The organism is Dryocola clanedunensis subsp. sulfonylureivorans (assembly GCF_016756775.1).
Taxonomy (GTDB): Bacteria; Pseudomonadota; Gammaproteobacteria; order Enterobacterales; family Enterobacteriaceae; genus Dryocola; species Dryocola clanedunensis.
This window is the reverse complement of record NZ_JAERMU010000009.1, coordinates 113,792-214,711: the sequence shown is the minus strand read 5'-3', so window position 1 is coordinate 214,711 and position 100,920 is coordinate 113,792. Positions and strand designations below refer to the sequence as shown.

99 protein-coding genes, 2 tRNA genes, 2 other RNA genes, 2 pseudogenes and 1 riboswitch are annotated in these 100,920 nt (G+C 53.1%); of the genes and pseudogenes, 41 read left to right on the top strand and 64 right to left on the bottom strand.

The features are described 5' to 3' along the window. Window positions 1-224 precede the first annotated feature (224 nt). Together pbpG and HYQ67_RS11850 are read right to left on the bottom strand one after the other, a co-directional pair. On the bottom strand, window positions 225-1,169 hold the full coding sequence (gene pbpG, locus HYQ67_RS11855) for a D-alanyl-D-alanine endopeptidase (protein ID WP_202303888.1): 945 nt from the start codon (window positions 1,167-1,169) through the stop codon (window positions 225-227). A 149-nt stretch (window positions 1,170-1,318) separates the two neighbouring features. Then, window positions 1,319-1,906: a Yip1 family protein gene (locus tag HYQ67_RS11850; protein WP_202303887.1), complete on the bottom strand. Its 588-nt coding sequence runs from the start codon at window positions 1,904-1,906 to the stop codon at window positions 1,319-1,321. 167 nt (window positions 1,907-2,073) lie between these two features. Between HYQ67_RS11850 and HYQ67_RS11845 the strand changes: the two genes are divergently transcribed. Next, window positions 2,074-2,643 (top strand): DedA family protein, encoded by a 570-nt coding sequence (locus HYQ67_RS11845; protein WP_202303886.1) that lies wholly within the window; start codon window positions 2,074-2,076, stop codon window positions 2,641-2,643. Here the strand turns inward: HYQ67_RS11845 and HYQ67_RS11840 are convergent. Then, the gene (locus HYQ67_RS11840; RefSeq protein ID WP_202303885.1) at window positions 2,640-3,413 is read right to left on the bottom strand and encodes an SDR family oxidoreductase; all 774 of its coding nucleotides are present in this window, start codon (window positions 3,411-3,413) and stop codon (window positions 2,640-2,642) included. The two genes, HYQ67_RS11845 and HYQ67_RS11840, sit on opposite strands and share 4 nt — an antisense overlap. 69 nt (window positions 3,414-3,482) lie before the next feature. After that, entirely contained in the window at window positions 3,483-4,916 is a 1,434-nt protein-coding gene (gene mdtQ / locus HYQ67_RS11835; protein WP_202303884.1) for a multidrug resistance outer membrane protein MdtQ, read from the bottom strand. Between the two features lie 306 nt (window positions 4,917-5,222). On the opposite strand from mdtQ, the gene HYQ67_RS11830 reads away from it, so the two are divergent. From HYQ67_RS11830 to HYQ67_RS11825, 3 genes are all read left to right on the top strand, one after another. Next, window positions 5,223-5,960, top strand: a complete 738-nt coding sequence (locus HYQ67_RS11830) for a class I SAM-dependent methyltransferase (RefSeq protein ID WP_202303883.1) — start codon at window positions 5,223-5,225, stop codon at window positions 5,958-5,960. A gap of 113 nt (window positions 5,961-6,073) precedes the next feature. Beyond that, window positions 6,074-6,157, top strand: a complete 84-nt coding sequence (yohP, locus tag HYQ67_RS24500; RefSeq protein WP_124023456.1) for a small membrane protein YohP — start codon at window positions 6,074-6,076, stop codon at window positions 6,155-6,157. A gap of 107 nt (window positions 6,158-6,264) precedes the next feature. Further along, entirely contained in the window at window positions 6,265-7,161 is an 897-nt protein-coding gene (locus HYQ67_RS11825; protein ID WP_202303882.1) for a LysR family transcriptional regulator, read from the top strand. A 99-nt stretch (window positions 7,162-7,260) separates the two neighbouring features. Here HYQ67_RS11825 and dusC (HYQ67_RS11820) read toward each other — a convergent pair. Continuing rightward, window positions 7,261-7,914 (bottom strand): annotated as a pseudogene (gene dusC / locus HYQ67_RS11820) (tRNA dihydrouridine(16) synthase DusC); the annotation flags it as partial. A gap of 118 nt (window positions 7,915-8,032) precedes the next feature. Between dusC (HYQ67_RS11820) and HYQ67_RS11815 the strand changes: the two are divergent. From HYQ67_RS11815 to HYQ67_RS11800, 4 genes are all read left to right on the top strand, one after another. Continuing rightward, complete coding sequence (locus HYQ67_RS11815) at window positions 8,033-10,261, top strand: retron Eco8 family effector endonuclease (RefSeq protein ID WP_202303881.1); 2,229 nt, start codon at window positions 8,033-8,035, stop codon at window positions 10,259-10,261. Between the two features lie 159 nt (window positions 10,262-10,420). Further along, the gene (locus HYQ67_RS11810; RefSeq protein ID WP_202303880.1) at window positions 10,421-11,569 is read left to right on the top strand and encodes a reverse transcriptase family protein; all 1,149 of its coding nucleotides are present in this window, start codon (window positions 10,421-10,423) and stop codon (window positions 11,567-11,569) included. A 49-nt stretch (window positions 11,570-11,618) separates the two neighbouring features. Continuing rightward, window positions 11,619-13,280, top strand: a complete 1,662-nt coding sequence (locus tag HYQ67_RS11805; protein WP_154913438.1) for a recombinase family protein — start codon at window positions 11,619-11,621, stop codon at window positions 13,278-13,280. Window positions 13,281-13,337: 57 nt separating this feature from the next. Next, the gene (locus HYQ67_RS11800) at window positions 13,338-13,979 is read left to right on the top strand and encodes a recombinase family protein (protein WP_202303879.1); all 642 of its coding nucleotides are present in this window, start codon (window positions 13,338-13,340) and stop codon (window positions 13,977-13,979) included. 445 nt (window positions 13,980-14,424) lie between these two features. Here the strand turns inward: HYQ67_RS11800 and HYQ67_RS11795 are convergent, their stop codons facing one another. Further along, a complete protein-coding gene (locus tag HYQ67_RS11795; protein WP_202303878.1) occupies window positions 14,425-14,799 on the bottom strand; it encodes a hypothetical protein in 375 nt (124 codons plus the stop codon). Next, window positions 14,796-15,161: a hypothetical protein gene (locus HYQ67_RS11790; RefSeq protein WP_202303877.1), complete on the bottom strand. Its 366-nt coding sequence runs from the start codon at window positions 15,159-15,161 to the stop codon at window positions 14,796-14,798. The genes HYQ67_RS11795 and HYQ67_RS11790 overlap by 4 nt, the downstream gene beginning before the upstream one ends. A gap of 549 nt (window positions 15,162-15,710) precedes the next feature. Here HYQ67_RS11790 and HYQ67_RS11785 point away from each other — a divergent pair. After that, complete coding sequence (locus HYQ67_RS11785) at window positions 15,711-16,010, top strand: helix-turn-helix domain-containing protein (RefSeq protein ID WP_202303876.1); 300 nt, start codon at window positions 15,711-15,713, stop codon at window positions 16,008-16,010. A gap of 67 nt (window positions 16,011-16,077) precedes the next feature. Here HYQ67_RS11785 and HYQ67_RS11780 read toward each other — a convergent pair whose 3' ends face one another. The 5 genes and pseudogenes from HYQ67_RS11780 to rhlE all read right to left on the bottom strand — a co-directional run bounded on the left by HYQ67_RS11780 (window position 16,078) and on the right by rhlE (window position 20,294). Beyond that, complete coding sequence (locus HYQ67_RS11780; RefSeq protein WP_202303875.1) at window positions 16,078-16,362, bottom strand: hypothetical protein; 285 nt, start codon at window positions 16,360-16,362, stop codon at window positions 16,078-16,080. A 49-nt stretch (window positions 16,363-16,411) separates the two neighbouring features. Next, window positions 16,412-17,350, bottom strand: coding sequence for a tRNA dihydrouridine(16) synthase DusC (dusC, locus tag HYQ67_RS11775; protein WP_001264848.1), 939 nt, complete (start codon window positions 17,348-17,350; stop codon window positions 16,412-16,414). A gap of 49 nt (window positions 17,351-17,399) precedes the next feature. Next, window positions 17,400-18,260 carry a hypothetical protein gene (locus HYQ67_RS11770; RefSeq protein ID WP_256660923.1) on the bottom strand — a complete coding sequence of 287 codons (861 nt, stop codon included), beginning with the start codon at window positions 18,258-18,260 and terminating at the stop codon, window positions 17,400-17,402. A gap of 131 nt (window positions 18,261-18,391) precedes the next feature. Further along, window positions 18,392-18,682: pseudogene (locus HYQ67_RS11765) on the bottom strand (tRNA-dihydrouridine synthase); the annotation flags it as partial. A gap of 241 nt (window positions 18,683-18,923) precedes the next feature. After that, on the bottom strand, window positions 18,924-20,294 hold the full coding sequence (rhlE, locus tag HYQ67_RS11760; protein ID WP_202303874.1) for an ATP-dependent RNA helicase RhlE: 1,371 nt from the start codon (window positions 20,292-20,294) through the stop codon (window positions 18,924-18,926). Window positions 20,295-20,599: 305 nt separating this feature from the next. On the opposite strand from rhlE, the gene hlyD reads away from it, so the two are divergent. From hlyD to HYQ67_RS11740, 4 genes are read left to right on the top strand one after another with little or no spacing between them, the layout of a single operon-like run. Next, on the top strand, window positions 20,600-21,607 hold the full coding sequence (hlyD, locus tag HYQ67_RS11755) for a secretion protein HlyD (protein WP_202303873.1): 1,008 nt from the start codon (window positions 20,600-20,602) through the stop codon (window positions 21,605-21,607). Continuing rightward, a complete protein-coding gene (locus tag HYQ67_RS11750) occupies window positions 21,594-23,342 on the top strand; it encodes an ATP-binding cassette domain-containing protein (RefSeq protein ID WP_202303872.1) in 1,749 nt (582 codons plus the stop codon). The genes hlyD and HYQ67_RS11750 overlap by 14 nt, the downstream gene beginning before the upstream one ends. Continuing rightward, window positions 23,329-24,468 carry an ABC transporter permease gene (locus HYQ67_RS11745; RefSeq protein ID WP_202303871.1) on the top strand — a complete coding sequence of 380 codons (1,140 nt, stop codon included), beginning with the start codon at window positions 23,329-23,331 and terminating at the stop codon, window positions 24,466-24,468. The genes HYQ67_RS11750 and HYQ67_RS11745 overlap by 14 nt, the downstream gene beginning before the upstream one ends. Window positions 24,469-24,477: 9 nt before the next feature. Continuing rightward, complete coding sequence (locus HYQ67_RS11740; RefSeq protein ID WP_202303870.1) at window positions 24,478-25,584, top strand: ABC transporter permease; 1,107 nt, start codon at window positions 24,478-24,480, stop codon at window positions 25,582-25,584. Here HYQ67_RS11740 and HYQ67_RS11735 read toward each other — a convergent pair. After that, on the bottom strand, window positions 25,546-25,953 hold the full coding sequence (locus HYQ67_RS11735) for a YbhQ family protein (protein ID WP_202303869.1): 408 nt from the start codon (window positions 25,951-25,953) through the stop codon (window positions 25,546-25,548). The two genes, HYQ67_RS11740 and HYQ67_RS11735, sit on opposite strands and share 39 nt — an antisense overlap. 133 nt (window positions 25,954-26,086) lie before the next feature. Here HYQ67_RS11735 and HYQ67_RS11730 point away from each other — a divergent pair, with 133 nt between their 5' ends. The 4 genes from HYQ67_RS11730 to HYQ67_RS11715 all read left to right on the top strand — a co-directional run bounded on the left by HYQ67_RS11730 (window position 26,087) and on the right by HYQ67_RS11715 (window position 29,609). Then, window positions 26,087-26,848 carry an endonuclease/exonuclease/phosphatase family protein gene (locus tag HYQ67_RS11730; protein ID WP_202303868.1) on the top strand — a complete coding sequence of 254 codons (762 nt, stop codon included), beginning with the start codon at window positions 26,087-26,089 and terminating at the stop codon, window positions 26,846-26,848. After that, the gene (gene clsB / locus HYQ67_RS11725; protein ID WP_202303867.1) at window positions 26,845-28,089 is read left to right on the top strand and encodes a cardiolipin synthase ClsB; all 1,245 of its coding nucleotides are present in this window, start codon (window positions 26,845-26,847) and stop codon (window positions 28,087-28,089) included. The genes HYQ67_RS11730 and clsB overlap by 4 nt, the downstream gene beginning before the upstream one ends. After that, on the top strand, window positions 28,089-29,054 hold the full coding sequence (locus HYQ67_RS11720) for a lysylphosphatidylglycerol synthase domain-containing protein (protein WP_202303866.1): 966 nt from the start codon (window positions 28,089-28,091) through the stop codon (window positions 29,052-29,054). The genes clsB and HYQ67_RS11720 overlap by 1 nt, the downstream gene beginning before the upstream one ends. Before the next feature lie 177 nt (window positions 29,055-29,231). Beyond that, window positions 29,232-29,609, top strand: coding sequence for a putative T6SS immunity periplasmic lipoprotein (locus HYQ67_RS11715; protein ID WP_202303865.1), 378 nt, complete (start codon window positions 29,232-29,234; stop codon window positions 29,607-29,609). Window positions 29,610-29,688: 79 nt separating this feature from the next. Here HYQ67_RS11715 and HYQ67_RS11710 read toward each other — a convergent pair whose 3' ends face one another. The 6 genes from HYQ67_RS11710 to moaA form a co-directional block, all read right to left on the bottom strand. Next, window positions 29,689-30,399 (bottom strand): Bax inhibitor-1/YccA family protein, encoded by a 711-nt coding sequence (locus HYQ67_RS11710; protein ID WP_202303864.1) that lies wholly within the window; start codon window positions 30,397-30,399, stop codon window positions 29,689-29,691. 89 nt (window positions 30,400-30,488) lie between these two features. Further along, window positions 30,489-30,944: a molybdopterin synthase catalytic subunit MoaE gene (gene moaE, locus HYQ67_RS11705; RefSeq protein WP_202303863.1), complete on the bottom strand. Its 456-nt coding sequence runs from the start codon at window positions 30,942-30,944 to the stop codon at window positions 30,489-30,491. A 1-nt stretch (window position 30,945) separates the two neighbouring features. Then, complete coding sequence (moaD, locus tag HYQ67_RS11700) at window positions 30,946-31,191, bottom strand: molybdopterin synthase sulfur carrier subunit (protein WP_202303862.1); 246 nt, start codon at window positions 31,189-31,191, stop codon at window positions 30,946-30,948. After that, window positions 31,184-31,669, bottom strand: coding sequence for a cyclic pyranopterin monophosphate synthase MoaC (gene moaC, locus HYQ67_RS11695; RefSeq protein ID WP_202303861.1), 486 nt, complete (start codon window positions 31,667-31,669; stop codon window positions 31,184-31,186). Before moaC ends, moaD begins: the two co-directional genes overlap by 8 nt. 3 nt (window positions 31,670-31,672) lie before the next feature. Beyond that, on the bottom strand, window positions 31,673-32,185 hold the full coding sequence (gene moaB / locus HYQ67_RS11690) for a molybdenum cofactor biosynthesis protein B (RefSeq protein ID WP_202303860.1): 513 nt from the start codon (window positions 32,183-32,185) through the stop codon (window positions 31,673-31,675). A gap of 24 nt (window positions 32,186-32,209) precedes the next feature. Continuing rightward, window positions 32,210-33,199, bottom strand: coding sequence for a GTP 3',8-cyclase MoaA (gene moaA / locus HYQ67_RS11685; protein WP_202303859.1), 990 nt, complete (start codon window positions 33,197-33,199; stop codon window positions 32,210-32,212). After that, window positions 33,187-33,321: riboswitch (molybdenum cofactor riboswitch) on the bottom strand. It overlaps the preceding gene by 13 nt. 201 nt (window positions 33,322-33,522) lie before the next feature. Here moaA and yvcK point away from each other — a divergent pair. Next, complete coding sequence (gene yvcK, locus HYQ67_RS11680; RefSeq protein ID WP_202303858.1) at window positions 33,523-34,431, top strand: uridine diphosphate-N-acetylglucosamine-binding protein YvcK; 909 nt, start codon at window positions 33,523-33,525, stop codon at window positions 34,429-34,431. Between the two features lie 70 nt (window positions 34,432-34,501). Here the strand turns inward: yvcK and uvrB are convergent, their stop codons facing one another. Further along, entirely contained in the window at window positions 34,502-36,517 is a 2,016-nt protein-coding gene (gene uvrB, locus HYQ67_RS11675; RefSeq protein ID WP_202303857.1) for an excinuclease ABC subunit UvrB, read from the bottom strand. 872 nt (window positions 36,518-37,389) lie between these two features. Between uvrB and HYQ67_RS11670 the strand changes: the two genes are divergently transcribed. Continuing rightward, a complete protein-coding gene (locus HYQ67_RS11670; protein ID WP_202303856.1) occupies window positions 37,390-38,100 on the top strand; it encodes an ABC transporter ATP-binding protein in 711 nt (236 codons plus the stop codon). A 49-nt stretch (window positions 38,101-38,149) separates the two neighbouring features. On the opposite strand, the gene HYQ67_RS11665 is transcribed toward HYQ67_RS11670, so the two are convergent. The 6 genes from HYQ67_RS11665 to bioB form a co-directional block, all read right to left on the bottom strand. After that, a complete protein-coding gene (locus HYQ67_RS11665; protein WP_202303855.1) occupies window positions 38,150-38,671 on the bottom strand; it encodes a helix-turn-helix transcriptional regulator in 522 nt (173 codons plus the stop codon). Between the two features lie 16 nt (window positions 38,672-38,687). Beyond that, the gene (locus tag HYQ67_RS11660; RefSeq protein WP_202303854.1) at window positions 38,688-38,948 is read right to left on the bottom strand and encodes a hypothetical protein; all 261 of its coding nucleotides are present in this window, start codon (window positions 38,946-38,948) and stop codon (window positions 38,688-38,690) included. Window positions 38,949-39,121: 173 nt separating this feature from the next. Next, a complete protein-coding gene (bioD, locus tag HYQ67_RS11655) occupies window positions 39,122-39,805 on the bottom strand; it encodes a dethiobiotin synthase (protein ID WP_202303853.1) in 684 nt (227 codons plus the stop codon). Next, on the bottom strand, window positions 39,798-40,556 hold the full coding sequence (bioC, locus tag HYQ67_RS11650) for a malonyl-ACP O-methyltransferase BioC (RefSeq protein ID WP_202303852.1): 759 nt from the start codon (window positions 40,554-40,556) through the stop codon (window positions 39,798-39,800). Before bioC ends, bioD begins: the two co-directional genes overlap by 8 nt. After that, window positions 40,537-41,691, bottom strand: coding sequence for an 8-amino-7-oxononanoate synthase (gene bioF / locus HYQ67_RS11645; RefSeq protein ID WP_202303851.1), 1,155 nt, complete (start codon window positions 41,689-41,691; stop codon window positions 40,537-40,539). The genes bioC and bioF overlap by 20 nt, the downstream gene beginning before the upstream one ends. Continuing rightward, window positions 41,688-42,728 (bottom strand): biotin synthase BioB, encoded by a 1,041-nt coding sequence (gene bioB, locus HYQ67_RS11640; protein WP_202303850.1) that lies wholly within the window; start codon window positions 42,726-42,728, stop codon window positions 41,688-41,690. Before bioB ends, bioF begins: the two co-directional genes overlap by 4 nt. An 89-nt stretch (window positions 42,729-42,817) precedes the next feature. Here bioB and bioA point away from each other — a divergent pair, with 89 nt between their 5' ends. The 3 genes from bioA to HYQ67_RS11625 all read left to right on the top strand — a co-directional run bounded on the left by bioA (window position 42,818) and on the right by HYQ67_RS11625 (window position 46,042). Continuing rightward, complete coding sequence (gene bioA, locus HYQ67_RS11635) at window positions 42,818-44,107, top strand: adenosylmethionine--8-amino-7-oxononanoate transaminase (protein WP_202303849.1); 1,290 nt, start codon at window positions 42,818-42,820, stop codon at window positions 44,105-44,107. Window positions 44,108-44,172: 65 nt separating this feature from the next. After that, entirely contained in the window at window positions 44,173-44,649 is a 477-nt protein-coding gene (locus HYQ67_RS11630; RefSeq protein ID WP_202303848.1) for a kinase inhibitor, read from the top strand. 115 nt (window positions 44,650-44,764) lie between these two features. Next, the gene (locus tag HYQ67_RS11625) at window positions 44,765-46,042 is read left to right on the top strand and encodes a putative acyl-CoA thioester hydrolase (protein ID WP_202303847.1); all 1,278 of its coding nucleotides are present in this window, start codon (window positions 44,765-44,767) and stop codon (window positions 46,040-46,042) included. 62 nt (window positions 46,043-46,104) lie between these two features. Here the strand turns inward: HYQ67_RS11625 and pgl are convergent, their stop codons facing one another. Next, a complete protein-coding gene (gene pgl / locus HYQ67_RS11620) occupies window positions 46,105-47,103 on the bottom strand; it encodes a 6-phosphogluconolactonase (protein ID WP_202303846.1) in 999 nt (332 codons plus the stop codon). Between the two features lie 141 nt (window positions 47,104-47,244). Here pgl and HYQ67_RS11615 point away from each other — a divergent pair, with 141 nt between their 5' ends. Then, window positions 47,245-48,063 (top strand): pyridoxal phosphatase, encoded by an 819-nt coding sequence (locus HYQ67_RS11615; RefSeq protein ID WP_202303845.1) that lies wholly within the window; start codon window positions 47,245-47,247, stop codon window positions 48,061-48,063. 90 nt (window positions 48,064-48,153) lie between these two features. On the opposite strand, the gene modC is transcribed toward HYQ67_RS11615, so the two are convergent. The 4 genes from modC to HYQ67_RS11595 all read right to left on the bottom strand — a co-directional run bounded on the left by modC (window position 48,154) and on the right by HYQ67_RS11595 (window position 51,124). Then, window positions 48,154-49,212 (bottom strand): molybdenum ABC transporter ATP-binding protein ModC, encoded by a 1,059-nt coding sequence (gene modC, locus HYQ67_RS11610; RefSeq protein ID WP_202303844.1) that lies wholly within the window; start codon window positions 49,210-49,212, stop codon window positions 48,154-48,156. Beyond that, a complete protein-coding gene (gene modB / locus HYQ67_RS11605) occupies window positions 49,212-49,904 on the bottom strand; it encodes a molybdate ABC transporter permease subunit (protein WP_202303843.1) in 693 nt (230 codons plus the stop codon). Before modB ends, modC begins: the two co-directional genes overlap by 1 nt. Further along, entirely contained in the window at window positions 49,904-50,677 is a 774-nt protein-coding gene (gene modA / locus HYQ67_RS11600; protein ID WP_202303842.1) for a molybdate ABC transporter substrate-binding protein, read from the bottom strand. The genes modB and modA overlap by 1 nt, the downstream gene beginning before the upstream one ends. A gap of 294 nt (window positions 50,678-50,971) precedes the next feature. Next, window positions 50,972-51,124 (bottom strand): AcrZ family multidrug efflux pump-associated protein, encoded by a 153-nt coding sequence (locus HYQ67_RS11595; RefSeq protein WP_202303841.1) that lies wholly within the window; start codon window positions 51,122-51,124, stop codon window positions 50,972-50,974. A gap of 129 nt (window positions 51,125-51,253) precedes the next feature. On the opposite strand from HYQ67_RS11595, the gene modE reads away from it, so the two are divergent. The 7 genes from modE to gpmA all read left to right on the top strand — a co-directional run bounded on the left by modE (window position 51,254) and on the right by gpmA (window position 59,031). Further along, entirely contained in the window at window positions 51,254-52,045 is a 792-nt protein-coding gene (gene modE / locus HYQ67_RS11590; RefSeq protein WP_202303840.1) for a molybdenum-dependent transcriptional regulator, read from the top strand. A 75-nt stretch (window positions 52,046-52,120) separates the two neighbouring features. Continuing rightward, window positions 52,121-53,590, top strand: a complete 1,470-nt coding sequence (gene modF / locus HYQ67_RS11585; protein WP_202303839.1) for a molybdate ABC transporter ATP-binding protein ModF — start codon at window positions 52,121-52,123, stop codon at window positions 53,588-53,590. Window positions 53,591-53,811: 221 nt separating this feature from the next. Continuing rightward, on the top strand, window positions 53,812-54,828 hold the full coding sequence (gene galE / locus HYQ67_RS11580; protein WP_202303838.1) for a UDP-glucose 4-epimerase GalE: 1,017 nt from the start codon (window positions 53,812-53,814) through the stop codon (window positions 54,826-54,828). A gap of 9 nt (window positions 54,829-54,837) precedes the next feature. Then, window positions 54,838-55,884, top strand: coding sequence for a galactose-1-phosphate uridylyltransferase (galT, locus tag HYQ67_RS11575; RefSeq protein ID WP_202303837.1), 1,047 nt, complete (start codon window positions 54,838-54,840; stop codon window positions 55,882-55,884). A gap of 2 nt (window positions 55,885-55,886) precedes the next feature. Continuing rightward, the gene (galK, locus tag HYQ67_RS11570; protein ID WP_202303836.1) at window positions 55,887-57,035 is read left to right on the top strand and encodes a galactokinase; all 1,149 of its coding nucleotides are present in this window, start codon (window positions 55,887-55,889) and stop codon (window positions 57,033-57,035) included. Then, entirely contained in the window at window positions 57,029-58,069 is a 1,041-nt protein-coding gene (gene galM / locus HYQ67_RS11565) for a galactose-1-epimerase (protein WP_202303835.1), read from the top strand. The genes galK and galM overlap by 7 nt, the downstream gene beginning before the upstream one ends. Before the next feature lie 209 nt (window positions 58,070-58,278). Further along, window positions 58,279-59,031: a 2,3-diphosphoglycerate-dependent phosphoglycerate mutase gene (gene gpmA / locus HYQ67_RS11560; RefSeq protein ID WP_202303834.1), complete on the top strand. Its 753-nt coding sequence runs from the start codon at window positions 58,279-58,281 to the stop codon at window positions 59,029-59,031. A gap of 223 nt (window positions 59,032-59,254) precedes the next feature. On the opposite strand, the gene aroG is transcribed toward gpmA, so the two are convergent. Next, complete coding sequence (aroG, locus tag HYQ67_RS11555) at window positions 59,255-60,307, bottom strand: 3-deoxy-7-phosphoheptulonate synthase AroG (protein WP_202303833.1); 1,053 nt, start codon at window positions 60,305-60,307, stop codon at window positions 59,255-59,257. A gap of 321 nt (window positions 60,308-60,628) precedes the next feature. Here aroG and HYQ67_RS11550 point away from each other — a divergent pair, with 321 nt between their 5' ends. Both HYQ67_RS11550 and zitB read left to right on the top strand, forming a co-directional pair. Continuing rightward, window positions 60,629-60,997 (top strand): YbgS-like family protein, encoded by a 369-nt coding sequence (locus HYQ67_RS11550; protein ID WP_202303832.1) that lies wholly within the window; start codon window positions 60,629-60,631, stop codon window positions 60,995-60,997. A 121-nt stretch (window positions 60,998-61,118) separates the two neighbouring features. Beyond that, window positions 61,119-62,051 carry a CDF family zinc transporter ZitB gene (zitB, locus tag HYQ67_RS11545; RefSeq protein WP_202303831.1) on the top strand — a complete coding sequence of 311 codons (933 nt, stop codon included), beginning with the start codon at window positions 61,119-61,121 and terminating at the stop codon, window positions 62,049-62,051. On the opposite strand, the gene pnuC is transcribed toward zitB, so the two are convergent. From pnuC to sdhC, 25 genes are all read right to left on the bottom strand, one after another. Continuing rightward, window positions 62,052-62,768 (bottom strand): nicotinamide riboside transporter PnuC, encoded by a 717-nt coding sequence (gene pnuC, locus HYQ67_RS11540; protein ID WP_202303830.1) that lies wholly within the window; start codon window positions 62,766-62,768, stop codon window positions 62,052-62,054. A gap of 23 nt (window positions 62,769-62,791) precedes the next feature. Further along, complete coding sequence (gene nadA, locus HYQ67_RS11535; RefSeq protein ID WP_202303829.1) at window positions 62,792-63,853, bottom strand: quinolinate synthase NadA; 1,062 nt, start codon at window positions 63,851-63,853, stop codon at window positions 62,792-62,794. Window positions 63,854-64,029: 176 nt separating this feature from the next. Beyond that, window positions 64,030-64,154, bottom strand: a non-coding RNA gene (locus HYQ67_RS11530) — RtT sRNA. Window positions 64,155-64,168: 14 nt separating this feature from the next. Continuing rightward, window positions 64,169-64,244 (bottom strand) — tRNA-Lys (locus HYQ67_RS11525). A gap of 45 nt (window positions 64,245-64,289) precedes the next feature. After that, window positions 64,290-64,414: non-coding RNA, RtT sRNA (locus HYQ67_RS11520), on the bottom strand. A gap of 15 nt (window positions 64,415-64,429) precedes the next feature. Continuing rightward, window positions 64,430-64,505: transfer RNA gene (locus HYQ67_RS11515), tRNA-Lys, on the bottom strand. 163 nt (window positions 64,506-64,668) lie between these two features. Further along, complete coding sequence (gene cpoB, locus HYQ67_RS11510) at window positions 64,669-65,457, bottom strand: cell division protein CpoB (RefSeq protein WP_202303828.1); 789 nt, start codon at window positions 65,455-65,457, stop codon at window positions 64,669-64,671. A gap of 9 nt (window positions 65,458-65,466) precedes the next feature. Further along, complete coding sequence (gene pal / locus HYQ67_RS11505) at window positions 65,467-65,988, bottom strand: peptidoglycan-associated lipoprotein Pal (RefSeq protein ID WP_202303827.1); 522 nt, start codon at window positions 65,986-65,988, stop codon at window positions 65,467-65,469. 25 nt (window positions 65,989-66,013) lie between these two features. Continuing rightward, window positions 66,014-67,306, bottom strand: coding sequence for a Tol-Pal system beta propeller repeat protein TolB (tolB, locus tag HYQ67_RS11500; protein WP_202303826.1), 1,293 nt, complete (start codon window positions 67,304-67,306; stop codon window positions 66,014-66,016). A gap of 124 nt (window positions 67,307-67,430) precedes the next feature. Further along, the gene (gene tolA, locus HYQ67_RS11495; RefSeq protein WP_202303825.1) at window positions 67,431-68,630 is read right to left on the bottom strand and encodes a cell envelope integrity protein TolA; all 1,200 of its coding nucleotides are present in this window, start codon (window positions 68,628-68,630) and stop codon (window positions 67,431-67,433) included. 28 nt (window positions 68,631-68,658) lie between these two features. Continuing rightward, entirely contained in the window at window positions 68,659-69,084 is a 426-nt protein-coding gene (gene tolR / locus HYQ67_RS11490) for a colicin uptake protein TolR (protein ID WP_202303824.1), read from the bottom strand. Window positions 69,085-69,094: 10 nt separating this feature from the next. Beyond that, window positions 69,095-69,781: a Tol-Pal system protein TolQ gene (tolQ, locus tag HYQ67_RS11485; RefSeq protein WP_202303823.1), complete on the bottom strand. Its 687-nt coding sequence runs from the start codon at window positions 69,779-69,781 to the stop codon at window positions 69,095-69,097. Beyond that, the gene (ybgC, locus tag HYQ67_RS11480) at window positions 69,778-70,182 is read right to left on the bottom strand and encodes a tol-pal system-associated acyl-CoA thioesterase (RefSeq protein ID WP_202303822.1); all 405 of its coding nucleotides are present in this window, start codon (window positions 70,180-70,182) and stop codon (window positions 69,778-69,780) included. Before ybgC ends, tolQ begins: the two co-directional genes overlap by 4 nt. A 147-nt stretch (window positions 70,183-70,329) precedes the next feature. Beyond that, entirely contained in the window at window positions 70,330-70,623 is a 294-nt protein-coding gene (gene ybgE / locus HYQ67_RS11475; protein ID WP_202303821.1) for a cyd operon protein YbgE, read from the bottom strand. Next, window positions 70,623-70,736, bottom strand: a complete 114-nt coding sequence (gene cydX, locus HYQ67_RS11470; RefSeq protein WP_202303820.1) for a cytochrome bd-I oxidase subunit CydX — start codon at window positions 70,734-70,736, stop codon at window positions 70,623-70,625. The genes ybgE and cydX overlap by 1 nt, the downstream gene beginning before the upstream one ends. A 14-nt stretch (window positions 70,737-70,750) precedes the next feature. Then, the gene (gene cydB, locus HYQ67_RS11465; protein WP_202303819.1) at window positions 70,751-71,890 is read right to left on the bottom strand and encodes a cytochrome d ubiquinol oxidase subunit II; all 1,140 of its coding nucleotides are present in this window, start codon (window positions 71,888-71,890) and stop codon (window positions 70,751-70,753) included. A 15-nt stretch (window positions 71,891-71,905) separates the two neighbouring features. Further along, window positions 71,906-73,474 carry a cytochrome ubiquinol oxidase subunit I gene (gene cydA, locus HYQ67_RS11460; protein WP_202303818.1) on the bottom strand — a complete coding sequence of 523 codons (1,569 nt, stop codon included), beginning with the start codon at window positions 73,472-73,474 and terminating at the stop codon, window positions 71,906-71,908. An 808-nt stretch (window positions 73,475-74,282) separates the two neighbouring features. Continuing rightward, window positions 74,283-75,155 carry a succinate--CoA ligase subunit alpha gene (gene sucD / locus HYQ67_RS11455; protein WP_202303817.1) on the bottom strand — a complete coding sequence of 291 codons (873 nt, stop codon included), beginning with the start codon at window positions 75,153-75,155 and terminating at the stop codon, window positions 74,283-74,285. After that, the gene (gene sucC / locus HYQ67_RS11450; protein WP_202303816.1) at window positions 75,155-76,321 is read right to left on the bottom strand and encodes an ADP-forming succinate--CoA ligase subunit beta; all 1,167 of its coding nucleotides are present in this window, start codon (window positions 76,319-76,321) and stop codon (window positions 75,155-75,157) included. The genes sucD and sucC overlap by 1 nt, the downstream gene beginning before the upstream one ends. 113 nt (window positions 76,322-76,434) lie before the next feature. Then, entirely contained in the window at window positions 76,435-77,661 is a 1,227-nt protein-coding gene (gene odhB / locus HYQ67_RS11445; protein ID WP_202303815.1) for a 2-oxoglutarate dehydrogenase complex dihydrolipoyllysine-residue succinyltransferase, read from the bottom strand. 14 nt (window positions 77,662-77,675) lie between these two features. Next, complete coding sequence (gene sucA / locus HYQ67_RS11440) at window positions 77,676-80,483, bottom strand: 2-oxoglutarate dehydrogenase E1 component (RefSeq protein WP_202303814.1); 2,808 nt, start codon at window positions 80,481-80,483, stop codon at window positions 77,676-77,678. Window positions 80,484-80,753: 270 nt separating this feature from the next. Beyond that, window positions 80,754-81,470, bottom strand: a complete 717-nt coding sequence (locus tag HYQ67_RS11435; RefSeq protein WP_202303813.1) for a succinate dehydrogenase iron-sulfur subunit — start codon at window positions 81,468-81,470, stop codon at window positions 80,754-80,756. A 15-nt stretch (window positions 81,471-81,485) separates the two neighbouring features. After that, window positions 81,486-83,252 carry a succinate dehydrogenase flavoprotein subunit gene (gene sdhA, locus HYQ67_RS11430; protein ID WP_202303812.1) on the bottom strand — a complete coding sequence of 589 codons (1,767 nt, stop codon included), beginning with the start codon at window positions 83,250-83,252 and terminating at the stop codon, window positions 81,486-81,488. Further along, window positions 83,252-83,599: a succinate dehydrogenase membrane anchor subunit gene (sdhD, locus tag HYQ67_RS11425; protein WP_202303811.1), complete on the bottom strand. Its 348-nt coding sequence runs from the start codon at window positions 83,597-83,599 to the stop codon at window positions 83,252-83,254. The genes sdhA and sdhD overlap by 1 nt, the downstream gene beginning before the upstream one ends. After that, on the bottom strand, window positions 83,593-83,997 hold the full coding sequence (gene sdhC, locus HYQ67_RS11420; RefSeq protein ID WP_202303810.1) for a succinate dehydrogenase cytochrome b556 subunit: 405 nt from the start codon (window positions 83,995-83,997) through the stop codon (window positions 83,593-83,595). The genes sdhD and sdhC overlap by 7 nt, the downstream gene beginning before the upstream one ends. Window positions 83,998-84,275: 278 nt before the next feature. Here sdhC and HYQ67_RS24390 point away from each other — a divergent pair, with 278 nt between their 5' ends. Then, entirely contained in the window at window positions 84,276-84,434 is a 159-nt protein-coding gene (locus HYQ67_RS24390; protein ID WP_431355437.1) for a hypothetical protein, read from the top strand. A gap of 204 nt (window positions 84,435-84,638) precedes the next feature. Continuing rightward, a complete protein-coding gene (gltA, locus tag HYQ67_RS11415) occupies window positions 84,639-85,925 on the top strand; it encodes a citrate synthase (protein ID WP_202303809.1) in 1,287 nt (428 codons plus the stop codon). Between the two features lie 48 nt (window positions 85,926-85,973). On the opposite strand, the gene nei is transcribed toward gltA, so the two are convergent. The 7 genes from nei to HYQ67_RS11380 all read right to left on the bottom strand — a co-directional run bounded on the left by nei (window position 85,974) and on the right by HYQ67_RS11380 (window position 92,444). Then, window positions 85,974-86,765 (bottom strand): endonuclease VIII, encoded by a 792-nt coding sequence (nei, locus tag HYQ67_RS11410; protein ID WP_202303808.1) that lies wholly within the window; start codon window positions 86,763-86,765, stop codon window positions 85,974-85,976. Window positions 86,766-86,782: 17 nt separating this feature from the next. Then, window positions 86,783-87,715, bottom strand: coding sequence for a 5-oxoprolinase subunit PxpC (gene pxpC / locus HYQ67_RS11405; protein WP_202303807.1), 933 nt, complete (start codon window positions 87,713-87,715; stop codon window positions 86,783-86,785). Continuing rightward, a complete protein-coding gene (gene pxpB / locus HYQ67_RS11400; protein ID WP_202303806.1) occupies window positions 87,709-88,365 on the bottom strand; it encodes a 5-oxoprolinase subunit PxpB in 657 nt (218 codons plus the stop codon). Before pxpB ends, pxpC begins: the two co-directional genes overlap by 7 nt. 20 nt (window positions 88,366-88,385) lie before the next feature. Further along, entirely contained in the window at window positions 88,386-89,129 is a 744-nt protein-coding gene (locus tag HYQ67_RS11395) for a type 2 GTP cyclohydrolase I (protein WP_202303805.1), read from the bottom strand. A 1-nt stretch (window position 89,130) separates the two neighbouring features. Beyond that, on the bottom strand, window positions 89,131-90,555 hold the full coding sequence (gene phrB, locus HYQ67_RS11390) for a deoxyribodipyrimidine photo-lyase (RefSeq protein ID WP_202303804.1): 1,425 nt from the start codon (window positions 90,553-90,555) through the stop codon (window positions 89,131-89,133). Between the two features lie 13 nt (window positions 90,556-90,568). Continuing rightward, window positions 90,569-91,525 carry a YbgA family protein gene (locus tag HYQ67_RS11385; protein WP_202303803.1) on the bottom strand — a complete coding sequence of 319 codons (957 nt, stop codon included), beginning with the start codon at window positions 91,523-91,525 and terminating at the stop codon, window positions 90,569-90,571. 712 nt (window positions 91,526-92,237) lie between these two features. Then, entirely contained in the window at window positions 92,238-92,444 is a 207-nt protein-coding gene (locus tag HYQ67_RS11380) for a YbfA family protein (RefSeq protein WP_202303802.1), read from the bottom strand. A gap of 310 nt (window positions 92,445-92,754) precedes the next feature. On the opposite strand from HYQ67_RS11380, the gene kdpF reads away from it, so the two are divergent. The 7 genes from kdpF to speFL all read left to right on the top strand — a co-directional run bounded on the left by kdpF (window position 92,755) and on the right by speFL (window position 100,885). After that, the gene (gene kdpF, locus HYQ67_RS24210; RefSeq protein ID WP_139878070.1) at window positions 92,755-92,844 is read left to right on the top strand and encodes a K(+)-transporting ATPase subunit F; all 90 of its coding nucleotides are present in this window, start codon (window positions 92,755-92,757) and stop codon (window positions 92,842-92,844) included. Beyond that, on the top strand, window positions 92,844-94,532 hold the full coding sequence (kdpA, locus tag HYQ67_RS11370) for a potassium-transporting ATPase subunit KdpA (protein WP_202303801.1): 1,689 nt from the start codon (window positions 92,844-92,846) through the stop codon (window positions 94,530-94,532). Before kdpF ends, kdpA begins: the two co-directional genes overlap by 1 nt. 13 nt (window positions 94,533-94,545) lie before the next feature. Next, window positions 94,546-96,594, top strand: a complete 2,049-nt coding sequence (gene kdpB, locus HYQ67_RS11365) for a potassium-transporting ATPase subunit KdpB (protein ID WP_202303800.1) — start codon at window positions 94,546-94,548, stop codon at window positions 96,592-96,594. Between the two features lie 12 nt (window positions 96,595-96,606). Continuing rightward, complete coding sequence (gene kdpC, locus HYQ67_RS11360) at window positions 96,607-97,182, top strand: potassium-transporting ATPase subunit KdpC (RefSeq protein ID WP_202303799.1); 576 nt, start codon at window positions 96,607-96,609, stop codon at window positions 97,180-97,182. 10 nt (window positions 97,183-97,192) lie between these two features. Then, window positions 97,193-99,880, top strand: a complete 2,688-nt coding sequence (gene kdpD / locus HYQ67_RS11355; protein WP_202303798.1) for a two-component system sensor histidine kinase KdpD — start codon at window positions 97,193-97,195, stop codon at window positions 99,878-99,880. Then, on the top strand, window positions 99,877-100,554 hold the full coding sequence (gene kdpE, locus HYQ67_RS11350) for a two-component system response regulator KdpE (RefSeq protein WP_202303797.1): 678 nt from the start codon (window positions 99,877-99,879) through the stop codon (window positions 100,552-100,554). The genes kdpD and kdpE overlap by 4 nt, the downstream gene beginning before the upstream one ends. 226 nt (window positions 100,555-100,780) lie before the next feature. After that, the gene (gene speFL, locus HYQ67_RS11345; protein ID WP_202303796.1) at window positions 100,781-100,885 is read left to right on the top strand and encodes a leader peptide SpeFL; all 105 of its coding nucleotides are present in this window, start codon (window positions 100,781-100,783) and stop codon (window positions 100,883-100,885) included. Window positions 100,886-100,920 lie beyond the last annotated feature (35 nt).

The following is a 100,920-nucleotide window of genomic DNA, read 5'->3' as shown; positions in this document are numbered from 1 at the left end:
GGCGGCGCTGGGTGCAGTAATGCGCAAGCTGGTGCACATGTGCTTCGGGGTGCTTAAAACACGCCTGCCATGGGATGAAAATTATGCAGCTACCGCTTGACGTTCAAGACGGTAGCTACCAGAACGGCGATGCTATGCGGAATTGTCGGATGACGCTTCGCTTACCCGACCTACGTTAACTGCCATGTTGTAGGGTGGAAAAGCAAAGCATCAGCCATCAAGATTTAGTCTGCCTGCGAATCATCCACCACTGAATTACTCGCCATCTGCGCTGCTTTCTGCTTTTTGTAGGCCAGCGCGGAAGAAGGTACCGGGGTTATCTTGCCCGTTTCCATCCAGTTGCGCAGGCGATTGGCATCTGCAAAATGGGTATATTTCCCGAACGCATCCAGCACCACCAGCGACACCGGACGGTTGTTAATCATCGTGCGCATCACCAGGCAATGACCGGCGTTGTTGGTAAAGCCCGTTTTCGTCAGCTGAATGTTCCAGTTTTTGCGATACACCAGATGGTTGGTATTACGGAACGGCAGCGTGTACGGCGGGTTGCTGAAGGTCGCCATATCTTCTTTCGTGGTGCTGAGCTGACCCAGCAGCGGATACTGTTTGGTTGCCATCAGCATTTTGCTGAGATCCCGCGCCGTGGACACGTTATCGATAGACAGGCCCGTTGGCTCCACATAGCGAGTATGCGTCATGCCCAGAGATTTCGCTTTCGCATTCATCGCACGGATAAACGCGTCATAGCCGCCAGGATAATGATGCGCGAGGCTTGCCGCCGCACGGTTTTCTGACGACATCAGCGCCAGCAGCATCATATTTTCACGGCTGATTTTGCTGTTCAGGCGCACGCGGGAATAGACGCCCTTCATTTCCGGCGTATGGCTGATATCGACACTCAGCATCTCATCCATCGGTAGATGAGCATCCAGCACGACCATAGCCGTCATTAATTTGGTGATCGAAGCAATCGGACGGACAAGGTCAGGATGGCTGGAATATAAAACTTTGTTGCTCTGCAGATCGACAATCATGGCGCTACCGGAGGCAATCTCTTGCCCGGCGCTGGACGCCTGACTCACGGTTTTGCTCGCATAAGCCTGCGGTGCCAGAGGCACGGTTATCATCAGCGCAAGGCTGAACAACGAGAGACGGATTTTAGTCGGCATGGTAACGCTTCTGTGATTATTCAGTTATGTGATGTTGCCACTGCTCTTGTTCACGTGGTGAATGAAATGAACGGGGCGCCAGCATCATACTCTGGCGCCCCGGAAAACCGCTACAGGAGAATCGTAATCATTTATAAGACGGTTAAGACTCAGAAGAGTCTATACCCATAACCCCAGAGAATCACCGCCAGGGCCAGCAGCACTTCCAGCACCAGTACGCCAATGGCCAGCGTCGAGCCAGAGAAGCTCATCCCCTCATCTTTGTCGATACCCAGGAAGTCAGGCACGCCGACGTAAAGCAGGTAGCCCGTGTAGATAAGGGCCACCGCCCCCACCAGCACGCATAACCAGACCAGCGGGTAGAGTGCCACAATGCCGCTTAAGAACAGCGGTGTTGCCACATACCCCGCAAAGACCATACAGCGCGCAAGCGAGGGACGCCGCGGATAGTTCCTCGCCATCCACCAGATGACGCGGCCCATCACGGCCACGCCTGCCAGCATCAGCGCGTAGAACAGTACGCCGAGATAAAAACCGGTGAACATTGAGAGTTGAACAAAGGTGCCATCACCGAAATTCCAGCCGATTTGCGTGGTGCCGATAAAAGCGCAAATCACCGGGATGGCCGCCATAATCAAAACGTGGTGGGTGTAATGATGCGAGACGGTTTCGTTCTCGCGCTTAATTTCCTGCATTTCACGATTGGGATGGGAAAGCAGTCCCCAGACATGGTTCATAAGGCCTCCTGTCATGTAAATCCGCGGTGTGAGCAGTGCCTTAATTATAATCGACAGCGGCGGATTGTTTTTTAATCAATTAAAAATATCTGCCCCGTTGAGACGCGAGTCAGGCTCAGGGTTGTATGCTTAAAGGGTTTTAGAAAAAAGGAAACTGACTGAGCCTGATGGATATCAACAGCTTAATTGAGCATTATGGTTACGCCGCGCTGGTTGTGGGCAGCATGGCGGAAGGGGAAACAATAACATTACTCGGCGGTGTGGTGGCCCATCAGGGTCTGCTGAAATTCCCGCTGGTCGTGATTTCTGTCGCCCTCGGCGGCATGATTGGCGATCAGCTGCTCTATCTGGTGGGACGGCGCTTTGGCGGAACTCTACTGGCCCGCTTTAAAAAGCATCAGAAGAAAATCACCAAAGCGCAAAAGCTCATCAACCGCCACCCTTACCTGTTTGTGATTGGCTCCCGCTTTATGTACGGCTTTCGAATAATCGGGCCGATCTTAATTGGGGCCAGCCGCCTGCCGCCGAAAATCTTCCTGCCGCTGAATATCGTTGGCGCGCTGATCTGGGCGATCTTGTTCACCTCTCTGGGCTATGTCGGCGGCGAAGTGATTGCGCCGTGGCTGCATACGCTTAACCAGCACGTGAAACACTGGATTTGGCTGGTTATCGTGGTTGCACTTGTGTGGCTTGCACGCTACTGGTTCAAGCGCCGCGAAAGCAAAGAGGCCGATTAGCCTTTCGGTTTGAAATGGGGGTTGGCGAACATAAATCCCCCGTCGACGATAAACGACTGTCCGGTGGTGTAGCTGGCATGTTCAGAGCACAGCCAGGCGACCAGGCTTGCCACTTCCTGAGTCTCGCCAAAACGACCAAGGGGCACGGACGGCAGTTCCCCCTGCTTCCCGTCACCTTCTTTCATATCGTTCATCGGCGTGGCAATAGCACCGGGCGCCACGGCATTGACCAGAATGTTGTGGTGCACCAGCTCCATGGCCATTGATTTTGTCAGCCCGCCCAGAGCGTGTTTTGCTGCGGTATAGGCGCTGGCTTCCGGCAGAGGGGTGTGTTCATGAACGGAGGTGATATTGATAATTCGCCCGCCGCTGCCCTGTTGGACCATCGCCCGGGCGGCTTTTTGCGAACATAAGAACGCGCCGTCTACATCAACGGTAAACAGCTTGCGCCACTCTTCAAGCGTGACGTCCAGGAACGGACTTTTGCTCATCGCCCCTGCGTTGTTGACCAGCGCATCGATACGCCCGAAGCGGGTAATAAGCTCGTCGATGCCTTTTGCTCCATCGGGAAGATTGCTGAGATCCAGCTGGACGGTTTCGGCCCGCCGCCCCAGACCCCGTACCTCGCGGGCGGTTTCCTGCGCGCCCTGCTCGTCAGAATGCCAGGTAATCCCTACGTCGTAACCCTGTTCAGCCAGCATCAGCGCGCATTTTTTGCCGATCCCAGAATCCGACGCCGTTACGATGACAACTTTGTTTGCCGTGCCCATCACCAACTCCTGCATGCCTTACACGAAAAGTAAGTATAGGAGGTGGCGGATGTTTCGCCGATCCTGCTATTACGCCTTGTAGCCGCCGCCCAGCGCGCTGATGAGCTGCACGTCCGCATTCAGCCACTGACCGTGAAGCTGAATAGCTTTGGCCTGCTCGGACAGGTCTGGCAGGGTCGCCGCGCTAAGGCGGGCACCAGAAATCAGCCCGGCCTTGTAGCGTGCGCTGGCCAGCGTTTTAAGTTTTTGGGTTCCTTTCAGAACAGCCTGCTGATGCTGATTTTCCGCCGCCAGCGCCGTCATCTGGCTGGCTGCTTTCTCAACGTCATCTACCGCGCTGACCACCGCTTTGTTATAGCTGGCAATGGAGAGGTTGCTCTGGGCGCGCACGATATCGAGGTTAGCATTCAGGCGACCGCTATCGAAGATTGGCAGCGTCAACCCGCCTACGACGCCCATTTGTTGCGCAGAGCCCCGGAAGAGGTCGCTTAAGTGCAGGGCGTCGTTTTGCAGGAAGGCCGTCAGGTTAACGTCCGGGTAGAACGCAGCTTTAGCCGCATCCACGCTGCTTAAAGAAGATTCGATATACCAGTGTGCTTCCTGCAAATCAGGACGGCGGGCCAGCAGCTCATAACCCAGCGTGGTCGGCAGCTGCTCTTTCACATCCGGCAGCGGCTTACGCGCAAGCACCGGCACCGGCTGGTCGCCAACAATGGCTTTCAGCTGCGCATTAACAATGCTCATGCGCCCGCTTAAATCATCCAGCTGCTGCTGGGTTTTCGCGAAATCGATGTGCGTTTCCACCCCTTCCACCGAAGAGTTAATTCCCTGCTGGTATAGCTGAGTGTCAACGTTGACGATGTTCTGCTCGGCCTTCAGGGTTTGCTGTAGAACGTCCTGCAAGGCCAGCAGCGTTTGCATATCCCAGTACAGACGGACGACGCTCGCCGAAATAACCTGCTGGGCCTGTGCCAGTTCAGCCTGTTTGGCTTTCATTGCACCTACTCTGGATTCGACTTCCGCGCGGTTTTTCCCCCACAAATCCAAATCCCAGCCCGCGGTCAGGCCAAAAGTCCCGTTGGTATAATAAGGCCCGGTGGTGCCCGAAGCCGGATCGGTGTAGGCAAACGGCCCCATCAACCCTTCAGCAGACATTTTCTGACGCTCAACATCCGCCGAGAAATCCATCTGCGGCCCGCCATTGGATTCCGCCATTTTTGCCTGAGCCTGAGCAAGCCTGATGCGCTGCTGGACGATAGCCAGATCCGGCGAGCCTTTCAGCGCCTGGCTGACCAGCTGGTCGAGCTGCGGGTCGTGATAGTTTCGCCACCAGCCCGATCCCGGCCAGCCGTGAGCCAGCGCAGGAGGTAAAGCCGTCTCGATCTGTTGTGCCGGAACTTTTTGTGCCAGTTCAGCATCGTCTTTGTGCATGAGCGCGCAGCCAGAAAGAGCAAACGACAGCGCTACGCCGAGCGCCGCCAGTGGGAAACGTGAGGAAGTCATAGTCAGCCAGAAATAAGAAAGGAAGGTCATAGAGTACGCAAATCGACACAGTATTTTTTAGGAAACCGTGGCAATCCACACCCAGAAAAGAAGAAAAATAGATAGAAATAATTTATTTTTAAATTAATTGGTTACGAACCATAAAACTGATAAATAACACACTCAATGCGATAACAAATTCAATCCAATATTTAACTAATTTTTCCCATTGCATAACATCACGCCAAAACACCAACCGGCTTTCCTCTCTCCCTGCACTCCACTACACTTGCGTTGCCAATTAAGGCCATGCAGACAGGAGTGGCAATGACACAGAATATCTACGACAACCCGGCCTTTTTTGCAGGTTACGCTACGCTCGACCGCTCGATTAAAGGGCTGGACGGCGCGCCGGAATGGGCAACCATGCAAAAACTGCTGCCTGAGCTGAAAGGTAAGAACGTGGTGGATTTGGGCTGCGGCTACGGCTGGTTTTGTCGCTATGCGCGCGACCAGGGCGCCGCAGAAGTGCTGGGGCTTGATGTCTCGGTAAAAATGCTCGAGAAAGCGCAGGAGATGACTTCAGGCAACGGGATTGTCTACCGCCGCGAAGATCTTGAACAGCTGCAGCTGCCCGCGGCCAGCGTCGATCTGTTTTACAGTTCGCTGGCGCTGCACTATCTGGAAAACATCCCGACGCTTTTCAGCACCATCTTTGATGCGCTGGTGCCGGGCGGCAGGCTGGTCTTTTCCGCCGAGCACCCGATTTACACCGCCGCGCTGCATCAGGGCTGGCTGGCGGACCAGACCGGGCAAAAATCCTGGCCGGTGAACCATTACCAGCAGGAGGGCGAGCGCATCAGCAACTGGTTTGCCGACGGCGTGAAGAAGCAGCACCGCAAACTTGCCACCTGGATTAACGCGCTTATCGCCAGCGGCTTCGTCATCGAAAAGCTGGACGAATGGGGTCCGGACGCTGAGCAAATCGCCGCTAATCCCGCGCTGGATGAAGAAAAAGAGCGCCCGATGATCTTTCTGCTTTCCGCCCGCAAGCCCGCCGTCTGACTGCCAGCCCAACTTTTTTTCAACTTTTTCCGTTCACGGGGAGGCAACTCCCCCCGCTCGGTGCATCCTTGCCTATACTCAATAAACACAAGCCGTTAGATAAGGGAGCACCAATGAAAATTCTGCTATGGGCAATTCTAATCATCTTTATTATTGGCTTACTGGTCGTCACCGGCGTATTCAAAATGATTTTCTAAAGCGTGAACGGGGTGCCGAAGGCTGGCACCCAACATCCTGTCGCACTATCCGGCCTTGTCCCCTCTCCCTTCAGGCAGTATTATCACTCCAATTGATTGGAGAAATAATGACTATCAAAGAGAATGATTTTCGTAAAATAGACCTCAATCTGCTGATTGCGTTTGCGGTGCTGTTTCGCGAACAAAGCGTTTCGCTTGCGGCAGACAAGCTGCACCTGGGGCAACCTGCGGTGAGCGGATCTCTGGCGCGGTTGCGTGAAATGTTCGACGACCCGCTGTTTATTCGTAGCGGTCACCGGATGCAGCCCACCGCCCGCGCAACAGAATTACACACCGAACTGATGCCGCTGCTTGAGCAGCTGCAAAGCGCGCTGTTCCAGCAGGCCGAATTTAATCCTGTCAGCGCGAAGGTGACCGTCACCATCGGCATGACCGACTGGGTGGAAATGTGGCTGATGCCGCGCCTGGTGCCGGCCCTGCGCGAAGCAGCACCCGGCGTTCACCTGAACGTGGTAGCCAGCGATCCCTTTACCGATGCGCAGCGCCTTGAGGGCGGCGATCTAGATATGGCGATAAGCGTTGCCAACCTGTCTGCCCGCTGGATGGAGCGCGAAATCCTGACGCAGATGGAGTTTGCTACGCTGTGGCATCCTTTACAGCTATCCCTGGCAGGTCCCCTGACGGCTGAAACCTGGACGGAACAGGAGCATATCGCCACCAGCAGCCATATCGATACGCTGCTGGCGAAGCAGGGCCAGAAAAGAGAGGTTTGCTATACCACGCCGCACTTCGCCGCCCTGCCGGGCCTGCTGATGCAGATGCCCGCACTGGCAACAGTGCCGCAGGGGTTAAGCGAGAGCTGGCAGCAGACATGGGGCCTGAAATCCAGCCCGGTACCGCTGCCGGTCGCGCCGTTGGAAGTGGCATTGTTATGGCATCAGCGCCACAACAGCGACGCGGCGCTGATGTGGGTTCGGGGGTTTATAAAGCGTTTGGTGGGGTAATCTTGCCGGATGGAATGTCGGTTGGAATGTCGGATTAAATGTCGGATGACGCTGCGCTTATCCGACCTACGGGGCGGGTACAGCGCCATCCACCAAAAATTAAAGTTTTCCAATCACCCGTGCGATATCCGCCGAATGCTTCAGCGTGCGGATTTCAGCAAATAAGCCCGTCGCTTCCGCGTACTCTTTGCGTAAATACCCCAGCCACTGCTTGATGCGCGCAACGTGATACAGCCCTGTGTCACCCTGCTTCTCCAGCCTGCTGTATTTTTGCAGCAGCCTGATGACCTCCGGCCACGGCATTCTCGGCTCATGGTACTTGATCACCCGGCTGAGGTTCGGCACGTTCAGCGCGCCACGGCCAATCATCACCGAGTCGCAGCCCGTTGCTGCCAGACAATCCTGCGCGCTTTGCCAGTCCCAGATTTCGCCGTTGGCGATGACCGGAATTGTCAGGCGCTGGCGAATTTCGCCGATTGCCGCCCAGTTGATCAGCTCCGCTTTGTAGCCGTCCTCTTTCGTCCGCCCGTGAACCACCAGTTCCGTAGCCCCCGCCTGCTCTACCGCATCGGCAATTTCAAACTGGCGCGCGCCGCTGTCCCAGCCAAGTCGAATTTTCACCGTGACCGGCAGTTCAGCAGGCACGGCTTCACGCATGGCTTTTGCGCCACGGTAAATCAGCTCAGGGTCTTTTAAAAGCGTCGCGCCACCGCCGCTGCCGTTGACCAGCTTCGACGGGCAGGCAAAGTTTATAAAGAGTAAACATTATTGATGTGTATAAACTCATGCAATCTACTAACATACTAAAACACTTATCGAAAACTTTTAAAAAGGATATAATCCCTTACAACAAATAAAAAAGGATGAACACATGGGTATTAAATCAATAAAAATAAAAAATTTACTTTCATATGAAGAAATTCACATCTCTGATATTAAAGATATAAACTGCATAATTGGAAGAAATAACACAGGAAAATCTAACCTGTTAAAATTGATAAGATTCTTTTATACAAAATTAGAACGACGAGATGCACTTCCACCTAAATTGAATAACAATTACAGCTCCTATGGTGAAATATCAATTGAATATGACATAACCAGAATATCTAAAATAGTGAGAGGACACAAAAACAACAATAATAAATTCTTTAAACAAATTGCAAGCACTCTTTTAAAACAAGCATACTATGAAAGATTGTCATTTTTTCTAACCGAATCAAAAAATGATAAAACCTTCACTTTAAGTCTAAAAATAAATAATGATGAATCAGTGCAATGGTCGACAAAGGACACTAAAACCTTAAATATAATAAATCATCTATTCCCTTATTTCGACATTGAAACTCGTCATGTTGACTTATATGACTGGGATAAATTGTGGGTATTAATTAGCAAACTAAAATCATTTAACACAGAGAAAATATCTAATGAAGAGATAGTTGCTTTTTTTGATAGCAAAATAGGTGAGAATAGCAAGTCGTACTCTGATTACATTAATAAAATAAAAGAAATCACTAAAACATCTAAGTACGGATATAAAGAGAAAGTTCTAAACTATGTTAAAGTAGGATTAGATGGTCAAACATTTCAGATCGATGGTAAAAAACTAGAAATTCAATCAGATGGAACAAATTCTTTCAAATACATTGAAATATTTCTATCCCTGTTAATATCCCTTACAAGAAGAGACTATATAACACCAATAGTATTCATTGATGAACCTGAAATAGGGTTGCATCCAAAAAAAAGTGAGCAACTAATAGAAAACCTCTATGAAATATATATGTCATTTAAAAAAAGCAAAGAAGGAATAGAGCAAAACAAATATGCAACACCATATCCAAACATTTTCATGTCTACACATTCGCCTAATATATTAAAATCTGTTGTTAAAGAATTCGGCATAAACCAGCAGGTATTACATTTTTCTATGTTAAATGAAAATACTAATATAAGGAAAATGAATTCAACATATGATGACCATCGCTTTTTAAATATATTCAATGATAATGAAGCAAGACTGTTTTTTAGTGAATTTATATTCTTCGTTGAAGGTGTAACCGAGCAAGAACTTTTCTCAAATAAATTGCTTACTAATAAATTTCAGCATTTAAAAAACATTGATATATATGCCACGAGCGATGTTGCATTAAAATATATAAATCCTTCCTATTCAAACACTGCAATTCCATATATCGTCTTATATGACGCCGATCATTTATTTTCATTTGATAATCAAAATAAAAAATTCACATTAAAGACTGGCAAATTAAGCATTGCTCAAGTTAGAAACAAATACAAGTATTCATATATAGGCTCTAGCAACTTTCAAGCAAAAAGAAACATAGATATGTTCCTTAAAGGATTAAATAACACAACTATTCAGACGGACAGCAATAATATCAATATAACCAACATTGATTGGCATGGATTAATTAATCGCATTAATAAGTTCATACTTTCAAAAGAAAACTACTGGATCACATCCACAACAATTGAAGGCTGTTTAATTAATGAAAAGAGCTTAATTTTATTTAAAAAATGGATGCTAAGTGAAGTTTTGGGAAATTTAAATCCAAAAAACATTGGAAATATAGATGAAATAATAAACTCAGCTCAGCTTAGCCCATACTTGAATGATACGCAGCTTTTACAAACCTGTGAATCAGTCTTAAGCAACAATCCTGCCATTCAAACACTTAGTGATCAAAATAGATTATTCATAAGAAAATTGAAAAGTGACTTAGTTAAATTACTTAGTAGACGATTAAATACAGTTTTCCCTGACGACAAAATTCAATCCATTGTACTCAGGCTATTATTCTGTGGAAAGACTGAAACACTAACAGCCACTTTTAATAAAAATTTCAAAAAAATTGTACCCGTTCATTTTGCGACCGAAATATCAAATTTTAGAAATGACTTTACAATGTTGGGCTATTTAACAGAAAAGACTAGTGGATGGGTTACCAAGTTTGTTGATTTTTCAATCAACGAAATTGAGAAAAACTCAGCAGACATTAAAGGATTTCACGACGAGTTTAGGTTGATTTTCTCAGAACTAAGTAGTATTTTAGATAGACTTCGGTTCCGATAGATAAATGGGCCATAGAAGTTTATGGCGAACGCTTGACGTTCCTATGATCAGATTTGATCTGATCAGCCTATTATTTACTAGCCGGTCTCACTAGTCTTAATTAGACTTTGTAAGCCACTGAAGTGAAAGTCTGTTCATTGTATCGGAACCGAAGTAATCATGAATAAGATCACAAGAAAAATCCTCATAGAAAAAATCCTTTTACTAAAGAAAGATGAAATTGATGAATTTTATCAAACTGCAATACCTGATTCCCATGTTGTTGAAAAAAAATATAAAAATAAGTTCATGTATTCACTGAACTACAGTAGCACATTTAGAAAAATACAATCAAATATAAACACTGTATTAAATCCATTATTAGATTTAAATAATTCCGCGATAGCATATAGGACAGGATTCTCATATTTTGATTTTCTAGAACCTCATGCTAAAAACTATCATTTTCTTAGAATGGATATTAGCTCGTTCTTTCATTCCTTGAACGTGGATGACGTTAAAGAAACAATTAGCCAATATATTGATGATGAAGTTGTAAATACAAAACACAATCAAAAATTAATAGACGTAATTATAAAATGCATTACCTATACAATCCCTACTAAGTTTGAAAATAAAAATTTTCACGACAAAGCAATTCTTCCAATGGGCTTCAGCACATCCCCTATAATATCTAATATTTCATTCAGAAAAATAGATATTTTAATACAAAAACTATGCGTGAAACTTAATATTACTTACACAAGATATGCCGATGACATGCTTTTCTCCTCCCCAAGAAACAAAAAAATAATCCATTCAGAGTTCTTTCTTAAAGAAATAAAAATATTAGTATCTTTATTAGGATTGAAAATAAACAACAAGAAGACGATAATAAAATCTCATACAATTTCCTTGAATGGATATATTATACAAAACCAGATCAGACTTACTGGTTTTGCAGGCCTTTTCTCTCCTCTTTCTCCATCAGAAATAAGACTATCGAATAAAAAAACAGTCATAATTGACAAACTTTTACACCATATTCTTGTTAAGAAAAATAGTAATGAAGAAATCCTCAAAAAGCTATTTAAACAAGATGTGAGAAAAATGATGCGTTATGGCAACAGAGAAAAATATGTCAAAGCTTATTCTCTAGACCAAATACTAAACAAACTGACTGGATATCGTTCATTTTTATTATCAATAATCTCTCATAACACAAAATTTAAATCAACTTCCGATGAAACCATAGAAAAATATAAAATACAAATTAATAAAATTGAAAAATGCATTAACATCCTCGATAAGAAAAAAATCCACACCTGAGTATGTACTCTTCCTTAGAAAATAGTTAGAATTTTTTAGGGAGGAGATTATGCTTTGTTATTCATATGTTAGATTCAGTACACCAGACCAAGCTAAAGGTGATAGTTATCGTCGCCAAATGGAGTTTGCCAGTAACTATTGTAAGCTCCATAATCTAACTCTAGTTGAAGATCTCAGCTTCAAGGATCTCGGCGTAAGTGCATATAAGGGAAACAATCTTAAAAATGGAGCTCTAGGTAAATTTTTAGAACTTGTAGTAAGTGGACAAATCCCTAGCGGTAGCACATTAGTTATCGAGAGTTTTGACAGATTATCACGACAAACAGCTATAAAAGCTCAAGCTGTTTTTTTTGAAATTATCAGTGCTGGTATTACTATTGTCACAGCGATGGATAACCGTTCTTATAATCTTCAATCTGTAGCAGATAATCCATTTGATCTTATGTATAGCCTAATGATCATGATTAGAGCTAATGAAGAAAGTGAAACAAAGAGTAAACGAGTTAAAGAAGCAATAAAATCCAAAATAGATAATAAAAAAATAATTCCTAGCAAGCTTCCCTACTGGATTAAACACAATAAAAATGAAGATGTCTTAGAGTTAATTCCAGAAAGAGCACAAATCATTTCATATATAATTGAGAGATATCTATCTGGATTTGGCATCAATAAATTAACACGCCATCTTAATGAAACAATACCACCATTTGCAGGAAAATCTTGGTATCCACTTTACCTGCAAAAACTCCTTCGTTCCGAATCTCTTTATGGAGAACGCCAATACAATATGAATGATACTCTCTATATTATGGATAATTACTATCCCGCTATTATAGATAAATCCAAATTTGCTGTAATTCAAGAAAATTTAGATTCACGTGCACCGACCCGTGGAGGAAAAATACCCTCAGCGATAACGGGTATTCGTAAAGCTTATTGTGGATATTGTCAAGGCGTTTTAGTTTCACAATCGACTAAACGTAATGGTAAAATCGTCGATGGATTGAGACGAGCCCGTTGTGGCACAAACAATAATGCCGGTAGTTGTATCACCAGTTCATTCAGAATATCTATTGTTGAAAGTGCAATCGCAGAATATTGTAGTCAGCATTTTGACTTATCATTACTTGTTCCTGAATCTAATAACTCAAAGTTAGATTTAGCAAAGTACCGACTTGAGTTAAAACAATTAGATACAAAAATAGCTAATTACGTTAAATTCATATCTGATGGAAATATTAGTCCTGCAATTATTTCTGCTCTTGATGAAGCTGAAAAAAACAAAAAAAATTTACAGCAAAAGATAAAAAAATCAGAACTCAACACCCTTACAAATAGTAACAATGAAATTACAGCCAAATGGAAAAAAATAAAAACAAACTTAAGTGTGTATGACGAAGAAAACACACTTAAATTACGCGAATTAATTCGCAGCTCGATTAAAAGGATTCTTGTTTTTCAATATGGCCCATGGGCCAACACTGGGCCAATAAAAACACCTTCAGGAAAAATAATACAACCATATAAAGGAAACTTTAGCATACAAATAACATTTAATAATGGGATTAGAAAAACTCTCGAACTTGGTGAGAATGTTAAAGATCAAGAAGTGGATACTATCAATAGAACAATTACTGAAAATGGAAATACTTATACTCCAGACGAATATATTTTAATGATTCAAAAGACTTTAACAAAACAAAGCACTTAGTTACTACAAAAGGTTTACCCCTCCTGTAGATAAGATATAATGTTCTCAGGAGGATTTATGACTATTTACGCCTATACCCGTGTTTCAAAAGCCGAAAATGAAACCGGCACGACAGATAATCAGATTATTAACATTGAATCACAATTAAAGATAGATAACGTATATTCTGATGTCAATATTTCTGGCTCAATGCCATTTCAAAAACGACCAGAAGCACAAAAGTTGGTATCTGTACTCAAATCAGGCGATATTGTAGTTATAGCTAAACTTGATCGTGGATTCCGTGATACCGCTGATTGCCTGAACACAGTTAAGTGGCTTCAAAAACGAAATGTCACTTTAAGAATTCTTGATATTGCGCTTGACGTATCTACCCCGATTGGTGAAATGATTTTGACCATTATGGCTTCAGTGGCAACTTTTGAACGCAAGCGGATCGCTGAACGCATCAAAGATGGTTTTGCAAATGGTCGTAAACAGGGTAAAAGTTATGGGTATAAACTGGAAGCAGTGCATCGCTCAGTAGCGATAAGGTCGTCTAAACGGCGTCAGGAAGCTTTAGAACGTTATGACATGATTCGTACAAATCTGAGTGAGTTAATCGCTCAGAACGCTACTGAGGCTCAAATGTTGGCTCATTTGGGAATGTTAGGCCAACCTGTTTCTCGCACAACATTGCGTAATGCACTTGGAAAGTAGCTAGTAGCGATACAGAATTTACTGCTCAAAATACGTTCAATTTGCTTCACGAAAACTGTGGTATCGTAAGTATAATGCCTTTACGACCACTTATATCTGACAAGAAAAATGAAGCATTTGTTATTTGCTTTAAAAATTGAGTGTTATAATGGTTCTAGAAGTTATCTATTAGTTACTACTACTAACTAAGCCTAAGAAGATAGAATGTGGCTTTGCCACTGCATCGAAGATGCATTATTATCATTAATGAATGCATTTATTATTTGCTTTAAAAAATGAGTGTTATAATGGTTCTACAGGCTTTCTATTAGTTATTATTACTAACTAAGCCTGAGAAGATAGAATGTGGCTTTGCCACTGCATCGAAGATGCATTATAGATACGATCATGTATAATTCCACAGATCGTATCTTTACTGATAGTAGGTTTAATGAAATAGGATAATTTACTTACAATTACTCACTGTTCCACTAGCAATAACTTCCTGACTGTCCATTATTGATATCTGCCCTTTGCCAGTACGACTATCGAACCAGACTGTAGTGCTACCAGTATTATCTTCTTCATGGTAGGTATGCTGTGTTCCTTTTTGTGAATGCTCGCCAAACAATTCCAACTTGGTACGAGTTATTTTACCTGTTTTTTCATTAGTCACGATAGCGAAACAAGTTGGTGCGTTATTAGCTTTTTGTATTTCATGCGGTGAAGAAAATCGATCACGCATTTGATTACCGAAGTTAGTGAGTTCTTCCATATTCACAGAATATGCAGAAGCACCAAACGAGAACGCTAATAAAGAAGCTAGAACTAATCTTTTCATTTGCAACTCCCTGTTAAGTAAGATAAGACCTCATTGGTCTTGTTTTCTGTCATTATCATTGTTGCTGATAGTGTTCGACGATCTACTTCAAGTTTAATTTTATATCCTTGGTCATCTGATTCGTAGATGAAGTATTTCTCATCATCAGACAGTTTACGGCTTTTAAACTTATGCGTGTCAGTTACACCTGTACCGGATTGTTTATAAGAACATTCAAAATCTGGAATTGGCTCCTTATTACAACCGGTAAGCATTACAACGGAAAAAATTACTGCCAGAGGTAAAATTGAAGTTTTTAACATTTTTGACCTAAATAATGTTTTGCTAATTAGAATTGAGTTTTGAGGCTTCGTCGATCTCACGTTCGTCATCCTCGCTTCTGGACACCCGACAACGTAGATGTGGAACTGTACAATTTTTAGCCTCCTAAGTATGCTGTGTTAAGGATTTGTCTACCGAGTAACTGGTGGTAGTCGGTAGACATGGGTAACAGGTATCGGCTTTCCTTCTGCCACCATCTAACTAAGTAAGTCTTAGTTCTGGATGCATTATAAACTAAGATTTACTTAGTGTAACCATGCGTATGTTGACCACAACTGTCTTCCTTGAAAAACCAAATTAATTTTTACAATGAAAATATATGATTAAAATCAATGTGTTAATTGATTTCAGACTTGCTGAAAGAATCACTAATGTACTTAATGATATGCATATGGATTCATGCTGGATAATCGTTTTTATAGATCGGTATCTATGAATCGATCGGCCAAATCGATCATGGTTGTTTGCTGAATTGGTGATGCTTCCAATGCTGACGCAATGCTCGCACCCAGAAAAAACTAAGCAATACTTAGTAAAATTATTATTTTAAACTAAGAAAATCTTAGCCAAGAAATTTGGCTGAGGTTTATATGCTTATAAAAAGGTTGAAAGAAGCGCGTCTTAGAGCTGGGCTTTCCCAAGAAAAGCTTGGTGTACTTGCTGGTATTGATGAGGCTTCAGCCAGTGCAAGGATGAATCAATATGAGAGAGGAAAACATACTCCTGATTTTGAGATGATGTGCAAACTTGCGAAAATATTAAAAGTGCCAGAAAGTTATTTCTACACTATTGATGATAACATGGCGGAAATAATGCTAAAAATCAATCGTATGAATTATGATAGCAAAAAAGAATTAATAAAAATAATGGATGAATTATTAAAAAAATGAATACAAACGCTTTTGAAGCGTTGATATATGGAGTGTTTTATACTCCATATAAACTTAAAGAATAATACTATAAATTTTTATTAAAAAGATTCAATTCAGCTTCCCATTCAGGAGTTAACCAGTTTACATCCTCTTCTTCACAATTTTCAACCAGTTCATAACCACCCTCTGGTATCCCATTAATGCTGATGCTTTCATATTCCTTCATTTTAGAGATATTATATCCAAAATCTTCTGCCTGCTCTTTTGTTAATATTGAAACTGTATAAGGTTCTCTATGAACTATAACAACATTGTTTTGTTTAATATAAATCATTTCGTATCTATCTTGAGTAATTTTATTCGAACTCATTAACTATCTCCATCAGTGTTTGTATATAATATTTGAGTTTTGTTCCTGGTTACACGCCCAGCTTATTAATTGCAAGAGAAATATCGGCTGAGTGTTTCATTGTGCGAATCGTTGTAAAGAGTTCTGTGGCCTCAACATATTCTTTACGCAAATATCCTAGCCATTGTTTGATGCGCGCAACGTGATACAAACCTGTATCTCCCTGTTTTTCAAGTTGACTATATTTTTGCAGAAGCTTCACTACATCCGGCCATGGCATACGGGTGTCGTTGTATTTAATTACGCGGCTTAAATTCGGGATATTCAACGCGCCGCGGCCGACCATCACTGCATCGCAGCCGGTGGCGTTAAGACAGGCCTGCGCACTTTGATAGTCCCAGATTTCACCGTTAGCAATCACTGGGATCGATAATCTATTGCGGATTTCGCCAATTGCCAACCAGTTAATGCATTCAGCTTTATAGCCATCTTCTTTCGTCCGCCCGTGAACAACAAGTTCAGTGGCACCGGCCTGCTGCACAGCATCGGCAATTTCAAACTGCCGCGCACCGCTGTCCCAACCGAGTCGAATTTTAACTGTTACGGGTAAGTGCGCTGGCACTGCTTCACGCATGGCTTTTGCGCCACGGTAGATCAGTTCTGGATCTTTAAGGAGAGTAGCCCCACCACCGCTGCCATTAACGAGCTTTGAAGGGCATCCGCAATTAAGGTCGACACCATGTGAACCCAGCTCAACAGCACGAACGGCATTCTCCGCAAGCCATCCTGGGTGCTGCCCTAGCAGTTGGATACGGACTAAAGTGCCGGATTCAGTGCGGCTTTGATTATGTAATTCAGGGCATAAGCGATAAAAGGATTTTTCTGGCAATAACTGGTCGACTACACGTAAAAACTCCGTAATGCAATGATCGTAGTCGTTTACTTCAGTTAAAAGCTCTCGCACTAATGAGTCGAGAACACCTTCCATCGGAGCTAGTAATACTCGCATGTATTTCCTGAAAAATTAAAAATGGACATTATTATTTTTGAAGCTGGTGCTATAATTCTTGATCAGATTTATACCTTCTAAGTACAACATAGCTAAGATCGCCGCACCATAGAATCGGTTTACCAGTTGTTGCATACAAACATTTACCAATAATTAGAGCATGACAGCCATCCAACTCGTCTAGACTGTTGACTACCTTAAACTGTTCTCTGAAAGCACTAGCTATATCTTGCTGAATACAAACACTTAAACCTGATTTAATATTACCCGCGTTTAACCAAATTTTCCCATCATTCGTTTGCCCGACATCACTAATGAATCCCCAAAAGATCCTGCGTGCTCCATCCATCCATGGCTTCACATTTGCAAATTCAACAAATAGTTCAGCACCATTCTCTGGTAAATCACTAAAATCCTGACCTTTGAAGCCAATCTTCTTTTCTAAATAACATTGACCTTTTGATTGTACTAATTTGTAGAGCAATCGTTTCAAAGTAAAATGTGCTGGATATTTTACACTGCCACCGTCGTTAGATTGTTCACCGGTAAACCTCTGTCCTACAGGTGTAGCTTCGGAGGTTTGTTCAGCCAGTTTCACGTCAATATCATAGCTTTGAGTTAAATCGAGATCTATAACCAAGCCACTATCAGTATCTGATACTGGTAATGCCTTATCATTGCTACCCTCGCCCACTGCTTCATATGAAGTACCTAATGAGCAGTTTTCCTGGTGATGGGCACAAAAATGCGGCGCATCATTTCCATAACTAGACCGTCTAAACCATGCATCTCCACTACATTCGGTACACAGTAAACTACGTCTTTTTGATTGAATTTCAGCAGTGGGCAGCGCGTAAAATGCCTCAGCTGTCCATTCCTGCTCATCAATAGTACAAAAGGCTTTATCCACCGAGATTCCCTCCACTGACTTTTTTTCATCATACCATTACGCATATAGAACATTTAGTTAGCAGTGATGATCCAGTTCAAATTATTGGATGAAGCTATTGTACTATGTTGATCCTTCATAAACTTGGTCCATCCACAGTTGAGATCTACCCCCCAGGAGCCCAGCTCCACGGCGCGGGCGGCGTTTTCAGCCAGCCATTGCGGATGCTGGCCAAGCAGCTGGACGCGCACCAGCGTGCCGGACGGCGTGCGGCTGTTATGCAGCAGCTCAGGGCAGAGCTTATGGAAGGATTTTACCGGCAAAAGCTGGTCGACCACGCGCAGAAACTCGGTGATGCACAGGTCGTAATCATTCACCTCGGTTAAGAGTTCACGGACCAGCGAGTCGAGAACCCCTTCCATCGGCGCGAGCAGTACACGCATGATATTTTCCGATAAAAAAAGAGGCGCTATGTTAGCGCCTCTTCAGACGAGTGACAAACCCGAACCGATTGAAATTCGAGAAGATCTCACCGATTAAATAACAAGGAAAATCAATTCGTTGATTTTCGGCTACTCACCACAAAGAAGGAAAAACCACGCTTTTTCCTTCTTTGTTAGCAATATAAAAGAGGCGCTATGTTAGCGCCTCTTCATGAGTTGGCAAAGCCGAACCAAAAACTTATTAGTTAGAGGCCGACGGCTTGCGCGGTGGACGACGACGGCCGTTCGCTCCGGCAGGTTTCGCCGCGCCATCGCCCTGAGGACGTGACTGGCGACGCGGTGCGCCGCTGCGGTCGGACGGTGCGCTGCTGCTACCGTTGCCACCGCGACGTTGGCCCTGGCCCTGACCACCGCGTCCGCCACCGCCACGCTGCTGCTGGCGGCCGTTCACGATAGGTTCGGCTGGAATGGACGGGTCCACTTCATAGCCAGGAATTGCCATGCGCGGCACTTCACGCTTCAGCACGCGTTCGATATCGCGCAGCAGTTTGTGTTCATCGACGCAGACCAGAGACAGAGCCTGACCCGTTGCCGCAGCGCGGCCGGTACGGCCGATACGGTGAACGTAATCTTCCGGCACGTTTGGCAGCTCGTAGTTGACTACGTGCGGCAGCTCTTCGATATCCAGGCCGCGGGCGGCGATATCAGTCGCCACCAGCACGCGAATGCCGCCGCTTTTGAAGTCGGCCAGCGCGCGGGTACGGGCGCCCTGACTCTTGTTACCGTGGATAGCGGCGGCGGTAATGCCGTCTTTACCCAGCTGTTCTGCCAGGTGGTTCGCCCCGTGTTTGGTACGGGTGAAGACCAGCACCTGCTGCCAGTTGCCTTCGCCGATCATCTGCGACAGCAGCTCTCTTTTGCGTTTTTTATCCACAAAGTGAACGTACTGGGTCACCTGCTCTGAAGCGGTGTTGCGGCGCGCCACGGACACTTCTTCAGGGTTGTGCAGCAGTTTTTCTGCCAGGCCTTTAATTTCATCGGAGAACGTTGCGGAGAACAGCAGGTTCTGGCGACGGGCAGGCAGTTTTGCCAGCACGCGGCGGATATCGTGGATGAAGCCCATGTCCAGCATGCGGTCAGCTTCGTCCAGCACCAGGATTTCGACCTGGTCGAGCTTGACGGCGTTCTGGTGTTCCAGATCCAGCAGGCGGCCAGGCGTTGCCACCAGCACGTCTACGCCGCTGCGCAGCTTCATCATCTGTGGGTTGATGCTCACGCCGCCGAAGACTACCAGCGAGCGGAGATCTAAATATTTGCTGTAATCACGGACGTTTTCACCAATCTGCGCTGCCAGCTCGCGGGTTGGGGTCAGGATCAGGGCGCGCACGGGGCGGCGGCCTTTGGCATGCGGCTGGTTGTCCACCAGGCGCTGCAGCAGCGGCAGGGTAAAGCCTGCGGTTTTGCCGGTGCCGGTCTGGGCACTGGCCATCAGGTCACGGCCTGCTAAGACTACCGGGATCGCCTGGCGCTGGATTGGGGTAGGCTCACGATAGCCCTGCTCTTCCACCGCACGCAGAATATCGGCATTCAGGCCGAGAGAATCAAAAGACATAGGTACTCCAGAATCGCCCTGACCGCGCTTCGCGGTGTAGTTTCCAGGGGTTCATATGACGCCAGTCTCCTGGCGAGTAGAGGGGCACAAACCACGGTGCCGTAAGGGGCGCAGTGTAGCAGCTTTTGTGATACTCCGCACAAATTCTCGTAAATATGCCCGGCCGGTGCGTTAATCCCCGCCCGCAGGGTGGCCGCTCAGGCGTTTCCTCTGCGTCATGCCCATGCATTAGTGAAGGTTAAGCGTATAATGTTCTATTCACGGAATAAATATTACCCGCTGACCCGTCATAAGGATGAGCAAGGATGAAAGGTAAAAAGCCCGCCGTTGTTGTGATTGTAATTATTGCGCTGCTGGCCGCCTGCGTGGGTGGCTGGATGTGGTACCGAAGCCAGCAGGACAGACCGCTGACGCTGTACGGTAACGTTGATATTCGCACCGTCAATATGAGCTTCCGCGTCGGCGGACGTCTGGCGGCGCTCAACGTTGATGAGGGCGACGCCATAAAGGCGGGCGAGCCGCTGGGCGTGCTGGATCAGGGCCCTTACGACAACGCGCTGCTGCAGGCCGGGGCCAACGTGGCGGCCGCCCAGGCGAAGTACGACCTGGTGATAGCGGGCTACCGCGATGAAGAGATAGCCCAGGCCGCCGCCCAGGTTAACCAGGCGCAGGCCGCCTTTGACTACGCCCAGAACTTCTATCAGCGCCAGCAGGGGCTGTGGGCCACCCGGGTGATTTCCGCAAACGATCTGGAAAATGCCCGTTCTTCGAGCGAGCAGGCAAAAGCCACCCTGAAGTCCGCGAAAGATAAGCTCAGCCAGTACCGCACCGGCAACCGCCCGCAGGAAATTGCCCAGGCGCAGGCCAGCCTGCAGCAGGCCAAAGCGCAGCTTGCCCAGGCCCGGCTTGATTTGCAGGACACCACCCTCATCGCCCCTTCCAACGGCACCCTGCTTACCCGCGCCGTGGAACCGGGCAGCATGCTGAACGCAGGCAGTACGGTACTCACACTTTCCCTCACTCGCCCCGTCTGGGTTCGCGCCTACGTCAATGAAGTCAGCCTGAATCAGGCTAAACCCGGCACCGAAGTGCAGATTTATACCGACGGGCGACCGGATAAGCCTTACCGGGGCAAAATCGGCTTCGTCTCCCCTACCGCTGAGTTCACCCCGAAAACTGTCGAAACGCCCGACCTGCGTACCGACCTGGTCTATCGCCTGCGCATCATAGTCACGGATGCCGACGATTCGCTGCGCCAGGGCATGCCGGTGACCGTGAGCTTCGACGGCGGGCAAAATCATGAGCAGCAATGACGGGATCGTCCGCCTTCAGCAGCTGATGAAAAGCTTTCCCGGCATGGATAAGCCCGCCGTCGCCAGCCTGGACTGCGAAATTCACGCCGGAGAGGTCACCGGGCTGGTTGGCCCGGACGGCGCGGGGAAAACCACGCTGATGCGCATGCTGGCCGGGCTGCTGAAGCCCACGGAGGGCAGCGCTCAGGTTATCGGTCTCGATCCCATTAAAGACGACCGCGCCCTGCACGCCGTGCTGGGTTACATGCCGCAGAAGTTTGGGCTGTATGAAGATCTGACGGTAATGGAAAACTTAAACCTCTATGCCGACCTGCGCGGCGTGACGGGGGAAACTCGCGAATCAACCTTCAAAAGGCTGCTGGAATTTACCTCTCTCGGGCCGTTTACCGCACGCCTGGCCGGTAAGCTTTCCGGCGGCATGAAGCAGAAGCTTGGCCTGGCCTGTACGCTGGTCGGCCAGCCGAAAGTGCTGCTGCTCGATGAGCCGGGCGTGGGCGTTGACCCCATCTCCCGCCGTGAGCTGTGGCAGATGGTGCACGAGCTGGCGGGCGAAGGAATGCTGATCCTGTGGAGTACGTCCTACTTAGACGAAGCCGAGCAGTGCCGGGATGTGCTGCTGATGAACGAAGGCGAGCTGCTGTACCACGGCGCACCGAAGGAGCTGACGCAGAAAATGGCCGGAAGGTCGCTGCTGGTCAGCCACGGCGAGGAAAACAACCGCAGGCTGCTGCAACGGGCGCTCAGGCTGCCGCAGGTGAGCGACGGCGTAATTCAGGGCCGCTCGGTGCGGCTTATCCTCGCCAAAGACGCTACCCTGGACGAGCTTGCCAAAGCGCTCAATTTACCTCCGGAACATATCGCGCAAACCGAACCGCGCTTTGAAGATGCGTTTATCGATTTGCTGGGCGGCGCGGGCGAGCAGGAGTCGCCGCTCGGTGAAATCCTGCATACCGTCGAGGGCAGCCACGACGAAACGGTCATTGAAGCAAAACAGCTGACCAAAAAATTCGGTGATTTCGCGGCTACCGACCACGTAGATTTTACCGTGCAGCGCGGAGAAATTTTCGGCCTGCTCGGGCCAAACGGCGCGGGCAAGTCCACCACCTTCAAGATGATGTGCGGGCTGCTGGTGCCAACTTCGGGCAAGGCGCTGGTGCTGGACATGGATCTGAAAACCAGCTCCGGCAAGGCGCGCCAGCACCTGGGCTATATGGCACAGAAATTTTCCCTCTACGGCAACCTGACGGTGGCGCAAAACCTGCGCTTTTTCTCCGGCGTTTACGGCCTGCGCGGTAAGGCGCAGGAGGAGAAGATCGGGCGCATGAGCGAGGCGTTTAACCTCCAGCCGATTTTTAACAGCCAGACGGACGCCCTGCCGCTCGGCTTTAAGCAGCGCCTGGCGCTGGCCTGCTCGCTGATGCACGAGCCGGACATTCTGTTTCTGGATGAGCCAACCTCGGGCGTTGACCCCATCACCCGCCGCGAATTCTGGCTGCACATCAACAGCATGGTGGAAAAAGGCGTCACGGTGATGGTCACCACGCACTTTATGGACGAGGCGGAATACTGCGACCGCATCGGGCTGGTGTACCGTGGCAAGCTTATCGCCAGCGGCACGCCGGACGATCTCAAGCAGCAGGCCGCGAACGACGAGCAGGCCGATCCGACCATGGAGCAGGCGTTTATTACGCTTATCCACCGCTGGGATGAGGAGCATGACGATGAGCGAGCATAGCCAGTTTGTCTCGTGGCGGCGCGTCCGCGCCCTGTGCGTGAAGGAGACCCGTCAGATTGTGCGCGACCCGAGCAGCTGGCTGATTGCGGTGGTCATCCCCCTGCTGCTGCTGTTTATCTTTGGCTACGGGATAAACCTCGACTCCAGCCGCCTGCACGTCGGCGTGCTGATTGAGCAGCAGAGCAAGGAGGCGCTGGACTTCACCCATACCATCAGCGCCTCGCCCTACATTCAGCCCACCATCAGCGATAACCGCCAGCAGCTGATCCAGCTGATGCAGGCCGGGAAGATCCGCGGCCTGGTGGTCATCCCCACCGACTTCGCCCAGAACATGGCCCGGGCCGGGGCGACGGCGCCGATTCAGGTGATCACCGACGGCAGCGAGCCGAACACCGCCAACTTTGTTCAGGGCTATATGGAGGGGATCTGGCAGATCTGGCAGCAGCAGCGGGCGGAAGACAGGGGCGAAGCGTTCCAGCCGCTGATCGACGTCCAGCTGCGCTACTGGTTTAACCCCGCCGCCATCAGCCAGCACTTTATTATCCCAGGCGCGATAACCATTATTATGACGGTGATTGGCGCAATTCTGACCTCGCTGGTCGTTGCCCGCGAATGGGAGCGCGGCACCATGGAAGCGCTGCTTTCGACGCAGGTAACGCGCACCGAACTTCTGCTGTGCAAGCTGCTGCCCTACTACGTGCTGGGCATGCTGGCGATGCTGCTGTGTATGCTGGTGTCGGTGTTTATTCTCGGCGTGCCGTATCGCGGGTCGCTGCTGCTGCTTTTTCTGATCACCAGCCTGTTTCTGCTCAGCACGCTGGGCATGGGTTTACTTATCTCCACCATTACGCGCAACCAGTTTAACGCCGCTCAGGTAGCGCTGAACGCCGCATTTTTGCCGTCGATCATGCTGTCCGGGTTTATTTTCCAGATAGACAGCATGCCCGCGATTATCCGCGCCGTGACCTACGTTATTCCCGCGCGCTATTTCGTCAGCACGCTGCAAAGCCTGTTTCTGGCGGGCAACATTGCTACGGTGCTGGTGGTCAACGTGCTGTTCTTGATCGCTTCGGCGGTGATGTTTATTGGCCTGACGGCGCTGAAAACGAAGCGCCGCCTGGATTAAGGAAAAGCCATGTTTCATCGATTATGGACACTGATTCGCAAAGAGCTGCAGTCTCTGCTGCGCGAGCCGCAGACCCGCGCCATTCTGATTTTGCCGGTGGTGCTGCAGGTGGTGCTGTTCCCGTTCGCCGCCACGCTTGAAGTCACCAACGCGACGATTGCGATTTACAACGAGGATAACGGCAGCCACTCGGTAGAGCTGACCCAGCGTTTCGCCCGCGCAAAAGCGTTTAACCACGTGCTGCTGCTGAAAAGCCCGCAGGAGATCCAGCCGACAATAGACAACCAGAAGGCGCTGCTTTTGATTCGCTTCCCGGCGGACTTCTCGCGCAATCTGGCAGGCCAGCAGCCCGCGAAGCTGCAGATTATCCTCGACGGGCGTAACTCCAACAGCGCCCAGATTGCGGCCAACTATCTCCAGCAGATCGTCAAAAACTACCAGCAGGAGCTGATGACCGGCCAGCCAAAGCCGAACAACAGCGAGCTGGTGGTGCGCAACTGGTATAACCCGAATCTGGACTATAAATGGTTCGTGGTGCCGTCGCTGATTGCGATGATCACCACGATTGGCGTGATGATCGTGACTTCGCTGTCGGTCGCCCGCGAGCGCGAACAGGGTACGCTCGACCAGCTGCTGGTTTCACCGCTCGCCACCTGGCAGATCTTCGTTGGCAAAGCGGTGCCCGCGCAGATCGTTGCCATTGCCCAGGCGACCATCGTGCTGGGCGTGGGCATCTGGGGCTATCAGATACCGTTTTCCGGCTCGCTGCTGCTGTTCTATTTCACGATGCTGATTTACGGGCTGTCGCTGGTGGGGTTTGGCCTGCTCATCTCGTCGCTTTGCGCCACGCAGCAGCAGGCGTTTATCGGCGTGTTCGTGTTTATGATGCCCGCGATTTTGCTGTCGGGCTATGTCTCACCGGTGGAGAACATGCCGGTCTGGCTGCAAAACCTGACGTGGGTAAACCCCATCCGGCATTTCACCGACATTACCAAGCAGATTTATTTGAAGGATGCGAGCTTAGATATCGTCTGGGGGAGCGTCTGGCCGCTGCTGGTGATAGCGGCCACGACGGGTTCAGCGGCGTACTGGATGTTTCGTCGCAAAATCGCCTGATTTGTCTTTGGCGAGCAGCGAGTAGATGGCGGGTCCGGCAATCATTGCGAGGCCCGCAGCCAGCAATAGCCATTTGTTTTCTACCACGCGGGAGAGCAGCCACAGGGCGATCATCGCCGTACCGAAGTACCAGGTGGTGGTCAGCTCTTCAAGAAAATCGCCGATGTCGCGCAGCTTGCCGCTGTGGAAACGCTGGAAGGCAAACATCAGGATAACCGTTGCCACATACAGCAGGCACAGGCCCACAGCGACCGGGATCAGGGTCTTTGTTTTCCAGCCAACAAGTACCACACATACCACCATCAAATGCAGCATAATCTGCCAACAAGTCAGGCCGGTTGCCACCTGTATCCGTTGTTGCCACTTCATGTTTTCACTCCTGGCATATATTTTCCTGTCTTTGAGAGTACGCAAGTGTACGGAAAATTCCGCTTCCCGCCCTCTTTTTGTGACAAAGACTACACTTTATTTTCATCAGGATAACGAAAAGACCGGGAGCGGCATGGCACATCACACTCCGCGCTTTTCTTTTAAAGTGCTCACGATTAATACACACAAAGGCTTTACCACCTTCAACCGGCGTTTCATTTTGCCGGAGCTGCGGGACGCTATACGCACCGTATCTGCGGATATTGTCTGCCTTCAGGAAGTCATGGGCGCGCACGAGGCTCACTCGGTGCGCTTTGAACACTGGCCGGAGACCAGCCATTATGAGTTTCTGGCGGATACGGTCTGGGAAGATTTTGCCTATGGGCGAAACGCAGTTTATCCCGAAGGACACCACGGAAACGCGGTACTCTCCCGCTTTCCCATCATTCATTACGACAACCGGGATATCTCGGTTGAAGGCCATGAAAAGCGCGGCATGCTCCACTGTCAGATGACCGTGCCGGACAGCAACCTGCGCGTGCACGTTATCTGCGTGCATCTTGGCCTGCGCGAGGAGCACCGCCAGGCGCAGCTCGCCATGCTCTGTAAGCTGGTCAACGAGCTGCCAGAAGGCGAACCGGTTGTGGTGGCCGGAGACTTTAACGACTGGCGTCAGAAAGCGAGCCATATGCTGAAAAAAGAAGCCAGCCTGGACGAGGTATTTACCCGCGCCTGGGGCCGCCCCGCGCGCACCTTCCCGGCGGGTTTCCCACTGCTTCGCCTTGACCGTATCTACGTAAAACATGCCTCTGTCAGCGCGCCCGCCACGCTTAATTTACGTCAGTGGCGGCACCTGTCAGACCATGCCCCCCTCGCCGTGGAGATCCATGTATGAAAAATAACTGGCGTGACGGCAACCGTATTGAGCTGCTGGAGAACGGCGATGCCTTTTTCCCGGCGGTCTTCGACGCTATCCGACAAGCAAACAGCAAGGTGATCCTGGAAACGTTTATCTGGTTTGAAGACGACGTGGGCAAGCAGCTTCATGAGGTGATTCTGGACGCTGCCCGTCGCGGCGTGAGCGTGGAGGTGCTGCTGGACGGCTACGGCTCGCCCGATCTGAGCGACAGTTTCGTCAGCGAGTTAACCACCGCGGGCGTGATGTTCCGCTATTACGATCCCCGCCCGCTGATTTTTGGCATGCGCACCAACCTGTTCCGCCGCATGCACCGCAAAATCGTTGTGGTGGACGGCGAACTGGCGTTTGTCGGCGGGATCAACTATTCCGCTGAGCATATGATTGATTACGGCCCGGAAGCCAAACAGGACTACGCCGTTAAGGTGGAAGGCCCGGTGGTGCAGGACATTTACCAGTATGTGATCTCAAACCTGCCCGGCGAGGAAAATCCACGCCGCTGGTGGGGGCGTCGCCATAACAGCGCCCATGAAAACCTGACGCCGGGCGAGGCGCAGGCGCTGTTTGTCTGGCGTGATAACAACGAGCACCGCGACGATATCGAACGTTACTACCTGAAGATGCTCAGCAACGCGAAACAGGAAGTGATTATTGCCAACGCCTATTTCTTCCCCGGATACCGTCTGCTGCACGCGATGCGCAATGCCTCACGCCGCGGCGTAAAAGTGAAGCTGGTGGTTCAGGGCGAGCCGGATATGCCGATCGTGAAGGTGGGCGCCCGCCTGCTCTATAACTATCTGGTGAAGTCCAACGTTGAAATATACGAGTACACCCGGCGTCCGCTGCACGGCAAGGTGGCGATTATGGACGATCACTGGGCGACGGTGGGATCCAGCAATCTCGATCCTCTTAGCCTGTCGCTGAACCTGGAAGCGAACCTGATTATCTACGATAAAGCGTTCAACGCGGAGCTGCGTGAAAACCTCAGCGAGCTGATCGCCAACGACTGCAAACGGGTAGATGAAACTATGGTGCCTGAGCGCACCTGGTGGAACCTGGGGAAAAGCGTGCTGGCGTTCCACTTCCTGCGCCACTTCCCGGCGATGGTCGGCTGGCTGCCCGCGCATACTCCGCGCCTTTCGTTAGTAAAGCCTCCGGTGCAGCCCGAAATCGAGACGCAGGATCGGGTGGAGACGGATAATCAGGGGGTGAAATTCTGATGTCTCACTCGCACCCTAAATGGCGGAAAGCAAAGAAAATCCTCACCTGGCTCTTTTTTATCGCGGTGATCGTGCTGCTCGTGGTGTACGCCACCAAAGTGGACTGGGAGGAAGTGTGGAAGGTCATCCGCAACTATAACCGCCTGGTGCTGGCAAGCGCAGTCGGGCTGGTGATCCTCAGCTACCTGATTTACGGCTGTTACGATCTGCTCGCTCGCGCCTACTGCGGGCATAAGCTGGCGAAACGGCAGGTTATGCTGGTGTCGTTTATCTGCTATGCCTTCAACCTGACGCTGAGCACCTGGGTGGGCGGCATCGGTATGCGCTACCGGCTCTACTCCCGGCTGGGCCTGCCGAGCGCCACCATTACGCGAATATTCTCGCTAAGCATCTCTACGAACTGGCTCGGCTACATCGTGCTGGCAGGCGTTATTTTCACCGTCGGCGTGGTGCAGCTGCCGGACCACTGGTATATCGACGAGGGAACGCTGCGCATTCTGGGCGTCGTTCTGCTGGCGTTTATCGCGGTCTACCTGTGGTTCTGCGCGTTCGCTAAACATCGTCACGCGACTGTCAGGGGTCAGAGACTCGTCCTGCCATCCTTTAAATTCGCCCTCGCACAGCTGGTTATCTCCAGCGCCAACTGGATGGTGATGGGGGCGATTATCTGGCTGCTGCTGGGCCAGGAGGTGAACTACTTCTTCGTGCTGGGCGTGCTGCTGGTGAGCAGTATCGCGGGCGTTATCGTGCATATCCCGGCGGGTATCGGCGTGCTGGAGGCGGTATTTATTGCGCTGCTGGCGGGTGAGCACGTCAGCCACGGCACGATTATCGCCGCGCTGCTGGCCTATCGCCTGCTCTATTTCATCGCCCCGCTGCTGCTGGCGATCGTCTGTTATTTGGGACTTGAGAGCCGGGCGAAGAAAATGCGGGCGAAGAACGAGAAACAGATGGATTCGAATTAATTTCCTGTCCCATTTAGCTTGCTTTTCCAGTTTCGCAATGGATCACTGTCTGATTTCATCGATATTGCTAACTAAATCATGGTTTAAATAAGCCCCACTGATACATTTGGACGGCATCTAAAAACATATATATTTATATAAACAAACTATTGGTTCATTCCTTTACCAGGGCTTTATATGAAATGCATTATTATTCTATTTATCACATCTCTTTTAGCTGGTTGTGTCATTGGAGATCCTGATCCTTTCCTGAAAGGTGATATTAAGGCTATCAATGATAAGGTCTGTATTTATACTAAAAACGCGAGCGCTAATGATAAATATATCGCATATGGCATTAGTCAATATCCAGACTGGAGCCAAAGTGAAAATTTAAAAACTATCCCACCTGTAAACGCCTGGTTATCCTGCCTGCCATATTATGACTATCAAGCTGAGGTAAAATACAGTGTGGTATATGTAGTGGAAAACGCTAAAGGAGAAAAAATATTATATGACGCTATGTTCATGGTTCATCGTATAGATGGGGAAACGGCAGTGGAACGATTAGATTAAATGGATTTTTTACACCAGAGTCGTTATGCCCTCTTTTTAAATTACCCCACCAGACTTTTGTCTGGGTGGGGTATAAGTCTTAGCGACGGTTGCCGAAAATACGCAGCAGCATCAGGAACAGGTTGATGAAGTCCAGATACAGCGTTAGCGCGCCAAGAATGGAGTACTTGCGCATGTTCTGCGTGTCGCGCACGTCAATCTGCTCGCCGATGTTTTTCAGTTTCTGAGTGTCGTACGCCGTCAGGCCTACAAACACGATCACCCCGATATAGGTAACAGCCCACATCAGCGCCGTGCTTTTCAGCCAGATGTTGACCAGCGACGCCAGCACGATACCGATCAGCGCCATAAACAGCATATTGCCGAAGCCGCTCAGGTCACGCCTGGTGGTATAGCCGTAAAGGCTCATGGCACCAAACATGCCGCCCGCTACCACGAAGGTGCTGGCAATGGACGAGTAGGTGTAGACGATAAATATGCTGGAGAGCGTCAGGCCCGTCAGCGCGGAATAGAGCATGAACAGCGTGGTCGCCATACCGGCGCTCAGCTTATGCACCATGCCGGACAGCACGAACACCAGGCCCAGCTGGACAATAATCAAACCAAAGAAGGTGATTTTGCTGGAGAAGACGAATTCCATCACCGCCGGGGTGTTGGCGGCATACCAGGCAACAAACGCGGTAAGCAGCAGCCCGCAGGTCATCCAGCCATAGACCTGCGCCATATAGGCCTGCAAACCAGTTCGCGCATGCTGAACTATAGTGTCATTGGAGCGGGGGAATCGATCCATGATGCTTCCTCAAGTAATTTACGTTGACCTAATTTCAGGCTAGAAAGCCTACCATGTATAAGATTAACACAACTGCACGCGGGTGCATGTTACCAGCGTTTCGCCGCCTGCTTGTCCGTATCCCGGGATTCTACCCAGCGATCCCCTTCCGGCGTGGCCTCCCGCTTCCAGAACGGCGCGCGCGTTTTCAGATAATCCATCATGAACTGCGCTGCTTCGAAGGCTGAGCTGCGGTGCGCGCCGGTCACGCCGACAAAGACGATTTCATCGCCCGGGCACAGCTCACCGATACGGTGGATGACAGACACGCGTTGCAGCGGCCAGCGCTCACGAGCCTCTTCGATAATTTCCGCTAACGCTTTTTCAGTCATTCCCGGGTAATGCTCAAGCGTTAAGGCTTTCACGCTGTCGCCCAGGTTGTGGTTTCGCACCTTGCCGGTGAAGGTCACGACCGCGCCGTCTTCGTCGCACTGTGACAACCACTGATACTCATCGCCCACGCTAAAATTCTCATGGCCGACGCGGATACGAGTGTTATCGCTCATTTCAGCCTCCCGTCACCGGTGGGAAGAAGGCCACTTCGTCGCCGTCTTTTAGCTGATGGTCAAAGCTCACCAACGTCTGGTTTACCGCTGCCAGCAGCTTGCCGGATTCCAGCGCCAGCGCCCAGCGGTCGCTTCTGGCTGCAAGATGCTCACGCAGCTGTTCTACGTCGGCAAAGGCTGATTCAACCTGAAGGTTGTCGCAGTCCACCAGTTCGCGAACCTGGGCAAAGAACAAAACGTTAATCATGACTGTCCGCCTTAAAGTCTCCGGATTTGCCGCCGCTTTTGGTCAGCAGACGAACCGGGCCGATGACCATGTCTTTCTGCACCGCTTTGCACATGTCGTAGATCGTTAGCGCGGCAACGGAAGCGGCAGTTAACGCTTCCATCTCCACGCCAGTTTTCCCTGTCAGACGGCACACGGCTTCGACACGCACACGGTTGTGCTCAGTTTCGGCTTCGAGATTAACTTCCACTTTGCTCAGCAGCAGTGGATGGCACAGCGGGATCAGCTCCCACGTGCGCTTAGCGGCCTGAATGCCCGCGATACGTGCGGTGGCAAACACATCACCTTTGTGGTGGCTGCCGTCGACAATCATCGCAAGCGTAGCGGCCTGCATGGTGACAAAGGCTTCAGCGCGGGCTTCGCGCACGGTCTCATTTTTAGTGGATACGTCCACCATGTGCGCTTCGCCGGCGGCGTTAATATGGGTCAGTTGCGACATAGTCTATTTCTTGATGTGGGGATGGAAGTTGCAGGGACGCTGGGTGGCATCCAGCTGCTGAAGAATGATGTTTTCCCATGCGGTACGGCAGGCTTTCGTCGAGCCGGGCATGGCAAAAATCAGCGTACGATTGGCCATCCCTGCGACGGCACGAGACTGCAGCGTGGAAGTGCCGATCTCTTCGTAAGAGAGCATGCGAAACAGCTCGCCAAAACCTTCTATTTCACGGTCGAAAAGTGGCAGAAGCGCTTCGGGGACCTGGTCGCCATCGGTAAAACCCGTGCCGCCGTTGATCAGGACTACCTGCACGTTCTCGCTGGCAATCCATTGTGACACCTGGGCGCGGATCGCATAGCGATTCTCTTTCACAATGGCTTTGTCTACAACCTCGTGGCCTGCTTCGGTTGCGGACTCGTGAAGATAGTGGCCAGAGGTGTCATCTTCCTCGGTACGGCGGCCGGAGACCGTCAAAATGGCAATACGCGCCGGGATAAACGCTTCGCTTACCTGACTCATACTTATTCTCCTTAATTTTTGACGCTATCCACCAATCCAGGACAGGTTTTGTGTGATGCCGGTATGACCGTCATGCAGGAAATGGGTCTGCTTTTTCTGGGCCAGCGCCGACGAGATGCGCGCTTCGAGCGCCTCGCCCTGCGCATCGTCCGCTAACAGGTCGCGCAGGGAGATGCCCCCCTCGCCGAACAGGCAGAGATGCAGGTTGCCGACGGAAGAGACGCGCAGGCGGTTGCAGGTGGCACAGAAGTCTTTTTCATAGGGCATGATAAGACCAATTTCGCCTTCATAGTCCGGATGGCAGAAGACCTGCGCCGGGCCGTCGCTGCGGCCGCTTAGCTGACGTACCCAGCCGCGCTGTAGCAGCTGATCGCGGATAGTAGTGCCGGAAATATGGTATTTACGGAACAGTTCGCCGCCGTCGCCGGTTTCCATCAGTTCGATAAAGCGCAGCTGAATGGGACGCGGTTTAATCCACGCGAGGAAGGTCTCCAGCTCATGACTGTTTACGCCACGCATCAGCACCGTATTAACTTTTACTTTTGTGAATCCGGCGGCAAAGGTCGCGTCAATACCGTCCATCACCTGGCGGAATTTGTCCTGCCCGGTAATGGCGTGAAACTGGCGGGCATCGAGGCTATCGACGCTGACGTTAACGGCGGTCAATCCCGCATCGCGCCATTGCTGTACGTCGCGAGCCAGGCGATAGCCATTGGTGGTCACCGCCAGCTGACGAATGGCTGCGTTTTCGCGGACGGCGGCAATGATTTCGGGGAAATCACGACGTAATGAGGGTTCGCCACCGGTGAGACGGACTTTTTCCGTCCCCAGTGCGGCAAAGGCACGGGTGACACGGCGAATTTCATCGACGTTGAGGAAACTTTTATTCGCCACGCCGTGCGGCTTGTAGCCGTCGGGCAGGCAATAGTTGCAACGGAAGTTGCAGACGTCGGTGATGGACAGACGCAGATAGAAGAATTTGCGCGCAAACGCATCGGTCAGTTGTGAAGCCATAAACACCTTTCCAAATACGGGAGATGCAGGCATTTCTTTCTGCACCCTGGTGACCGGGAGGGTCACGGCCAAAGCACCTTGTCTTACGATTTAGGTCCAGAGGCTTAGTGTGTGTTTAACGATAGTAGCGCGTTGGGAACAGGTTCGCCATAGCAGCTTTCGTTATATAAATCCATACATAACGAACTAATCGTTCAATTTCGACACAGAGTACGCGAAAAGTTAACTTTTACCTTGATATACATCATTAACCCCAGAGCCTGCATCGTTTTTTCGGCGCTTTTACGCTACCTTAAGCCGGAGAGTTTTCATAAGGAATAGCTATGCGCAGTCGCACGTTTGCGGATCTTGATCGGGTAGTAGCACTCGGCGGTGGACACGGTCTTGGCCGGGTGATGTCCTCCCTTTCGTCTATGGGGTCACGTCTGACCGGTATTGTGACAACCACCGATAACGGCGGTTCCACCGGGCGTATTCGACGCTCTGAAGGTGGCATTGCCTGGGGCGATATGCGCAACTGTTTAAACCAGCTCATTACCGAACCCAGCGTCGCATCGGCAATGTTTGAGTATCGTTTTGGCGGTAACGGCGAGCTTTCCGGTCATAACCTTGGAAATCTAATGTTAAAGGCTCTGGATCACCTGAGCGTGCGGCCTCTGGAAGCCATTAATCTCATTCGCAACCTGCTTAAGGTCGATGCATTGTTGATTCCGATGTCCGAGCAGCCGGTAGATCTGATGGCTACCGATGCGGACGGCCATTTTGTCTACGGCGAAGTGAATATCGACAACCTCGCTTCACCACCGCAGGAGCTGATGCTCTACCCGAAAGCCCATGCGACGCGCGAAGCGGTAGAAGCCATTGCCGAAGCGGACCTGATTCTTATTGGTCCGGGAAGTTTTTATACCAGCCTGATGCCGCTGCTGCTGCTTGAAGATATGGATCAGGCGCTGCGCCGAACGCCTGCGCCGGTGGTGTATATCGATAATCTGGGACGCGAGCTGAGCGTGGCGGCGGCCAGCCTGAGCCTAAAGAATAAGCTGGACATTATGGAGCAGCGGGTCGGAAAACGAATCATCGATGCGGTGGTGGTTGGCCCGCATGAAGATGTCTGTGACGTACAGGATCGCGTAGTGATTCAGGAGCCGCTTGAGGCCAGCGATATTCCCTATCGACACGACCGCCATCTTTTGCGCCAGGCGCTTGAGAAGGCGATTCAGACGCTGGGATGATTTTACCCTCACCCCGGCCCTCTCCCTAAAAGGGAGAGGGGGAAAACGAAAGCGTCACCCGACGCTGTTCTCATGATGCCGCAATAAACAGATCCCGCAGCTGATGGAGCTGGTCGCGCACCTGTGCCGCCTCTTCAAATTCAAGGTTCTGGGCATGTTCCAGCATTTTGGCTTCCAGCTGATGGATTTTCTGCTGGAGCGCTTTCGGCGTGAGGATGATTTCGTCGTCTTCAATCACGCTGCGCGCTTTGCTCTTCATACGGCCTTTGGTTTTCGCCATCCCCTCGCCGAGCTGCAGGATATCCACCACTTTCTTGTTCAGACCCTGCGGCGTGATGCCGTTTTCTTCGTTGTAGTGCTGCTGCTTCTCGCGACGACGTTCCGTTTCGCCAATCGCCTTCGCCATGGACGGGGTAATTTTGTCACCGTACAGAATTGCCTTGCCGTTAACGTTACGCGCCGCACGGCCGATGGTCTGGATGAGAGATCGCTCCGAACGCAGGAAGCCCTCTTTATCTGCGTCGAGAATCGCCACCAGCGAGACTTCCGGCATATCCAGCCCCTCACGCAGCAGGTTGATACCGACGAGCACGTCGAACTCCCCAAGGCGCAAATCGCGGATGATCTCCATACGTTCTACCGTATCGATATCTGAGTGCAGGTAACGCACCTTCTCGCCGTGCTCTTCCAGATACTCAGTCAGGTCTTCCGCCATGCGTTTGGTGAGCGTGGTCACCAGCACGCGCTCGTTAATTTCGACGCGTTTACGGATCTCCGAGAGCAGATCGTCCACCTGGGTGGCTACCGGGCGTACTTCAATGATGGGATCAAGCAGGCCGGTTGGACGTACGACCTGATCGACAATGTCGTCACCGGATTTCTCCAGCTCGTAGTTACCGGGCGTTGCGGAGACATAAATGGTTTGTGGAGCCAGCGCTTCGAACTCTTCAAATTTAAGCGGACGGTTATCCAGCGCGGAAGGCAGGCGGAAGCCATATTCAACCAGCGTCTCTTTCCGTGCCCGGTCGCCGCGATACATGCCGCCAATCTGCGGGATGGTAACGTGGGATTCATCCACTACCAGCAGGCCATCCGCAGGCAGGTAGTCAAACAGCGTTGGCGGCGCTTCCCCAGGCCCACGGCCGGAGAGGAAGCGCGAGTAGTTTTCGACGCCCGAACAGTATCCCAGCTCGTTCATCATCTCTAAATCGAACTGTGTCCGCTGGGTTAAACGCTGCTCTTCAAGCAATTTGTTGTTGGCCAGCAGCACCTTGCGTCTGTCTGCCAGTTCGACTTTGATCTCTTCCATGGCCTGCAGGATACGTTCACGCGGCGTCACATAGTGCGTTTTTGGATAGACAGTGAAGCGCTGGATCGCCTGGTCAACCTGCCCTGTTAAGGGATCAAACAGTGAAAGGCGTTCAACTTCTTCGTCAAACAACTCCACGCGCAGGGCAAGATCGTCAGATTCCGCCGGGAAAATGTCGATGACCTCACCCCGAACCCGGAAGGTGCCGCGCTGGAACGCCTGATCGTTACGGGAATATTGCAGTTCGGTCAGGCGGCGCAGAATTGAACGCTGATCGATGATCATCCCTTTGGTGAGGTGCAGCATCATCTTCAGATAGAGATCCGGATCGCCCAGACCGTAGATCGCCGAAACGGATGCCACTACGATCACATCGCGACGCTCCAACAGCGCTTTGGTCGCCGACAGGCGCATCTGCTCAATGTGCTCGTTAACGGAGGAATCTTTTTCGATGAAGGTGTCGGAGCTGGGGACATAGGCTTCCGGCTGATAGTAGTCGTAGTAGGAGACGAAAAACTCGACCGCATTGTCCGGGAAGAACTCTTTCATCTCGCCATAAAGCTGTGCCGCGAGGGTTTTGTTAGGTGCCAGCACCATAGTGGGGCGTTGCAAATCCGCAATCACGTTTGCCACGGTGAAGGTTTTCCCTGAGCCGGTTACCCCCAGCAGCGTCTGGTGGGCAAGGCCATCTTCCAGCCCCTCTTCCAGACGACGAATGGCCTCAGGCTGATCGCCTGAAGGTTTGAATGCGGAATTTAGTTTGAACGCTTTACTCATGCGGGGCTACCTGGTGAAGAACTCGCGGGCCGGAGGATAATTTTACTCGCCACAGGAATTTTTGCCAGTCATTAATACTGGATGAAAAACCAGTTCCAACTTCCCGTATGTCCATTACGCCACCAAATAATGGCGTGCTTTGCGTGCAATTTCATCAACTGCGGAATTTATCACTGGCCTTCAGGGGTTATCCCCAGATTTTTTTGGCATTTAACATTTGTCAAGCAGTGTAATGAAAGTGAGTGATGGATATTTGACACTTTTCTTACACGGATTGCTTTTATCTAACCATCTAAATTTAAACAACTTTCCACAAAAGACCGGTTTCGCGCCAATCCGCGCGCAAGCCGCGCCCGCTCTCGTTCACCGATAGTTTTCTAACTCTAATGCACAAGGTTATCCACAGGAATAGTGGATAAGTGCATCCAGGCCTTTTGGGTAGCCGCTCGCAAAAATCCACACAAACCGTATTTTTACCCTGAAAAAAAATTTTCGGGATTTTTTTTCCATTAAGTTCGCCTTTTTTACCGCGAGCGGGCAGCTTGAGGCGGCTCACAAATTCGGGATATATCCCGCTCACCCGAGCACTCTTCTGCACCAAAATTGAGAAGAGTCAGGCACTGACAGAGTGCACCGGAACGGTTCGGTATGAGACAGCGGCTTTCCCCTCCCCAGATTTATAAGGCTATTCCCAAACCTGGCCTGTTCTGCCTCTCCTTACAGGAGATGGCAAGATAATTGCACTGCTTACACAGAGGAACTCACCCCCTCCTTCGGGAGAGATGCAGGAAGCCTGAGTGTCATGGGTTCATTGCCCGCCAACAGCCCGACTATTGGCTTTATCTGTTTACCCTGTCGTGAGGAGCTGACGCATGTTGAGTTTACGCGCTGTTAATCAGTTTTATGGCGAGAAGCATATCCTGTGGAACTTCGATCTGGAGCTGACGAAAGGAGAATGTACCTGCCTGCTGGGCGCCCCAGGAATGGGCAAGACCACGCTGATGAACTGTATTACCGGTTATCTGCCAGTGGAGAGCGGCAGCATCACCTGGAACGAGGCAGGACAGCCGCCCCAGGACCTGCTGGCCAGACCCATTGAAGATCGTGCGGCTCTGGGAATAAGCTATGTTGCCCAGGAGCGCCGTCTATTTTCCCAGCTCAGCGTCGAGGAGAATCTGCAGATTGCGCTGCTGGCAGGTAACGAGCACGCCAGGGCTATCCCCGATATGGTCTATCAGCTTTTCCCCGAGCTCTATTCCCTGCGACACGTCAGAGGGGGGGAACTGCAATATGATTCGCAGCAGCGGCTCGCCCTGGCAAGAGCTCTGGTGACGGAGCCAAAGCTGCTGATCCTTGATGAACCGACGCCAGGAAGCGGGCAACGTTTTATCCACGAGCTGAGCGGTATCGTTCGCCGCCTGAACCGTGATTTTGGCCTGACGATTTTGCTCGTGGAGCAGCGGTTATCGTTCATTCACCGTGTCGCGGATCGCTTCTGTCTTTTACATCGTGGTCGCAATGTTGCTCAGGGTAAAGCCGAGCAGCTGGATGAGAAGCTGGTGTCAAACTGGATGATGCCTTAACCCTGACAGGGGGGCTGCTGCCGCGGCTTTTTCACCCGATAACCTGTCATTAGTGCAGCTTACCAAGCTCGTGTTGCAGCGTGCTGTCCAGTGACGCAAGCTCACGCTGCAGGTTGCACTGCCGGGTAACGGCGGCAAGTTCAAGCAAGGGTAGCGGTACATTCGAAATTTTGTTTTCGCGCAGCCAGCGCAGGACAGAGTCAAGATGCCATAGCGCTGTTTTTCCATCGTGCACCGGGGCAGGAAACGCTGCGCGATTCACCATGACTTTGCGCATGTACTGCCGGGAATAGCCCAGCAGCTCGGCGATATCGGTTAACCCCACCAGGTCTGGCGTGACCTCGACAAGTTTTGCGCCGCGAAGCGTGCGTTTGGCATCCTCAATAGCTGACACGACAGCCGCTGCCGCTGTGGGTGCTTCGCGGATGAAATCCAGCGCAATTCGCCCGGTGACACCGATGCCAATCAGCGCGTCGTCACAGCCGTTTGCCCCCAATGCCTCTACCCAGCAAGCCGGATCCTGGTTATCTGTTGGCAGGGTAAAGATCAGCGTAAAACTGAATTCTGACATGCTTATCTCCTTGGATTTAATGTCTTACTGCCGTCGTTGCATCCAGACTGCACTTGTCCACGACACGCCTTATCAGCCTGGCGTGGTTCCGCGCGCTGCGAGGCGTGCCCCAGATGCAGCTAATGCAAAACTCACCGCAGCGGCAGGTTTTGTCATTCCACGGGCAGTACATTTTCCCCCAGCAGTGCGCACCTCCGGGTAATACCCGCCAGCCCTGACTTTCCGCGTAGGTTAATGCGGCTTCGATGTCCTTATCTGGATGTGCTCGACGCGCCATAGAAATCTCCTTATTAATATCCCACAATGGTTTTCACATGACAACCAAAAGATGACGTTAATTTATCTGTTATTGCTCAGGCGAAGAAGCGTTGTTTTTGAGGAGGAGAAATTTCTGAAATATCGCCCGAATATCTATTCGGGCGTTGCAGGGAAGCCACTAAAAAGTGCGATTCAGTTCGTAAAAGGAGATAAATCCAGATAGTGGCCCAGGGAAGTCTTTTCGTCCAACACGGACAGATAGGGGATTTCACCCAGCAGCGGTGCGGACAGCATACGCTTTAGGGTTGCCATATATTCTGTGTGACGTTTGCCGGCGGGCTGTACGTCGTTTGCTATCCAACCAGCCAGCGACAAACCTGCATTCTGCACTGCCTGCGCAGTTAATACTGCATGGTTGATGCAACCCAGCTTTACCCCCACGACCAGAATCACCGGAAGCTGCTCCGCAACGACCCAGTCAGCAAAAGTGGTGGTTTCTGAGAGAGGTGTGAACCAGCCTCCGGCACCTTCTACCTGTACCCAATCTGCCAAAAGGCACAGTTCGTTCAGGCCCGTTGAGAGCGTAGAGAGCTCAATGGGCCTGCCCTCATCCGCGCTGATGATGTGCGGCGAAGTCGGCTCCAGAAATGCCACCGGATTGACCTGTTCATAGCGGAGTAACTGATTGCTGTTGCGCTGTAAGGCCAGCGCATCACCATTGCGAATCCCTTCCGGCGTCATTTCACTGCCCGAAGCAACTGGCTTGTAGCCTGCCGTCCGGTAGCCCGCCATGGCTGCAGCCTGTAGTAATGCGCAGCTGGCAATCGTTTTACCGACCTCCGTGTCCGTGCCGGTAACAAACCATTTTTTAATCACGTTCTATGACTCCAGAAACGAGCCGCCAGGTTAACGGAAATTCACCGTTTTTTTGCGGCCAGGCAAGGCTCAAACGCTGTAATTGCTGGCGAGTCATCAGCGCATTGGTGCGTCCATCGTGCAGGTGCGTGGCACCCACACCTTTCAGGGTTCGCATGGCACTCATCACATCCGGGAAAGACTGGGTTATCTCTTCAAGGTGCAACGATGTTCGCCAACCGCCACAGGCGGCTTCTATCTCGCTATAAGACAGGAACGCATTGGCGTGTGGTCGCTCATCCACAGCCTGCCAGGCTGCATGCAGCTCCGGCAGTGAACCTGCGGCAAGCGTCGTAAAAGCAATGCATCCGCCGGGGCTGGTAACCCGATACAGCTCGCTCAATCCACGTCGTAAATCATGGCACCACTGGATGGCCAGGTTGCTCCAGGCAAGATCGATCTGCTCGTCCGCCAGGGGGAGAGATTCGATATCGCCTTCGAGGTAAAACTGCGCAACCTGATTATCCCGAGCCTGATTGAGCATGGTTACAGAAAGATCCAATGCCATCACACTGCTGCCCTGGGCCTGCCAGTAACGGCTAAACCAACCGGTTCCACAGCCTGCATCCAGTACTTTTTTCGCCGGGCGCCCGGCCAGACGGCTTAGCAGATAATTGCCGCTTAGCCGCTGTAGACCGGCGTAGTCGTCGTACGTGGTTGCGGCGCGTCCAAATGCCTTTGCCACGGCGAGTTTATCCACCGGTTTCGTCATACAGCGCCTCCAGTAACGTATCGATATCACGGCTTGTATGGCTGGCAGTGAGCGTGACGCGCAGGCGCGCGCTGCCATTCGGTACTGTCGGTGGCCGAATGGCAGTCAGCCAGAAACCCCGCTCGCGCATTCCCGCTGCAAGCTCCAGCGTGCGGGCGTTTTCCCCAACTATCAGCGGCTGAATAGCGGTCTGGGAATCTATCAGTGCGAGCGGCAGCCGCGCCGCCCCTTCCCGAAACCGCGCGATGTTCTCCCTCAGCCGTGAGCGCATTTCATCCCCCTTGCGGACGACGTTCAGAGCGGCTGACAGAGCCGTAGCCTGAGCGGGCGGCATGGCGGTGCTGTAGATGAGATGGCGGGCAAACTGCAAAAGATAATCAGCGGTATTCTCGCTGCACAACACTGCTGCACCGCTTACGCCAAATGCTTTGCCGAAAGTGATGACAAGTAAGTCCGGTTTGACCCGCTGCTGGTCGCAGCTTCCCCTGCCTTGATCGCCCAGCACACCGACGCCGTGGGCATCATCCACCATCAGCCAGCCCTTCGCCTCGCGAGTGGCTGACTCGATCTCTTTAAGCGGAGCCCGGTCGCCGTCCATACTAAACACACCCTCGGTCACCACCAGCTGCAGGCCTTCCACAGAGAGTCTCAAAAGACCGCTTAGCGACTGAGCGTCGTTGTGGATGAAGCGACGCAGCTGCGCCGGGCTAAACATGGCCGCTTCCAGAAGAGATGCGTGGCTGAGCTTGTCCGCCAGAATACGATCTTGTTTTTGCGCCAGGGCCGTAATAACAGCCTGGTTTGCGGCAAAACCCGAGATAAACAGCAGCGCGCGGGGATAGCCGAGCCAGTCGGCAAGCTCCTGCTCAAGCAGGTGATGCGCGGTGCTGAAACCCGTCACGTGCCCGGAGCCGCCGCTGCCGACACCGTATTTTTCCGCGCCCGTTTGCCAGGCGCGGATAATTTCCGGATGCTGGCTGAGGCCCAGATAGTCATTGCCGGAAAAGTTAAGATGCTGTCTGCCGCCACTGGTAAGAAAGCGTCCGTTTCCCCGATCGTTTATCTGTCGGGTGCGGAAACTGTCGCTGTTCCGACGGTCAGCAAGCGCCTGCTCAATTCTTGCCTGCCAGCTCATACCGCCGCCGCGTTGTAATACTTGTCGGTGTCAGCGTTGAGCAGCTGTGCTGCCAGTTGCTGTTGCTGTTCGTTATCCCCTGTTTCCGTGGCCGTCTGCTGCGGGTTCAGCCCCAGCTTGCGGAACAGCTGGACGTCTTTATCTTCTTCCGGGTTAGGCGTGGTCAGTAGCTTGCAACCATAGAAGATGGAGTTTGCACCGGCCATAAAGCACATCGCCTGGGTCTGCTCGCTCATCTGCTCGCGCCCTGCCGAAAGGCGCACAAAGGAAGTTGGCATCATGATGCGCGCAATCGCAATGGTACGAATAAAATCAAAGGCATCCACGTCGTCGTTATCCGCAAGCGGCGTGCCCTTCACTTTCACCAGCATGTTGACAGGCACGCTTTCCGGCGGCATCGGCAGGTTCGCCAGCTGAAGCAGCAGGCCCGCCCGATCTTTTACCGTTTCACCCAGCCCGACAATCCCGCCGGAGCAGACTTTTATGCCCGCGTCGCGGACTTTGCCCAGCGTATCCAGACGTTCCTGGTAGGTTCGCGTAGTGATGATGTTGCCGTAGAACTCCGGTGAGGTATCGAGGTTATGGTTGTAGTAGTCCAGACCCGCTGCCGCCAGCCGCTGCGCCTGGGCATCGGTCAGCGTGCCGAGCGTCATACAGGTTTCAAGACCCATTTCACGGACGCCCTGCACCATTTGTTCAAGATAAGGCATATCGCGGTCATTGGGATTCTTCCACGCCGCGCCCATGCAGAAACGGGTGGAGCCTGCGTTGCGGGCCTTACGCGCGGAATCCAGAACCTGTTCCACCTCCATCAGGCGTTCCGATTCCAGCCCTGTTTTATAGCGCGCGCTCTGCGGACAATATTTACAGTCTTCCGGGCAGGCGCCCGTTTTAATCGACAGCAGCGTACTGACCTGCACATGGCGAGGGTCGAAGTGCTGACGGTGGATTTGCTGCGCTTCAAAAAGCAGATCCAGCAAAGGTTTTTCAAATAAAGCAGTGACCTGCGACATTGACCAGCGTGCGTGGTGAGCCATCGGGCGTCTCCAAAAGGGGTGTTGTTAGCCGTTGATTGACGTTATACTTGTAAACCTAAATGTTTTTAAAATGGTTTACAAGTCACCTTATGACGCCTGCTGATTTAACATTCGACCAACAACATATCTGGCACCCCTACACGTCCATGACCCGGCCGCTACCGGTTTACCCGGTGGTGTCAGCCGCTGGCTGTGAACTGCAACTAGCAGATGGCAGGCTGTTGGTGGACGGTATGTCATCCTGGTGGGCTGCGATTCACGGCTATAACCATCCGCGCCTGAACCAGGCGATGAAAACGCAGATTGACCGGATGTCCCACGTCATGTTTGGCGGCATCACCCATCCTCCGGCTGTGGCGCTGTGTCAGAAGCTGATCGCTATGACGCCGGATCCACTCGAATGCGTGTTCCTGGCCGATTCGGGATCCGTGGCGGTGGAAGTAGCGATGAAAATGGCATTGCAGTACTGGCATGCAAAAGGCCAGCCGCGCCAACGCTTCCTGACGTTCCGCAACGGTTATCACGGCGATACTTTTGGCGCGATGTCCGTCTGCGATCCGGATAACTCAATGCACAGCCTCTGGCAGGGCTATTTACCCGAGCACCTGTTCGCGCCTGCCCCGCAGTGCGGCTTTGAAGATGACTGGGATGAGATGGACATCGTGCCTTTTGCGCGCCTGATGGCAGCCCATCGCCAGGAGATTGCCGCCGTGATTCTGGAGCCTGTTGTGCAGGGAGCCGGCGGCATGCGCTTTTACCATCCTGAATGGCTGCGCCGTATCCGCAAAATGTGCGACCGTGAGGGCATTTTGTTGATTGCCGATGAGATAGCCACGGGCTTTGGGCGCACCGGGAAACTTTTTGCCTGCGAACACGCCGGTATCGCACCGGATATCATGTGCCTGGGCAAAGCGCTGACGGGCGGCACCATGACGCTTTCCGCCACGATAGCCACCCGTGATGTGGCTGAAACTATCAGTAATGGCGAAGCGGGATGCTTCATGCACGGCCCCACCTTCATGGGTAATCCGCTGGCCTGCGCGGTCGCCGCAGAGAGCCTCTCTCTGCTGGAGGAGAGCCACTGGCAGGCGCAGGTGCTGACTATTGAAGAACAGCTGAAATCCGGGCTACGGCCCCTGCGTGATTGTGAGCAAGTCGCAGATATTCGCGTGCTTGGCGCCATTGGCGTCGTAGAAACGCACCATCCGGTGGATATGGGGGCTCTCCAGGCCTTCTTCGTTGAACAAGGCGTATGGATCCGCCCGTTCGGCCGACTTATCTATTTGATGCCGCCTTATGTTATCACCCCTGAGCAGCTGGCTAAGCTCATTGCCGCAGTTGCCGCCGCCGTAGAAAACCCGGCGTTTTTCAGACGTTAACCGTCTGCAACCCCCGGACGGATGCACTACACTTTGTGGATCTTTCCACTTGCAAGGAGCGGTTTATGAAACTGATCAGTCAGGACATCAAAGAGGGTGAAAAACTCCCCTCCCGCCATGTCTTTAACGGTATGGGTTACGAAGGGGACAATATTTCCCCTCATCTGGCCTGGGACGACGTGCCTGCGGGAACGAAAAGCTTTGTTGTCACCTGCTACGATCCTGACGCACCAACTGGTTCTGGCTGGTGGCATTGGGTGGTGGCTAATCTGCCTGCCGATACCCGCGTGTTGCCGCAGGGCGCGGGTTCCGATCTGGCAGAGCTTCCTGAACCCGCCGTTCAGACTCGCACAGACTTCGGTAAAGCCGGATACGGCGGTGCGGCTCCGCCAAAGGGCGAGACCCATCGCTACATCTTTACCGTTCACGCCCTGGACGTTGAAAAACTGGACGTGGATGAAAATGCTTCTGGTGCGATGGTCGGTTTTAACGTGCATTTCCATGCGTTAGGAAGCGCATCGATCACCGCCATGTTCAGCTAATCCCATCTTTTATGAGGCCGATTACGTAAATCGGCTTCCCGTTTCGCTCAAGTTAGTATAAAAATGCAGGCCTTGGGAACCCCCCTCTTTTACCTTTGCACAGCAAGGAGCAACCTTGAATACATTATCGGTTACTCGTCGGGCCGCCGCGCTCGCTTTTGCCGTAGCCTTGAGCGCATGTAGCTCAACGCCACCCGAAGACCGTCCATCCACGCAGGAGGCTCCGGGTACTCAGTCCCGTCCGATCCTGTCTGCAGATGAAGCGCAGAACTTCGTGCCAGCACGTTATTTCTCCTCCATGAATAAAGATGAGGCGCCATGGGCCCCTTCTTCAATTCGTGTTCCTCAGCAGCCTGATTACGTTGTCGGTGCTGCGGGTGGCGAAGGCGTGACCCATACCTCTATCCAGGCAGCGGTTGACGCCGCGATTGCAAAACACAGCAGCGCCCGCCAGTACATCGCCATTCAGCCGGGCGAGTATCCGGGTACCGTTTACATCCCTGCATCTTCCGGAAGCGTGACCCTGTATGGCACCACGGACAATGCCGCCGACGTGAAAATCACCCAGCCATTAGACTCCGAGCTTGACGTTACAACCTGGCGCCATACGGTAAATCCAGCAGGTAAATACATGCCGGGTAAACCTGCCTGGTATATGTTTGATAGCTGTCAGAACCGCCGTGCTGCCACCGTTGGGGTGATGTGTTCTGCCGTAGTGTGGTCGCAGAATACTGGCTTACAGATGCAGAATCTGACCATCGCCAACACCCTGGGTGACAGCGTTGATGCGGGTAACCATCAGGCGGTAGCCCTGCGCACCGATGGTGACAAAGTTCAGCTGAACAATGTGCACCTGCTGGGGCGTCAGAATACGTTCTTCGTCACTAACAGTGATGTGCAGAACCGCATGTTACCGAACCGTCAGACTCGTACTCAGGTCACCAACAGCTATATCGAAGGTGATGTCGATGTCGTCGCCGGACGGGGTGCCGTGGTGTTCGATAAAACTGAATTCCACCTGGTTAATAGCCGCACGAAAGAAGGCTATGTCTTTGCACCAGCAACCCTGCCAAACATGTTCTATGGCTTCCTGGCCATCAACAGCCGCTTTACCGCAGCAGGCGAAAATACCGCTCAGCTGGGACGCGCCTGGGATCTGGAAGCCGCTGAAAATGGCTACACCGCGGGTCAGACTTCAAACGGCCAGGTTGTTATCCGTGACAGCGCCATCAACGAAGGTTTCAATACCGCTAAGCCGTGGGGCGATGCAGCCGGTTCTAAGCGCCCGTTTGCTGGCAATATCAGCGAGAAGCGTGATCTGAATGACGCGGCAGCTAACCGCCTGTGGGAGTACAACAACCGCGGCGTGGGTAGCCCGGTTGTCAGTGAATAATTTCACTTCTCACTGAAAACAAAAAACCTCGCCGCGGCGAGGTTTTTTGTTTTCAGCGGAGATTAATGTGCGTTAACCACGACCCACATTGGCCCCTGACCAACGGCATAACGCCCTTTCTCTTCCAGTAAGCCCTGCTCACCTTTAATTTCATAGACCGCAATATGGTGGGACTTCTGCCCCGCTGCAATCAGATAGTTACCGCTATGGTCGACGTTGAAACCGCGTGGCTGGGTTTCCGTCGGCTGGTAGCCTTCGATGGCCAGCACGCTGCCGTCTTCTGAGACGCTGAAAACGGTAATAGTGCTGGCGGTGCGGTCACAGGTATAGAGATGACGTCCGTCAGGGGTGATATGGATATCTGCCGCCCAGCGGGTGTCCGAGAAGTCCGGCGGCATCATGTCCAGCGTCTGTACGCATTCGATTTTACCGTTAGGATCCTTCAGCTCCCATACGTCCACAGAGCCGTTCAGCTCGTTGACGCAGTACGCGTACTGCTGATTGGGATGGAACGCCATATGGCGCGGGCCAGCACCTTCTACGGTAGCGACTTCCGCCGGGGTCTGTGCCGTCAGCGTGCCATCGTCAGACAGCGTGAACAGGCAAATACGATCTTGTTTCAGCGCAGGAACCCACAGCGTGCGGTTGTCCGGGGAGATGTTCGCCGAGTGGCAGCCTTCCAGCCCTTCAGCCTGGAACACGACGTTACCCGGCAGGCCGTCCTGACCCAGCGGGGTCACGCTGACGCTTCCCGCGTTGTAAGAAGCGCTGAACAGGAATTTACCCTGACGATCGGTGGAGATATGCGTTGGGCTACCCGGCAGCGCGGCGGCACCGGCTTCGCTCAGACGGCCATCATCCGGCGCGATACGGTAGGCTATCACCCGGAATTCAGGGCGCACCCCGACATACAGGAAGCGCTTATCGGGGCTGATAACCATCGGCTGGACCTGGCCTGGGGCATCCACCACCTGTACGAGCGTCAGCTCGCCCTGTGAATTCAGTGACCAGACATGAATTTGCTGGCTTTCGGGGCTGGCGGTATAGACTGTTTGTTTCATGAAATCTCGTTCCTCCCAACGTCTTGAGTAATAGTCACAAGGGTAGTCCGTTTTGCCGCCCTGGGTCGCAATTTTGCACAATGCGCCAGGCGGTGTACCATCGGCTTAGACCTTACGGCTTGAATTTGACTGGAATAGTAAATGACTTATCGAGTAATCGCCCTTGATCTGGACGGCACCCTCCTGACGCCGCAAAAAACCATTCTGCCGGCGTCGCTGGCGGCGCTTGAGTGCGCCCGCGAGTCGGGCTACAAAGTGGTCATCGTGACCGGTCGCCATCACGTTGCCATTCATCCTTTTTATCAGGCACTGGCTTTAGATACACCTGCAATTTGCTGTAATGGCACCTATTTGTATGATTATCATGCAAAAAAGGTGCTGAGCGCCGATCCTCTCAGGCCTGAGCAAGCCGCACAACTCATTGATTTACTCGATGCCCATGACGTGAATGGGTTGATGTACGTGGATAACGAGATGCTTTATCAGCGCCCGACAGGCCATGTCCAGCGCACCGAAAACTGGGCGCAGTCGCTGCCGGAAGCTCAAAGGCCGGTGTTCCGCCATGTAGATTCCCTGCGCGAAGCTGTGGATCAGGTGGAGGCTATCTGGAAATTTGCGCTAACCGGTGAAGATATTCCGAAGCTGCAAAACTTCGCCCGCTCCGTTGAACAGCAGCTTGGACTGGCTTGCGAGTGGTCCTGGCACGATCAGGTCGACGTGGCGCAAAGCGGCAACAGCAAGGGTAAACGTCTGGCGCAGTGGGTTGAGTCCGAAGGTCTTTCTATGGCGCAGGTGATTGCGTTTGGCGATAATTTTAACGACCTGAGTATGCTGGAGGCGGCAGGCCTTGGCGTCGCGATGGGCAACGCCGACGAAGCCATTAAAGCTCGAGCTGACCTGGTCATTGGCACAAACCTGGAAGCGGGTATCGCCGAGACGATTTATAAGCATTTAATCTAACTGTACTAAACGGTGGCTGACGCTGCGCTTATCACTCTCCCATCGCCAAAATGTAGGTCAGATAAGCGCAGGATCATCCGGCAAAGTCCGTCAGGTCGTTATCGACACGCTTTTCACCTGCGCGTACAGCCAGAGTCCCGGTTTGATAGCCAGCTCATCCCGCGCCCAGCGGCTGATGCGCGCCCAGAGAATTCTGCCTCCCACCTCAAGCTGGACTTCTACCTGCCCTTCATCATCAAAGCACTGGGCAACCTTCGCTCTTAAAACGTTACGAATACTGCTGTGAACCGGCGGCTGGAGGATCAGCGAAACGTCGGAAGCCTGAATGCGAATGCGCAGCGGTGACTGCAGCGGCTTATCCAGCTTGTTGACCCACAGGTGCTGATCGCCCAACGCCAGGGCCGTCATGGCGTAGTGGGGATGATGCTCAATCACCGTGACTTTCAGAACGCTGCTTTGCTGCTCTTTGGGCAGCCAGGGGTGCATCACGCTGCTGCCCCAGACCTCCTCGAGCTGCCCGAAAGCTTTTACCTCGCCACCGTCCAGCACCAGCACCTTATCAGCCAGATGGAGGATCTCTTCCAGAGAGTGGCTGACGTAGAGCATCGGGATGTTAATTTCGCGAGCCAGCCGCTGCAGATAGGGCAGTAGTTCGCGTTTACGGGGGATGTCCAGCGAGGCCAGCGGTTCGTCCAGCAGCAGCAGCTCCGGCGACGTCAGCAATGCACGCCCGATAGCCACGCGCTGTTTTTCGCCGCCTGACAGGCTCCAGGGGAAACGATCTAATAAATCTTCAATCCCCAGCAGCGCCACCAGCTTATCGAACTGGTCCGCCGCACTTTTCACCATGCCGTACTTCAGATTGCCGCGAACCCTGTAGTGCGGGAACAGGCGCGCATCCTGGAAGACATAGCCAATTCGCCGCTTTTCCGGTGCCAGAAAGCGTCTGCTTTCTGTATCGCTCAGGACGCGATCGTTGAGCACAATCCTGCCCTCTTGCGGACGAGTCAGACCGCTGATGGCGTTGATCAGCGATGTTTTTCCTGCACCGGATACGCCGAATACCGCCGTGATCCCCGCCCCTGGCAGCGTTTCGTTGATCGCCAGGCGGTGGTCACCCAGCGTCTGGACAAAATTAAGTTCAAGCATCACTCAGCCCCTATTCTTTTGCGGCTCTGACGCGCCAGCCATTCGGCCACCAGCAGCGAGATCATCGCCAGTACGATGGAGATAACGCACAGCCGTGCGGCTGCACTCTCACCACCAGGGGTCTGAATCAGGGTGTACATTGCCGATGGGATAGTGCGGGTTTCCCCCGGAATGTTGGAAACAAAGGTAATGGTCGCGCCGAACTCGCCCAATGAGCGGGCAAAAGCCAGCACGGTACCGGCGATAATGCCCGGTAAGGTAAGCGGTAGCGTAATCGTGCAAAACACTCGCCAGCGCCCGGCCCCGAGAGTGCGGGCGGCCTGTTCGAGTTTGATATCCACCCCTTCGAGCGCCAGGCGAATCGCCCGCACCATCAGCGGGAAGGACATCACGGCCGCGGCTAATACAGCACCGCGCCAGCTAAAGGCGAAAGTCATGCCAAAGACGTCGTAAATCCACGAGCCCAGAAAACCACGGCGCCCCATCGCCACCAGCAGCAGGTAGCCCACGACAACGGGGGGAAGCACGAGAGGAAGATGGATAATACTGTCGAGTAAGGCTTTGCCCGGGAAGCGGCATCGCACCAGCACCCAGGCAAGAAGGATCCCAAAAGGCAGGCTAAACAGTACCGCAAGGGTGGAGACTTTCAGGCTCAGCAGCACCGCCTGCCATTCGGGATCGGTCAATATCATTATTTCGTCGTAAATCCGTAACGTTGGAAGATTGCAGCCGCTTCCGGTCCTTTCAGGTAGCCATAGAACGCGGTAACGGTTGGGTTATCGTGGCCTTTAACAATCGCAATAGGGTATTCCACTTTCTTGTGGGAGTCTTCCGGGAAAGTCCCCACAACCTTCACGCCCTTGCTGGCGACCGCGTCAGAGCCGTAGACAATGCCAAGCGGAGTTTCGTCTCGTTCAACCAGAGCAAGCGCGCCGCGCACGTCTTCAGCCGGGGCAAGTTTCGGAGACAAAGTATCCCATGCGCCAAGTTTTTGCAGCGCTTCTTTGGCGTAGATGCCAGCCGGAACATGATCGGGATCGCCAACGGCCAGACGCCCGCCCTTCAGCAGCGCAGCCCAGTCTGTTTTTCCGTTGATATCAACGCGACCCTGCTTGCTGTCTTTTGGCGCCACGACAACCAGGCTATTGCCCAGCAGCGTTTCGCGGCTGTCGGTTTTAATCGCGTCTTTGCTTACCGCGTAATCCATCCATTTTTGATCGGCAGAAATATACAGATCCGCAGGCGCTCCCGCTTCAATCTGACGGGCAAGCGTAGAAGAAGAGGCAAAGGAAGAAGCCACTTCGACATTTTTCCCCTTCTGGTACTGCGTGGCGATATCCTGCATCGCGTTGGTCAGCGACGCCGCAGCGAAAACGGTAATTTTGCTGTTATCAGCCAATGCCTGACCTGCCAGTGTGATGCTTAGTGCTGCGCCAACAGCGAGACGTACCCATTGCTTAGCCATCTTTTTACTCCACTGAGTTTCGTTATGTATTCGCTAATATAACGAGACTGAACAGGAATATACAGATCTTATCGGCAGAAAATGCAGGGGCTTTAATGCGAAACGCCCGCGAATGCGGGCGTCCCAGACTAATGACAAACTCTTAACGGTAACGAAGCGATTAGATCGCATCAGAAAAATAACAAGGGAAATCGATTTATTGATTTTCGGCTGATAAACACAAAAAAGGAAAAACCACGCTTTTTCCTTTTTTGTCAGCAATAAAAAACGCCCGCGAATGCGGGCGCTTAAGAATCAATGGTGCTGTTTTGGCTGCTGGTCACGGTGACCAACTTTTGAGAAGACGTTGAAGACTTCACCCAATCCGTAGATCAGACCGAGGATCACTGCCATCACAACAGGCACCATGATCACGGCAAATACCAGACTTTTCAGTAACTCTAACATGATTGCCTCAAGTGAAAAGTGAGAGGGTCTATTCTACCGGGCTGGCAGAAAAACGCACCCTCCTTTTGTGCCATTTGCCCGCGGCCCCGCAATAGAGGAAAATAGCGTTTTCCTTTGACCGGAGAGGTTATGCAGGCTGAAATCTTACTCACGCTGAAGCTCCAGCAGCGGCTGTTCGCCGATCCTCGTCGCATCGCGCTATTAAAACAGATACAGCACACTGGCTCTATTAGCCAGGGGGCTAAACTTGCGGGTATCAGCTATAAAAGCGCCTGGGATGCAATAAATGAGATGAACCAGCTCACCGAAGATACGCTGGTGGAGCGTGCGACCGGGGGTAAAGGTGGCGGCGGAGCCATTGTAACGCGCTACGGTGAGAGGCTGATCCAGCTTTACGAACTGCTCGCGCAAATCCAGCAGAAAGCGTTTGATGTGCTGCGCGATGATGCCCTGCCGCTGGACAGTCTGCTGGCGGCGATCTCCCGTTTCTCCCTGCAAACCAGCGCCCGTAACCAGCTTTTTGGTACGGTGCTGCACCGCGACAGCGAACAGATTCAGCAGCATATCGACATTCTGCTGGCCGACGGCACCACGCAGCTCAAAGCGGCTATCACTCGCCAAAGCGCAGAGCGTCTTAGTCTGAGCGAAGGTAAAGAGGTGCTGGTACTAATTAAAGCCCCGTGGGTCGAGATTACCACCGATGAAAACCGTGCAGGCCAGGCGGATAACCGTTTGTCGGGCAAAGTTCAGAGCATCCAGCAAGGCGCAGATCAGAGCGAAGTGCTGGTACAGCTTCCTGACGGTCAGACCTTGTGCGCCACAGTGCCAAACGGTGTGGTAGAGCAGCAGCAACTGGCTGAAGGCTCTGAGGTCGTAGCATTTTTTAATGCTGACCGAGTGATTATCGCCACACTGTGCTAAATCCACCGTGAGAATTGACAAGCACGCAGACATTCCGTAATGCTGAGGTTATTACTGCATAAAATGGGATGACACATGTCTGCGTTGCATATTTCGCAAGGTTCATTTCGCCTTGGTGACACGAAAACTCTTTCTCTCAACCATCTGACCCTTCGCTCCGGTGAAAGCTGGGCGTTTGTCGGCGCGAACGGCAGCGGTAAATCCGCACTGGCTCGCGCCCTGGCAGGCACGCTACCGCTGTTAAAAGGCGAACGCAGCGGCGATTTCTCGCGCGTCGCACTCCTCTCTTTTGAACAGCTTCAGAAGCTGGTTGGCGACGAGTGGCAGCGCAACAATACCGATATGCTCAGCCCTGACGAAGAGGATACCGGGCGCACCACGGCAGAAATTATTCAGGATGAAGTGCAGGATCCCGAACGCTGTGAAAAGCTGGCCACGCTGTTTGGCATCCAGCATCTTCTGACCCGCCGTTTTAAATATCTTTCAACCGGTGAAACGCGCAAAACCCTGCTGTGCCAGGCGCTGATGCCAAAACCGGATTTATTGATTCTTGATGAACCTTTCGACGGCCTGGACGTGAAGTCTCGCGAACAGCTTGCCGGTCTGCTGGGGGAGTTGAGCGACCACGGCTATACGCTGGTCTTAGTCCTCAATCGCTTTGACGAGATCCCGGATTTCGTAGAGCACGCCGGCGTGCTGGCTGACTGCACGCTGATTGAGACTGGTGAAAAGAAAAAGCTGCTGGAGCAGGCGCTGATTGCCCAACTGGCGCACAGCGAAAAGCTGGCTGGCGTAGCGCTGCCGGAAGCAGACGACCCGAGCGCCCGCTATGCCCTCCCGGAAGGTGAGCCGCGTATCATTTTGCGCGATGGCGTCGTTACCTATAATGACAAACCTATTCTGCATAAGCTCTCATGGACCGTGAACCCTGGCGAGCACTGGCAAATTATCGGGCCGAACGGCGCAGGCAAATCAACGTTGCTGAGCCTGGTTACCGGCGATCATCCCCAGGGCTACAGCAACGATCTGACACTGTTTGGCCGCCGCCGCGGCAGCGGTGAAACCATCTGGGACATTAAAAAGCACATCGGCTATGTCAGCAGCAGCCTGCATCTGGAGTATCGCGTCAGTACCTCCGTGCGTAACGTGATTCTTTCCGGCTTCTTCGATTCCATCGGCATCTATCAGGCCGTATCGGACCGCCAGCAGAAGCTGACCCGCGAGTGGCTGAACATGCTGGGTATGAACAACGCGATTGCCGATGCGCCCTTCCATAGCCTCTCCTGGGGTCAGCAACGTCTGGCGCTTATCGCCCGTGCGCTGGTCAAGCACCCTACCGTGCTGATTCTGGATGAACCGCTTCAGGGCCTTGACCCGCTTAACCGCCAGCTCGTTCGCCGCTTTGTCGACATTTTGATTGGCGAAGGCGAAACGCAGCTGCTGTTTGTTTCTCATCATGCGGAAGACGCGCCCGAATGCATCACAAAGCGGCTTAGCTTTGTGGCCGACGGCGAAAATTATCGCTACGAGTTTGAAGATTTATAAGCTTCTCTCCCGCGTTGGGCAGGCCCTTACGGCTGCCCGACTGACTTTCAGACTCCCCTCAACGCTACTTCCGCGCGTATTTGTTTTATAATCATTTTTCACTTCGGATTCCCCTGAGAAACCACGAGTGTAAACGATTCCACTAATTTATCCCGTGTCACACTTTTTGCTTCTCTGTTATGCTAAGGTTAATACATACCATAGCCGTAATGGAGCGAAAAATGAGAGTTCTGGTAACAGGTGGTAGCGGTTACATTGGCAGTCATACCTGCGTGCAGCTGCTGCAAAACGGCCACGACGTCGTCATTCTGGATAATCTGTGTAACAGCAAGCGCAGCGTACTGCCGGTCATTGAACGTCTGGGCGGGAAAAAGCCGCTGTTTATCGACGGCGATATCCGCGACGAAGGCCTGCTGGCGGAAATTTTCCACGACCACCAAATTGAAGCCGTTATCCACTTCGCCGGGCTTAAGGCCGTAGGGGAGTCAGTCAACAAACCGCTGGAATATTACGACAACAACGTGACCGGCACCCTGCGACTGATCTCCGCCATGCGGGCGGCCAACGTCACCAACTTCATTTTTAGCTCCTCCGCCACCGTCTACGGTGATCAGCCGCAAATCCCTTACGTTGAAAGCTTCCCGACCGGCACCCCTGCCAGCCCTTATGGCCGCAGCAAGCTCATGGTTGAACAAATTCTCGCAGACCTGCAAAAAGCGCAGCCGAACTGGAGCGTTGCGCTCCTGCGTTACTTCAACCCGGTTGGCGCGCATCCGTCAGGTGACATGGGAGAAGACCCGCAGGGCATTCCGAATAACCTGATGCCTTATATCGCCCAAGTTGCCGTTGGACGTCGTGACTCGCTGGCGGTGTTCGGCAATGACTATCCAACAGAAGATGGGACTGGCGTTCGCGATTACATCCACGTCATGGATCTGGCCGACGGCCACGTTGCCGCCATGCAGACGCTGCAGGGTAAACCGGGCGTGCATATTTATAACCTCGGCGCAGGTATTGGCAGCAGCGTACTGGACGTCATCAACGCGTTCAGCAAAGCCTGCGGCAAGCCGGTGAATTATCACTTTGCCCCGCGTCGCGACGGCGATCTGCCCGCGTACTGGGCCGATGCCAACAAGGCCGATAAAGAACTTAACTGGCGTGTCAGCCGTACCCTGCAAGAAATGGCAGATGATACCTGGCGCTGGCAGTCTCGCCACCCACAAGGCTATCCGGACTAAGGAAATGTGATGGAGCAGTTTAACCCGGTGGATCATCCACACCGTCGCTTTAACCCACTAACGGGTCAATGGATTCTGGTTTCTCCGCATCGCGCCAAGCGCCCCTGGCAGGGTGCTCAGGAGACGCCTTCTCAGGAGACGCTGCCGGTACACGATCCGGATTGTTTCCTGTGCCCGGGCAATACGCGTGTGACAGGCGACAAAAACCCGCAGTACACCGGCACCTTCGTTTTTACCAACGATTTTGCCGCCCTGATGACCGACACCCCGGATGCGCCAGCAAGCGGCGATCCGCTGATGCGTTGTGAAAGCGCTCGCGGCACAAGCCGGGTTATCTGCTTCTCTCCCGATCACAGCAAGACGCTGCCGCAACTTTCGCTACCTGCGCTGAAAGAAGTGGTAAAAACCTGGCAGGAGCAGACGGCGGACCTCGGTAAAACCTACCCGTGGGTTCAGGTGTTCGAGAACAAAGGCGCGGCGATGGGCTGTTCGAATCCCCATCCGCACGGCCAGGTCTGGGCAAACAGCTTCCTGCCAAACGAAGTCGCTCGCGAAGATGTTCTTCAGCGCGACTATTTTGCGGAACAGAAATCGCCGATGCTGGTGGATTACGTTCAGCGCGAGATGAAAGACGGCAGCCGCACCGTGGTGGAAACCGAGCACTGGCTTGCCGTGGTGCCCTACTGGGCAGCCTGGCCGTTTGAAACGCTGCTGCTGCCGAAAGCACACGTGCTGCGCATTACCGATCTCAATGCTGAGCAAAGCGCCGACCTGGCGCTGGCGCTGAAAAAGCTGACCAGCCGCTATGACAACCTTTTCCAGACCTCCTTCCCGTACTCCATGGGCTGGCACGGCGCGCCGTTCAACGGCGAGGAAAATGGCCACTGGCAGCTTCACGCCCACTTCTACCCGCCGCTGCTGCGCAGCGCGACGGTGCGTAAATTTATGGTCGGCTACGAAATGCTGGCGGAAACCCAGCGTGATTTAACCGCAGAGCAAGCCGCAGAACGCTTGCGTGCCGTGTCCGACGTCCACTTTCGCCAGTCAGGAGTTTAAAAATGAGTCTGAAAGATAAAACCCAGCAGATCTTCGCCGATACTTTTGGCTACCCTGCCCCGCTGACCATCCAGGCACCGGGCCGCGTGAACCTGATTGGCGAGCACACCGACTATAACGATGGTTTCGTGCTGCCCTGTGCCATTGATTACCAGACGGTAATCAGCTGCGGCAAACGTGACGACCGCATCGTGCGCGTGATTGCCGCGGACTACGATAACCAGAGCGACGAATTTTCCCTCGATAAACCCATTCTCAGCCACGATACCCAGCAGTGGTCGAATTACGTGCGTGGCGTGGTGAAGCACCTGCAAAAGCGCGATAAAAACTTTGGCGGTGCCGATCTGGTGATCAGCGGCAACGTGCCACAGGGCGCGGGGCTTAGCTCATCAGCCTCTCTGGAAGTGGCCGTCGGTAAAGTCTTCCAGCAGCTTTATCACCTGTCGCTGGATGGCGCTCAACTGGCGCTTAACGGCCAGGAAGCTGAAAACCAGTTTGTTGGCTGCAACTGCGGCATCATGGATCAGCTTATCTCCGCGCTGGGCAAGAAAGATCACGCTCTGCTGATCGACTGCCGTTCGCTTGGGACGAAAGCCGTTTCGATGCCAAAAGGCGTGGCGGTGGTGATCATCAACAGTAACTTCAAACGCACGCTGGTGGGCAGTGAGTACAACACCCGTCGCCAGCAGTGTGAAACTGGGGCGCGTTTCTTCAGCCAGAAAGCCCTGCGTGACGTGAAGCTGGCAAAATTCAATGAAGTTGCTCACGAGCTGGACCCGGTCGTCGCCAGACGCGTGCGCCACGTGCTGACCGAAAACATCCGCACCGTGGAAGCCGCTGACGCGCTGGCTAAAGGCGATCTGCTGCGTATGGGTCAGCTAATGGCGGAATCCCACGCGTCAATGCGTGATGACTTCGAAATTACCGTTCCGCAGATCGACACCCTCGTTGAGATTGTCAAAGAGACCATTGGCGACAAAGGCGGCGTGCGAATGACCGGCGGTGGATTTGGCGGCTGCATCGTGGCGTTGATTCCTGAAGACCTTGTCTCCGCGGTTCAGAAAGCCGTTGCCGATCGGTACGAAGCGAAAACCGGTATCAAAGAAACTTTCTATGTCTGCAAAGCATCGGAGGGGACAGGACAATGCTAAAAGAGACGCCTCAGCTGGCACCAGACGGGCAGCCGTTCCGCATCTCCACCCTGCGCAACAGCGCGGGGATGGTCGTCACCATGATGGACTGGGGCGCAACGCTGCTCTCCTGCCGTGTACCGATGAAAGACGGTACAGTGCGCGAAACGTTGCTGGGCTGCGAAACGCCGGAAGATTATCTGATCCAGTCCGCTTATCTGGGCGCGACGGTAGGACGTTATGCGAACCGTATCGCAAACAGTAAATTGGTCCGTGAGGGTGTGACGATTGCCCTTACCCCGAACCAGGGTGAGCATCAGCTGCACGGCGGACCAGACGGGTTCGATAAACGCCGCTGGCGCATCGTGCGCCAGAACGAGCAGGAAGTCCTCTATACGCTCGATTCGCAAGATGGCGACCAGGGTTTCCCCGGTGATTTTCGTGCCACCGCGCGCTACTCTTTGACGGAAGATAACCGTATCGCCATTGAGTTCCGCGCAAAAGTTGACAAGGCATGTCCGGTAAACCTCACCAACCATGCTTACTTCAACCTGGATGGCGCACAACATGACGTGCGTCAGCATCGCCTGCAGCTCTTTGCCGACAGCTACCTGCCGGTGGATGAGAACGGCATTCCGCAGGCCGGGTTGAAAAGCGTTATCGGCAACAGCTTTGATTTCCGCCAGCCGAAAACCATCGCGGATGATTTCCTCAGCGATAACGATCAGACGCTGGTTAAGGGGTACGATCACGCGTTCCTCTTGCAGGCAAAAGGCGATGTCAGCCAGCCCGCCGCACACGTCTGGTCAAGTGATAATCAGTTAAAGATGAGCGTCTACACTTCCGCCCCTGCGCTGCAGTTCTATAGCGGAAATTATCTGGACGGTACACCAGCGCGGGAGCAAGGCACCTACGCTGCTTATCAGGGCCTGGCGCTGGAAAGCGAATTTTTACCGGATAGCCCGAACCATGCGGAATGGCCGCAGCCTGACTGCTGGTTACAGCCGGGTGAAGAGTATCTGAGCATCACCGAGTATGAGTTTGTTCCCGCCTAGTCTCCTTCGCCCTCTCCTGTGGAGAGGGTTTTTCAGCGCCGGTTGCTGAATATCTCGTCAAAAAAACATAAAAAATAACGACTGCATCACATCTGCCTTACACTTAACGCTCTTTTTCGCTATGTTAAACGTTTAGATTGCCGCAGGTCGCCCCTCGGCAATATAATGATAATCGTTATCATTAATCGCAGGCTATTAAGGAGTTAACTATGGCTGTTACTAAGCTGGTACTGGTTCGCCACGGCGAAAGCCAGTGGAACAACGAAAACCGCTTTACGGGTTGGTATGACGTTGATCTGTCTGAGAAAGGTAAAACTGAAGCGAAAGCGGCGGGCAAGCTGCTGAAAGACGAAGGCTACTCCTTCGATTTTGCTTATACCTCCGTGCTGAAACGTGCCATCCACACGCTGTGGAACGTCCTTGATGAACTGGACCAGGCCTGGCTGCCGGTTGAAAAATCCTGGAAGCTGAACGAACGTCATTACGGCGCGCTTCAAGGGCTGAACAAAGCCGAAACCGCTGAAAAATACGGTGACGAGCAGGTTAAACAATGGCGTCGTGGCTTTGCTGTCACCCCACCTGAACTGACTCGCGACGATGAGCGTTTCCCGGGCCATGATCCGCGCTATGCGAGTCTTACCGATAAAGAGCTGCCAACCACCGAAAGCCTGGCGCTGACTATCGACCGCGTTATTCCTTACTGGAACGAAACCATCCTGCCACGCATGAAGAGCGGTGAGCGCGTGATTGTTGCCGCGCACGGTAACTCCCTGCGCGCGCTGGTGAAGTTCCTGGATAACCTGAGCGAAGAAGAGATTCTTGAGCTGAACATCCCAACTGGCGTACCGCTGGTGTACGAGTTCGACGAAAACTTCAAGCCGCTGAAACGCTACTATCTGGGCAACGCTGACGAAATCGCAGCAAAAGCCGCAGCCGTCGCGAACCAGGGTAAAGCGAAGTAATTCGCCAGATGTAAAAAAGGCGTGGAGCAATCTACGCCTTAGATTGCTGGCAAAGAAGGAAAAAGCGTGGTTTTTCCTTCTTTGTGGTTAGCAGCCGAAAATCAATGACTTGATTTTCCTTGTTGTTTATTCGGTGAGATCTTTTCGAATTTCAATCGGTATGAGTCTGTCATCAGTCTGAGGCGTGGAGCAATCCACGCCTTTTTTGTTGCCGCTGACCGACTTAACCGCGACGGGCTTTTACTGCCGCAGCCAGCTGACGCAGAATCACTTCGGTATCTTCCCAGCCGATGCAGGCATCGGTGACGCTTTTGCCGTAGACCAGCGGCTCGCCGCTCTCCAGGTTCTGATTCCCTTCAACGAGATGACTCTCGATCATCACGCCGGTAATGGCTTTATCACCACCTGAAATCTGCTGGCAAACGTCCTCGCCCACTTCCATCTGCTTCTTAAATTGCTTGCTGCTGTTGGCATGGCTGAAATCGATCATCACCTGGGCAGGCAGACCCGCTTTGGCTAAATCTTGTTTAACCTGAGCAACATGCGCCGCGCTGTAGTTTGGCTCTTTGCCACCGCGCAATATGATATGGCAGTCGCCGTTGCCGCTGGTGTTAACGATAGCTGAATGGCCCCACTTGGTAACGGACAGGAAGCAGTGCGGTGCGCCCGCCGCGTTGATCGCATCGATAGCGACTTTCATGGTGCCGTCGGTACCGTTTTTGAAGCCAACCGGGCAGGACAAACCGGATGCCAGTTCACGGTGAACCTGCGACTCCGTGGTGCGTGCGCCAATTGCGCCCCAGCTCATCAAATCTGCAAGGTACTGCGGCGTAATCATATCCAGGAACTCACCCGCCGCAGGCAGGCCAGAATCATTGATATCCAGCAGGAGTTTACGGGCAGTACGCAGCCCTTCGTTAATTTGATAGCTGCTGTCCATGTGCGGATCGTTAATCAGCCCTTTCCAGCCTACGGTCGTACGCGGCTTTTCAAAGTAGACGCGCATCACGACTTCCAGCTCACCTTTCAGCTCATCGCGTAACGTCAGCAGGCGTGCGCCATACTCTTTTGCAGCTTTAATATCGTGAATAGAGCAAGGACCGATCACCACCAGAAGGCGGTCATCATTACCTTTGAGGATTTTATGGATCGCGCTGCGAGCCTGTGAAACCGTCTGGGCTGCTTTTTCGGTAGCCGGGAATTTTTCTAACAGGGCTACGGGCGGCAGGAGTTCATTGATTTCTTTGATGCGTAAGTCGTCGTTCTGATAATTCATGATAATTCCGGGGAAGTAGACAATTTATTAGATTAGCAATCCCTTCAATCTATCTCGTCACGCCTGAAGTGTAAACGGGCTTTTACACTCCAGGTGGAATATTCCTGGAATCGCCTCTTTAAGCGGCAAAACATGGCTAAAAGCGAGATCGGGGCTACAATTTTTAATGTTAACTCTGAAAAATGTCAGTTCTTCAAAATTGTATTCTGATCACATATCTGTAATCGATATTTCTTTCTGCCTTAACGGGGTGGATCGCCATAGTTTTTTGCACTGTTGGAAAAGTTATCCAGCAATAACGAACAGAACAGGAGCACAAAGATGAATAAATTCGCCACTCTTTTCTTAACAGCAACACTCTCTGTCGCAAGCGGTGCAGCTCTGGCTGCGGATAGCAATTCAGCGGGCCAAAATAATGGCCAGGCTAACTCAAGCGCTGAAGCAGGCCAGGTCGCGCCGGATGCCCATCAAAATGTCGCGCCAAAAGGCGTGGATGGGAACGATGTCAATCACTCCGGCACCATGCTGCATCCGGACAACAACAGTTCGATGTCAGGCGACACTATGTCGAAAGAAGAGATCCATAAAAATACCATGTGCAAAGATGGCCGCTGTCCGGATATGAACAAAAAAGTTGAAACCGGTAGCGGGAGCGACGTGGATACCAAAACTGACGGTACCACCCAGTAACCTGGCTGTATCAGGAATCAACGGGAGAGCTGAGGCTCTCCTTTTTTATGAGATTATATTCAAGAGGTTGAACGAGACAGGGTTATAATTACCGCATTGCTAACTCTGCTTGCGGAATGACATGGCTCAGTCACATTCACATACTCCTCAGGATTCTAACGCCAGACGCCTGTTCTGGGCATTCGCGGTCACCGCGCTTTTTATGGTCGCCGAAATCATTGGTGGGTTAGTTTCCGGCTCCCTGGCGCTGCTGGCCGACGCCGGGCATATGCTCACCGATGCCGCCGCTTTGCTGGTTGCGCTTGTCGCCGTGCAGTTTGCTCGCCGCCCGCCTAATGCACGCCACACTTTTGGCTGGCTCCGCCTGACCACGCTCGCTGCCTTTGTGAACGCCATTGCGCTGGTTGTCATTACTATCTTAATAGTCTGGGAGGCGATACAGCGCTTCTATCAGCCCCAGCCGGTCGCAGGCGGCATGATGCTAATCGTGGCGTTTGCCGGGCTGGCGGCAAATATTGCCTCTTTCTGGATCCTGCATCGGGGGAGTGAAGAGAAAAACCTGAACGTTCGCGCTGCCGCACTGCATGTGATGGGGGATTTACTGGGTTCCGTTGGGGCGATAATTGCCGCCCTGGTGATTATGTGGACCGGCTGGACGCCGATTGACCCCATACTCTCGGTTCTGGTGTCATGCTTAGTGTTGCGCAGTGCCTGGAGCCTGCTGAAAGAGAGCGTGAACGAGCTGCTGGAAGGGGCACCTGGCGCAATTGATATTGAATCGCTGAAGCGAAAACTTTCGCGCAGTATTCCTGAAGTGCGCAATGTACACCATGTTCACCTCTGGCTGGTGGGCGAAAAACCGCTGATAACACTCCATGTCCAGGTGATCCCCCCACACGATCACGACGCGCTATTGGGCAGGATTCATCATTTCCTGGCTCATGAATATCAGATTGAACATGCCACGGTGCAGATGGAATATCAGCCCTGCGAAGGGCCAAACTGCGATTTAAATGAGCACGACCATAGCGGCCATGCTCACCATCATCATTGATCAGGACAGCGCGTGGGAGCCTCTTTCCCGCGCGCTTTTAATCCACATCCGGCTCCCGTTCAGCGCGATAAACGTCAGCAGCATATACTCCAGCGACATAGCGTAAACGCCCTGCCTTGCGAATATCACCACGCTAATCACGTTAATCACCACCCAGAGGAGCCAGTTCTCAACGTATTTGCGCGTCATCAGTATCATTGCCACGATGGACAAGACCATCATGCAGGAGTCCCAGAACGGGAAAGCATCCGGCTGCAGTTCCGGCATGGTGACGTTCATGCCAAGCCCGTTCATGACGTTAACGGCGATGCGGGTAAGGAAAGCAAACACGGGATCGATGAATATCGTCATCAAACCAATGGCCCCTACACACACTGTAAGCCAGGCAATTGCTTTAGGTAGCGGCAGCCAGCGAATGCGCAGCGCCGTTTCGTTATCGTTGGTTTGCCGTGACCAGGCATACCAGCCATAAATGTTCGCTACGAAGAAGAACAGCTGTAACAGCAGGCTGGCGTATAGCTGGATTTGAAAGAAGATAATGGCAAAGAGCGTGACGTTCACTAAGCCAAACGCGTAATTGCTGATTTTCTCGAGGCTGGCCAGCCAGATACAGAGCAAACCGGCCAGCGTGCCTACCGCTTCAATCCATGATAAATCGTAGCCCCCGGCCCCAATCGGGATGTGGACCAGAATGTTCTGCGTGCTAAAAAAATCCATATTTTCCCCTGAGCGTAATGTCCTTACGCGTTGCCTTTAATCGAACGTCGCAGTTCGGCGGCAAAGTCCAGCATCCGGTTAAGCGGCACCAGAGCCCCCTCACGCAACGCGGCGTCCACATGAATCTCGTGAGCCGCTCCGCCCTGCTCCAGCCCCTCTGCGATGGCTTTAAGGCCGTTCATTGCCATCCACGGGCAATGCGCGCAGGTGCGGCACGTTGCGCCTTCGCCTGCCGTTGGCGCTTCGAGCAATTCTTTACCCGGACACGCCTGCTGCATTTTATAGAAGATCCCACGGTCGGTCGCCACTATCAGCTGCCGGTTAGGCAAGGTCTGTGCGGCTGCAATCAGCTGGCTGGTAGACCCCACCGCGTCTGCCATATCGACTATCGCCTGCGGTGATTCCGGGTGCACCAGCACGGCTGCATCAGGATAGAGTGCCTTCATGCGCCCCAGCGCCTGTGTTTTAAACTCGTCATGTACAATGCACGCACCCTGCCAGCACAGGACATCTGCCCCGGTCTGTTTTTGCACGTAGTTGCCAAGATGGCGATCCGGTGCCCAGATAATTTTCTCACCCAGGCTGTCCAGATGCTCAATCAGCTCAACGGCAATACTTGAAGTGACAACCCAGTCCGCTCGGGCCTTAACCGCAGCTGAAGTATTAGCATAGACCACGACGGTGCGGTCAGGGTGCTGGTCGCAGAAGGCGCTGAACTCCTCAACAGGACACCCGAGATCCAGAGAACACTCGGCGTTCAGCGTCGGCATGAGAACCGTCTTTTCCGGGCTAAGGATTTTCGCTGTCTCCCCCATAAAACGCACGCCAGCAACCAGAAGTGTCTTAGCGGGATGATTGGCCCCAAAGCGCGCCATCTCCAGCGAATCAGAAATACAGCCGCCCGTTTCTTCCGCCAGAGACTGGATTTCAGGATCGGTGTAATAGTGAGCGACCATCACCGCATTGCGCTCTTTAAGCAGACGCTTGATTTTTTCGCGATAGTACTGCTTTTCGTCGACGCTAAGTGGCTTCGGCTTTGGAGGGAAGGGATAAATCGCTGCTTGTGGATCGAACATCACGCTCATCAGGCAATCTCGTTTTGCGGGCTTAACAAAATCTACGCAATCCGGGCTTCTGCAAGCCACTTTCGGCGAAGATTGTTTTATATGCTAAACAAGATAGCCAATTATGAGGGATTTGTCGTGGGGAATTTAAAGGAGAAAAACAACAAAGGCGCCTGTAAGGCGCCTTTGTCTGAATTTGGTAGGTAATACTGGATGATTCGGCCTTTGGCCTCACCCTTCGGGTCGTTGCTGCGCAACGCTGTGTCGCTTCGCTCCACTCGAACCTGCTGCAGGTTCAAACCCTTCACGCTTCACATATGCATTCCATCTAAAAGATGGTGGGGCGTGCAGGATTCGAACCTGCGACCAATTGATTAAAAGTCAACTGCTCTACCAACTGAGCTAACGCCCCCGCTATGCGGTTACTGCTTACTACAACTTTTTACCATCGAAAGGATGGTGGGTCGTGCAGGATGATTCGGCCTTTAGCCTCACCCTTCGGGTCGTTGCTGCGCAACGCTGTGTCGCTTCGCTCCACTCGAACCTGCTGCAGGTTCAAACCCTTCACGCTTCACTAATCGTATTTCAATTTGAAAATGGTGGGTCGTGCAGGATTCGAACCTGCGACCAATTGATTAAAAGTCAACTGCTCTACCAACTGAGCTAACGACCCATTTTCGTGTCATTTCCGGTTTGTTTGTTTACCCCCGGCAACGGCGGCATATATTACTGATTTAAGATTTTGACGCAACAACAATTTTGAACATTTCACTTAACTGCTTAGTAATCGCGCGGCAAGACCAGAAAAACAGCGATATCTGGTCAGGCCGCAAGCATTACATTGCATTCAGACGCTTTTGCGCCTGCTTTGCACCGTCGGTATTTGGGAACTGTTTGATCACCTGCTGATAGACGGCTTTCGCTTTCGCGGTATCGCCTTTGTCCTGCATGATCAGCCCGACTTTGTACATGGCATCAGGGGCTTTTGGCGACTTCGGATAATTTTTCACCACAAAGGCAAAATAATAGGCCGCGTCGTCCTTTTTCCCTTTGTTGTAGTTCAGCTGACCCAGCCAGTAATTCGCGTTAGGCTGGTAAGTTGAATCCGGATACTTCTTCACGAAGTTCTGGAAGGCCGCAATGGCGTCATCCTGACGAGATTTGTCCTGAACCAGGGCAATGGCAGCATTGTAGTCGCTGTTTGCGTCGCCACCCTGCACAGGAGCCGCCGTCGCAGGTGCGCTTGTGGACGCTCCTGCATCAGGCGTTGCTGTCGCCTGGTCTGCTCCAGTAGCCTGACCCGCGGCGGCACCGCCGTTGCTGAGGCCATCTAATTGCAGCAGAATCTGCTTCTGTCGCTCTACCACCTGGTTCAGCTGATACTGGTTTTCCTGAATCTGACCGCGCAGGGAATCAATATCACGTTGGTTATCGGAGAGCTGTTGCTGGAGTTGGGTTAAAAGCTGACTGTGAGCGTTAGAAATACGCTCGAGTTGAGTGACACGGTCTTCGACCGAGCCTGAGCCGACACTACTGATTGGCGCCTGAGCAAAAGCGGCCCAGGGGGCCGCTATGCCAACCAGTAACGACAGACTCAACAAGTGATGTCTGAAGTTACTGCTCATGCAATTCTCTTAGTAAACCAGTACGGCACGACGGTTTTTGGCATAAGCCGCTTCGTCATGGCCCAGTACTGCAGGTTTTTCTTTACCGTAAGAAACGATGGAGATCTGATCTGCAGAAACGCCTTTACCCTGCAGGTACATCTTAACGGCAGTAGCACGACGCTCGCCCAGGGAGATGTTGTATTCCGGGGTACCACGTTCGTCCGCATGACCTTCTACGGTCACTTTGTAAGATGGGTTGCTACGCAAGAAGTTAGCGTGTGCATCCAGCATTGCAGCGAATTCAGAGCTCACATCGTACTTGTCCAGACCGAAGTAAACGATGTTGTTCTGCTGCAGCTGTTGCATTTGCAGACGTGCCTGCTCTTCGGAAGACATGTTACCGCCTTGACCGTTAGCGTCCATACCAGTGCCGGCACCCAGCATGCCTTCACCGCTCTCGTTGCTCGCGTTCTTGTTAGAAGAACATGCCGCGACAGCCATAACAGGCAGAGCAATCATCAGCCCTTTCAGCACTTTGTTCAGTTGCATTTCTTTGATCCTTTAGATTTTATTATCACAGATACGGCGACCAGGCAGGAGATTTCACCTGACCATCGGTTGCCGGAAGACGCGCTTTGAAACGCCCATCTGTTGAGACCAGATTCAGCACGGATCCCATCCCCTGAGAAGAGCTGTAGATTACCATAGTGCCGTTAGGTGCCAGACTTGGCGTTTCATCCAGCAACGTTGACGATAAAGTTTGTACGCCACCCGCTACCAGATCCTGTTTGGCAATGTGCTGCTGACCGCTAGCGGAGCTCACCATTACCATAAACTTACCGTCGGTACTGACATCAGCATTCTGGTTCTGGTTACCTTCCCAGGACAGACGCTGCGGCGCACCGCCGTTGACATTAATTTTATAAATTTGCGGGCGACCTGCCTGATCGGAGGTATAGGCCAGGTTCTGGCTGTCCGGGAACCAGGTCGGCTCCGTGTTGTTACTACGGCCATCTGTAATCTGGCGGATCTGGCCTGAACCAATATCCATCACGTACAGATTCAGGCTACCGGTCTTAGACAGAGCAAAGGCCAGTTTAGTGCCGTCTGGAGAGAACGCCGGTGCACCATTGTGGCGTGGGAAAGAAGCCACCTGACGCACAGCTCCGTTTGCCAGAGTCTGAATAACCAGAGCAGAGCGGCCGCTTTCAAACGTGACGTAAGCCAGCTTGCTGCCGTCTGGTGACCAGGACGGAGACATCAACGGCTGTGGAGAACGGTGAACCACAAACTGGTTGTAGCCATCGTAATCAGACACACGCAGTTCGTAAGGGAACTGGCCGCCGTTGGTCTGCACCACGTAAGCGATACGAGTGCGGAATGCGCCTTTAATCCCCGTCAGCTTTTCAAATACTTCGTCGCTGGCGGTATGGCCGGCATAGCGCAGCCACTGTTTGTTAACTTTGTAGGAGTTCTGAGCCAGAACTGTACCCGGCGCGCCTGAGGTATCAACCAATTGGTAAGCCACGGTATAGCTACCGTCACCGTTTGGTGTAACCTGGCCGACAACAACAGCATCAATCCCTAAAGCGGTCCAGGCTGCCGGCTGCACTTCCTGAGCGGAACCAGGCTGCTGCGGTAAACGGGCACGATCCAGCGGATTAAATTTGCCACTGTTACGTAAGTCAGCGGCAACGATGCCACCGATATCTTCAGGTGCCGCACCTGGGCCTGCCCATTTAAACGGCGCCACACCAATCGGACGTGCTGAGTCCACACCTTGTGTGATCTCAATACGAACTTCTGCGTGCAGCACCGCTGCCCACAGCATCAAGAAACTTAATGCTACTCGAAATGCCTGCTTCATCATATCTCCCTTATCCGGACCCAAAGCCCACGATAATTTAGCAGAATTTTAACAAACCCAAATACACAAAACTATCAAAACCCTGTGGCTCATGGTAGCCATATCTTAAACTTCAGCTGTTAAATCACAGTTTGAAGTCTAGCGTGGCATTTTTAATCTTTTCATAAACAGCCTGGCTTGGCGGTTTAGGAATATTAGCAGTTTTCGCTGCCGTTAACGCTGCCTGACAGAGAGCAGGGTCGCCTCCTTCAGGTGTGATGCTTTTTAAGGTTCCATCAGGTCCAAGGCTAATGTGCAATTCGCACCGTTTACCTGCATAAAGACTTGAATCATAGAGACGGCTTTGGATTGCTACCTGAATTTGCTTTGCATAAGCGCTGATCTCAGCACCTGTCGCGCCGCCATTAGCCCCACTTGTACCACTGTCTTTCGCTGGCTGCCCGTTACCTTTCGCCCCACCACCGGTTTTCGGTGCATTCTTACCTGAACTGAGGTCGCCAAAGAGATCGTCAACACCTTCTGCTGCAGCCTTATCGGCGGCGGCTTTCTCGGCGGCGGCCTTTTTCTTCGCATCAGCCGCGGCTTTTTTATCTGCGGCAGCTTTTGCCGCGGCAGCCTTATCAGCAGCGGCTTTTTCGGAGGCAGCTTTTTCGGCGGCGGCCTCTTTTTTCGCGGCTTCAGCAGCGGCTTTCTTCTCGGCATCTTGCTGAGCTTTCTTTTCCGCTTCCTGCTGTGCCTTTTTGGCCGCAGCGGCAGCTTCAGCAGCCGCTACTTTTTTCTCGGCGGCGGCGGCTTTCTTCGCTGCCTCTTCCGCCGCTTTTTTCTGTGCATCAGCAGCCGCTTTCGCCTGAGCATCAGCCTGAGCTTTAGCATCTGCTTTGGCTTTCGCCGCCGCGGCTTCCGCCTGCTTCTGCTGTTCCTGGGCTTCTTTTGCCGCTTGCTGCGCCTGTTTCTGTTGACTGGCCTGCTGCTTCGCTTGTTCCTGCGCTTCCAGACGCTCTTTTTCCAGTGCTTTCAGACGCTGTTGTTCGGCAGCCTGTTTCTCCTGAAGCTCTTCTGCCTGCTGCTGCGCCTGCTTTTCGCGTTGCTCAGCCGCTCGTTTACTGCTCGCCTGCTGCTGCTGCTGACGATTATATTGCTGCACTACGGCGCCAGGGTCGACCATGACGGCATCAATAGCCGAGCCACCACCGCCACCAGCACTGGCGTCAATGTGTTCGTCAAACGAGCTCCATATCAGGATCGCAATCAGGATGATATGCAGAATCACTGAGACGATTATCGCGCGTTTGAGCTTATCGTTTTCTGTGGTTGCCTTTGACACTCTCGGTTCCCAAATATAGCGAGGTAGATCAGATTGGCTGCGTCATCAGGCCGACGGATTTCACGCCCGCACTGTGCAACAGGTTCAGCGCTTTGATGATCTCTTCATACGGAACATCTTTCGCACCACCGATCAAAAAGACCGTTTTCGGATTTGCCTGCAGGCGACGCTGTGCTTCAGCAACAACTTGCTCAGCAGGTAATTGATCCATACGATCTTTCTCAACCACCACGCTGTACTGCCCTACCCCGGAGACTTCAATAATGACCGGCGGCTCATCGTTACTGCTTACCGTCTGCGAATCTGTCGCATCCGGCAGGTCTACCTCTACGCTCTGGGTGATGATTGGGGCGGTTGCCATGAAGATCAGCAACAGCACCAGCAACACGTCCAGTAAAGGTACGATGTTGATTTCTGACTTTAGTTCGCGACGACCACGTGCACGTCTGGCCATGACTTACCCCTTACTGCTTATCGCTGCTGGTAAAAGCCTGACGGTGCAGGATAGCCGTGAACTCTTCCATGAAGTTGTCGTAATTCAATTCCAGTTTGTTCACACGCTGGTTCAGACGGTTGTACGCCATCACCGCTGGAATGGCAGCAAACAGACCAATCGCGGTGGCGATCAGTGCTTCTGCAATGCCTGGTGCAACCATCTGCAACGTTGCTTGTTTCACCGCGCCCAGTGCGATAAAGGCGTGCATGATCCCCCAGACCGTACCAAACAGGCCGATGTAAGGACTGATGGAACCCACGGTGCCAAGGAAGGGAATATGTGTTTCAAGCGTTTCGAGTTCACGGCTCATTGAAATACGCATTGCGCGCGCGGCCCCGTCTACCACCGCTTCCGGGGCATGGGTATTCGCACGATGCAGGCGGGCAAACTCTTTGAAACCCGAATAGAAAATTTGCTCAGACCCAGCAAGGTTGTCACGGCGACCCTGACTTTCCTGATACAGACGGGACAATTCAATACCCGACCAGAACTTATCTTCAAACGCTTCCGCTTCGCGGGTGGCGGTATTGAGGATGCGCGTACGCTGAATGATGATTGCCCATGATGCAATGGAAAAACCAATCAAAATCAACATGATGAATTTGACCAGAAGGCTTGCCTTCAGGAACAAATCAAGGATATTCATGTCAGTCACTGCTTGAACTCCGCGACAATAGACTTGGGAAGCGCACGAGGCTTCATTGAGAGAAGATCAACACAAACGACCAGGACCTCAGCTTCGTTCAGGACCCGCCCTTCAGCGTTGACTATTCGCTGCGTAAACACCAAAGAGGTGCCGCGCATCGATGTAATTTCACTTTGGATTTCGAGTAAATCGTCAAGTCGGGCAGGCGCAAGATAATCAACGGTCATCCTGCGAACGACAAAGGCGATGCGCTCCGCCAGCAAATCCTGCTGGTGAAAGTGGTGCTGGCGCAGCATCTCAGTGCGTGCTCTTTCATAAAAAGCAACATAGCTGGCGTGGTAAACCACACCGCCGGCATCCGTGTCTTCATAGTAGACACGAACCGGCCATCGAAACGGCGTTGTACTCACTTTACATCCCGGTAGTGCATTTGAACGTTGCTACTATACGCAAGAGGATGAGGGTTGGGAATGGGTTGTATTAAACGATAGGTAAATATTTATAGGCTTGTTAAAGCCTATAAATATTGGGTAAACAAAGATGTTTTTACGCGGGCTTCAGGCGAAGAAGAAGAGGAGTCCTGCCAGCAGCGTCAACTGCGCAATGAGCGGGCAAAAAAGCCCCTGCCAAAGAGCCTTACGGGGACGAAAACCCACGCCATGAATCACGCCTGCGCATACCGCCCACATCAACAAAAAACCGTGCCAGATAGCCAGTTCACTGGTCTTTGCGGCGAAGCGCGATGGGTCCCAGAAGATACAGCCGGCCAGCGCCAGGGCCATGATCAAGGAAAGAGCCCTTAAAGGGCTCTTATCCATTACCGCATATAACTTTGCGATAACTGCTTCCATCAGCTTTCTTCTTTACCGGCTTTCGATGCTTCCACATGCTCAAGCGCAAGGGCGGTAATGATGCCAAACGCACAGGCAAGCAGCGTTCCCAGAATCCATGCAAAGTACCACATAATCAGCTCCTTACTTAGTACAGAGAGTGGGTGTTGCTTTCGATATGCTCTTTGGTGATTCGACCGAACATCTTCCAGTAACACCAGCTGGTGTAGATAAGAATGATCGGAACAAATACCGCAGCGGCATAAACCATTACGTTCAGCGTCAGCTGGCTTGATGTTGCATCCCACATAGTGAGGCTAGCGTTCATCATGGTGCTGGAAGGCATCACGAACGGGAACATAGCAATACCGGCAGTCAGGATAACGCAGGCCACGGTCAGTGATGAGAACACGAACGCCATGGCACCTTTCTCAAGACGCGACATCAGAATCGTAAACAGAGGCAGAACCACACCCAGTGCAGGGACGAGCCACAGAATCGGCATGTTATTGAAGTTCACCATCCAGGCACCAGCCTGACGAGCGACTTCTTTAGTCAGCGGATTCGAAGCCGCGTGATGGTTCAGCTCGGAGGTCACCACGTAACCATCAATGCCGTACATCACCCAGACACCAGCCAGTGCGAAGCAGACCATCATGACCAGCGCGGCGATTTGCGCTGCAGTGCGTGAACGCAGGTGAAGCTCACCCACCGTACGCATCTGCAGATAAGTCGCCCCCTGAGTCAGGATCATAGTCACGCTCACGATACCGGCCAGCAGACCAAACGGATTCAGCAGCTGGAAGAAATTGCCGGTGTAGTACAGGCGCAGATACTCATCTAAATGGAACGGCACGCCCTGCAGCAGGTTGCCGAACGCCACGCCGATGACCAACGGCGGCACGAAGCTACCGATGAAGATGCCCCAGTCCCACATGCCACGCCAGCGCACGTCTTCGATCTTCGAACGGTAGTCGAAACCCACCGGGCGGAAGAACAAAGAAGCCAGTACCAGAATCATCGCTATGTAGAAGCCGGAGAACGCCGCAGCGTAAACCATTGGCCAGGCGGCAAACAGTGCGCCAGCCCCGGTGATGAGCCAGACCTGGTTGCCGTCCCAGTGTGGTGCGATGGAGTTAACCATGATACGACGTTCAACATCGGTGCGGCCGATGATGCGTGACAGCATCCCCACCCCCATGTCGAACCCATCGGTCACTGCAAAGCCAATCAGCAGTACGCCAATCAACAGCCACCAGATAAAACGCAATACTTCATAATCTAACATTTGACGACTCCTGTCTTAGCGTACCGGCTGAGTAGCCACAGTAGACTGTTCGTAATGGTAGCGCCCTGTTTTCAGGCTGCTCGGCCCAAGGCGAGCAAACTTGAACATCAGGAACAGTTCCGCCACCAGGAACAGCGTGTACAGACCGCAAATCAGCAACATTGAGAAGATGAGGTCGCCCGCCGTCAGTGACGAGTTCGCCACAGCGGTCGGTAGTACTTCACCAATCGCCCAGGGTTGACGACCATACTCGGCAACGAACCAGCCGGTTTCTACTGCAATCCATGGCAGAGGCAGACCGTACAGCGCGGCACGGAGCAGCCATTTTTTCTCACCGATACGGTTACGACAAACCGTCCAGAAGGAGACGCCGATGATGAACAGCATCAGGATGCCGCACGCCACCATGATACGGAACGCGAAGTACAGCGGCGCAACGCGTGGGATTGAGTCTTTGGTGGCTTGCTGAATCTGCTCTTCCGTCGCGTCCGTGACGTTCGGGGTATAGCGTTTCAGCAACAGGCCATAGCCAAGATCTTTCTTAATCGCATTGAAGTCATCACGAACGGACTGATCGGCTGAGCCGGAGCGCAGTTGCTCAAGCAGACTGTAAGCCTTCATACCATTACGAATACGTTCTTCGTGCTGTACCAGAAGGTCTTTCAGACCCGTCACAGGTTTATCGACAGAGCGCGTTGCGATGATACCCAGTGCATAAGGGATCTGGATGGACAGATGGTTTTCCTGCTTATCCTGATCGGGAATACCAAACAGCGTAAAGGAGGCCGGAGCCGGTTGGGTTTCCCACTCCGCTTCAATCGCGGCCAGCTTGGTTTTCTGCACGTCACCCATTTCATAGCCAGACTCATCACCCAGCACGATAACGGACAACACCGCCGCCATGCCGAAGCTTGCCGCGATGGCGAAGGAACGTTTTGCGAATGCTGTGTCACGCCCTTTTAGCAGATAGTAAGAGCTGATGCCGAGGATAAACATTGCGCCAGTACAGTAACCTGCTGCCACAGTGTGAACGAATTTCACCTGAGCGACCGGGTTAAGCACCAGTTCGGAGAAGCTAACCATCTCCATGCGCATAGTTTCGAAGTTGAAGTCGGAAGCGATCGGGTTTTGCATCCAGCCGTTCGCCACCAGAATCCACAATGCGGAAAGGTTGGAGCCTAATGCTACCAGCCAGGTCACCGCCATGTGTTGAACTTTACCCAGGCGATCCCAGCCGAAGAAGAACAGACCAACGAATGTGGACTCAAGCATGAATGCCATCAGGCCTTCAATAGCCAGAGGCGCACCAAAAATGTCGCCCACATAGTGTGAATAGTAAGACCAGTTAGTCCCGAACTGGAACTCCATGGTTAAACCAGTAGCCACACCCAGCGCAAAGTTGATACCAAACAACTTGCCCCAGAACTTGGTCATATCTTTATAAATTTGTTTACCTGACAGGACGTAAACCGTTTCCATGATGGCCAGCAGGAACGCCATACCCAGCGTCAGCGGCACAAACAGGAAGTGGTACATCGCGGTCAAGGCAAACTGTAAGCGCGATAGCTCGACAATATCAAACATCTTGACTCCTTGCTCTTCGCATGAAGACTCCGACCGTGGTTCGCCGTATGACGCACCACAACGCATGCCCTAATACAAAAACATTCGCTTCCAGACTTCTCTTTGCCCTCACATTTCATTCAAATGTGACGACAAAAGGTGAAAGGTTACAAATACGTTAATAAAAGCCTAAAATAATCCGCAAATATATTACCCTGCAATTCCCTTACGATAAATAGGTATTTGCTAAGGGTTTTTTACGTTTCTCGACAGTGATCAATTTATAGCGAAAATGTCGTGATCCCGCTACTTTGATCCGCGACAATTTACCCCTTTTGTAGCCCTGCACGCCAGCCTTAGATATTGATCTGGCGCAATTTATTCAAGCCTTGTTAATTACGTTTATTTTAGGAAGTATTGGTAAACGCATTGTTAATAAGGTGTTTTTAAACCTGCGCCAAAGTTAAGAATTTCCGGCCAGGCAGAAATAAATGCTATTCATCTCAACTATGGTTCGAATACCATTTTTCGCCACCCGCGTTTCCACGGCTGTTAATCATCTCACGCTATTTCCCTGTAGGTTCTCTTATTTACAAATGAAATTTACAACCAGGTTACTTTTCGCAATAAATAAATTAACAAAGCATTGCTTTTGATAGGGTTAGCGCAATGAAAAACCAGGCAAACTACCTGTTTCAGATGGGTAACTGGTGACCATTACGCGGAGAAAATGATGATATAGATGGATTTTTGTTCCACTGAACTCCCAGAAACAAAAAAGGCCACCCAAAGGGTGGCCAACCATGTCGAACATTTATTATTAGTAAGATTACTGAGGCAGAATGGCTTTCAGCGCTTCGCCGATGTCCGCAAGGCTGCGAACGGTTTTCACGCCTGCGGCTTCCAGGGCTGCGAATTTCTCATCCGCCGTACCTTTACCGCCTGCGATGATGGCACCTGCGTGGCCCATGCGCTTGCCTTTCGGCGCGGTAACACCCGCGATATAACCCACAACCGGCTTGGTGACGTGATCTTTAATGTAGGCTGCCGCTTCTTCTTCCGCGCTGCCGCCGATTTCACCGATCATCACGATGGCTTCCGTCTTCGGATCTTCCTCGAACATTTTCAGGATATCAATGAAGTTAGAGCCTGGGATCGGGTCACCGCCGATGCCCACACAGGTGGACTGGCCCAGACCGATATCTGTAGTCTGCTTAACCGCTTCATAAGTCAGCGTCCCTGAGCGGGAAACGATGCCCACTTTGCCCGGCAGGTGAATGTGGCCCGGCATGATGCCGATTTTGCATTCGCCTGGGGTGATAACGCCCGGACAGTTTGGCCCAATCATGCGCACGCCAGCTTCATCCAGCTTCACCTTCACGGTCAGCATATCCAGCGTCGGGATGCCTTCGGTGATGGTGATGATAAGCTTAATGCCCGCGTCGATAGCTTCCAGAATAGAGTCTTTGCAGAACGGAGCCGGAACGTAAATTACAGAGGCGGTAGCCCCCGTCGCGTCTACAGCTTCGCGCACAGTATTAAAGACCGGCAGACCCAGATGCTCAGTACCGCCTTTGCCTGGCGTCACGCCGCCAACCATCTGCGTACCGTAGGCAATCGCCTGCTCGGAGTGGAAAGTCCCCTGGCTGCCGGTGAAGCCCTGGCAAATTACCTTGGTGTTTTTATCGATCAAAATGGACATTATTTCCCCTCCACGGCAGCAACAACCTGCTGTGCTGCATCCGTCAGACTTTTCGCTGCAATGATGTTCAGACCGCTGTCGGCCAGTTTCTTCGCGCCCAGTTCGGCATTGTTACCTTCCAGTCGAACGACGACCGGCACGTTGACGCCCACTTCGGCAACCGCACCGATGATGCCGTCTGCGATCAGGTCGCAGCGCACGATGCCGCCGAAAATGTTAACCAGAACGGCTTTCACTTTGTCGTCTGACAGAATGATTTTGAATGCTTCGGTCACGCGCTCTTTGGTTGCGCCGCCGCCAACGTCCAGGAAGTTAGCCGGTTCGCCGCCGTGCAGCTTAACGATGTCCATGGTGCCCATTGCCAGGCCCGCACCGTTAACCATGCAGCCGATGTTGCCATCCAGCGCAACGTAGTTCAGCTCCCACTGTGCAGCCTGAGACTCACGAGCATCTTCCTGGCTTGGGTCACGCATTTCGCGCAGCTCTGGCTGGCGGAACAGTGCGTTACCATCCGCGCCCAGCTTGCCGTCGAGGCAGATCAGATCGCCCTGCTTAGTGATAACCAGCGGGTTGATTTCGATGAGCGCAAGGTCACGGTCCAGGAAGATATTTGCCAGGCCCATGAAGATTTTAGTGAACTGCTGAACCTGCTTACCTTCCAGACCCAGTTTGAATGCCAGCTCGCGTCCCTGGTACGGCATTGGGCCAGCCAGCGGATCAAGAGCAACTTTATGAATCAGGTGTGGGGTTTCTTCCGCAACTTTCTCGATTTCCACGCCGCCTTCGGTGGAAGCCATGAAGACCACGCGACGAGAGCTACGGTCAACTACCGCGCCCAGATACAGCTCTTTATCAATGTCGGTCGCCGCTTCAACCAGGATCTGGTGTACCGGCTGGCCGTTAGCGTCTGTCTGGTAGGTCACCAGACGTTTGCCCAGCCAGTGCTCAGCAAAAGCACGAATGTCTTCTTTGCTGTTGACCACTTTCACGCCGCCCGCTTTACCGCGGCCACCGGCATGAACCTGACATTTTACCACCCACGGACCTGCGCCAATTTTAGAGGCAGCTTCTTCGGCTTCACGCGGTGTGGTGCAGGCGTAACCGACTGGTGCCGGTAAACCATACCGAGCAAACAATTGTTTCGCCTGATATTCGTGTAAGTTCATGAGTTCTATCCATCCTTCAGGGTAATCGTTATCTTCAAACCTGTAGACCGGTGCGGTTTCTTGCCGGATGGCGCTACGCTTATCCGGCCTACAGGGCAGGTGATGCTTTACAACTACACGTCCAGCAGCAGACGAGTTGGGTCTTCCAGCAGCTCTTTAATTGCCACCAGATAGCCCACGGACTCACGCCCGTCGATCAGACGGTGATCGTAGGAGAGCGCCAGGTACATCATTGGCAAGATCTCTACTTTACCGTCGACCGCCATTGGACGATCTTTGATGGCGTGCATCCCAAGGATCGCGCTCTGCGGCGGGTTGATGATCGGGGTAGACATCAGGGAACCGAACACGCCGCCGTTAGTGATGGTGAAGTTGCCACCGATCAGCTCTTCCACGGTCAGCTTGCCGTCACGGCCTTTAACAGCCAGCTCTTTGATGCGTTTTTCGATATCAGCCATGCCGAGAGTGTCAACATCACGCAGTACTGGCGTCACCAGGCCGCGCGGCGTGGACACCGCGATGCTCACATCGAAGTAGTTATGGTAAACAACATCATCGCCATCAATGGAAGCATTCACTTCCGGGTAGCGTTTCAGCGCTTCAACAACCGCTTTAATGTAGAAGGACATGAAGCCCAGACGCACGCCGTGACGTTTCTCGAAGGATTCACCGTACTGCTTGCGCAGTTCCATGATCGGCTTCATGTTCACTTCGTTGAAGGTGGTGAGCATGGCGGTGGAGTTTTTCGCTTCCAGCAGACGCTCTGCAACACGTTTACGCAGACGAGTCATAGGGACACGTTTTTCGCTGCGGCCGGCCAGTGGTGCAACCGGTGCTTTGCTTTCTGCCTCTGCTTTAGCCTGTGCTGGCTGCGCCGCTTTCGCCTGAGTCAGATGCTTATCCACATCTTCACGGGTGATACGACCGCCTACGCCGCTGCCTTTAATAGCGCTGGCGTCAAGGGAGTGCTCGGCGATCAGACGGCGAATTGCCGGGCTGAGCGCGTCGTTGTTTTGGTCTTCCAGGGAAGCCTGCTGGCGCTGTGCCGGGGTGGACTCTTTGCTTTCTGTTTTTGCCGAGGTCTCTTTACCGGAGCTGTTGCCTTCGCGCAGGCGGCCCAGAATCTGACGAGAAGTCACGGTGGTGCCTTCATCTTCCAGCACCGCATCCAGAATACCATCTGCCGACGCCGGTACTTCCAGTACCACTTTGTCAGTTTCGATTTCTACCAGCACTTCGTCGCGGGTAACGGTATCACCCGGTTTTTTATGCCAGGTTGCAACGGTCGCATCGGCAACGGACTCAGGCAGGTCAGGAACAAGAATATCTACGCTACTCATTTTTTATCCTTTAATTAATCGACGTTCAGCGCGTCATTAACCAGATCTTGCTGCTGTTTCTGGTGAACGGACATATACCCTACTGCCGGTGAGGCAGAGGCCGGACGGCCTGCATAGCGCAGGGCAGATCCGAATGGAATCACTTCGCGGAAGTGGTGTTGGCTGCAGTACCACGCGCCCTGGTTAAGCGGCTCTTCCTGGCACCAGACAAAATCATGCACGTGAGCAAATGGCTTCAACGCTTCCTGCACCGCCTGGTGTGGGAACGGATAGAGCTGCTCAACGCGCACAATCGCGACATCTTTTTGATCGTTCTTACGACGCTGCTCAAGCAGATCGTAGTAAACCTTACCGGAGCACAGTACTACGCGTTTCACGCCAGCGGGATCCAGCTCGTCAACTTCGCCAATGGCTGGCTGGAAGGTGCCGTTCGCCAGTTCATCCAGCGTGGAAACCGCCAGCGGGTGACGCAGCAGAGATTTCGGTGACATCACTACCAGCGGACGACGCATACCGCGCAGCGCCTGACGACGCAGCATGTGGTAAACCTGTGCCGGGGTTGAAGGAACACAAACCTGCATATTCTGCTCTGCACACAACTGGAGGTAACGTTCCAGACGTGCCGAGGAGTGCTCTGGTCCCTGCCCTTCGTAACCGTGCGGCAGCAGCATCACCAGGCCACACATACGGCCCCACTTCTGCTCGCCGGAGCTGATGAACTGGTCGATAACCACCTGCGCACCGTTGGCGAAGTCACCGAACTGCGCTTCCCAGATGGTCAGGGTGCGTGGCTCAGCGGTGGCATAACCGTATTCAAAGGCCAGTACCGCTTCTTCAGACAGCACGGAGTCCCAGACTTTGAATTCGCCCTGGCTATTGTGAACGTGTTGCAGCGGCGTGTAGGTCGAACCGTTGGTCTGATTGTGAATCACAGCGTGACGGTGGAAGAACGTACCGCGACCGGCATCTTCACCGGACAGACGCACAGAGACGCCTTCGTCAACCAGCGTGGCGTACGCCAGGTTCTCAGCGGCACCCCAGTCAAATTTCTTGTTGCCGTTCGCCATGTCCAGACGGTCGCTGTAAATTTTAGCAACGCGCGATTGGAGTTCGACGGTTTCAGGTGCCGTGCTGATGCGTTTAGCCAGCTCCTGCAGACGCTTCATCTCAACCTTATTCGGGTAGCTTTCATCCCATTCATGATTGAGGTATGGCGACCAGGTGAAGGAGTGCATGTTCATCGGGCGGTATTCTTCCACCACGCATTCACCGGCATCCAGCGCGTCACGGTAGAGGTTCACCATTTCGGTGGCATCTTCCAGCGTGGCCAGCTTTTGCTGCTCCAGGCGGTCCGCATAGATTTTACGCGGCGTCGGGTGTTTCTTGATTTTCTGGTACATCACCGGCTGGGTTGCGCTTGGCTCATCCGCTTCGTTATGGCCATGGCGACGGTAACAAACCAGATCGATAAATACGTCGCGCTTAAAGGTATTACGGAAGTCCAGCGCCAGACGCGTCACGAAGGCTACCGCTTCCGGGTCGTCAGCGTTGACGTGGAAGATCGGCGCCATCACCATCTTACCGATATCGGTACAGTATGGCGTGGAGCGCGCATCCAGCGGGTTGGACGTGGTGAAACCAATCTGGTTGTTGATAACGATGCGAACGGTGCCGCCCACTTCGTAACCACGCGCCTTGGACATGTTCAGGGTTTCCTGAACAACGCCCTGGCCGGCAACCGCTGCGTCACCGTGAATGGTGATCGGCAGAACCTGATTGATACCTGGTTTTTCCAGACGATCAAGGCGCGCACGCACTGAACCGATAACCACCGGGCTGACGATTTCCAGGTGCGACGGGTTAAACGCCAGCGCCAGGTGAACCAGCCCCCCTTCGGTTTCCACATCCGATGAGAAGCCCATGTGGTACTTCACATCGCCGGTGCCGAGGTGCTCTTTATGTTTACCTGCGAACTCGTCGAACAGATCCTGCGGCTTTTTACCCAGCACGTTGATCAGGACGTTCAGGCGGCCACGGTGTGCCATGCCCAGAACCACTTCACGCGTGCCGCTCTTACCCGCATGGCGGATCATCTCTTTGAGCATGGGGACTAATGCATCGCCGCCTTCCAGCGAGAAGCGTTTTGCACCGGGGAATTTCGCACCGAGATAGCGCTCCAGACCTTCGGCTGCGGTCAGCTCGCTCAGGAAACGTTTTTTCTCTTCCACGCTAAAGGTGGAGTGACCCACAACCGATTCGATACGCTGTTGGATCCAGCGTTTTTCTTCGGTGTTGGTGATGTGCATGTATTCCGCACCGACAGAGCCGCCGTAGGTTTGCTTCAGGGCAGCAATCAGATCGGCAAGCTTCATCGTCTCTTTGCCGCTGGCAAAAGAACCGACGTTGAAGGTTTCTTGCAGGTCTGTTTCCGTCAGGTTATGGAAAGCAGGATCAAGGTCAGGCACCGCATCCTGTTGCCACAAGCCCAGCGGATCGAGGTTCGCCGCCTGATGCCCACGGAAACGCCAGGCGTTAATCAGCTGCAGGACTTTAACCTGCTTAACGTCGGTGTCAGGATCGGTAATCGCGGTGGAGTAACGTGAGGCATCCTTCGCCAGACGACGAAAATAATCACGTGTTTTGGAATGGAATTGATCCGGTCTGGCTCCGGTTCCAGGTAACTGCTGGAACATTGAGCGCCAGTGCGCATCAACAGAGTCAGGATCGGTTAAGAAGTCTTCATAGAGCTGCTCTATCCAGGACTGGTTCGCACCCGCCAGGTAAGAGGAATCCAGCCAGGCTTTCATTTCGCCGTTCTGCATCGTGATCCCTTAAGCATTTATCTGCTTATTCGCCGTGGATAACTATAGCGTACACGTTTGGTACACATTCCAGGGTTCACATTCAGCGGGCCTGTTGCCGTAGTCAATCGGCCCGCGAAGGAACCTTTAAAAACTGTCGACATGGCAGTTTTTAAAGATTTCCTGCATGGCTCCCGTCCCGGGAGCCGAGTGGTGGATGGCTCTTCGTTTATCCACCCTACCTTTTTCGTAGGGCGGATAAACCTGCGCCATCCGCCAATGCTTTTCTGACTAAGCGCTTCTTTGCAGCAGCATCGACTTGATATGGCCGATAGCTTTCGTCGGGTTCAGCCCCTTAGGACATACACTGACGCAGTTCATGATGCTATGGCAGCGGAATACGCTGAAAGCGTCACTCATGCCGTCCAGACGATCCGCTGTTTCAGTATCGCGGCTATCAATCAGGAAACGGTATGCCGCCAGCAGACCTGCAGGCCCGATAAACTTATCCGGGTTCCACCAGAACGACGGGCAGGATGTTGAGCAACAGGCGCAAAGAATGCACTCGTACAGACCATCCAGTTTTTCACGCTGCTCAGGCGACTGTAAATGCTCGCGAGCCGGTGGATTTTGCCCATTATTCAACAGGTAAGGCTTAATCTTCTCATATTGAGCATAGAATTGCCCCATGTCTACCACCAGATCGCGCACGACGGGTAAACCCGGCAGCGGACGGATCACAATCTTCTGCTTGCCGTTGCCCAATGCGGAGATGGGGGTAATACAGGCCAGGCCGTTTTTACCGTTCATGTTCACGCCGTCGGAGCCACAGACCCCTTCACGGCACGAGCGGCGAAACGCAAGCGTAGGATCTTTTTCTTTCAGCTGAATGAGCGCGTCGAGCAACATCATGTCGCGCCCTTCTTCCCCTTCCAGCGTGTACTCCTGCATGCGCGGAGCATCGTCAACGTCCGGGTTGTAGCGATAAATAGAGAATTCGAGTTTCATCACTTTGCTCCGCTATTAGTAAGTACGCACTTTTGGTGGGAAGGCCGGACGCAGTTTCGGCTGCATGTTCACCTCACGGCGGGTCATGCTCTCCGACTCTGGCAGATACAGGCTGTGGCACAGCCAGTTTGCATCGTCACGCTCCGGGTAGTCGAAACGGCTATGCGCGCCGCGACTTTCAGTGCGGAAATTAGCGGAAACGGCGGTGGCGAAGGCGGTTTCCATCAGGTTATCCAGCTCCAGGCACTCGACGCGCTGGGTGTTGAATTCACTTGAGGTATCGTCCAGGCGGGCATTTTTCAGACGCTCGCGGATCTGTTTGAGCTGCTCAAGCCCTTTGGCCATCGCATCACCTTCACGGAAGACCGAGAAGTTGTGCTGCATACATTCCTGAAGCGCTTTGCGAATCGCTACCGGGTCTTCACCGTCACGATTACCGTTCCAGCGGTTCAGACGTTCCAGCGCAGCATCAATTTGCTCTTCGGAAGCGTCGCGTAACTCACCTTGCTCGGCAATGGATTCCAGCAGATGCAGACCAGCTGCGCGACCAAACACCACCAGGTCCAGCAGCGAGTTGCCACCAAGGCGGTTAGCACCGTGTACTGATACACAGGCGATTTCACCCACGGCGAACAGGCCTGGGATCACAACGTCTTCGCCCTGTTCGTTCACGGTCAGTGCCTGGCCGGTCACTTTGGTCGGAATACCGCCCATCATATAGTGGCAGGTTGGAATAACCGGGATTGGCTCTTTAATTGGGTCGACGTGTGCAAAGGTGCGGGACAGTTCAAGGATACCCGGCAGACGGGATTCCAGCACTTCTTTCCCCAGGTGATCCAGCTTCAGTTTGGCGTGTGGACCCCATGGGCCTTCACAGCCGCGGCCTTCACGGATTTCGATCATGATGGAACGCGCCACCACGTCACGACCCGCCAGGTCTTTGGCGTTCGGCGCATAGCGCTCCATGAAGCGCTCGCCATGCTTATTCAGCAGATAACCGCCTTCACCTCGACAGCCTTCCGTTACCAGCACACCCGCGCCGGCAATACCGGTTGGGTGGAACTGCCACATTTCCATATCCTGCACTGGCACACCTGCACGCAGGGCCATGCCTACGCCGTCGCCGGTATTAATATGGGCGTTAGTGGTGGACTGATAAATACGGCCTGCGCCGCCCGTTGCCAGCACGGTAGCTTTCGCTTTGAAGTAAACCACTTCACCTGTTTCGATGCTCAGGGCAGTACAACCGACCACTGCGCCATCGTCATTCTTCACCAGATCCAGTGCGTACCACTCGGAGAAAATCGTGGTTTTATTTTTCAGGTTCTGTTGATACAGCGTGTGCAGCAAGGCGTGACCGGTACGGTCTGCTGCTGCTGCTGTACGTGCCGCCTGCTCGCCGCCGAAGTTTTTCGACTGGCCGCCAAACGGACGCTGATAAATAGTCCCGTCGTCAAGACGGGAAAACGGCAGACCCATATGCTCCAGTTCCAGAATCGCTTCCGGGCCGGTTTTACACATATATTCAATGGCGTCCTGGTCACCGATGTAATCGGAGCCTTTTACCGTGTCGTACATATGCCATTCCCAGTTGTCTTCATGGGTATTACCTAATGCTACGGTGATACCCCCTTGCGCAGACACAGTATGAGAACGGGTCGGGAATACTTTAGACAGTAAGGCGCAAGTCTGGCCTGACTGAGAAATTTGCAGCGCGGCGCGCATACCTGCACCACCCGCACCTATGACAACTGCATCAAACTCTCTGACTGGTAAATTCATCACACACCCCACACCACAACAAATCCATAAATGACGTACACCAGCAGCGCGACAACAATCAGCAGTTGCAGCCCAAGACGAATCGCTACCGGTTTAACGTAGTCGGTCAGTACCTGCCACATGCCAATCCAGGCATGGATCAAAATAGAGAACAGCGTCAGCAGGGTGAAGACTTTGGTGAAAGCGGAGGAGAAGAATCCACTCCAGACCTCGTAGGTTAGCTCGCCGGTGACGGCGAAGAACCCGATCATATAGAGGATGTACAGGGTGATGACGATGGCGGTGGCACGAACCAGCAAAAAGTCATGCACGCCATTGCGACCTAATGCGGAGGCATTGCTTACCATACGAGGACTCCTGCGAGAAGTGAAAGCACGACGGTGATAACAAAAGAAATCATTGCGGATCGTTTGCCCGCTTCGAAGGTCTCTCCCAACATACCGGTGTCCATCATGATGTGGCGGATACCCACAACAACGTGATAGGCCAGTGCGGTCAGAATGCCCCACATAATGAATTTAACGAAGAAGCTGCTCATCATCGATGAGGCAACGAGGAAACCTTCCGGGGAAGAGAGTGACAGACCAAGTACCCAAAGCAGGATGCCGACAGCCACAAAAGTGATCACGCCGGATACACGATGGAGGATGGAAGCGATTGCAGTCACGGGAAATCGGATCGTAGAGAGATCCAGATTGACAGGTCGTTGTTTTTTCGCATTTTTTATCATGAATAGCGCCCACATGCTGTTCTTATTGTTTCCTTCCTCCGGATCTGCAGGCGGGGTCAGACAGCGCGAACTTTCTATAACTGTGCGTCATGCAAAAACAGCTACATCCAGATGCCAAAAAGCTGGCTACAACGCTGGGTGGCGCCCGGTGGCAAGGTATTCCGGAGACCTGGCGGCAGTATAGGCTCTTCACAAAATCATTACAATTATCCTACATATAGTTTGAAGGGTTTTGCTCAGAACAGTGACCCACATCACGATAACAACATTATTTTAATTTTTAATCATCTGATTTGACAAAAGTTAAACATTATTGTTACAAACAAGGCCGGAAAAGCCGTATAATTCGCAAAAGTTATGGGGTCAGCCTTTCACCTGAGAATAAGTTATGTAACAGTGTGTCGGTATTGACCCCAGTATTCAGGACAGTTATTAGTGGTACACAGGTTTGACTGATACGGACTGCTAACACCCTGATTTGTTGTTTTTCGCCTGCGTGGCTAAGTTACCTGCAAGCGCCCATCGCTCTGTACCCTGGTAGTACTCCTCTAAAGCAGAGCTGCGAGCCAAATATAAAACTGGTAACAACCATAGTGAGTTTGAATGCAAATCAGGCCCCCGGCAGTCTTATGAAATAGGCGCTAAGGAGACCGTAAATGGCTGACAAAAAGGCAACCCTCACCAGCACTGGTGAAGATGCTATCGAACTGGATGTGCTACAGGGCACGCTCGGTCAGGATGTAATTGATATCCGTAGTCTTGGTTCTAAAGGTGTGTTTACTTTTGACCCGGGTTTCACCTCCACCGCATCATGTGAATCAAAAATCACCTTTATTGATGGTGACGAAGGTATCCTGCTTCACCGTGGTTTCCCAATCGATCAGCTGGCAACCCACTCCAATTATCTTGAAGTCTGCTACATCCTGCTGAACGGTGAAAAGCCGACCCAGGAACAATACGAAGAATTTAAAACCACCGTTACCCGCCACACCATGATCCACGAACAAATTACCCGTTTGTTCCACGGTTTTCGTCGTGACTCCCATCCGATGGCGGTAATGTGTGGTGTGACCGGCGCGCTGGCGGCGTTTTACCATGACTCCATGGACGTGAATAATCCACGCCACCGTGAGATTGCCGCGTTCCGTCTGCTGTCCAAAATGCCGACCATGGCAGCGATGTGCTACAAATATTCCATTGGTCAGCCGTTTGTTTATCCGCGCAACGATCTCTCCTACTCCGGCAATTTCCTGAATATGATGTTCTCCACGCCTTGTGAAGAGTACGTGGTGAACCCGATTCTGGAACGTGCAATGGACCGTATTCTGATCCTGCATGCGGATCACGAGCAGAACGCTTCTACCTCTACAGTTCGTACCGCAGGCTCTTCGGGGGCTAACCCGTTCGCCTGTATCGCTGCCGGTATCGCCTCCCTGTGGGGACCTGCGCACGGCGGTGCTAACGAAGCCGCGCTGAAAATGCTCGAAGAGATCAGCAGCGTTGAACACATTCCAGAATTCATCCGCCGTGCGAAAGACAAGAACGACTCTTTCCGCCTGATGGGCTTTGGTCACCGCGTCTACAAAAACTACGACCCGCGTGCCACTGTCATGCGTGAAACCTGCCATGAAGTGCTGAAAGAGCTGAATCTGAAAGATAACAGCCTGCTGGAAGTGGCGATGGAGCTTGAGCACATTGCGCTGAATGACCCGTACTTTATCGAGAAGAAACTCTACCCTAACGTGGACTTCTACTCCGGTATCATCCTGAAAGCGATGGGCATTCCGTCTTCTATGTTCACGGTGATCTTTGCTATGGCCCGTACCGTGGGCTGGATTGCACACTGGAACGAAATGCACGACGATGGCATCAAAATCGCCCGTCCTCGCCAGCTTTACACCGGCTACGACAAGCGTGATTTCCAGTCTGATTTGAAAAAGTAATCTCGTACTGAACGAAAAAAACGCGCTCAAGGGCGCGTTTTTTTATGGCTATTTCTGACAGTGCGGGCACCAGTAGAATGGCCGCGATGAAAGCATTGTCCTGTCTATTACCCCACCACAGCGCTCGCATAACTCCCCTGCCCGGTGGAAAACTTTAAAGCTGAAAATCGAACCGTGGTGCTTGTTTTCATCCACGCTGCCCCGAGTGTTATACGAAAGACGAGGAATATCCAGCAGCGCTTTGGCCAGCCTTTCCAGCTCCTCCGGGGTTAAATCGTGCGCCCGATGATTCGCGCTCAGCCCGGCGTGCCAGAGTATTTCCACCCGCAGATAGTTTCCCAAACCCGCAAGAAACGCCTGATCGAGCAGCAGCCCGCTGAACTGCCGCCGGCGAAATCTCGTCGACAGCAGCCGCTCTTTTACCTCGTCTACCGTCAGAGTGAGGTCCAGCACGTCCGGCCCCACCCGCAGTAAAAACGGGTGCTTTGCCAGCTCGTCATCGTCCAGCAGGAGGATTTCCGAGGCGCTGTAGAGCAAAATTGCCTTATCCGCCGTCTGCAATTTCACACGCAAAACACGTTTCGTTTGCGGAACCTCACCGGCCTCCACCACGCGCCACACTCCGTAAAGCTGATTGTGGCTGTAGAGCGTCTTGCCATTGGAGAAGCGCGTCAGTAATGCTTTCCCGCGCGTTTCAATTCGCTCGATTGTTTCGCCAATTAGCCGCTGCTCGAACGTTTTTAACGCCGGGAACGCGAACCAGACATCGGTGAGCGGCTTATTAAGAACGGCGGCCTCGAGCTTGTCCGCCGCTCGTCTTATTTCCGGCCCTTCAGGCATGCTCTCTCCTTGCTGAATTAGTCGCCGTCGTTCAGCCGCCAGGCGAGCTGTTCAAGGTAAAGCAGCCCGTCGCGTCGTGCCTTCAGCGCCTCTTCAATCGTGCACTGCACAAAATGGATCGGCTCGCCCAGGCGGATTTGCGCCAGGTGGAACATATCGGCCTCGATAACGCAGGCGATCCGTGGATAGCCACCGGTTGTCTGGGCATCGTTCAGCAATACGATTGGCTGGCCGTTGTGGGGAACCTGGACTACGCCCGGCAGCAGCCCGTGAGATAACAGCTCCCGGTCAGTGTTCCGCTCCAGCCGCTGCCCCATGAAGCGGTAGCCCATACGGTTACTCTGCGGGCTTAGCTGCCAGGGAAGACGCCAGAAACTGTCCTGCGCCGTCTGGCTGAACTCATGATATTCCGGCCCCGGAAGCGCACGTATGCGGTTGCCCCACTGCAGCTGTTTAATACCACGAGCCTCACGGAAATGCCGCTTCGAAGGGTGAGCGGGGATAACATCCCCCTCCTTCAATAAACGCCCCTCAAACCCGCCAACCTGCGCTTTCAGGTCGGTACTTGCCGACCCCATCAGCAACGGAACATCCAGCCCACCGGCCACCGCCAGATAGCTGCGCATGCCGCGCTCCGGGGACTTCAGATGCAGCTGCTGCCCGGCTTTTACCGGCAGACGCCAGCCTGTCCATACGGCTTTGCCATCCAGCTCGGCGTGGCAGCCCGCACCGGTTAACGCAAACCAGCCGTCTTCGGTGAACTCCACCGTAAACTGGCCCAGAGTGATTTCCAGCGCGGCGCTGCCCGGTTCGTTGCCAACCAATAAATTGGCGATGCGTAGCGCCGGGCCATCCAGCGCGCCACAGCGGCTGACGCCCAGCTGGCGATAGCCAAAACGACCGCTATCCTGCACGGTGGTGTGCATCCCGGCCCGAATTATTTTTAGCACACGCCCTCCTTCTGAGGCACAAAGCGCACGGTATCGCCCGGCGCCAACAACGTTGGTGGTTCAGATGTCGGGTTAAATAATTTCACTGACGTCTGGCCAATAATCTGCCAGCCGCCTGGCGTTGCCAGCGGGTAAATCCCCGTCTGGCTACCGCCAATACCGACAGATCCAGCAGGCACCAGCAGGCGAGGCTCGGCGCGACGCGGGGTATATAACGCTGGCGCAAGCCCGCCAAGGTAGGCAAAACCTGGCTGGAAGCCCAGAAAATAGACGATGTATTCCGCGCTGGCGTGCTGCTCGACCACCTGGCTAATCGTCAGGTCGTTATGTTCCGCAACCACGCAAAGATCCGGCCCGAAGTCCCCGCCGTATATCACCGGAATGTCGACCCGGCGCGATTCAGGGATTATCGCTTCGCTCTCTTCCCACCAGCGCTGGATCCGCTCAATGCCATCGATTGCAAGGCTTTGCGGATCGCGTAAGATTACCGTGATGTTATTCATACCCGGGATCACTTCCCGTATCGCATCCGACGCTTCGAGCCTGCGGGTCAATCCCCAGATGCGCTGCTGACTTTCGAGGGAAACCGGCGGTTCCAGCTCCAGAACCACCGCGCTCTCACCTAATAAATAACATCGAGCTCTTTGCACTTATCCTCCTGAAAACCGTCTTAAGCCGGGTTCGGAATATCAATAAAGGTCACGTCCAGATCCGTTTCGCTGTTCAGCCAGTCGCTCAGCGCCTGGATGCCGCCGCGTTCGGTGGCATGGTGCCCCGCCGCGTAAAAATGCAGGCCCTGTTCACGTGCGGAATGAATGGTTTGCTCGGAAACCTCCCCGGTAATAAATGCATCCACGCCGAAACGGGCCGCGCTGTCGATAAAGCTTTGCCCCCCGCCGGTACACCAGGCTACCCGACGAATCTGCTCCGGGCCGGTATCACCACACCAGAGCGGGGTGCGTCCAAGACGCAGTTCTATCCAGGAAGCCAGCTCCACGCCCGAAAGTGAGGAAGGAAACTCACCCCATGGCACCAGCGCCTCGATTTCACCTTTCGTTTCAATCCCCAAAAGTGAACCCAGCTGGGCGTTGTTCCCCAGCTGCGGATGCGCGTCCAGCGGCAAATGCCAGCCATAGAGGTTGATGTCGTTGGCGAGCAATGTCTTCAGACGATGACGCTTCATGCCGCGAATCACCGGGGATTCCCCCTTCCAGAAGTAGCCATGATGCACAATCACCGCGTCGGCATTCTGACGGACGGCTTCATCCAGCAGCGCCTGGCTTGCGGTAACACCGGTAACAATTTTACGGATCTCTTCGCGCCCCTCGACCTGCAGGCCGTTTGGCGCATAGTCGCTGATGGCCGCGCTGTTAAGTTTTTCGTTAATCAGGCGTTCCAGTTCGCTATTTTTCATCTTATTTATCTTCCGGTTTTCGGGCCGCTTCATAGGCGGCCAGTGTCGCGATACGTGCTGGCTTATGGTCAACAATCGGCCGCGGATAGTCCAGCGTAAGTTGCTGTTTATCCGCAAAAATAAACGGATTATGGATAAACTTATCCGGCACCGCTGTCAGCTCCGGCAGCCAGCGGCGAATAAACGCCCCTTTAGCGTCGAAACGTTCCCCTTGAGTGGTGGGATTGAAAATACGAAAATAAGGTGCTGCATCAGTGCCGGTGGAGGCAGCCCACTGCCAGCCCCCGTTGTTTGCGGCGAGGTCGCCATCAATGAGCTGCGACATAAAATAGCGCTCCCCTGCTCGCCAGTCGATCAGCAGATCTTTGACGAGAAAGCTGGCAACCACCATACGCAGACGGTTATGCATCCAGCCCGTGGTATTAAGCTGGCGCATGGCTGCATCCACTATCGGATAGCCGGTTTTTCCCTGCTGCCAGGCGGTTAAACGCTGCTTATCCTGCTGCCAGCGCACCTTCTCTGTCCATGAGATAAACGGCTGATAGCGGCAGAGCTTCGGCCAGGCCACCAGCAGATGGCGGTAAAACTCCCGCCAGATAAGCTCATTGAGCCATGTCGATCCGGCTCCGCCTTCAAGCGCCTGTGGGTGCTCTTTCAGCAGGCGATGCAGGCACTGGCGTGGAGAAATAACGCCCAGAGTCAGATAGGGCGACAGGCGGCTGGTGCCTTCAACGGCGGGATAATCACGCTGTTCAGGATACTCTGCGGCCGGGGCCTGGCTAAATTTTCGCAGCTGGGCAATAGCCGCCTTTTCTCCTGTCGGGAATAAAGCAGCATCGACTGTTTCACGTGGGTAATTAAAAGGGGTGAGATCGGGAACCGATAATGGTTCACCCCGCGATAGCGGCGCGCTAACACACTCAGGAAGCCCTTCGTGCAGCCGCCGTATAAATGCCTTACTGAACGGCGTGAACACTTTGTACATTTCATGATTGCCGGTGGTCACGCTGCCCGGAGCCAGAAGCACGCTGTCGTCAAAGCCCTGGCAGGTCACCTCATGTCCGACAATGCGTTCTACTACGGCATCGCGCTCCCGTTCGTTGAGTTCGTACTGATAGTTATAAAAAAGCGCGTCGACATGTTCACTGATGCAAAGCTGTTTAACGCACTCGGTGGAGGCGGCGAAATCGTCAGCCTCCTTCACATGCAGTTTAATCCCGCGCCCGGCCAGCGAGGCCTGAAGTTCAATAAGATGAAGCCAGAGAAATTCAGCCTGCCGCGGCGACATGCTGTGCTGCCGCCATTGCTCCGGCGTGGCGATAAACAGGCCCACGACTCTTGCGTCAGGATCGCGGCATGCCGCCGCCAGCGCAAGGTTATCAGTAATACGTAAATCATTGCGAAACCAGACCAGATGGGTGGCCATACAACTCCCTGAATTAATTGCCGTAGCGCAGACGTAAAGCTTCCGGGTACGGTTCAAAATAGCGCTGCTCCGCCAGATAGTTATCAGGATATTCTGACAAATAATGTTTTAACAGGGTCACCGGGGCCAGCAGGGGTTGCGTCCCCTGGCGATAGCGATTGATAAGCCCCGACAGTTCCTGACGCTGACGCGTGTTCAGCTGGCGACGGAAATAGCCCTGAACATGCATCAAGACGTTGGTGTGATTACGGCGCGTGGCCTGATGCTCGAGCAGCGACATTAACCGCGCCCGATATTCCACAAAAAATGCTTCCAGTGAGTCCCAGGTTTCAATAGCCGCCACGAAGCGTCCCAGTTCGCGGTAGCGCGGCTGAGAGTGAGCAAGCAAAAGCAGCTTGTAACGGCTATGGAAGGCAATCAGTCCGCCACGGGAGAGGCCCGCTTTGCGCAGGTTATTCAGTTCGAAGAGGGTATAAATCCGCTCGACAAAATTCTCGCGAATAGCGGGATCGTGCAGACGTCCGTCTTCTTCGACCGGTAGCCAGGGCATTTGCCGTTTCAGCTCGGTGGTGAATATCCCCGTGCCGCTTTTACGATTGTTGTTCCCTTCTGTCTCATAAACCCGTACGCGCTCCATGCCGCAGCTCGGCGATTTCGCGCAGACAATGTAGCCGCATAGATGCTCCAGCCCTGCAATTCGCTTTTGCGAAAACTGCTGCATGGGCTCGGTTAAATCCCCTTCCGCGTGGTTGCTAAAGCGCAGGGCCATTTCGCCGTCGTCCCTTTTTACCAGACGCAGCGCGGGGCGCGGAGTCGGCAAGCCGATTGCCATCTCTGGGCAGATGGGTTCAAACCGCACCCAAGGGGCGAGTTCATTCACCGCAAACGCCAGTTTTTTATGCCCACCGTCAAAGCGTACGTTTTCGCCGAGTAAACAGGCGCTGATGCCAATTGGAATGTTGTCGCTCATAGGTGCTCCTCGCTGATAATCATTAAGTGTAGCAAGTCGCCATAACAAAAAAGGCTACCCCGAAAGGTAGCCTTCGACCGATGACAAACTTACAGCGAACAAATTTCGCAAAGATCTCACCGGATAAATAACAAGGAAAATCAATTCATTGATTTTCGCCTGCTTACCACAAAGAAGGAAAAACCACGCTTTTTCCTTCTTTGTCAGCAATAAAAGGCTACCCCGAAAGGTAGCCTTCGCTTCACTTGACCAGCGCGTTAATGGTCAATGAGATTGAGTTGCCTGAAACGTTCACGCCCTCTTTCCCGGAAACCATCAGCATGCCGGTAATAACGAGAACAATACAGTACTGTCTCATCATGCGGTCCCTGCACTAAGACCGCTTCACCACGCTACCACCGGCGATAACACGGTGAATACAAGCGCTTGACAGCGCCTGCGTGTACGGCCATTGGTAATCCTTTCCTGAAGCCGGCGCCCATTTGCGAGATGGCGAAAAGGGCCGGGACCATCATAGCGATTACAAAGATGGAGACAATACTGATTCCCCTATCCCGAATTTTTTAAAGCAGTTGTTTGACAGCTCGCACAAATAGTATGAAAATCACTCTGCTTGACAGCGCCTGCGTAATGCAGCAAAGGTCGCGAGGACCGCGAATCCAACCGACATAAAAAAACCGCCTTCACGGCGGTTTTTTTATGTCTTCTGCACTCAGTAGAAATCGCCAGAGGCGGCTTCAGCCTGGGCCATCCATACCGGCTTATCGCTGGTTTTAGACCAGACGCGATGCAGATAGCTGTAAAAGCGTGCGCGGTCTTTCCAGAACAGCATCACCGGCAGCGCAAGCACGCCGGCAACAACCGCGAAGGTGCGACGCAGGATGACCTGATGCGCAGGATATTCTTTATATAAAGACATAGGCTTCTCCCTTTATTTTGTGACCGACAGCTTAAGTCGGGAATTCAGAACTTGTTATCTGGCTAAAATAGTATCGCATTGCCTGAAAGTTTACTACTCATCCGACCACTAAATTTGCCTCGTTTAGCTGAGATTTACATTAAGCCCGTAATTTAGTTACACAATAGTTAAATAAATACTAATCATTAGTTAAATTATGGTCTTTGCCATTTTTATACTTTTTTTACACCCTGCCACGTGACTTTTACGACATCTTTGCACCCGAATTCTTACTCTGCCTGCACATCGTTAACGCCTCTGGAGGTGGATTGTGAGTGCAGGACTGATTGCTGGCGTGGTGCTGGTGTTTGTACTGTTGGGCTACCTGATTTACGCCCTGATTAATGCGGAGGCGTTCTGATGGCTGCCTCTGGATTTTTACTGATCGCCAGTTATTTACTCATCCTGTTTATTCTGGCCAAACCGCTGGGCACGCTGCTTGCTCGCCTGATTGAAGGTGAAGCCATACCGTTTGTTGGCCGGATGGAGCCCCTCTTGTGGGGAGCGCTGGGCAGAAGCAGTACCGAAGAGATGGGCTGGAAACGCTATCTGCTGGCGATCCTGTCATTTAATGCCTTTGGTGTCGTGCTCCTGTTCGTAATTTTGCTGATGCAGGGGCATTTACCGCTTAACCCTCAGCGGCTGCCGGGCCTCTCCTGGCACCTGGCGCTGAACACCGCCGTGAGCTTTGTCTCTAACACCAACTGGCAGTCCTACAGCGGTGAAACGACGCTGAGCTACTTCAGCCAGATGGTTGGACTGACGGTACAGAACTTCCTGTCTGCCGCCACCGGCATCGCGGTGGTTTTTGCCCTGATCCGCGCTTTTGCCCGCCATTCAATGACCACGCTCGGTAACGCCTGGGTAGATTTAACGCGCATCACGCTGTATGTCCTGCTGCCAATTTCATTGCTGATTGCCCTGTTCTTTATCAGCCAGGGGACGCTGCAAAACCTGTCGGACTATCTGCCATTTACGACGGTAGAAGGCGTGCATCAGGTGCTGCCGATGGGCCCGGTTGCCTCGCAGGAAGCGATCAAGATGCTCGGCACCAACGGCGGTGGCTACTTCAATGCCAACTCCTCCCATCCGTTTGAAAACCCAACCGCGCTGACCAACTTCGTGCAGATGCTGGCGATCTTCCTGATACCTACCGCGCTGTGCTTTGCCTTTGGTGAGGCTGTAGGCGATAAGCGCCAGGGCCGTGCGATTTTGTGGGCAATGGGGATCATCTTTGTTATCTGCGTGGCGGTTGTAATGTGGGCCGAAACAAGCGGTAACCTGCACTTCACCGCGCTGGGCGCAAACAGCAACCTCAACATGGAAGGCAAAGAGAGCCGCTTTGGCATCCTGGTCAGCAGCCTGTTCTCGGTGATTACTACCGCCGCTTCCTGCGGAGCGGTCAACGCCATGCATGACTCTTTCACCGCACTCGGCGGCATGATCCCAATGTGGCTGATGCAGATTGGTGAGGTGGTGTTCGGCGGTGTGGGATCTGGCCTGTACGGCATGTTGCTGTTCGTTTTGCTGACGGTCTTTATTGCCGGTTTGATGATTGGGCGCACGCCTGAGTATCTCGGCAAAAAAATCGACGTTGCGGAGATGAAAATGACCGCGCTGGCCATTCTGGTCACCCCTGCCCTGGTGCTGCTCGGCACGGCCTTAGCGATGATGACCGATGCGGGACGTGCGGGCATGCTGAATCCCGGCATTCACGGCTTCAGCGAAGTGCTTTATGCCGTCTCATCCGCCGCCAATAACAACGGCAGCGCCTTCGCAGGCCTGAGCGCAAACACCCCGTTCTGGAACGTATTGCTGGCCGTCTGCATGTGGTTTGGGCGTTTTGCGGTGATCGTTCCGGTGATGGCTATTGCCGGCACGCTGGTGACGAAAAAAGCCCAGTCCGCAGGCGTCGGCACGCTGCCCACGCACGGCCCGCTGTTTATCGGTTTACTGATTGGCACCGTGCTGCTGGTTGGCGCGCTGACCTTTATTCCCGCCCTCGCCTTAGGCCCGGTCGCGGAACATCTTTCCTTAGTGCATTTGTGATTACGAGGCTTCCATGAGTCGCAAGCAACAGGCGCTGTTTGAACCTGCGCTTATTCGTCAGGCGCTGATTGATTCTTTCAAAAAGCTCTCCCCCGCCGTCCAGTGGCGCAATCCGGTGATGTTTATCGTCTGGATTGGCAGCGTTATCACCACCGCACTGGCTATCGCTATGTATGCAGGCAGGCTACCGGGCAATGCACTTTTTACCGCAGCTATCAGCCTTTGGCTGTGGTTTACCGTGCTGTTCGCAAACTTTGCCGAAGCGCTGGCCGAGGGGCGCAGTAAAGCCCAGGCCAACAGCCTGAAGGGGGTTAAAAAAGAGAGCTGGGCACGTAAACTTCGTGCGCCTAAGCATGACGCCCAGATGGACCGCGTTCCGGCCGCCGACCTGCGCAAAGGCGACATCGTGCTGGTGGAAGCGGGCGATATTATCCCCTGCGACGGCGAAGTGCTGGAAGGCGGCGCGTCGGTGGATGAAAGCGCTATTACCGGCGAGTCCGCTCCCGTTATTCGTGAATCCGGCGGTGACTTCGCCTCAGTCACGGGCGGTACACGCATTCTGTCTGACTGGCTGGTAATTCAGTGCAGCGTTAACCCGGGCGAAACCTTCCTCGACCGCATGATTGCGATGGTAGAAAGCGCCCAGCGCCGGAAAACGCCAAACGAGATCGCGCTGACAATTCTGCTGGTCGCGCTGACCATCGTCTTCCTGCTGGCAACCGCAACGCTTTATCCTTTCTCGCAGTACGGCGGGACGGCGGTGAGCGTCACCGTGCTGGTAGCGCTGCTGGTTTGCCTGATCCCAACAACCATCGGCGGCCTGCTTTCCGCCATTGGCGTGGCGGGAATGAGCCGCATGCTCGGCGCGAATGTTATCGCCACCAGCGGACGCGCGGTGGAAGCAGCAGGCGACGTGGATGTTCTGCTGCTGGACAAAACGGGGACGATTACGCTGGGCAACCGCCAGGCAACGGACTTTCTTCCGGCTCCGGGCATTGAGGAAAAAGCGCTGGCCGACGCCGCTCAGCTCTCCTCTCTGGCCGATGAAACGCCAGAAGGCCGCAGCATCGTAATTCTGGCGAAGCAGCGCTTTAACCTGCGCGAGCGCGACGTCCAGAATCTGCACGCAACCTTTGTTCCCTTCACGGCGCAAACCCGGATGAGCGGCATCAACATTCAGGATCGAATGATCCGTAAGGGTTCGGTTGACGCGATTCGCCGCCACGTCGAGGCCAACGGCGGCCACTTCCCGCCGCAGGTTGATAAGCTGGTGGAAGATGTCGCCCGCGTGGGCGGGACGCCGCTTGTTGTCGCCGAAGGTGCGAACGTGATGGGCGTAATAGCCCTGAAAGATATCGTTAAAGGCGGCATTAAAGAACGTTTTGCCCAGCTGCGTCAGATGGGGATCAAAACGGTGATGATCACCGGTGACAACCGGCTGACCGCCGCCGCCATTGCTGCCGAAGCTGGCGTGGATGACTTCCTGGCCGAAGCGACGCCGGAGGCCAAGCTGGCGCTGATCCGTCAGTATCAGGCCGAAGGCCGTCTGGTGGCGATGACCGGCGACGGCACCAACGACGCACCAGCGCTGGCGCAGGCCGACGTTGCGGTTGCCATGAACTCTGGCACCCAGGCCGCCAAAGAGGCGGGCAACATGGTGGATCTGGACTCCAACCCCACCAAGCTTATTGAGGTCGTGCATATCGGCAAACAGATGCTGATGACCCGAGGCTCGCTCACCACTTTCAGTATCGCCAACGACGTGGCGAAGTACTTTGCCATTATTCCGGCTGCGTTTGCGGCGACCTACCCGCAGCTCAACGCGCTGAACATCATGCATCTGCACTCCCCGACTTCGGCCATCCTGAGCGCGGTGATTTTCAACGCCCTGATCATTATCTGCCTGATCCCGCTGGCCCTGAAAGGCATCGGCTACAAGCCGCTGAGCGCCGCCGCCATGCTGCGCCGCAATCTGCTGATCTACGGCCTGGGGGGGTTAATTGTGCCCTTCATCGGCATCAAAGTTATCGACCTGCTGCTCACCGCCTGCGGTCTGGTTTAAGAGGAAAAACAAATGGCTATCTTTCGTCCCGCTATACTGTTATTGCTTTTACTGACGCTCATCACCGGCGGACTGTATCCCCTTCTGACCACGCTGCTTGGCCAGTGGTGGTTCCCGGCGCAGGCGAACGGCTCGCTGATTATCGACACCGGCGTGGTCCGCGGTTCAGGCCTGATTGGGCAGAACTTTACCGGGGATAAATATTTTCAGGGCCGTCCTTCTGCCACCGCAGAAAGCCCTTATAATCCAATGGCCTCCGGCGGCAGCAACCTGGCGGGCAGTAACCCCGAGCTGGATAAGCAGATCGCCGGACGCGTCGCTGCGTTACGCGCCGCCAATCCGCAGGCCGATCCGGCGGTGCCGGTTGAGCTGGTGACGGCCTCGGCCAGCGGTCTGGACGGTCAGCTCTCCCCGCAGGCTACAGCGTGGCAGATTCAGCGCGTGGCAAAAGCACGCAATCTTCCCGTAGAGCAGGTTGCCAGGCTGATTGATGAGAACACCACCTCACCGCTGGTCAATTACATCGGCCAGCCGGTGGTCAACGTGTTGCGCCTAAACCTGGCGCTGGACGCCCTCCAGGCACCATAAAGGAAAAGTCATGACTGAGGAGCCGCTGCGCCCCGACCCGGACAAACTGCTGCAGCAGGCGAGCCGCCACCCGCGCGGCAAGCTGAAAGTATTTTTCGGCGCCTGTGCGGGCGTCGGAAAAACCTACGCCATGCTTCAGGAGGCGCAGCGCCTGCGCGGGCAGGGTCTGGATATATTGACTGGCGTGGTAGAAACCCACGGCCGTAAAGAGACCGCTGCGCTGTTAGCGGGGCTGAGCATTTTACCCGCGAAACGTATTCGCCACCGCGACCGCGTGGTACAGGAATTCGATCTTGATGCCGCCCTCGCCCGTAATCCAGCCCTAATCCTGATGGACGAACTGGCGCACAGCAACGCGCCGGGCTCCCGCCACCCGAAGCGCTGGCAGGACGTTGAAGAGCTGCTGGACGCGGGTATCGACGTCTTTACCACCGTCAACGTGCAGCATCTTGAAAGCCTCAACGATATCGTCGGCGGCGTGACCGGCATCCAGGTTCGTGAAACGGTGCCCGATCCGATTTTTGATTCTGCCGATGAAATCGTGCTGGTCGACCTGCCTCCGGACGACCTGCGCCAGCGCCTGAACGAAGGCAAGGTGTATATCGCCGGACAGGCTGAACGCGCCATCGAACACTTCTTCCGCAAAGGGAATCTGATTGCCCTGCGCGAACTTGCTCTGCGCCGCACGGCTGACCGCGTAGACGATCAGATGCGCGCCTGGCGGGATAATCAGGGCGAGGAAAAAGTCTGGCACACCAGGGACGCAATTTTGCTGTGCATCGGCCATAGCTCCGGCAATGAAAAGCTGGTGCGAACGGCGGCGCGTCTGGCGGCGAAGCTCGGCAGCGTGTGGCACGCCGTCTATGTGGAAACGCCGCAGCTCCACCAGCTACCGGAACATCAGCGCAGGGCAATTCTCAGCGCGCTACGTCTGGCTCAGGAGCTGGGGGCTGAAACCGCCACCCTCGCCGATCCGTCAGAAGAAAAGGCCGTGCTGCGCTACGCCCGCGAGCATAACTTGGGAAAAATCGTGATTGGCCGCCGGGCCAATCGCCGGGGATGGGGCCGTAAATCCTTTGCCGATAAGCTCGCGAACCGCGCCCCGGATCTCGATCTGGTGATTGTTGCCCTGGATGACAAACCCGCGCCAGCCGCTCCGCGCGCGCCTGATACACGTAGCATGTCCGAAAAATGGCGTGTCCAGCTTCGCGGCTGCGCGCTCGCGGTTCTGCTCTGCGCAGTAATAACTTTTATAGCGAACCAGTGGCTTGTTGCCTTCGATGCGGCAAACCTTGTGATGATTTACCTGCTGGGCGTCGTGGTCGTGGCCCTGTTTTACGGGCGCTGGCCGTCGGTGCTGGCAACGGTGATTAACGTCGTCAGCTTTGATCTGTTCTTTATTAACCCGCGCGGCACGCTTGCCGTCTCCGACGTGCAGTACGTTCTGACGTTCGCCGTCATGCTCAGCGTTGGGCTGATCATCGGCAATCTGACCGCTGGGGTTCGCTACCAGGCGCGCATTGCCCGCTACCGCGAGCAGCGCACCCGCCACCTGTACGAAATGTCGAAAGCCCTGGCGGCAGAAAGAACGCCGCAGGCCATAGCCGCCACCAGCGAGCTCTTTATTAATAACAGCTTCCACGCCCGCAGCCAGCTGCTGCTGCCGGACGGCCAGGGCATGCTGCATCTCGTCAGCCCGCAGGGGGAGCCTGCCAACTGGGACGAGGCCATTGCCCGCTGGAGCTTTGATAAAGGCCAGCCGGCCGGGGCCGGGACGGATACCCTGCCCGGCGTGCCTTATCAAATTCTGCCGTTGCGCACGCCGGAAAAAACGCTGGGGCTGCTGGTGGTTGAGCCAAACAACCTCCGCCAGCTGATGATCCCGGAACAGCAGCGCCTGCTGGAAACCTTCACGCTGCTGGTGGCAACCGCGCTGGAGCGGCTACAGCTTACCGCAAGTGAAGAGCAGGCCCGCTTATCCAGCGAACACGAACAGCTGCGCAACTCGCTGCTGGCGGCGCTTTCTCACGACCTGCGTACCCCGCTCACCGTGCTGTTTGGGCAGGCCGAAATTTTAACGCTCGATCTGGCATCGGAAGGTTCAAAGCATGCGCCCCAGGCCAACGAGATCCGCCAGCACGTCCTGAACACGACCCGGCTGGTTAATAACCTGCTGGATATGGCCCGCATCCAGTCCGGCGGCTTCCGCCTGCGCAAAGAGTGGCTGACGCTGGAGGAAGTTGTCGGCAGCGCGCTGAAGATGCTTGAGCCGGGTTTGGGAGGACAGCAAATCAGGCTGTCGCTGCCGGATCCGCTGATGCTGATCCACGTAGACGGGCCGCTGTTTGAGCGCGTGCTGATCAATCTGCTCGAGAATGCGGTGAAGTATGCCGGGCATAAAGCCGACATCGGCATCCGCGCGCGGGAAAGCAGCGACCGGCTGGATCTGGAGGTCTGGGACAGCGGCCCAGGTATTCCGGCTGGCCAGGAGCAGTCTATCTTTGCTAAATTCGCCCGGGGCACTAAAGAATCTGCAATCCCCGGCGTAGGGCTGGGGCTGGCTATCTGCCAGGCGATTGTCGAGGTTCACGGCGGGGAAATCTATGCCGTAAACCGCCCTGAAGGCGGAGCCAGTTTCCACGTGCTGCTCCCTCTTCCTCCGCCACCCGAGCTGGAAGAATTTAACGAGGCGCTGTGATAACCGTACTGATTGTTGAAGATGAAAAAGAGATCCGCCGCTTTCTGCGCACCGCGCTGGAAGGCGAGTCGCTGCGCGTCTACGACGCAGAGACGTTGCAGCGCGGGCTGCTGGAAGCCGCGACCCGCAAGCCCGACCTGGTGATCCTCGACCTGGGGCTGCCGGACGGCGACGGCATTGATTTTATCCGCGATTTCCGCCAGTGGAGCCAGACGCCGGTCATCGTGCTTTCTGCCCGCAGCGACGAGGCGGACAAAATTGCCGCCCTGGACGCGGGGGCCGACGATTTCCTGAGTAAGCCCTTCGGCATCGGCGAGCTTCAGGCCCGCCTGCGCGTGGCGCTGCGTCGTCATGCCAGCCTCGCCCAGCCCGATCCGGTTTATCAGTTTTCGACCATTACCGTGGACCTGGCCGCCCGGCGCATTACCCGTGGCGGCGAAGAGATTCACCTCACCCCCATCGAGTTTCGCCTGCTGGCGGTGCTGCTGAATAATCACGGCAAAGTGCTGACCCAGCGCCAGCTGCTTAACCAGGTATGGGGGCCGAACGCGGTTGAGCACAGCCACTACCTGCGTATCTATATGGGCCACCTGCGCCAGAAGCTGGAAAACGATCCCGCTCGTCCTACCCACCTGTTAACCGAAACGGGCATCGGCTACCGCTTTATGCTTTGACGACGATCTGCCGAAATAACAAGTCGGTAGAGTGTTTATCCAGAACATTTAACAACCGCCACACAAATCCACCAACAATTGTCAGGTATGCAAATTTATTCACTAAGCTATGCATGCTAAATGACTATTTATTTCTGAATCCCGCAAAATTTCGTGATTTCCATCACAGTTAAAGGGTTGCCGCCAGATAAAATGGCGTCACCTTTACATAAAAGGAAAAACCCTGATGGAAAACAACAATCGCGTCATGCCGCATATCCGGCGTACGACGCATATTATGATGGTTACCCACCGAAGCTGCTTTGACTTCCATTTCTTCAACGCCCGCTAGTCCCTCAGATAGCTGACATCGCGTTAGCGCAATTA

What these genes read in the sequence shown, in the direction of transcription:
- pbpG (WP_202303888.1), bottom strand. Translation starts at nt 1,169, where the DNA reads ATGCCGACTAAAATCCGTCTCTCGTTGTTCAGCCTTGCGCTGATGATA.
- HYQ67_RS11850 (WP_202303887.1), bottom strand. Translation starts at nt 1,906, where the DNA reads ATGAACCATGTCTGGGGACTGCTTTCCCATCCCAATCGTGAAATGCAG.
- HYQ67_RS11845 (WP_202303886.1), top strand. Translation starts at nt 2,074, where the DNA reads ATGGATATCAACAGCTTAATTGAGCATTATGGTTACGCCGCGCTGGTT.
- HYQ67_RS11840 (WP_202303885.1), bottom strand. Translation starts at nt 3,413, where the DNA reads ATGGGCACGGCAAACAAAGTTGTCATCGTAACGGCGTCGGATTCTGGG.
- mdtQ (WP_202303884.1), bottom strand. Translation starts at nt 4,916, where the DNA reads ATGACTTCCTCACGTTTCCCACTGGCGGCGCTCGGCGTAGCGCTGTCG.
- HYQ67_RS11830 (WP_202303883.1), top strand. Translation starts at nt 5,223, where the DNA reads ATGACACAGAATATCTACGACAACCCGGCCTTTTTTGCAGGTTACGCT.
- yohP (WP_124023456.1), top strand. Translation starts at nt 6,074, where the DNA reads ATGAAAATTCTGCTATGGGCAATTCTAATCATCTTTATTATTGGCTTA.
- HYQ67_RS11825 (WP_202303882.1), top strand. Translation starts at nt 6,265, where the DNA reads ATGACTATCAAAGAGAATGATTTTCGTAAAATAGACCTCAATCTGCTG.
- HYQ67_RS11815 (WP_202303881.1), top strand. Translation starts at nt 8,033, where the DNA reads ATGGGTATTAAATCAATAAAAATAAAAAATTTACTTTCATATGAAGAA.
- HYQ67_RS11810 (WP_202303880.1), top strand. Translation starts at nt 10,421, where the DNA reads ATGAATAAGATCACAAGAAAAATCCTCATAGAAAAAATCCTTTTACTA.
- HYQ67_RS11805 (WP_154913438.1), top strand. Translation starts at nt 11,619, where the DNA reads ATGCTTTGTTATTCATATGTTAGATTCAGTACACCAGACCAAGCTAAA.
- HYQ67_RS11800 (WP_202303879.1), top strand. Translation starts at nt 13,338, where the DNA reads ATGACTATTTACGCCTATACCCGTGTTTCAAAAGCCGAAAATGAAACC.
- HYQ67_RS11795 (WP_202303878.1), bottom strand. Translation starts at nt 14,799, where the DNA reads ATGAAAAGATTAGTTCTAGCTTCTTTATTAGCGTTCTCGTTTGGTGCT.
- HYQ67_RS11785 (WP_202303876.1), top strand. Translation starts at nt 15,711, where the DNA reads ATGCTTATAAAAAGGTTGAAAGAAGCGCGTCTTAGAGCTGGGCTTTCC.
- HYQ67_RS11780 (WP_202303875.1), bottom strand. Translation starts at nt 16,362, where the DNA reads ATGAGTTCGAATAAAATTACTCAAGATAGATACGAAATGATTTATATT.
- dusC (WP_001264848.1), bottom strand. Translation starts at nt 17,350, where the DNA reads ATGCGAGTATTACTAGCTCCGATGGAAGGTGTTCTCGACTCATTAGTG.
- rhlE (WP_202303874.1), bottom strand. Translation starts at nt 20,294, where the DNA reads ATGTCTTTTGATTCTCTCGGCCTGAATGCCGATATTCTGCGTGCGGTG.
- hlyD (WP_202303873.1), top strand. Translation starts at nt 20,600, where the DNA reads ATGAAAGGTAAAAAGCCCGCCGTTGTTGTGATTGTAATTATTGCGCTG.
- HYQ67_RS11750 (WP_202303872.1), top strand. Translation starts at nt 21,594, where the DNA reads ATGAGCAGCAATGACGGGATCGTCCGCCTTCAGCAGCTGATGAAAAGC.
- HYQ67_RS11745 (WP_202303871.1), top strand. Translation starts at nt 23,329, where the DNA reads ATGAGCGAGCATAGCCAGTTTGTCTCGTGGCGGCGCGTCCGCGCCCTG.
- HYQ67_RS11740 (WP_202303870.1), top strand. Translation starts at nt 24,478, where the DNA reads ATGTTTCATCGATTATGGACACTGATTCGCAAAGAGCTGCAGTCTCTG.
- HYQ67_RS11735 (WP_202303869.1), bottom strand. Translation starts at nt 25,953, where the DNA reads ATGAAGTGGCAACAACGGATACAGGTGGCAACCGGCCTGACTTGTTGG.
- HYQ67_RS11730 (WP_202303868.1), top strand. Translation starts at nt 26,087, where the DNA reads ATGGCACATCACACTCCGCGCTTTTCTTTTAAAGTGCTCACGATTAAT.
- clsB (WP_202303867.1), top strand. Translation starts at nt 26,845, where the DNA reads ATGAAAAATAACTGGCGTGACGGCAACCGTATTGAGCTGCTGGAGAAC.
- HYQ67_RS11720 (WP_202303866.1), top strand. Translation starts at nt 28,089, where the DNA reads ATGTCTCACTCGCACCCTAAATGGCGGAAAGCAAAGAAAATCCTCACC.
- HYQ67_RS11715 (WP_202303865.1), top strand. Translation starts at nt 29,232, where the DNA reads ATGAAATGCATTATTATTCTATTTATCACATCTCTTTTAGCTGGTTGT.
- HYQ67_RS11710 (WP_202303864.1), bottom strand. Translation starts at nt 30,399, where the DNA reads ATGGATCGATTCCCCCGCTCCAATGACACTATAGTTCAGCATGCGCGA.
- moaE (WP_202303863.1), bottom strand. Translation starts at nt 30,944, where the DNA reads ATGAGCGATAACACTCGTATCCGCGTCGGCCATGAGAATTTTAGCGTG.
- moaD (WP_202303862.1), bottom strand. Translation starts at nt 31,191, where the DNA reads ATGATTAACGTTTTGTTCTTTGCCCAGGTTCGCGAACTGGTGGACTGC.
- moaC (WP_202303861.1), bottom strand. Translation starts at nt 31,669, where the DNA reads ATGTCGCAACTGACCCATATTAACGCCGCCGGCGAAGCGCACATGGTG.
- moaB (WP_202303860.1), bottom strand. Translation starts at nt 32,185, where the DNA reads ATGAGTCAGGTAAGCGAAGCGTTTATCCCGGCGCGTATTGCCATTTTG.
- moaA (WP_202303859.1), bottom strand. Translation starts at nt 33,199, where the DNA reads ATGGCTTCACAACTGACCGATGCGTTTGCGCGCAAATTCTTCTATCTG.
- yvcK (WP_202303858.1), top strand. Translation starts at nt 33,523, where the DNA reads ATGCGCAGTCGCACGTTTGCGGATCTTGATCGGGTAGTAGCACTCGGC.
- uvrB (WP_202303857.1), bottom strand. Translation starts at nt 36,517, where the DNA reads ATGAGTAAAGCGTTCAAACTAAATTCCGCATTCAAACCTTCAGGCGAT.
- HYQ67_RS11670 (WP_202303856.1), top strand. Translation starts at nt 37,390, where the DNA reads ATGTTGAGTTTACGCGCTGTTAATCAGTTTTATGGCGAGAAGCATATC.
- HYQ67_RS11665 (WP_202303855.1), bottom strand. Translation starts at nt 38,671, where the DNA reads ATGTCAGAATTCAGTTTTACGCTGATCTTTACCCTGCCAACAGATAAC.
- HYQ67_RS11660 (WP_202303854.1), bottom strand. Translation starts at nt 38,948, where the DNA reads ATGGCGCGTCGAGCACATCCAGATAAGGACATCGAAGCCGCATTAACC.
- bioC (WP_202303852.1), bottom strand. Translation starts at nt 40,556, where the DNA reads ATGACGAAACCGGTGGATAAACTCGCCGTGGCAAAGGCATTTGGACGC.
- bioF (WP_202303851.1), bottom strand. Translation starts at nt 41,691, where the DNA reads ATGAGCTGGCAGGCAAGAATTGAGCAGGCGCTTGCTGACCGTCGGAAC.
- bioB (WP_202303850.1), bottom strand. Translation starts at nt 42,728, where the DNA reads ATGGCTCACCACGCACGCTGGTCAATGTCGCAGGTCACTGCTTTATTT.
- bioA (WP_202303849.1), top strand. Translation starts at nt 42,818, where the DNA reads ATGACGCCTGCTGATTTAACATTCGACCAACAACATATCTGGCACCCC.
- HYQ67_RS11630 (WP_202303848.1), top strand. Translation starts at nt 44,173, where the DNA reads ATGAAACTGATCAGTCAGGACATCAAAGAGGGTGAAAAACTCCCCTCC.
- pgl (WP_202303846.1), bottom strand. Translation starts at nt 47,103, where the DNA reads ATGAAACAAACAGTCTATACCGCCAGCCCCGAAAGCCAGCAAATTCAT.
- HYQ67_RS11615 (WP_202303845.1), top strand. Translation starts at nt 47,245, where the DNA reads ATGACTTATCGAGTAATCGCCCTTGATCTGGACGGCACCCTCCTGACG.
- modC (WP_202303844.1), bottom strand. Translation starts at nt 49,212, where the DNA reads ATGCTTGAACTTAATTTTGTCCAGACGCTGGGTGACCACCGCCTGGCG.
- modB (WP_202303843.1), bottom strand. Translation starts at nt 49,904, where the DNA reads ATGATATTGACCGATCCCGAATGGCAGGCGGTGCTGCTGAGCCTGAAA.
- modA (WP_202303842.1), bottom strand. Translation starts at nt 50,677, where the DNA reads ATGGCTAAGCAATGGGTACGTCTCGCTGTTGGCGCAGCACTAAGCATC.
- HYQ67_RS11595 (WP_202303841.1), bottom strand. Translation starts at nt 51,124, where the DNA reads ATGTTAGAGTTACTGAAAAGTCTGGTATTTGCCGTGATCATGGTGCCT.
- modE (WP_202303840.1), top strand. Translation starts at nt 51,254, where the DNA reads ATGCAGGCTGAAATCTTACTCACGCTGAAGCTCCAGCAGCGGCTGTTC.
- modF (WP_202303839.1), top strand. Translation starts at nt 52,121, where the DNA reads ATGTCTGCGTTGCATATTTCGCAAGGTTCATTTCGCCTTGGTGACACG.
- galE (WP_202303838.1), top strand. Translation starts at nt 53,812, where the DNA reads ATGAGAGTTCTGGTAACAGGTGGTAGCGGTTACATTGGCAGTCATACC.
- galT (WP_202303837.1), top strand. Translation starts at nt 54,838, where the DNA reads ATGGAGCAGTTTAACCCGGTGGATCATCCACACCGTCGCTTTAACCCA.
- galK (WP_202303836.1), top strand. Translation starts at nt 55,887, where the DNA reads ATGAGTCTGAAAGATAAAACCCAGCAGATCTTCGCCGATACTTTTGGC.
- galM (WP_202303835.1), top strand. Translation starts at nt 57,029, where the DNA reads ATGCTAAAAGAGACGCCTCAGCTGGCACCAGACGGGCAGCCGTTCCGC.
- gpmA (WP_202303834.1), top strand. Translation starts at nt 58,279, where the DNA reads ATGGCTGTTACTAAGCTGGTACTGGTTCGCCACGGCGAAAGCCAGTGG.
- aroG (WP_202303833.1), bottom strand. Translation starts at nt 60,307, where the DNA reads ATGAATTATCAGAACGACGACTTACGCATCAAAGAAATCAATGAACTC.
- HYQ67_RS11550 (WP_202303832.1), top strand. Translation starts at nt 60,629, where the DNA reads ATGAATAAATTCGCCACTCTTTTCTTAACAGCAACACTCTCTGTCGCA.
- zitB (WP_202303831.1), top strand. Translation starts at nt 61,119, where the DNA reads ATGGCTCAGTCACATTCACATACTCCTCAGGATTCTAACGCCAGACGC.
- pnuC (WP_202303830.1), bottom strand. Translation starts at nt 62,768, where the DNA reads ATGGATTTTTTTAGCACGCAGAACATTCTGGTCCACATCCCGATTGGG.
- nadA (WP_202303829.1), bottom strand. Translation starts at nt 63,853, where the DNA reads ATGAGCGTGATGTTCGATCCACAAGCAGCGATTTATCCCTTCCCTCCA.
- cpoB (WP_202303828.1), bottom strand. Translation starts at nt 65,457, where the DNA reads ATGAGCAGTAACTTCAGACATCACTTGTTGAGTCTGTCGTTACTGGTT.
- pal (WP_202303827.1), bottom strand. Translation starts at nt 65,988, where the DNA reads ATGCAACTGAACAAAGTGCTGAAAGGGCTGATGATTGCTCTGCCTGTT.
- tolB (WP_202303826.1), bottom strand. Translation starts at nt 67,306, where the DNA reads ATGAAGCAGGCATTTCGAGTAGCATTAAGTTTCTTGATGCTGTGGGCA.
- tolR (WP_202303824.1), bottom strand. Translation starts at nt 69,084, where the DNA reads ATGGCCAGACGTGCACGTGGTCGTCGCGAACTAAAGTCAGAAATCAAC.
- ybgE (WP_202303821.1), bottom strand. Translation starts at nt 70,623, where the DNA reads ATGGAAGCAGTTATCGCAAAGTTATATGCGGTAATGGATAAGAGCCCT.
- cydX (WP_202303820.1), bottom strand. Translation starts at nt 70,736, where the DNA reads ATGTGGTACTTTGCATGGATTCTGGGAACGCTGCTTGCCTGTGCGTTT.
- cydB (WP_202303819.1), bottom strand. Translation starts at nt 71,890, where the DNA reads ATGTTAGATTATGAAGTATTGCGTTTTATCTGGTGGCTGTTGATTGGC.
- cydA (WP_202303818.1), bottom strand. Translation starts at nt 73,474, where the DNA reads ATGTTTGATATTGTCGAGCTATCGCGCTTACAGTTTGCCTTGACCGCG.
- sucD (WP_202303817.1), bottom strand. Translation starts at nt 75,155, where the DNA reads ATGTCCATTTTGATCGATAAAAACACCAAGGTAATTTGCCAGGGCTTC.
- sucC (WP_202303816.1), bottom strand. Translation starts at nt 76,321, where the DNA reads ATGAACTTACACGAATATCAGGCGAAACAATTGTTTGCTCGGTATGGT.
- odhB (WP_202303815.1), bottom strand. Translation starts at nt 77,661, where the DNA reads ATGAGTAGCGTAGATATTCTTGTTCCTGACCTGCCTGAGTCCGTTGCC.
- sucA (WP_202303814.1), bottom strand. Translation starts at nt 80,483, where the DNA reads ATGCAGAACGGCGAAATGAAAGCCTGGCTGGATTCCTCTTACCTGGCG.
- HYQ67_RS11435 (WP_202303813.1), bottom strand. Translation starts at nt 81,470, where the DNA reads ATGAAACTCGAATTCTCTATTTATCGCTACAACCCGGACGTTGACGAT.
- sdhA (WP_202303812.1), bottom strand. Translation starts at nt 83,252, where the DNA reads ATGAATTTACCAGTCAGAGAGTTTGATGCAGTTGTCATAGGTGCGGGT.
- sdhD (WP_202303811.1), bottom strand. Translation starts at nt 83,599, where the DNA reads ATGGTAAGCAATGCCTCCGCATTAGGTCGCAATGGCGTGCATGACTTT.
- sdhC (WP_202303810.1), bottom strand. Translation starts at nt 83,997, where the DNA reads ATGTGGGCGCTATTCATGATAAAAAATGCGAAAAAACAACGACCTGTC.
- gltA (WP_202303809.1), top strand. Translation starts at nt 84,639, where the DNA reads ATGGCTGACAAAAAGGCAACCCTCACCAGCACTGGTGAAGATGCTATC.
- nei (WP_202303808.1), bottom strand. Translation starts at nt 86,765, where the DNA reads ATGCCTGAAGGGCCGGAAATAAGACGAGCGGCGGACAAGCTCGAGGCC.
- HYQ67_RS11395 (WP_202303805.1), bottom strand. Translation starts at nt 89,129, where the DNA reads ATGAAAAATAGCGAACTGGAACGCCTGATTAACGAAAAACTTAACAGC.
- phrB (WP_202303804.1), bottom strand. Translation starts at nt 90,555, where the DNA reads ATGGCCACCCATCTGGTCTGGTTTCGCAATGATTTACGTATTACTGAT.
- HYQ67_RS11385 (WP_202303803.1), bottom strand. Translation starts at nt 91,525, where the DNA reads ATGAGCGACAACATTCCAATTGGCATCAGCGCCTGTTTACTCGGCGAA.
- HYQ67_RS11380 (WP_202303802.1), bottom strand. Translation starts at nt 92,444, where the DNA reads ATGTCTTTATATAAAGAATATCCTGCGCATCAGGTCATCCTGCGTCGC.
- kdpA (WP_202303801.1), top strand. Translation starts at nt 92,844, where the DNA reads ATGGCTGCCTCTGGATTTTTACTGATCGCCAGTTATTTACTCATCCTG.
- kdpB (WP_202303800.1), top strand. Translation starts at nt 94,546, where the DNA reads ATGAGTCGCAAGCAACAGGCGCTGTTTGAACCTGCGCTTATTCGTCAG.
- kdpC (WP_202303799.1), top strand. Translation starts at nt 96,607, where the DNA reads ATGGCTATCTTTCGTCCCGCTATACTGTTATTGCTTTTACTGACGCTC.
- kdpD (WP_202303798.1), top strand. Translation starts at nt 97,193, where the DNA reads ATGACTGAGGAGCCGCTGCGCCCCGACCCGGACAAACTGCTGCAGCAG.
- speFL (WP_202303796.1), top strand. Translation starts at nt 100,781, where the DNA reads ATGGAAAACAACAATCGCGTCATGCCGCATATCCGGCGTACGACGCAT.